This is a genomic window from Brevibacillus brevis (assembly GCF_900637055.1).
GTDB classification, from domain to species: domain Bacteria; phylum Bacillota; class Bacilli; order Brevibacillales; family Brevibacillaceae; genus Brevibacillus; species Brevibacillus brevis.
The window spans coordinates 5,420,172-5,535,514 of sequence record NZ_LR134338.1 but is presented as its reverse complement, the minus strand read 5'-3'; the positions used below and the strand labels follow the sequence as shown (position 1 = coordinate 5,535,514).

Sequence of the window (115,343 nt, the reverse complement as noted above, 5' to 3'; positions counted from 1 at the left end):
CTAGCAATGAAGCTGCCACCGCTATGGATGTCTTAAAGGATGAAGGACGTGACGTGGAGGAGTACGTGCTGGACAAGTTATATGTTGCTGCAATGCTTGCGCAACTGCAAAATCAAATCTCATCAAAAGAGTGGCAAGTCCTGCAATTAAGGATGTCAGGCTACAATCAGACGCAAACGGCAGATTTTTTAAATGTATCCCAAATGTGTGTATCAAGAACCATGAAAAAAATTCAGAATATTTCGAAAAATAAACTTTCCTAATCTTATTTTTCAATTCCCGCCTAAATAGGAGATAATGGAAGAGCACACCTATTATGAAAAGAGGTCGATCACAATATGAAATACTACAGACTCGGTGGCAGTGGATTGAAGGTATCAGCATTGGGATTAGGCACGAACTCATTCGGAGGGCGTGCGGATGAGCAAACGTCTGTAAACATCATTCATACCGCAATCGAAAACGGGATTACCTTTATTGATACGGCAAATATTTACACGCAAACAGAATCGGAGCGAATCATCGGGCTGGCGCTTTCAGGGAAGCGGCACGACGTCGTTTTAGCGACGAAGGCTGGTTTGGTAAAAGGCGAAGGACCGAATCAAAGAGGCTCATCGCGTTACCACCTCATGCTGGAGCTGGAGAACAGCTTGAAGCGTTTGCGCACCGATTATGTGGACTTATATCAAATTCATACGTTTGATCCAGAGACGCCTTTGGAAGAAACACTTCGCGCACTAGATGACATGGTTCGATCTGGGAAAGTGCGTTACATCGGTGCTTCCAACTATGCGGCCTGGGAATTGATGAAGGCAATTGGCATCAGTCAGCGGGAAGGGCTGAATCGTTACATATCGACGCAGGTCAGCTACTCGCTGGCAGATCGGACACCGGAGCGTGAACTCGTACCGCTTTGTCTTGACCAGGGGGTGGGGATCATTCCGTACTTCCCGCTTGCTGGCGGAATTTTAACAGGCAAATACACCTCCGCAGAACAGGCCCCAGCTGGTTCGCGTGCGGACAAGGAGCCGCGTTTTGTCCGGTTGCTGAGCGAAGACAAGCTGGAGTTTGGACGCAAAATCAGTCAGGTAGCGGCGGGTATTGGTGTATCCTCCAGTGTGCTATCTTTGGCTTGGCTCATGCACAAGCCGGCTGTCTCTTCGGTGATCGTAGGTGCGACCAGTGTAGGACAGCTTACGGATAATTTGCAAAGTGCAGCGTTAACGTTGGATGAAGCGACCTTGGCAGAGCTGGACCGATTGAGTGACACGTATCGAAACGGGGAACCATTTGCCGTATATCGTTTGCCGTAACAATGGTGACAACTGTCGATTAATACAGCCAGTTCCAAAGGCTCCCTTAAGGGGGCTTTTTTGTGTTCAGCATAGACCCCAAAGCCATGAGGGATAGTAAACATATCCCGAACTGGAAAAAGAGTGATTTGAGATGATCCATTCAGTAAAACAAGCGGCGCCCTTTCATTACTCGTTGGACGAAAATCTGGAAAAGGTGAAGAAAGAGCTGGGCAACAGCACAGACCTTGTGACGCGGCAAGTGCGTCTTGAGGCCATCGATCAGTTACTGGTGGGAATTTTGTACACAGAGGGTCTGGTCGATAAAAACATGATTAGCACCTTCCTGGAGTCTATCATGATCCATGCAAGAAAAACGGTTATCCCTACAGAGGCCGAGCGGGAAGTAGAGCCGTTGCTGCTCATGAAGGATTTCCTGCTAACGATGGGTGGAGTGGAAGAGGTATATGACTTTGACCATTTGTATGATGCGATACTGACCGGTGATACCGTTATTCTGGTAGAGGGATATACATACGGCTTTATCATCAATACGAAACAGTGGGAAGATCGTGGGGTACAAGAGCCTTCCGTGCAGACGGTGGTCCGCGGCTCCAGAGAAGCGTTTTCAGAAAACCTCCGGACCAATACGGCATTGGTACGCCGACGGATCAATAATCGCAATCTTTGGTTGGAGACCGTACAGATTGGGGAGATGACTCAAACCAAAGTCGCGATAATGTATATAAAAGGAGTCGTGCAGGATAGCGTAGTAGAAGAAGTGAGAGAGCGGCTGGGGCAGATCAAGATCGACGGTATTTTGGAGAGCGGGAACATCGAGGAAATGATTCAGGATCATACCTTTACTCCATTTCCGACGATTTACAATACGGAGCGTCCAGACTCGGTGGCTGCCGGGCTGCTGGAAGGGCGCGTCGCCATTCTGGTGGACGGTACACCGATTGTTTTGTTGGTACCAGCTGTCTTTGTCCAATTCTTCCAGTCTCCAGAGGATTATTACATGCGTGCGGATTTTGGGATCCTTCGTATTTTGCGGCTCATTTCTTTCTTTATCGCTTTGCTCGGTCCATCCATTTATGTCGCCATTACCACCTTTCATCAGGAAATGCTGCAAACCAACCTAATCATGAGCATTGCTGCCCAGCGTGAAGGAGTGCCATTCCCTGCTGCAGTCGAGGCGATGTTAATGGAGTTTACTTTTGAAATGCTGCGAGAGGCAGGGGTACGCATGCCGAGGGCGGTTGGATCCGCGATTTCCATCGTAGGAGCACTCGTATTGGGGGAAGCTGCCGTGCAGGCAGGACTGGTTTCACCCGCTACCGTCATCGTCGTTTCCATTACGGCTATCACCAGCTTTGTCTTCCCTTCCTTTTCCATGTCCATTCCGATTCGACTGTTGCGGTTCGGCTTGATCGCACTTGCCGCTAGCTTTGGTTTTATCGGCATATTTGTGGGAATGATCACCTTGTGCATTCACCTGTGCACCTTGCGCTCGTTTGGTGTCCCGTATATGGCTCCGCTTGCCCCTATGAATCTGTCTGATCAAAAGGATACGCTGCTTCGGATTCCGATCTGGATGATGCATACGCGTCCCCATTTTTTGCGCCAGAAAAACAGCGTCAGAGAACGAAAAAGTAAAATATAGCGCAAGTATCGTGCCGATGTGATGATAAATTATTAGCCGAGGTGGAGACGGCATGAAACGAAAAGGTGTGTTCCTCCTGGCCCTGACTCTTCTCGTTTTGATGACAGGCTGCTGGAATCGTAGAGAATTGAATGATTTGGCGATCGTCATGGGGACAGGTATCGACAAGATTGACGGGCAATATGTGATTTCCGCCCAAATCGTCAATCCTGGAGCGGTAGCCTCAACTGAAAGTGGGAAGATAAGTCAATCAGCTGTTGCCACTTACAGTATGCGGGGATCGAGCATTTTTGAGGGAATCCGGAGAATGACAACGGAAACGCCCAGAAGGCTGTATTTTTCCCATATCCAGGTGCTGGTTTTGGGGGAGCAGGTAGCAAGAGAAGGGATAAAAGAAGCACTGGACTTGTTATTTCGCGATCATGAGGTTCGACCCGATTTTTATGTCATTCTGGCGAAGGATACAACAGCTCTTCAAATCCTCAGCATGATCGACCCGTTGGAAAAAATCCCCGCGACGAAGCTCTATAAAAGCTTGGAAACGGGAGAGAAAGCCTGGGGGTCGATTGTCTCCATGCGATTGGATGAAGTCATTGCTGATTTGCTCCGGGAAGGTGTAGAGCCGGTTTTGGTAGGCGCTACGCTGAAAGGGAAGGTACGTACGGGTTCAACCGATATAAGCTCCCAAAAAGATAGCCAGCCCAATCTGTTGAGGTACCAGGACATTGGGGTCTTCAAAAAAGATAAGCTGCTGGGTTGGTTGAACGAAGAGGAAAGCATCGGATTCAGCTATATCACAGACAAAGTGGACAGTACAGTAGAAGAAATTCCTTGTGACAAAAAACATAAAATCGTCGTTGAGATCATTCGGAGCAAAACAACGGTCAACGGGAAGGTGAAGAATGGCAATCCGCAAATAGAAGTCAGTGTTTCGGCAGAAGGGAATGTAGGCGAGGTGGCGTGTCCGAAAGATTTGTCCAATCCCCAAACCATATACAAATTGGAGGCGGATGTGGAAAAGAGGATCAGGGAGAAAATCGTAAGTGCCATCCATAAAACGCAAAAGCAATACCACTCCGATGTTTTGGGATTTGGGCAGTCGATCTACCACAATGACCCTAAAGGCTGGAAGAAGGTAAAGGAAGATTGGGATTCCAAATTCACCGACCTGAACGTGAAGGTAAAAGTGGACGTCAGGCTCAGGCGGACAGGAAAGGTGGGCAATTCGTTTATTCCTTTCATAAAAAAGGATTAGAGCATAACTTTTTCCATCTGGGGAAATGGTAAAGGTATTCCAGCGAAAAAGTAGGTGCGCCGCATAGCATGTGGACCATCATAATGATTTTGCTGATCAGCCTACTGATTGCCCTCGTTGAGGTGCCTTATTTGAGAAAGAACGCGATGAACAAGGAATTGCTGGTTTTCTTCATTTTGCTTGTAGTCGGGACGGGACTTGGCATAGCCGAATCGCTTGAGGCCAACATTCCGAACCCGTTGGACTGGATCACATTTGTCTATAAACCATTCAGCGACTTCATTTTTGGAATTGTGGAATGAAGCAGTAGCCAGCAGCGAGGCGGGGGAGCGAGAGGAATTGATTGACAACGGTCATATTAGCGCAAGGCAATTTATGATACTCGTGACGCTTTTTGCAATTGGCGACGCGATTTTGTACGTTCCCTCCCTTACTGCAACCGCTGCCCAGCAAGATGCGTGGCTCTCCGCCCTCATAGGGTGGGGGGAAGGCTTTCTTTTGACTTATCTGTATGTTTCGCTTAGCATGCGCTACCCAAACAAGTCGATCTTTCAGTACAGTGAGGATATATTGGGAAAATGGTTGGGAAAAGTGGTGGCTATCCTGTTTATCACTTATTTCTTCATCGACGCTTCGCTCATGCTGATGGAGATTGGCGATTTTGTCACGACACAGATTATGCAGGAGACCCCCATTGAAATTATTCTTGTCCTTTTTACAGTAATCATCGTCATGGGGGTTCGCAGTGGAGCAGAAGCCTTTTCTCGGGTAAGTGAGCTGTTGTTTCCGTATTTTCTGTTGCTGTTTTTTGTCTTAATCGTATTTATCTCCCCCCAGATCAAAATAGAAAATGTGAAGCCTGTCCTTGCGCATGGCATGGCGCCTGTATTTGGGGGGAACTTCCGGTACATGGGTTATTTGCTGGAAACAGTCATTCTGATCGTAATGTTTCCCTTGGTAAAGCGGCCAGCGAGTGCCGCCAAAGCGTATATCTTGGGCAGCCTTTTTTCTAATTTCTTCCTGATAATGATTACGTCTGTGGCAATCTTGGTCTTGGGTGCTGATATTACCGTACTGCTCGCCTACCCGAGCTATACACTTGCGCAAAAAATCAGTATCGGTAATTTTTTTGAGCGAATCGAAGTGTTGATGGCCGTCATTTGGTTTATTACGCTCTTTGTCAAAATTACCATTTGCTTTTATGCGACGAGCCGTGGAATCGCATATACGCTGGGGTTGCGGGATTATCGCCAATTGACACTTCCGCTGGGGATGATCATGATCGTGGTGGCATTGGCGACGATGCCTAACCGCCCTTATTTTGATACTTTTGTTTCGGAAATTTGGATGCCTTATTCCCTAACGTACGGTTTGTTTTTGCCCATTCTCTTATTGAGTGTGGGGGCCCTAAGAAGAAAAAAAACAGTCTGCTAGAAGTGCGGCAGACTGTTTTTTTGTGACTACGAATTCATTGTCTTACTCAGCAGCCATGCTGCTTTCTTTCAAGATAACGTCATGTGCGCCGCCTTCTACCAAGCTGGTAGCAGAGATGACGGTGATCCGCGCTTTTTGTTGAAGCTCTGAGATGGAGAGCGAACCGCAATTGCACATGGTCGATTTGATTTTGCTCAAGGTACGGTCCATGTTCTCGCGCAGGCTTCCCGCGTATGGGACGTAGGAGTCTACGCCTTCTTCAAAGACGAGACTGCTTTTTCCGCCAGTGTCATAGCGTTGCCAGTTGCGAGCGCGGTTGGAGCCTTCTCCCCAGTATTCTTTCACGAAGTTGTTGCCGATCTTCACTTTTTTGGTCGGGCTTTCGTCGAAGCGAGCGAAGTAACGGCCCAGCATGACAAAGTCTGCACCCATAGCTAAAGCCAGTGTCACGTGGTAGTCGTGTACGATTCCGCCGTCAGAGCAGAGCGGAACGTAAATGCCTGTTTCCTTGAAGTACTCGTCGCGAGCTGCTGCCACTTCAATGAGGGAAGAGGCTTGACCGCGTCCGATTCCTTTTTGCTCGCGGGTAATGCAGATGGAGCCGCCGCCAATCCCTACTTTTATGAAATCTGCGCCCGATTCCACGAGGTAGCGGAAGCCTTCCTTATCGACGACATTACCTGCACCGATCGGAACATTGAAGTTTTCTTTTACATATTGAACCGTCTCGCGCTGCCATTCGCTGAAGCCGTCGGAGGAGTCGATGACCAGAATATCAACGCCTGCTTCCACCAACGCAGGGACGCGCTCCTTGTAGTCCTTTGTATTGATACCAGCACCTACGATATAGCTTTTGTTCGCGTCCAAGAGGGACAGCGGATTGTTTTTGCGGGAATCGTAGTCTTTGCGGAAAACGAGGAAGTCGAGATTTTGATTTTCATCTACGATTGGCAAGCAGTTGAGCTTGTGCTCCCAGATCAGGTCGTTGGCTTCGGAGAGCGTGATGCCGGATTTGCCATAGATCAGCTTCGAGAATGGTGTCATGATGTCGCTGACGAGTTTGTCCAAAGAGTCGCGGCTGATGCGATAATCGCGTCCGGTTACGATTCCGAGCAACTTGCCTTTTGCCGTACCATCTTCCGTAATGGCAACGGTGGAGTGGCCTGTCGCCTCTTTCAATTCCAAAATGTCTTTCAGCGTATGGCTTGGTGTCAGGTTGGAGCGGCTAACGACGAAACCAGCCTTGTAGCCTTTTGCTTTGCGAACCATGGTTGCCTGGCTCTCGATGGACTGGGAGCCAAAAATAAACGAAATACCGCCACATCTAGCCAATGCGACCGCCATATGATGGTCGGAAACTGCTTGCATGACTGCGGATGAGAACGGTATGTTTAGTGTGATGGCAGGCTTTTCACCTTTTTTATACTTGGTAATCGGAGTGGATAAGTCCACATTGTTCGGAGTGCATTCTTTTGTGGTGAGATTTGGCAACAGCAAAAACTCATTAAACGTCCGAGATGGTTCTGTGTAATAAAAAGCCACGATTCTCTCCTCCTAGGTGAAGTTGGTCTCCATTTTTTGAACTGCCTCTTTAAACAGAGAAATTTTTACCATGTTAACCGCGAAGCACGACAACGTCAATAGGGAATCGATAGAAGGAGAGATTTCTTTGCTAAAATTGCGAACAGGTCATGAACAACGCCAGCTTTTGGGGCAAATTTCGTTAGAAGATTCGTACATTTTGTACGGGAATATGTACGTGCGAACGGACAGGAGCGTCGTCGTAACGGACAGCGTTCAGGGAGAAGTAACCGTCATCGGGTCTTACTTGAAAGGGATGCCGTTTCATGCGTTTTCTCTTCATGTAGTAGAGGGGGAGAAAAATTACGAGGTGGAGCCGATACTCTCCTATATGAAAGAAGTGCTAGACGGCAGCCTGTCAGATGGACAAAAGGGCGTGATTGCACTAGCAGAGCCTCTCCTGACGCGCGTACAGATTCCGAATATACTCGCCACACGTACCATGCGTCTGATGAAACTTACAGATCCAGAGCGTCTTTTACCTGTGGGCGAATCACGAATACTGGAGTTATCCGAAGCACAGATCGTGGAGGATATGGCGGCAGAGCTCGGCATGATTAGTTTCCGGGCGGAGGAAGTAGCCGAAATGCCGCACATCGCGCTCTTTTCGGAAGATGGCGAGCCAATGGCCGTAGCAGGCTTTCATGTCTATGACGAAGCCTACGTAGAAATCGGGAACATTGGAACATCTGTTCATCATTGGCAAAAAGGGTTGGGTACGCAAATCAGCTCAGATATTTCCCGGATCGGCTTGGAGAAGTCTGCGAATGTTTATTTGATGGTCTTTGCGGATAATCCGACTGCGATGCACGTATATGAGAAGCTCGGTTTTGTCACGGTATCTTCTTACGCTTTTATTGAATTTGTCCTTTAGAATAGAAAAAGAGAGGACAAGTGTCCCCTCCTATCAATTTAATCGGCCTTTAAATTCAACAGGTACAATCATCGTAAAGCAAGGTCCATCTGGATCGTTGCGGGCATCGATCGTCCCTTTATGTGCTTCCAAGACGGCACGGGCAATCGCAAGTCCAAGCCCATGCTTGCCCGACTTTCCTTTGCGGAAACGCTGGAACAAATTCGGCAGCAGCGCCTCCTCAATGGGTGGCCCATCATTGGAAATCGCGACGACGACGCTTTTTCCCGCGTGTCTTCCTGTGATAGTCAGTCGGCTTTTGGCGTAGCGCAGTTGATTTTCCATGATATTGACGAACGCAGTGCTCAATTGCTCGCCGTCTCCCTCTACGATCAAGTCAGCTGCCAGATTTAACTCCCACTCGATTTGCGGATTGAGCACGGAGAGCCGCTGTTTCAACAGGTGCATCATCTCTGACAGGTCGACGCGGTCGACTTGCATCATTTGGGAGACAGACTCGATCTTCGTGATGTACAAGAGCTGTCCGACGACCTTTTCGAGGCGCTTGCTCTCTTCCATGATGATAGAAAGTCCTTTTTCAGCCTGAGGTCCCTGGAAGACGCCTTCGATGAGTCCTTGCGTATATCCTTGAATCGCCATAATCGGTGTTTTGAGCTCATGGGAAATATTTTGGACAAAATGCTGCTGCGACTCGTCGTATTCCTTCAGTTGGTTTTTCATCATATCGAAAGAGCGGGCGAGCTGTCCGATCTCATCTCCGCGATCCATCGCAAGCGGGATATCGAACTGACGACGGGCGATCTTTTTGCACAACTCTTCAAGTGTGCGCAGCGGTCTGCTCAAATACCCGCTAAACCACACGGCCAACAGCCAGCTTACGAGCAGCAGCAGACCAAACACGAGTAAAAACTGACGTGTCAAAATCGAGTTGATCTGGTTGAGCTCCTGTTCCTTGGAGAACAGCACCATGTAGTAAGGGAAGCCGTGGTAGTCCATTTTTTTGCTGACGAACAAATAGCTCTCGGCTCCACGGTCCAGCGAACCATGCTGCAGCTTTTGGCTTGGGTATGTGGCTGCTTTTAGGAACAGCTCCTTGGTATCCTCATACGGAATGCGGCCATTGGTATTGCTCCGGCGACCCAGCTCCTGACCGTTTTCAGCATAGACGATCATATCAAATGAGTACTCATAACGTTGGAGCAAGAGCTGTAAAAAGTAAGGGGCCGCAGCCGGGACAGGCAGCAGCTCATTATGCTCGTTGAAGGAGATATGCTGAGATAAGGTGTAAAACTCTTCTTCCAAGAGCGAGTAAGTGTTGGAGACCAGGTACTGTTTGACAGCCATTGGATACCCGATACCAAGGCCAACCCCGAGGACGCTTGTCAGGATCATGAACAAAATGAGGATTTGCCTGGATATCGGCAGGTTTTTCAGTCGGAATTTGCTCATAGACGTGTCATACGGTAGCCGAAGCCATAGACCGTCTCCAATGGAAACTTGGGCATTTTCTTGCGGATACGCTTCACCAAGTCATCGACAGCCCTGTCTGAGCCGATGTAGTCTTCCCCCCAGATGGAAGTCAGAATCTGCTCGCGATTCAAGGCCAGACCTTGATTGTGCAAAAGGTAGACGATTAGCTCGAATTCTTTTGTAGTTAGATCAATGAGTTCGTCGCCTTCTTTTACTTGTCTGCCTTTTTCTGAGATCATATAAGGATCAACCGTTACCCAATCTTGGAAAGTTTGGGTAGAGGAAGCAGTGCCATTGGACTTCTCATAGGTACGCTGTAGCAGCTTTTTCGCACGGATGACCAGTTCACGTGGTAGAAATGGTTTCGCCAAGTAGTCATCGCTGCCCAGTTCCAGTCCGATGATTTTATCGACATCCTGATCGCGAGCAGAGATGAAGATGATGGGTACATTCGACTTTTCGCGGATAAGGCGCAAGAGCTCGTAGCCGTCGATGTCGGGCATCATGATGTCCAATATCCACAGATGTGGTTGTGTTTCTTCATCAAGTAACGGCAAGACGTCCTTGCCACTAGAAAACGCTTTCACCTGCAATCCGGCACTTTGCAAATAGGATTGCAGCAGCTCCAACAGGTTCGTTTCATCGTCCACCAGATAGACGAGGTAGGGGGTATTCATGGATTTCGGCCTCGCTTTGCATCTGTTTTATATCAATATTGTAGCATAGCCAAAAACAAGATGTGTGGCACGGACGTATGAGAATCGTGGAAAACGTGTGGAAGCAGGATTCACCTGTATCCTTCTGGAAAAAGAAACAGGGGAAAAAACAACAACGAGAGATGGAAAGGAGCGATTCATATGAAACGAACAGTCAAATCGTCTCTCATGGTACTAGCCTTCATGCTCTTAACTACGGCCTGCGGTCAAAAGCCGGTGGACACCCAACCGAGTCCGCAGATGCCTGATCCGATTGTGCAAACGCCACCGGAAACGAATCAGCCCATCCAATATGCGTATAAGGCACCGATGACAGGACTTGGCAGTCACGAAAATCTGGGGAGCAAACGACCGATCATGGTGATGATCAACAATGCTCCGCCCGCCCGTCCACAAACAGGCATCAACAAAGCGGACATGATTTATGAGGTATTGTCAGAAGGGGAAATGACCCGCTTTCTTGCGATATTCCAAAGCCAAACACCAGAAGTAATCGGACCTGTCCGCAGTATCCGCCCTTATTTTATCCAGATCGGGACTGGCTTTGATGCGGTCCTCGTTCACGCGGGAGGCAGTCCGGATGCACTGGAAACTTTGGCGCGAAAAGACCTCAGTCATCTGGATGAAATCCCGAACGGTCAATACTTTTGGCGAGAAAAATTCCGCAAAATGCCACATAACCTGTATACCAAGCCAGAGCTCTTGGAAAAAGCGATGCAGGATAAAGGGATGCGTCAAACGGCAGAGGTGCCTCACTTCACGTTCCTGCCGGAGGATGCCGAGATCAAGGAAGGCGAGCCTGCTACACAGGTAGATCTGACGTTCCACTCATTGAATAAAGCTGCTTTTACATATGATGCCGAGCAAAAGAAATACATGCGCTTCACAGCAGGCAAGCCGCATTTGGACTTGAGCGACAAGAAACAGTTGTCCACGACCAATCTGTTGGTCATCACTGCCAAACACCGTGTGCTGGATAAAGAAGGGCGTCTATCGGTCGATGTAATTGGTCCGGGGGACGGTTATTTATTCCAGCAAGGAAAAGCGCGCAAGGTCAAATGGAAGCGTAGCAATGGTGTCATCCGTGTCTATGAGGACGCGGCTCTGACGCAAGAAGCACCGCTTTTGCCAGGAAATACATGGGTGGCCATATTGCCGAACTCACCGGGTCTGTCGAAGTCGCTCAAGTTCCAGTAAGGATTAGGGCTTGCGGATGAAGGCGGTTTCTTCTAAGATAATTGTTGAAGCTTTAGTGCTTAAAAATTGTACAGTGAGAAACCGCTCGAAAAGACGGACTATATAACAGAGGTGACAGACATGCAATTGGAAAAATTAAAAGGGAAAGGCCTCGAACAGTTGTTTGAAGCAGTTCTTTCCCTGGAAACGATGGAAGAGTGCTATCAGTTTTTTGACGATCTGTGCACAGTGAACGAAATGCAGTCACTCGCACAGCGCCTGGAAGTGGCGAGAATGCTCCGCAAAGGCTTTACTTACAATCAGATTGAAGCAGAGACCGGCGCAAGTACGGCGACCATTTCCCGCGTCAAACGCTGTTTGAACTATGGAAATGACGGATACCAGATGGCGCTCGAGCGGATCGGAAAATAGCTAGGAGGCAGGCAACGTTGATTGACTATCGTGGCTGGCGCCATACATTTAAACTAGACCCGGATAAAACAATCGATGACGAGGCCTTGGAGGCGATTTGCGAGTCCGGAACAGATGCGATCATTGTAGGCGGTACGTACGGTGTGACCTATGACAATACGCTCGAATTGATGTCGCGATTGCGTCGTTACGCAGTACCGGCTGTCTTGGAGATTTCCTCGCTGGATGCGGTTGTGCCGGGATTTGATTCGTACTTGATCCCGCTCGTACTGAACGCTGGCGATCCAGACTGGATTTTTGCTCCGCATGTATCGGGGCTTCAAGCGTTTGGTGCTTATATTCATTGGGATGAAATCATTACAGAAGGATATATCATCGCCAATCCAGAAGCGGGCGTAGCAGAGCTGACGAAAGCACGTCCGATTGCGGATGCCTCGCAGGCCAAAGCGTACGCACAGGTAGCGACGAACATTTGCCGATTGCCGATTGTCTACATGGAGTACAGCGGTACATACGGCGATCCGGCGATCGTCAAGGCAGCCAAAGCAGGCGCGGGCGAAGCCCACCTCTTTTATGGCGGAGGGATTCGTAACCCGGAGCAAGCGGCAGAAATGGCTGCGATTGCAGATACGGTTGTCGTTGGGAATGTCATTTATGATGATTTAGCTGCTGCGCTTTCTACTGTGAAGGCTGTAAAAGGAACCCGAAACTAAAAAAGACCACCACTCCCATGAGCTGTTACAGTTTCATTGGGAGTGGTGGTTTTATTTTTGCGTTAGTTCTTCAGTGGAAGTGCTACGCTCCAATCCATATCTTTTGCTCTGTTCACTTGTTCCTCGATCGTAAGCGTCAGCTCTTTCGGGATTGCGTCCATTTCATCTACGAGTATACCTTTCACGACAAAATTACCTTTTTCATCTTTTGTTGTGGAGCCCATGAAATTAAAATCGTATTCTTTGCCCTTGTCATCAGCACCCTCCCAGGAGTCTAAAAAGATCACACCCGGTGCCAAAGTTGCCTCTAGCTGTATTGTACTACGCAGCTTTTTGTGTTTTTCAGAAGTGATTGGGTTTGTTTTCGTTATCTCTTCTGAAGCAAAGTTTGAGAAGGTTAGTGTGCTTCCTTCATGCTTTATCGTTACAGGCGTGGTTTTCAGTGTCTCAATGGACAGCTTTTGCTTAAAATTCGAAGGAACCTGATCGTAATTATCACCCACTCTAAAGGTTAGATTTTTATTCGTTGGCAAGGAATGAAAGTTGATGAAGTGAACATTTCTGTCAGCGGTTGCACGAACGAAATACTCCCTGCTTACATTTTTGAAAAATGGATTCGGCTCTTCCCCAAATTCACTCATTAGGTCCAGAGTGCTCCAAGCTGCGAGTACAGTTCCCTTGTCGTCCACCACTTCATAAGTTAAGGATGGGGAACTACCACTTCCTTCCGTATTCTCGATAACGAATTCCGTTTGGCCAGGTGTCACCATTACTTGCTTCAGATTAATCACTTCGCCATTGGGAGCGGTAAAATGCTCGTTAATCGGTACAATTTTTGTTTCTTTTTTGGCTTTGGAAATATCAACAGGAATCGTCACGCTCCAATTTCCGTCAACTTTGTCCAGCTTCTTGATGCTAAGCTCGATGTTCAGTTTGTCAGGAATCTTGCTGACATCTGTAAAATATCTGCTAATCGGTCGGCTGACCATCAAGTACTCATCTTTTTCGCCGATGCTTTCCTTCTTGTTATAATTAAGATGGTACTTATCAATTGTCTCAAGAACGTTTCCATCTTCGTCTGTGATTTTGATTTCATAGGTTTCGTTCAGTTTATCTTCATCTCCCAGTGGGAAATTCCGGAACAACTTTTCAAGCTGCTTGCCATTCTTATCCTTGAAGCCGAAAATAATCCGGACATCCCTCGTGTCTGCCATGACTTCTTTTACTTCCAGCGTCATTCCGTTGTCGACGGCTTTCAAATCAAGCTTCTTGTTATATCCTTCTTCAAGTCCGCGCTGGATGAGAGCGTCCTCGGACGCTTCTTCTGCAAACAAGCTGCTCTCTGTCTGCTTCGGCTGTGATTTTATGGTAGCGGCATACAAGTCATTTACATAAGTCGCAAAAGATGGTGAAGTCAGTGTTCCAAAATAGACGACTGCTGCCATTCCTGCTACGGCGATGGTTGCTTTTTTCACGATATCCAGGCTCCTTTTTTTCCAATCGATTTTCTTCTGTATGTTTTGTCTCTCTGATCGTTTCAGGACGTGTATGGGGTAAGGGGGAAGACTAGCCATGATGTCTTGGATGACAGCATCGGATGGCTCATCTGTCGCTAGCGATTCTTCCGGATCTTCCAGCTCGTCCAGCTCCTGCTTCAACTTCAACTGACAATGACGGCATTCTTCCAAATGAGCTGCTATGACCTCGGCTTCTTCTGGCTCAAGAAGGTCGTATAGATACAAAGCAATTTGTCCTTTATCTAAGCATTTCATAGATGAAAGTCCCCCCCTTGCCCTGCATGCCCGATTGCTTCCCTTAACTTGTCTTTTCCACGAGACAGACGCGTCCGAACAGTACTCGACGGAATCGAAAGTCGATGGCTGATTTCTTCACAACTCAATGATTCGAAGTAGCGCATTTCGAGGACGATCCGATACTTTTCTTCGACGGACATCATCCTTTGACGCAACAGGCGCTGACCCTCCTTATTCAGAAAGGCAACCTCCGGCGTATGGCTATCCACTGGTTCTATTTCTTCGCTGGTGGTGAGCTGCTGCTTCCGCTTGCGCTTGCGCAGCTCGTCCAGACAGTGGTTAGCTGCTATCCGGTACAACCATGCAGAAAAATCGTAGTTTGTTTTATATTCTGGTAAATGGTAATACGTCTTGATGAAAATTTCCTGCACGATATCTTGTGCATCAGGTGTATGTCCCAACATTTTACGAAGAATGGAACTTACTTTTCCGTGGTATCTGGTAATGATCTCGGAGTAGGAGTCTTTGTTTCCTTGCAAGACCCGCCCGATGATCACTCGATCTTCCTCCATTTGTGCTCCCCCTAGGCAAAAAAGGCTCGCTGCGCAGCTTTTCCTTTTTTGATCAAACAAAAGTGATCTTGGTGAAATTTCCCTATTACATCCTAGTACTACGAATCCCAAAATGAAAGTGTCCCAAATTCAGGAGTATTTTCCAAAAAGACTAGTAAATATTTCCGGCAAAGAAGGATTTGTAATATTTTGGATAGAATTTGGAAGGAAAATCCTATTGCTTACGAAATAAATAGTAGAATATTACCAAAATATATAATTTTTTACTAATATTTGTAGAATTCTGTAAATTCATGAAATATAATGAACTTGTCTTAATTTTTGAATGAAGAGAGGGGGAACTATCCATGAAAATCCAAGCGAAAAAAGTTGAAAGCGTTCGCACTACTGCAGTAGCAGCTTAATTCTCTTAAGAAGAGGGGGAATAGCACACGAGCTATTCCCTTTTTTCATCTAAAATGAGCCGGGTTAGCGAACCCCACTATTGGGAGGTGTTTTGTATTATGGAACGTCGTCCTTTATTTAAACCAGTGCATCCCGTCTATGAAGTGACAGAGCAGATGATCCGCTTGGGAGAGGCGCCTGGCTATACCTTCGAATTGGAAGACGAGAATGGGTCCATCCGCAAGATGATCAAACTGATGGATGGCACTCGTACTGTCGGTGAAATACATACATTATTGGCTGTTGATTACCCTGAAATTACGTATGAAGAAATAGTGGAAGCAGTGGAATCACTCAGTGCCTTGGGCTTCCTGATGGATCAGGCGAAGGAAGAGGCTTCCGTTCTGACTTCGGAACAAAAGGAAAGGTATAAAGCGAATATCCGCTACTTCTCCTTGTTCACTGATCTCAATCAAAGTCCTAGCGAGCTACAGGAACAGGTAAGTAGAAAAAAAGTGACGATCCTGGGAATGGGTGCCTTTGGCTCTACGCTACTGGTCAATCTGGTAGGAGCGGGAATCCAGCATATCAAGCTCGTGGATTTTGATAGAGTGGAGCTCAGCAATTTGAACCGACAAATGGTCTTTAACGAAAAGGATATTGGTCGGCTGAAGGTGGAAGCGGCACGTGATTTCATCGGAAGGCTTCATTCTGAGGTATTGATTGAAACGGAGACGCTGCAAATCAAGTCCAGCGAAGACGTGGAGCGGGTTATTGCCGGAAGTGACCTCGTGATGCTCGCAGCCGATCAGCCCTTTTTCTTTTTGCAGAGATGGGTGAATCATGCCTGCGCTAAGCTGCAAATCCCGTTCATTGCTGGGGGATTCAACCTCATCGAAGGACAGTTCTTTATGGTAGAACCTGGAAAGACGGGCTGTATCGACTGCATGCATTTGCATCGTTCCAGACAGATCGAAGACTATCCGCAGTTGATCCAAAGGCTGCTCGATACCAACTTTATCCTGCCTACTGCCACGATTGCACCCAATACCATGATGATTACGGGAATGATGGCTTCCGATGCAATCAGGTATTTGACAGGAATCGCTCCGGTACAATCAGCGGGCAAATTTATCATTTTCGACTTTAATACGTTGGAAAAGAGTGTGTTTTTTGAGTGGGAGCGAAATGAAGCCGAATGCCCGACTTGTGGAAGAGGCAGCGGAACGGAGCCGATTTTTCATATCAAGCGAAAAGAAGTGCTCGCAAAGTAAGGAGTCGTTCCTGTAAGAGAGGAAGGTGTCTGTAAGTGAATATCTCGGGAGATAGCATTCTCAAGATGCACCCGCTTGCGCGCCGGGCGGAAAACGAGGAAGAGATCCTCATTGGCCGAACGGATATCAGCAATTTCATTGTGCTTCCGGCCATTGGTGTCGAGATCATCGATATGCTGGATGAAGGGAAGAGCATCAATGAAGTAGCGACAATCATGGAAGAACGGTTAGGCGAACCGGTGGATGTGCTCGACTTTGCGCAGGATTTAATTGGTTCCTATCAATTTGTGTACATGGCAGATGGAGAAGTTGTCAACGAGCCAGTGCCGGTTGTGGATCATTTCTCTTGGATCAAGCAGGGTACGGGTCAGTTTTTCTTTAACCGTGTTGCCTTTGGATTATACGGTATCTTATTTTTCACAGGTCTTTTGATTTGTGTGTTTACGGGCAAGTATATCCCGGTCTATTCCGATATTTTTGTTTCTTCTTCCGTGACGGTTTCGGTAGTGGTTTCTTTCGTGGCTACATGGGTTTTTCTGTTTTTCCATGAAATGGCCCACTTGATGGCGGCCCGATCATTGGGGATCGGCAGTCGTATCGGTCTGGGACATCGACTTGTTTTTGCCGTAGCTGAGACGAATATGTCCAATATTGTTCTCGTTGATCCACAGCGCAGATACAGGGCGTTTTTGGCGGGAATGTCCTGGGATGCGATGTTTATGGGGATCGGTGTCATTCTGTTGTTTGCCAATGATCAAGGCTGGCTGACACTTGTGCCCTTCATGGAAGCATTCATTCGTATGCTGAATGTGATCCTGCTGATGGCTTTGGCCTTTCAGTTCATGGTTTTCATGCAGACCGACTTGTATTACGTATTGGCAACCAAGTTCCAATGCTCCAATTTGATGGTGAATACACGCCTGTTTCTAAAAGCGAAATTCCGTTCCTTGACGCAGGATGAGCAGGAGGAATGGGAGTACGTAGCCGACCATGAGAAAAGAGTCATCCGCTGGTATAGCTGGGTCTACTTGATCGGATCGGTGTGGGGAATCTGGTTCTTTGTCCAGTATCAGCTGCGCATGGCGGTTGATTTCATTTGGATCATCGCAGACGATATGAAAAACGCTTCGCTTCACTCGTGGGAGTTTTGGGACGGCATCCTGTTGATCCTGTTGGTTCTGGTTCCGTTTCTCATTTTGGGCTGGTCGTGGATGAGAGCCTATCGACAACGGAGAAGCGAAAGAGAGCGGACAAAATCCTTGCAGGGTACATAATTTGCGTCTTCACCTTGCCAAGCTGCCCTGTTACGCTAGGGGGAAGAGAGATACCCAGGCAAAGGAAGTGCTCACATGAACCCGATGATCCAAAATATCATTCAGCTGCGAAAAGAAGGGCATCTGGACGAAGCGATCCAGCTTGCCCTTCAGCTCGTCAGCCAATCCCCGACTGATCCTGTTGCCCATTATCAATGTGCATGGTGCCACGATGCAGCCGGATTGGAGAAGGAAGCCGTTCCCTTTTACGAGAAAGCGATTGAGCTCGGACTGTCTGTCGAAGACGACCTGCAAGGGGCATTACTGGGTCTGGGCAGTACGTATCGCACGCTGGGACAATACGAGCAGGCAGCAGCTACGCTCGCGAAGGGGATGCAACAGTTCCCCTGCGACCGTTCCTTTCCGATTTTTCTTTCCATGGCGTATTACAATCTAGGTAAGCATCACGAAGCCATGACTCTTCTCCTGAAAAACCTCGCGGAAACCTCAAGCGATCCTGCGATTTTGGCCTATCAAAAAGCGATTCTGTTCTATGCAGATGATCTGAATAAGACGTGGTAGCGCCATACCATTCCATTGGCAGGAAAACAATCGCCTCCCGTTGTACAAGTACAACAGCGGGAGGTGTCTATGTATAAGCTGATATTGGTAGATGACGAAGAAGATGTAAGAGAAGGGGTTAGCCAAGAAATTGACTGGCATAGCTACGGATACGAGGTGGTTGCCAAAGCAGAAAACGGCAGAGAGGCATTGGAGTTGGTAGAGAGACTTCGACCGGACGTCGTTGTAACCGACATCAAGATGCCCTTTATGAACGGACTTCAGCTGGCGGAGTCTATCGGGCGTGATTACCCTGCCATTCGCATCATTATCCTGACTGGGTTTGATGAGTTCGAGTACGCGCAAAAGGCCGTGAAGCTGCAAATTGATGAATATGTGCTCAAGCCGTTTTCCGCGAGTGAGCTGTTGGAAGCGCTGGACAAGGTCAAGCGACGGATGGACGAGGAGGCGGCTCATCGGGAAAACGTTCAGCTGCTGCGCGATAGCTATCGAAAAAGCTTGCCGGTTTTGCGGGAGGTTTTTTTATCATCTTTGCTGAGTCGTCAGCTCGTACAGCACGATGTTTATTCAAAAGCCTGCGAATACGGAATAGAGCTCAGGAGTCCCGAATATCTCGTGGCGGTCATCTGTGTAGACCAGCCCAAGCAGGAGGAGCAGCAGCTGTTTCTTTTCGCTGTGAAAAATATCGCAGAAGAACAGCTGAACGCAGGCAAACAGGCGGGCATCGTTTTTCTCCATGAAGATCAGGTTGTGCTGCTCATGCGAACAAAAGCAGACGACACGCAACGAATCGAAGTGCAAACACAAAATATCGCCGAAGAAATCAGGCGAACGATTGAAAAATATATGAGCATCACGGTAACAATCGGAATCGGCAACGTCGTGACAGATGTAGCGGCACTCCCTTACTCGTATGAGGACGCCATGCAGGCACTCGATTACAGAAGCATCCTCGGCTGCAACAGGATGATTGTGATCAATGACGTGGAAAAGCAAGCGAGTGAGCAGATACGCCTCGATGAGAGAAGGGAGCATGAATTGGTTCGGTGCATCAAAATGGGGACGAGTGCGGAGCTTCGGAACGTGATTGATGAATTGTTTGATCAAGTGGCACGTGTTCCGGTATCCATTGAGGACTACCGAATTTATTTGTTGGAGATTATGACGACCATATTGAAGACTGCCCATCGTGCCGAAGTTGACATGGATCAACTGTTTGGCGGACAACGCTATCTCTTGCAGGTCATGACGACTTTTACCGGTATGGAGGATGCCCGCGAACAGATCACAGATATTTGTGAGCGCCTCATGGCGAGTATCGCAAACGGACGGCAAACGACGTACAGGCGATTGATTACGCAGGCATTGGACTACACCCACGCGCATTATCATTCTCCCGACATATCCATCCACAAGGTGTGCGATCATCTGCACATCAGCCTCGGTTATTTTAGCAGTATTTTCAAGAAAGAAACGAAGACAACGTTTGTGACCTATCTCCTGTCATTACGCATGGAAAAGGCCAAGGAGCTTTTGCGGACGACCGATTTGAAGTCCTTTGAAATCGCGGAGAAAGTAGGATATACCGATCCCAATTACTTTAGCTTCAGCTTTCGCAAGTATGCAGGCATGTCCGCCAAAGAGTACCGAAGCCAGAGCGAGCAGGAAGGTTAACCCATGAAGAGATTGCTTGTGGTGATCAAGGTCAAAGGCATTCAATTTATCATTACCACCTCCTTTACACTCGTGACGGTACTCGTCATGCTGTTTGTCGGGGTGATGCTGTACGGAAAATTTGCGCAGACGGCAGAGCAAAACGCGTATCTGCACACGCAGCAAATCCTGGAGCAGGTGAAATACAATCTGGAGAGCTATATGAATGGGATGACGCAAATTTTCGAACTCGTTGATGACAAGATCAGAAGAAGCAAGGGACTCACGGCAGACGAGCTGAACGAACAGCTTGAGACAATCGTAGAAACGAGAAAGGACATCGTCTCCATCGCGGTTTTTACACGAGACGGAACGTTGTTGGCCACAACTCCTTCCAAAGTATTGAGGAAAAACACTCGTTTGACCGAACAGAGCTGGTTCCAAAAGGCGATCGAGGACCCGACGAACCTGTCCTTTTCACTTCCGCATATCCAGAACTTGTTTAAAGGAGAGTACACCTGGGTCGTTTCGATGAGTCGGGAAATTCTTCTCCACGGACCTGACGGAGAAATTCCGGCCGTACTTTTAGTTGATGTGAATTTCAAAGAGATCGATGAATTGTGCCAGAGAGTGGGCTTGGGGAAAAAGGGGTACGTCTACATCATCGATTTGGTCGGGAACATCGTCTACCATCCGCAGCAGCAGTTGATTTACGCCGGATTGAAAAATGAAAACCGTTCCTTGCCGCTGAAGCATTCCTATGGCAGCTATGTAGAAGAGACACAGGACGAAGCGCGTTTGATCACCATCAAGACGATCGATCAGCTAGGCTGGAAAATCATTGGGGTTTCCTATATGGACGAGATTGTGACGACCAAAAAAGAAATCAGTCGCTTCATTTTTTGGCTGCTCATCTTTGTGATTGTCATTGTGTTGTTCGTGCTGTACTATCTCTCTGCGAAAATATCACGACCGATCAAGCTGCTGGAGCGATCCATGGAAAAGGTGGAGCAGGGAGACTTTTCAGAGAGTGAACCGATCCGGGGAAGCCATGAGGTCGAACAGCTTTCCTTGCGTTTTCATCTGATGGTCGCGAAGGTCAGGGAATTGATGCACCAGATCATTCGGGAACAGGAAGCCAAACGAAAAAGCGAGCTGGAGGTGCTACAGGCACAGATCAATCCGCATTTTCTGTACAACACGTTGAACTCTGTGGTCAGAATGGTCGGCAACGGAAAAAACGAGGATGTCATCACCACGATTACTTCGTTGTCAAAGCTGTTTCGGATTAGCCTGAGCAGAGGCAAGAACATTATCACGGTGCGGGAAGAGCTGGAGCATGTGCGTCATTATCTTATTATTCAAAAAATGAGGTACAAGCAAAAATTTGAGTACGAGATCGTGGTCGAGAATGAGGATGAGGTGCTCAATTGCCTGACGCTGAAGTTACTGCTCCAGCCGATTGTGGAAAACGCTATCTACCACGGGATTGAGCATTTGGCTGATCCGGGCTGGATTCGCATATTTGCAGCACTCATCGACGGTAAGGTGTTACTTCAGGTAAGCGACAATGGCTTGGGCATGTCCCCTGATGTTCTTGCACAAGTAAAAGCCGGCTTTTATAGAAGCGAAGAAGGCTCGGGCGTTGGGATACAAAACGTGCAAGAGCGCATCCGCTTGACGTTCGGGGAACAGTACGGTTTGGAAATTGCGAGCGAACAGGAAGAGGGGACCGTTGTGCGTGTATGGATTCCGCGCCAGGTTGCAGAGGAGCGAGATCGATTATGAGGACGGCAGCGGTGAAACGTTTGAGCGTATACGGACTGGTCGTTTTGGCAGTGGTGACGCTTTTTTGCTCATGCAGTGCTCCGCTTACAGATGGGGAAGTAGGCAAGAAAAAGACAGTGGCGCTGATCGTCCGTATGAAGCACGGCGATTATTGGCGAACGGTCAAGCTCGGGGCGGAGATGGCTGCCAAGGAATATGAGCGAAACCTGAATTTTTACGCGCCAGACTATGAGGAGGATGCCCACAGGCAAATGGAGCTGGTGCAGCAGGCAATCGCAGATGGCTCCGAGACAATCGTGGTGGCACCTAGTGACGAACACGTTTTGCGAGAAGCTATCAAGCTGGCTAGGGAGAGGGCCATCCCGATCCTTGTACTCGACACCGTCGGAAAAGATTCAGCCGTCAAAAGCTACATTGGGACGGATAACTACGATATGGGCATGAAGGCATTCGAAAAAATGATGTACCTGATCGAGAAAAAAGGACAAATCGCATTGCTCGGCACAGATCGGGTAAAGGCAAATGCCAAACGAAGAGAACAGGGCGTCCTCGATTTGCTCCCACGGGAAACGCAGGTTGAATTGATTGCCAACGAAAATGTTCCCTTGGATAAAAAGCAGATCGGTGAGTGGACGCGCGAACTGATCCGCAAGCATCCGCAGTTGAAAGGGGTGATTGCACTCGATGCCAGTACAGCGATCGGTGTGGCCGAGGAAATGGAAAACAGTGGACTGCGGGACAAAGTCAAAATCGTAGCAATCGACAGTCCACCGGAAGTGCTGGAGTATTTGCAGGAAGGGATCATCTCCGCGACGATCATCCAGAAGCCGCTATCGATGGGATATCTCGGCGTCAAGTACGCAGTCGAAGCGAGCAACGGAGAAGCAGTGCCCAGTCTGGTCGACACCGGAACAAAAGCAATCGATCGGGAGAATATGTTTTGGTCGGAGAATCAAAAGCTCCTCTTCCCCTTCGTAAAATAGGCCACCGAAAAAACAGATGAGAATTTTGATAGAAATGCGCAGGATTTTCGATGGAACACACTTGGGAAAACGCTTACATTTGGTGTATATCAGATGTAAACATAGGGGATAAAGGGGGATTATCGAATGAGAAAGCTGATTGCCACTACACTGGTAGCCGCTGTTACACTCTCGGTGGTTGGATGCTCACAATCTGGCGGTTCGCAGCCGGCAGCGTCCGGGGGAGGCTCGTCTCCTGCGGGGAATCCCAAAATCGGAGTCGCCATCTACAAGTTCGATGATACGTTCATGACAGGAGTGCGCAATGCGATTTCGAAAGCCGCAGAAGGCAAAGCGGAAGTGGACATTGTAGACAGCCAAAATGCCCAGCCTACGCAAAATGACAAAGTGGATTTGTTCATTAACAAAAAGGTAAATGCCCTCGCCATCAATCCGGTGGATCGCACAGCTGCTGGCGTCCTTATCGACAAGGCGAAACAAGCCAATATTCCCGTCGTCTTCTTCAACCGTGAGCCGATGCCAGAGGATATGCAGAAGTGGGATAAGGTTTACTACGTGGGAGCAAAAGCGGAGGAATCCGGCACAATCTCCGGCGAGCTGATCGTCGATTACTGGAAGGCAAATCCGGAAGCAGATAAAAACAAGGATGGTGTCCTCCAATATGTCATGTTAAAAGGCGAGCCAGGGCATCAGGATGCTGAGCTGCGGACGAAGTTTTCGGTGAAGGCGATTGAAGATGCAGGGATTAAAGTAGAGAAGGTCGCGGAAGATACGGCCATGTGGGATCGCGTAAAAGGGCAGGAAAAGATGGCAGCCTTCCTCGCAGCTTCCGGTGACAAGATCGAAGCCGTTCTTGCCAACAACGACGATATGGCACTGGGGGCAATCGAAGCGCTGAAGGCATCTGGCTATTTTGCGAATGGCAAGTACATGCCTGTTGTTGGCGTGGACGCCACAGCACCTGCGTTGAAGGAGTTGGAGGCGGGAACCTTGCTCGGAACGGTCCTCAACGATGCGAATAACCAAGGAAAAGCCACCCTTAGCATCGCGGCGTCTTTGGCGAAGGGTGAAACGCCAACGAAAGATTCTACAGGCTTTGACATTACGGATGGGAAGTACGTGTGGGTGCCCTACAAAAAAATCACCAAGGAAAACATGAACGACGCGAAATAAAAAGCAGGAGAGTCGGTGAAGAGACGAATCCGACTCTCCTGTTTCGGTGATGGGGATGATTTTGCAAAAAGGAGGGCACTCGCATGGCTCAGCATGCATTTTTGTTGGAAATGAACCACATTCATAAAGAATTTCCAGGGGTCAAGGCACTCGACGATGTCACGCTAAAAGTCCGTCCCGGAACTGTTCATGCACTGATGGGAGAGAATGGGGCAGGCAAATCGACCCTGATGAAGTGTCTCTTCGGAATATATCGACCAGATGCGGGAGAAATCCTGCTAAACAATGAGCAGGTGACGATGAGCAGCTCAAAGGACGCGCTGGCCCATGGCATCTCCATGATTCATCAAGAGCTGCATCCGGTGCCCTTTCGCAATGTCATGGAAAACATTTGGCTAGGTCGTTTTCCGGTCAAAAGAATCGGTCCTTTTCCGTTTGTGGATGAGACAAGAATGCTCGCGGATACGAAGAAGCTGTTTGCTGATCTGGGAATGGATTTGAATCCGCACGCTGTTGTCCGTGATTTGTCTGTATCCAAGGTACAGTCGCTTGAAATAGCCAAAGCTGTTTCCTACCAATCCAAAGTGATTATTATGGACGAACCGACGTCTTCACTGACGGGAAACGAGGTGGAGCAGCTATTTGCGATCATCCGCGAACTGAAGAGCAGAGGTGTCGCCATCATCTATATTTCGCACAAGATGGAAGAAATTTTACGGATTGCGGATGACGTGACGATCATGCGCGATGGCAAGCTCATTGGAACATGGCGGGCAGCCGAGCTGACGACAGACCTGATCATCTCGAAAATGGTTGGACGGGACCTGACGCAGCGTTTCCCGAGTCGATCGAATTCGCCAGGGGAACCGATTTTAAAGGTAGAAGGACTGAGCTCTCCATTTTCCCAGTCATTTCAGCACGTGTCGTTTGAATTGCGCAAAGGCGAAATCTTGGGCGTAGGCGGTCTCGTGGGCGCACAACGAACAGAGCTGATTGAGGCATTGTTTGGATTGCGCGCAGTGTCAGCAGGAAAAGTGTCGATCAACGGTCAGGAGGTGCGGATCAAATCACCGAAGGATGCGAAGAAGCACAAAATGGCGCTCTTGACGGAGGAGCGGCGAGTCACTGGCATCATTCCTGTCTTATCGATTCTGGAAAATACGGTCATCGCGAATTTGGCCAGTTACCAAACACCTTTTCTGCTCCTCAATGAGCGCAAGCGAAGAGCGGATGTCAGCCGAAGCATCGAGATGCTCCGCGTCAAGACTCCCTCTATGAAAGCCTTGATCAAAAACCTGTCAGGGGGCAATCAGCAAAAGGTTCTGTTGGCGAGGTGGCTTTTGACTGATCCGGATATTTTATTGCTGGACGAACCTACGCGTGGAGTCGATGTTGGCGCCAAATACGAAATCTATACCATCATCGCGGAACTGGCGAGTCAAGGAAAAGGGATCATTATGATTTCCTCGGAAATGCCAGAGTTGCTTGGAATGTCAGATCGAATCATGGTCATGTGCGAGGGTAGGCTCTCCGGTTTTTTGTCGGGTACAGCGGCAACCGAAGAAGAGATTATGCGGCTGGCTACCAAACATCTTGCATGAGAAAGGAGGCGAACAGGCATGTCTCAGTTGTCTGCTAAACAGGTGCAAGGCTTTGTTACGCAAAACGCCATCTATATCGTTCTGGTTTTGTTGATCGCGGGAATTGCGATTTACGACCCTAATTTTCTTTCCATTACAACGCTTCGGGATATTTTGGTGCAATCCTCCACTCGCGCTATTATTGCCTTGGGTGCTGCGTTTGTTCTTATTACAGGCGGAACGGATCTTTCCGCGGGGCGAGTGGTCGGATTGACGGCTGTCATCTCTGCCTCAATGCTGCAAAGCCAAGACTATCCGCGGAGGTTTTTCCCGGATTTACCCGATTTGCCGTTGCTTATCCCCATTCTCATCGCAATCGCTGCGGGCTTGCTGGTTGGTCTGATCAACGGCATTATTGTGTCTCGTTTTAGTGTGCCACCTTTTATCGCTACGTTGGGCATGATGGTCATTGTATACGGGTTCAACTCCATCTATTTTGATATGGAGCCCAATCAATCGCAGCCAATCGCTGGACTGCGGAGTGACTTCAATCAGCTTGGGACAGGGTACATCGGCCCGAGTGGCCCGTATTCGATTCCGTATATTGTCATCATTGCGATCATGGTTGCCTTCATCGTCTGGGTAATCTTCAACAAAACACGGCTTGGTAAAAACATGTACGCCATCGGAGGCAACATGCAGGCCGCAACTGTTTCCGGGATCAACGTCGCTTTCAACCTCATGATTATCTATGCCATTGCTGGTGCCCTGTATGGACTCGGAGGAGTTCTGGAGGCAGCCCGGACAGGTGGCGCGACGAACAACTACGGCAACATGTACGAGCTGGACGCCATTGCAGCCTGTGTGGTAGGGGGAGTCTCGACGTCTGGCGGAATTGGTACCGTTCCAGGTGTGCTTGCGGGTGTCCTTATTTTTGGCGTCATCAACTACGGACTTACGTTTATCGGAGTCAGCCCGTATTGGCAGCTCATCATCAAAGGACTCATCATTGTGGCAGCCGTTGCTTTTGACATTCGCAAATACTTGGCGAAAAAATAATAAGAGACCCCGGTCAGCTGTCAACCAAGGCAGCTTTTCTGGGGTCTTTAATTGTTTATTTTCGCAGCGGTGTGATTTTCATATACGTAAATAATCGCCATACCCACTCAAGTGGTCCCATGCGGAAGACAGACAGCCAAAGTACACTAAATACCATCTGCACCACGTAGATACCAAGGCAGATCAGTGTCGTTTGCAGGTAGCCGAGATTGCCAAACCAATCGAACATATAGCTTCCCACAAGGATCAATACGGTTTGTCCGACGTAGTTTGTCAACGCCATGCGCCCATAGCTGGTCAGCGGAGAGAGGACGGTCTGGACGGTTTTATTTTGCAGCAGCCGAATCAAGGTCGTCGTGTAAAAGGCAGCCATGACAAGACCTGTGGAGGTCAAGGCAATCGTGTAGTTCATCAGCTGCTGAAGGGTTTCTTCTGACATGGAATCATCTACAACCAGATTCGCCCCACCCATTGCCGGATCAGCTGGAGTCAGTCGGTATTGGATAAACAAGCCGATTAACGAAAGGACGAAGGTCACGCCCTGCACTTTTTTAATCACAGGCAAAAATCTCGGAATGTCCTGAAAGACTCCGTACTGCCCGACAGCAAGTCCCAAAATAAACAATGGAAGCACCAATAGCGGTTTGAAGCCGGTAGCACAGACAGCTATCGACAGAACAAGTCCGATGATCAGATTGGTTCGCGCCTTCAATCGATAAAAAGGCAGTAAGATGAATCCGAAGATGGCGTAGATGAAGAGTGCTTCGCCAGGGTGAAACATTTTATGCATAAAGCCAAGAGCGAGTAGCGCAATCAGGCGCCGAATGAACAAAGCGATGCTGTTGGCCCCTTTTGCTTTTGCTCGACTGATGAAAATATAGAAGCCCACACCAAACAAGAAGGAAAAGATCACGAAGAAGCGCGATTCCACAAAGAAATTGAAAAACTGGAACAGCCAGTGGTCTACACTTCCTATTTCAGGTGATTGCGCATACAGCAATGCCACGATGTTGACGAGGAGAATGCCCATTAAGGCGAAGCCCCGTACGGTATCTAATGCATCAATTCGTTGGTTCACGGTAGGTGCGTTTTCTTTCAATCCCATCACTTCCTTCTCTCGTTGTCCGTCGTCCGATCGCGCACTTTTCCTATCCTAGCTTATCCCGGGATGGAGGAGAAATAGCATTTGCTTACGTCTCGCTTACAAAAGTGTAAGAAGTGAGGGGATCTCCCGTATTCGACCGCAACTTCCTACCAAATTCCTGCGTCTATTGTAATAATCAGGAAGTCGGGGTGCATAAATGAAACCGATTGTACGGGGGAAATGGCGTTTAGCAGCAGGCATGACATATTTTCGTTGGAAAAGGTATGTACAATGGACATTTGGTCAAACGAGGTTCGCTCATGAGAAAAGAAGCGATTTGTTGCGTAATGTCCATTATTCACATCAAACGATTTTGTTACGCCCATTGCAGAACGTGGAGATGTGGATGCAGCACAACAAAGTGATCAATTTGCGCCTGGCGATTGCACGACTGAACGGATTGCTCATCCACCCTGGGGAAACCTTTTCGTACTGGAAGCAGATTGGCAAGCCGACCCGTAGCAAAGGCTATGTAGAGGGCATGCTGCTCTCGCAGGGACGCGTCACGGCCGGAGTTGGCGGAGGGCTTTGTCAGCTCTCGAATCTGCTGTACTGGATGACCTTGCATACGCCATTGACAGTGACGGAACGGCATCGTCATAGCTACGATGTTTTTCCCGATTCGAATCGGACACAGCCGTTCGGAAGTGGAGCGACTTGTTTCTATAATTATCTGGATTTGCAAATCGCCAACCGGACGCAACAGCCCTTTCAACTGCATGTCTACCTGACCGATACACATTTGGTAGGGGAATGGCGTTCAGACATGCCACCGACACGGACGTATGTCATTATCGAGAAAGAACATGAGATTCATCCTTCGATTTGGGGAGGGTATGAACGGAAAAATGAATTGTATCGTGATGTTTATACGCTGGAAGGAGAATGGGTGGAGCAAGAATGGATGACGCAGAATCGGGCTTATTTGATGTACGAGCCATTGCTGCCGAAAGGATGATGTTTCCTGTTCGGGATACGAACTGGAACTCCACTGCGATCTGTGCGAAAATAGGAACATATGCTTTCGTCTAGGGAACGTGGAAAGGTGGATTTATACATATGTCTTTTGCAGATCGTATCACAGCAGGTCTGAACCCGGAGCAGCGGGAAGCAGTCCTTACAACAGAAGGCCCCGTCTTGATTTTGGCCGGTGCGGGTAGCGGCAAGACCAAGGTACTGACACAGCGTATCGCATACCTGATCAGTGCCAAACAGGTAGCACCTTGGAGCATTTTGGCGATCACCTTCACCAACAAAGCAGCGAGGGAGATGCAAAACCGTGTGGCTGCCATTATTGGCGGAGCCGCAGCGCAGGATGCATGGCTGTCGACGTTTCACTCCTTGTGTGTGCGGATTTTGCGCAGGGATATCGACCGACTCGGCATCAATCGCAGCTTTTCCATTTTGGATGCCGGTGACCAGTTGTCTGTCGTCAAGCAATGTTTAAAAGAATTGAACATCGATCCGAAGCAGTATGAGCCGCGTTCGATTTTGGCTGCGATCAGCGGAGCGAAAAACGAGCTGACCGATCCAGAAACCTATACGCGTCTTGCGGGCGATCCATTTGCACAAGTGGCAGCCAAGGTTTACACGGCTTATCAGAAAAAGCTGAGAAGCAACCAATCACTGGACTTCGACGATCTGATCATGACGACGGTTCGTCTGTTTAAAGAAGTGCCGGAAGTATTGGAGTTTTATCAAAAGAAATTCCGTTACATACACGTTGATGAGTATCAGGATACAAACCGGGCGCAATACCTTTTGATTTCCATGCTGGCAGACAAGCATCGAAATGTATGCTGCGTGGGGGATGCTGACCAAAGTATTTATAAATGGCGCGGTGCCGACATCTCGATCATTTTAAACTTTGAAAAAGACTATCCCGAAGCCAAGCTCATCAAGCTCGAGCAAAACTATCGCTCTACCAAAACGATTTTGCAGGCGGCGAACCAGGTCATTGCCAACAACAAGCTGCGCAAGGAAAAGAAGCTCTGGACAGAGAATCCGGGCGGCGACAAGATCATGTGCTTCCAGGGGGATTCCGAGCACGACGAGGCGTATTTTATCGTCGATACGATTCGCAAGCAGATGGCACAGTACAAGCGCTACGACAAATTCGCGATCCTGTATCGGACGAATGCACAGTCTCGTGTGGTCGAGGAAGTTTTCATCAAATCGAACATGCCGTACACCATCGTCGGCGGAACCAAGTTCTACGATCGCAAAGAGATCAAGGACATCTTGGCTTATTTGCGTCTGATCTCCAATCCGGATGACGATATCAGCTTGCAGCGAATCATCAACGTACCGAAGCGTAATATCGGGGATACGACGGTAGACAAGCTACAAGCGTATGCGAACGCAAATGGTCAGTCCCTTTTCCAAGCGATTCAGGAGACGGCTTATATGGGGCTGCCTTCACGTACGACGAATGCGATCCTGTCCTTTAATGATCTTATCTCGAATTTGATGCAAATGACCGATTACTTGAGTGTGACTGAGCTGGTGGAAGAAGTGCTGAAGCGCTCTGGATACCGCGATTCTTTAAAAGAAGAAAAGACGCTGGAAGCACAGGCGCGTCTGGAGAATATCGAGGAGTTCCTGTCTGTTACGCAGGAGTTCGAGCGCAAAAATGAAGACAAGAGCTTGCTAGCGTTCCTGACTGATCTCGCGCTGGTGGCAGACATCGATTCCTTGGGAGATGACGGTGCCCAGGAGGAAGTATCGGCAGAGGGGCAGGTTGTATTAATGACCTTGCACAGCGCCAAAGGGCTGGAGTTCCCTGTCGTGTTCCTGGTTGGTTGCGAGGAAGGTGTCTTCCCGCATAGCCGCTCTTTGTTTGACGATGCTGAGATGGAGGAAGAGCGCCGTCTGGCTTACGTGGGAATTACACGGGCGGAGGAACGTCTGTACATGACATGTGCCCGTATGCGGACGTTGTTTGGACGTACGAATGTGAATGCGCCGTCTCGCTTCCTGCAAGAAATTCCGGCAGAGCTGTTGGAAGGAAATCCAGCGACAGCGGACCGAAGCTTCAGCGGTGGACGCAGCAGTGCATTTGGACAGCGTGATGGCAGTGCATTCGGACGTGACACGGGAGCGAGACCGTTTGGAGCGTCTTCCTCACAAGCAGGCTCTGCTCCGAAATTTGGCATGGGTCAACGAACCGCAAGCAGCACACCTGCTACGTTCACCCGTCCGGCGGGTGAAAAACTGCCTGGACACGGTCAAGGAGCAGGCGTTGATTGGAAGGTTGGCGACAGAGTGGCACATGGCAAATGGGGCAACGGTACGGTCGTCAAAGTAAAAGGAACGGGCGACGACATGGAGCTCGACATTGCTTTCCCAAGCCCGACTGGCATTAAAAAGCTATTAGCGAAGTTCGCTCCTATTCAAAAAGGATAGTGTGCAAATGCAAATACAGCCAATCGCAAAAGTAAAGGATGAACGAGATGGATCGATTGACGGCCGAAACAAAAATTAAAGAATTAGCGAAACGAATTGAGCGGCATAATCGTCTTTACCATGAAGAGGATCGACCTGAGATTTCTGACCAGGAATACGATCAATTGATGCGGGAGCTAAAGGAGCTTGAAACCAGCTTCCCTGATTTGCAGTCACCTGATTCTCCTTCCTTGCGTGTAGGGGGAGAACCACTGCCCTTCTTTGAAAAGGTCGTTCATAAGACACCGATGCTCAGTCTCGGCAACGCCTTTAATGAGGAGGACATCAGGGATTTTGACCGCCGGGTACGTCAGGCTGTTGGCAGTCAGGCTGTCCGATATGTAGCTGAACTGAAAATTGATGGTCTGGCCGTGTCGCTTCATTATGAAAATGGGCTGTTCGTCCGCGGGGCTACACGTGGAGACGGAACAACAGGCGAAGACATCACACAAAACCTGAAAACGATTCGTTCCATTCCTTTGCGGCTCACAAAGCCGGTAACCCTTGAGGTTCGCGGTGAGGCTTACATGTCCAAAGGAGCATTTGAAAAGCTGAACAAAGAGCGCGAGGAGCGTGGGGAAGCGTTATTTGCCAATCCGCGCAATTCCGCAGCAGGCTCGCTCCGACAGCTCGATCCGAAAATTGCCGCATCCCGTCAACTGGATACGTTTATTTACGGCATTGGCGATTTGCAAGGGGAGACAGTGGAATCGCACAGTGAAGGGCTTGATTTGCTGGAGACGCTCGGCTTCATGGTGAATCAGGAGCGACGTGTATTTGACGACGTCGATGAGCTGCTCGCTTTTATTGCGGGCTGGACAGAAAAGCGTCCTCATTTGCCTTATGAAATCGACGGCATGGTGATCAAGGTCGACAGTTACGCTCAGCAGGAGGAGCTTGGATTTACTGCGAAAAGTCCGCGTTGGGCCATCGCATACAAGTTCCCTGCCGAAGAAGCGGTTACGATTCTCGAAGGTATCGAAGTATCTGTGGGGCGTACAGGGAATGTCACCCCGACTGCTTTATTGAAGCCAGTCAGTTTGGCAGGTACGACCGTAAAGCGTGCTTCCTTGCACAACGAAGACATTATTCGGGAAAAAGGCCTCCTTATCGGCGATCATGTTGTCGTCAAAAAAGCAGGGGACATTATCCCGGAAATTATCGCGGTCTTGCCAGAGCGTCGTACAGGAAATGAAGTACCGTTTGCCATGCCAACGCATTGCCCCGAATGTGGGAGTGAGCTGGTACGCTTAGAGGAAGAAGTGGCTCTGCGCTGCATCAATCCAATGTGTCCGGCACTGATCCGTGAAGGCATGATTCATTTCGTGTCCCGCACGGCCATGAACATTGACGGCTTGGGAGAAAAAGTTGTGGCCCAGCTGTATCGCGACGGTATTATCCACAGTGTCGCTGACCTGTATTATTTGCACCAGCAGCGCGATGTTCTACTGGGCATGGAGCGCATGGGTGAAAAGTCCGTAGATAATTTGCTTGCGGCTATTGAAGCGAGCAAGGAGAACTCGCTGGAGCGCGTATTGTTTGGTCTAGGCATTCGCTTGGTCGGAGCCAAGGCGGCACGTGTTCTCGCGGAGCATTTTGGCAATATCGATGCCATTATGCAGGCATCCGAAGAAGAGATTACGCAAATCGATGAGATCGGGCCGAAAATGGCTGCGAGTCTCGTGAACTACTTCGCACAGCCGCAGGCACAGGCAGTTATTGAGAGACTGCGAGCGGCCGGAGTGAACATGGCGTACAAAGGAATCCGCATTGAAAGTGGCGCAGACCTGCCATTCTCAGGCAAAACAATCGTGTTGACCGGCACGCTGACGCAAATGTCGCGGCAGGAGGCAGAGGAAGCGATTGCGCGCTTGGGTGGCAAGGTAACAGGCAGCGTCAGCAAAAAGACAGACCTGGTGATTGCAGGCGAAAAAGCCGGCTCCAAGCTGGAGAAGGCAGAAAAACTAGGCGTGGCTGTTATGGACGAAGCAGGCTTCCTGCAAGTATTGGAGAGCAACGCCTAAGAAAACGGTGGCGACAACGGATGAGTAAGGGAAGGGACGTGAAGAGCATGAATAGCTTCCTGAAATGGGGAATCGGTGTAATAGCCATGCTGCAATTGGTTGGCTGTGGAAGTACCAGCAGTACTGGCAGTAAACAAATCGATACGAATCCTCCAACAGTTACAGCTGCTGCTCTACAAGGGAACTTGACCTATCAGGACGTATTGGAACTGGGAGCAACCATTCACAATCTGATGATGACCGATGATGCTCGTCAAATATGGGTTGGTACCAACTCAGGGCTGTATAGCTCGGCTGGCGGTGGAACGTGGGGATCTCTCTCGACAGATTTAGAGCAGTATGCGATTGAAGGTTGGTTTGTAGACCCGGATGATCCAAAGCAAATATTTGTCGGCGGGATTGATGGGGTTCTTCATTCAACAGATGGCGGCAAAAAGTGGACTTCTGTCAACAATGGGCTGCCAGAGCCTGCAAATATCAGCAGCTTTGTAGGCAGCCGCCAAGGAGACGAAGTACGTCTGTTTGCCTTTGTCTCGGGTGAAGGTATTTATCAATCGACGGACGAGGCCCAATCATGGAGCCTGTGGCAGCCGATGGATCAGGAAGTATTTGCTATGGACTTTGATCCAGAACAAGACCGTCTCTATGTAGCGGCCCAATTCAGCTTGCTCTATAATGAAGAGGGGCAGTGGAAGGCAGAGGAGATTCCCGGAGCACAGCAGATCTATTCGCTCGCCATTAACAGACGAACTGGCACTCTCGCTGTCGCAACCGAACAAGGTATCTATGAGAAAATCAAGGGCGAATGGCGTTTGCTCGATGCTCGCTCACCGGAAAAGCTGATTGTCATTGCTTCAGGTGGCGAGGATACAAAATGGGTGGGAATTGGCGAATCGGCATTGATCTACAAGCTCGAAGACAATCGATGGATCAAGTGGAATGAATGATTTGTACATCTCCCACTTTCGGATATGAAAAGGAGTAATCTATGAAAGTGAAGTTTTTGACAGGATGCAGGTTCTTGACAGCTTTACTTCTTGTGATGGCATTGACTGGCTGCTCGTTGATACCTGGGGGCAAGGACAAAGCTCCTGAGCCTACTACACCGTCCTTGTCGGAGGTAGTGGAAGTATCCGAGGATTACTACGGCAGCATTACCCCGTACCAGCCGAATCAGACACGAGGAATGCTTGCTGGTACGAAATATCGCATCGATTTCAGTCACCTTGAGTTAGGGCTGATGGAGTTTGCCCGGGAGACATTCCCGACGTCCGATTATTATTTCCAAGAAGGTCAAGTGATCAAAAAAGAGCAAGTCACCCAGTGGATCGCACAGGAAAAGACGGGTGGGGCCAACGGGAAAAAGAAAAGCGGAATTCTCGTGCATGTGTTGGAGCATGATTACCTGAACAAAAAGGATAAGAGCCTGGCTGGCATGGTGTTGGGCTTGTCGCTTTCACCGAACTATCAGGATGCAACCGGTCAGGACAAGGTATACACAACACAAGAACTGCAAGCAAAAGGCCAGCAGGTTGCAGCTCGTATCGTACAGTCTGTACGGTCGACCAGTCCAGAAGTTCCGATCCTGGTTTTGATGTATCAAGTACCGGAGGCGAATTCTACTCTGGTGCCGGGGCACTTCATCATGTCAGGTACAGTAGGGGCGAATGAAGCAGCGGTATCCAAGTGGCTGCCGATCGAAGAGGAATATTTCCTGTTCCCAAGTCCAGAGGTTGAGCAGAAATACCCAGAGCAGTCGTTGCAGTACGACAAGCTCATGCGCCAATCCAAGGGCTATTTCCCTGAATATATCGGGATGACGGGTCTAGGACGTTTCATGGATGGCAAGCTGACAGAACTTACGATTACCGCCACGGCAGAGTATGACTCCAGAACAGAGGTACTGCAGTTTACGCAATTTGCAGCAGGAAGCATTAATCAGCTCTTCGACAAAAGCGTTCACGTAAACCTGTACGTACAGTCGATGAACAAACCATTGTCGCTCTATATTCGACCGACAAATGGTGAGCCGTACATGCATATTTACAGACAATAAGGAAAAGCATAAAACACCCGAATGATCGCCTGAGAAGGTGAGGAGGTCGGGTGTTTTTTTGTACACAAAAGATAGTAAATTGAACAAATATGTAAAACGTTGAACGATGTGTGTACAAAAGTGTTCGGAATACTTCTTGAATCTTATCGGTGATTTTTCTGTAAAAATGCAAACACTAATAGAGTCGAGCCTTTAATTGTTTTGTTGGTATGATCCTTGCATATGTTTTATGAGTGATCCGAACATGGAAGATATCGATAAGGAGGCGTCACAAGATGCAAGTGGAATTCAAAAACGAGGCGTTTACCAATTTTAGTCTGCCAGAAAATAAAAAGGCATTTGAAGAAGCGCTCGCTAAGGTAGAAAGTGAGCTTGGCCGTGAGTATGCGCTTATCATCGGCGGAGAACGCATCACAACTGAAAAGAAATCCAGCTCCTTCAACCCTTCTAATAAAGAACAAGTAGTGGGCGTTGTTTCCCAGGCTGACCAAGCACTGGCTGAAAAAGCGATCCAAACAGCTGCTAGCACTTTCGAAACATGGAAAAAGGTGCCTGCACAAGCACGTTCCCGCTATCTGTATAAAGCAGCAGCAATCCTGCGTCGCCGCAAGCATGAGTTCTCTGCATGGCTCGTAAAAGAAGCAGGAAAAAGCTGGGCAGAGGCTGACGCTGACACAGCAGAAGCAATCGACTTCATGGAATACTATGGCCGTCAAATGGATAAGCTGTCCCAGCGCCATGACCTGCCTCGCATCCCGGATGAGGACAACGAATTGTACTACGTTCCACTCGGCGTAGGTATCGTAATCCCGCCTTGGAACTTCCCTCTTGCGATCATGGTTGGTATGACAACAGCAGCTCTCGTAGCGGGTAACACCGTTGTATTGAAGCCTGCTTCTACCACTCCAGTAATCGCTGCGAAATTCATGGAAATCCTCGAAGACGCTGGCGTACCAGCTGGTGTTGTGAACTTCGTACCAGGTTCCGGTGGCGAAATCGGCGATTACCTCGTAGAGCACAACCTGACTCGTTTCATCAGCTTCACAGGTTCCCGTGACGTAGGTCTGCGTATCAACGAACTGGCTGCGAAACATCGTCCAGGTCAAAAATGGATGAAGCGTCTGGTTGCCGAAATGGGCGGTAAAGACTCCATCGTGGTTGACAACGACTGCGACATCGAGTTGGCTGCACAGTCCATCGTGGCTTCTGCATTCGGCTTCTCCGGTCAAAAATGTTCCGCTTGCTCCCGTGCTATCGTTCACCAAGACGTGTACGATCAAGTACTGGGCCGCGTAGTAGAGCTGACCAAACAACTGACTGTAGGCGACATCAGAACCAACGATTTCTACACAGGTCCTGTGGTGGATGAGAAAGCATACAACAAAATCCTCGAGTACATCGAGATTGGTAAAACAGAAGGCAAACTGGTTGCAGGTGGCGAAAAAGGTCCAGAATCCGGCTACTTCATCATGCCAACTGTGTTTGCAGATGTAGATCCACAAGCTCGCATCATGCAAGAAGAGATCTTTGGCCCAGTGGTAGCGTTCTGCAAAGCCAACAATTTCGATCATGCAATGGAAATCGCGAACAACACCGAGTACGGTTTGACTGGCGCTGTTATCAGCCGCAACCGTGAGAACCTGGAGCGCGCTCGCGAAGAGTTCCACGTAGGTAACCTGTACTTCAACCGCAAGTGCACAGGCGCTTTGGTAGGTGTACATCCATTCGGAGGCTTCAACATGTCCGGTACAGATTCCAAAGCGGGTGGACCAGACTACCTCCTGCTCTTCACACAAGCAAAAATGGTTTCCGAAAAACTGTAAGCTACGCAATAAAAAGGCTGTCTCTTTTATAGAGACGGCTTTTTTGTTCCCATTTTGTCCACACTAAAGACAAAATGAAGGGCAAAGCAGGTGAGGGTAGCTGTTTACTTACATCGTGTCAGGACTCTCCTCGTTTTTTGTTGTGTATTTGTTGATGCCAGTAGCAAATTGGCTGGCTTGGAAAACAAAGCTGCTGGATATGCCAAAGGGGAGAAAGGGACATAGCAGACCAATCCCATTATCTGGTGGTTTGGCGATGTTCGTCGGTCTCTTGTTGGTGTCAACTTTTTTTGCAGGGGCGCAAAAAACCGTTGCAGTTTTGGCAGTTGGAGGGACCATGCTGGTAGCCATTGGATGGGTAGACGATACGTACAAATCGAAGAAAAAAGATTTTCCGGCACTGCCGAAGCTAATGGTGCAGTTACTGGCAGCGACGATGACATTCCTCATGGATATTCGCTTTCGGGGAATCAATTTGATGTGGCTGGGGGGAGAGGAAGGGACGTATATCTCATTTCCGATCCTTGTTTCCCTGCTGATGACCGTGCTGTGGATCGTCGGCTTGATCAATATGGTGAATTTTTTGGATGGGGTCGACGGACTTGCTGCCGGTGCTACCGTGATCTCAGCGGTGACCTTGTTCTTTTTGTCGATGCTCAAAGGTCAAGAATTAACGGCATTATTGGCAGTGGCACTGGCAGGTGCTGCACTCGCTTTTCTACGTTTTAATTTCTATCCAGCGAAAATTTTTATGGGTGATGCGGGATCGATGTTTTTGGGATTCGCTCTCGGCGTGATCTCGTTGGAAGGAACGATGAAAGGGGCTACACTCATTTCATTAGTCGTGACTGTACTGGCAGTAGGCTTGCCCGTCATAGACACTGTACAGGTCATCATCAGTCGGCTTTTGGCAGGCTCCCCCATGTACCAAGCGGATCGTCGACATGTTCATCATCGGCTCATGTCCCGGGGGTTGTCAACGAAGCAGACGGTCATCATTCTGTATGTGGTGAGCTTGCTGTTCTCGGTCTTGGCAGTGTTTTTGTTTTATAGTCAATAATCAAATGGGGTCAAAGAAAAAGAAACGATTGCGCCCTGTCTTTTTGGCCTGATAAAGCGCTTTGTCTGCATTGCTCAACAGTTGTTCGGCTTCGCTTGCAGATGCCGGGTAGAGGGCAATGCCTATGCTTGTCGAAAACGGTATGGCCCGGTCCTCGATCATCCAAGGCTCTTGCGTCGCAAGCAGGATACGGCTCGCAATTTTTTCAACCTGGCGTTCGGAATGAATGCCGGTCAGGACGATGACAAACTCGTCTCCCCCCAGACGCGCGACGATATCTCCATCTCGAACGGACGACTTGAGGCGTGTAGCCAGCATTTGTAAAAACAGATCTCCTGTGTCGTGACCCCACGTATCGTTGATTTCTTTAAAGCGGTCACAGTCCAAATAGAGGGCAGCGACCATCTCCTCTTTTGATTGGGCTGCACGTAGAGCTTGCTGGAGCTTTTCGGAGAGGAGGCGCCTGTTCGGCAATCCCGTAAGCGCATCATGATAAGCCATATAGGCTAATTGCGACTGCAGGTTTGTGCGCTCGGTAACATCGCGGGTAATGGAAAATACATGCGTACATACGCCATTGCTATCGTAGACAGGGGAAAGAATGGATTCGCCAATGATGTCACCATTCGCAGTAAAGTGGATCGGACTCCCGCTTTTTACTGCTTGTGTATACATGTGCTGTAATAAGCTGGCTTTTTCGTGATGATACACGTCCTCAAACGTTTTTCCGTATGCTTCCTCGCTCAATTGGGCAACGTGCATTGCGGATGGATTCATCAAGACATAGCGAAACTGATACGCCCCGTCCGAATCTTGTTCGACAGCCATGAGAAAAAACATGTCCGACATATGATCGAATAGACTGGTTAGGATATCACCATGCTGACTGATAAGTGTAGTAATATCGAGTTTCTTTACCATAACCGATATCTCCTGATAAGTGGCTTCTTGGAATGATTATAGTATAGCAAGACTCTCAAAGAAAATGATGAACCTCTGGTAATAGTGCGGGGTTTACTGGCTGTTAGCAGAAGTGGTAAAGTAAGGGTATTGTTGTTTTACGAAGGAGCATTTCTTATGGGCAAAAAGCTGCTCCCAGGTCTCATCCATCGCTTGCCACAAAACGCGATGTCACGGACTATGGGCAAAATTACCGCTACTCCCTTTAGTCGATTAGCCATTCAACGATACATAAAGCACTATCAAATTGATACGTCCATCATAGAAAAGCCGGCTTCGGAATACCGCACGCTGAAGGAGTTTTTTTCCCGCCGCCTGAAGCCCGCAGCGAGACCGATTGCACCTGGCCCAGATACCATTGTAAGCCCGGTAGATGGAACCGTTTCGCAGTTGGGTGATATTTGCGAAGGCACCTTAATTCAAGCAAAGGGAAAAGAGTTCAGTGTGATGGAGCTGCTGGGCGGTTCGGAGGAAGAGGCCAAGCGCTACTACGGTGGTAAATTTATCACCATTTATTTGAGTCCAAGGGACTACCATCGGATTCATATGCCGGTAACGGGCGATTTGAGCTGTTACTGCTATTTGCCTGGCAGACTCTATCCTGTCAACCAGCTGGGGATTGAAAACGTAGACCGTTTGTTTGCCCGCAATGAACGCTTGGTAACGCACATCAAAACAGATAGCTTGGGCGATATGGCTTTGGTAAAAGTAGGAGCCTTGTTTGTAGGCAGCGTGAAGGTCTGCTACAACACAGCTACGACGAACATCAAGCGCGGTCGCCAAACACACGAGAAGATTGCTGGGACACCTCGTTATGAAAAAGGGGCGGAGCTGGGCTGGTTCGAATTTGGTTCGACCGTCATCTTGCTCTTGGAATCCAATCAACTCGAATGGGCAGCGGGTGTTGAAAAAGGCAAACCTCTCTTGATGGGGCAAGCGCTCGCGAAAAAGAAGCCAGAATAACAAACGGCAAAAGAGATCACAGTCCAGGGCAAATGCCTTGGACTTGTTTTTCTTAGGAGATGAAGTTTTCTAAGAGATGTGGCTGTGGTGGGGAGAAGAATATTTCCAGTCTAGGCTCCAGGCTCCGTCCTGCTGGGGGTTGAGACTGCCCGCTCCGAAGGGACTTGCGGGGAAACGCAAAAGTGGTAGCCGCTTCGTCGCGGAGGCACGTTGCGTTTCTTTTGCCCGCAAATCCCTTCTCCGCTTGGTAGGACTCCACAAGTCGCTACGTCTGGAAATATTCTTCTCTGGCGTAACTTCTTACATTCTTCAATCTTTTAAGTCGTTAAAGATCGGTAAACACGGAAAGCTCGTAGAGGAAACAGGAGAAAAAAGCGAAGATCTTTGGGACGCCGACCGAGGCGCAATGAAAAAAAGAGAAACAAGCCTTTAGCGTCCACCTCTGAGATACCCCCTGAATGGACGACTTTGGACGCGGGTTTCGCTTTTTTTCATGGAGCCGGGCAGTGAATCCCCCAGCGGGTGGACCTAGAAGCTGAGCGTTTTCTCCTGTTTCCTCCCCACCACAACAGCAACAACTTAAGGTCTCTAAATAGGCAGCTGCCGTGGGGAGAAGAATATTTCCAGTCTAGGCTCCAGGCTCCGTCCTGCTGGGGGTTGAGACTGTCCGCTCCGAAGGGACTTGCGGGGAAACGCAAAAGTGGTAGCCGCTTCGAAGTCGGGGCACGTTGCGTTTCTTTTGCCCGCAAATCCCTTCTCCGCTAGGTAGGACTCCACAAGTCGCTACGTCTGGAAATATTCTTTTCTGGTGTAACTTCTTACATTCTTCAATCTTTCAAGTCGTTAAAAGATCGGTAAACACGGAAAGCTCGTAGAGGAAACAGGAGAAAAAAGCGAAGATCTTAGGGACACCGCCCGAGGCGCAATGAAAAAAAGAGAAACAAGCCCTTAGCGTCCACCTCTGAGATACCCCCTGAATGGACGACTTTGGACGCGGGTTTCGCTTTTTTCATGGAGCCGGGCAGTCAATCCCACAGCGGGTGGACCTAGAAGCTGAGCGTTTTCTCCTGTTTCCTCCCCAGCACTACAGCAACAACTTAAGCTCTCTAAATAGGCAGCTGCGTTGGGGAGAAGAATATTTCCAGTCTAGGCTCCAGGCTCCGTCCTGCTGGGGGTTGAGACTGCCCGCTCCGAAGGGACTTGCGGGGAAACGCAAAAGTGGTAGCCGCTTCGTCGCGGAGGCACGTTGCGTTTCTTTTGCCCGCAAATCCCTTCTCCGCTTGGTAGGACTCCACAAGTCGCTACGTCTGGAAATATTCTTCTCTAGCGTAACTTCTTACATTCTTCAATCTTTTAAGGCATTTAAGACCCGGTAAACACGGAAAGCTCGTAGAGGAAACAGGAGAAAAAAGCGAAGATCTTTGGTACACCGACCGAGACGGAATGCAAAAAGCGAAACACGCTCTTAAGCGTCCACCTCTGAAATACATCCTGAAAGGACTACTTTGGACGCGGTTTCGCTTTTTGCATGGAGTCGGGCAGTGAATCCCCCAGCGGGTGGGACAAGAAGCTGAGCGTTTTCTCCTGTTTCCTCCCCACCAAAACAGCCGGACAAAGTTTTTTACTGGTTAATAATCGATCAATATTTTTTTGCCGAAAACATTATTTGTTTTCCCTGCCGAAATCCCTGCGAAAATTGACTGAACCTGCTCTTTTCAAGTAAGATCAAAGTTATGTGATACGATTCGGAGGTGGAAAGAATGAGTGCCATTACTCGCAAAGAAGTAGAACACGTAGCTAATTTGGCCCGTTTGCAGCTCACTGAGGAAGAAGCGGAGCGGTACACAAAAGACCTGAATGCGATTCTTGATTTTGCAGCCAAGCTGAATGAGCTCGATACATCCAATATTGAGCCAACCAGCCATGCTACAGACGTGAAAAATGTCATGCGCGAAGACGTAAATAGACCGTCCCTGCCGCGTGAGGACGTGCTGAAAAACGCACCGGACCACGAAGACGGGCAGTTTAAAGTGCCGGCTGTATTCGAATAACCTACTGGATAACGAGAAGGGAGGAACCCACTGTGTCGCTGTTTGACAAGCGATTGTCTGAGATACATAGCGCCCTGCGCGCAAAAGAGATTTCGGTAACGGATCTGGTGCAGGCTTCCATCGCCAGCATCAAGGAGCATGACGGAGAAATCAAATCCGTCCTGCATGTAGATGAAGAGGGAGCCTTGGCTCATGCCCGTCAATTGGACGAGCGCCTGGTCAAGGGAAATGAGGAGCTGGGTCTTCTCTACGGCTTGCCTGCCGGACTGAAGGACAACCTGGTTACAAAAGACGTTCGCACGACTTGCGCGAGCAAATTTTTGGCGAACTACGATCCGGTCCATGACGGGACTGTTTCCAAAAAGGTGAAGGATGCCGATGCCGTCATCGTTGCGAAGCTGAACATGGACGAGTTTGCGATGGGCGGCTCCAATGAAAATTCCGGCTTTTTCCCAGCGAAAAACCCGTGGAACACCGACTACGTTCCGGGAGGCTCTTCCGGTGGCTCAGCGGCGGCAATGGCTGCGCGTCATTTTTACTTCACACTCGGCTCTGATACAGGCGGTTCCATCCGTCAGCCTGCTGCTTTTTGTGGCGTTGTCGGCTTGAAGCCTACGTATGGACGCGTCTCCCGTTTCGGGCTGGTTGCGTTCGCGTCCTCGCTGGATCAGATCGGACCTGTGACGAAAAACGTTGAGGATTCCGCCTATGTGCTGCAAGCGATTGCGGGACATGATGAATACGACTCTACCTCTGCCAATGTGGACGTACCGGATTACTTGTCCGCATTGACTGGAGATGTAAAAGGACTGCGTATTGGGGTACCGAAAGAGTTGATCGGAGAAGGGATTGACCCTGAGGTTCGCGATGCGGTTCTGGCAGCATTGAAGCAGCTGGAGAGCATGGGTGCTACATGGAGCGAGGTTTCTATGCCGCACACGGAATATGCAGTGCCGGCTTACTACCTCTTGTCTTCGTCTGAAGCTTCGTCCAACCTGGCTCGTTTTGATGGCGTTCGTTATGGTGTGCGTGCAGACAATGCGGCAAACCTGATCGAGCTGTACAAGGAATCCCGCAGCCAAGGCTTTGGCCCAGAAGTGAAGCGCCGCATCATGCTCGGAACCTACGCGCTCTCGTCTGGTTATTACGATGCTTACTACAAAAAGGCGCAGCAGGTGCGTACCCTGATCATTCAGGACTTCAACAGCATTTTTGCTGACTACGATGTCATCCTGCACCCAACCACGCCTTCTACGGCTTTCAAAGTAGGCGAAAACGTAGATGATCCGGTGAAAATGTATCTGGAGGATATTTGTACCGTTCCTGTAAACCTGGCTGGTCTGCCAGCAATCAGCGTGCCGTGCGGATTCTCCAAAAACGGTCTGCCGATCGGTTTGCAGATCGTAGGACGTGCATTTGACGAATCCACCGTATTGCGCGTAGCCCATGCGTATGAACAAACCGCAGGCTTCTACGGTCGCAAACCGGAATGGGTGAGGGGGTAAGAGCATGAGCAAGTACGAAACCGTCATCGGCTTGGAGGTTCACGCCGAGCTATCGACCAACAGTAAAATCTTTTGCGGCTGCCCGACTGAATTTGGTGCACCGCCGAATACACATACATGCCCGATCTGCTTGGGACATCCAGGTGTACTGCCTGTAACGAACAAGCAAGCGGTAGAATTCGCGATGAAAGCAGCACTCGCCCTCAACTGCGAGATTTCCCGCGAGACCAAGTTCGACCGCAAGAACTACTTTTATCCAGACTCGCCAAAAGCGTACCAAATCTCGCAGTTTGACCAGCCAATCGGCTACAATGGCTGGATCGACATCGAAGTAAACGGTGAGACGAAGCGCATTGGCATCACTCGTCTGCATTTGGAAGAGGATGCGGGCAAGCTGACGCACAGCGATTTTGGCGGAGAGTCTCTGGTAGACTTTAACCGCGTCGGGGTACCGCTCGTAGAGATCGTTTCTGAGCCGGACATCCGCACACCGGAAGAAGCCCGTGCGTATCTGGAAAAGCTGAAAGCGATCATCCAGTACACCGAAGTATCTGACGTTCGCATGGAACAAGGCTCCCTGCGTTGCGACGCTAACGTTTCCATTCGCCCGTATGGTCAAGAAGAATTCGGAACCAAGGCCGAGCTGAAAAACATGAACTCCTTCCGCAACGTACAAATGGGCTTGGAGTACGAGGTACAGCGTCAGATGGAGGTAGTTTCATCCGGTGGCAAAGTCGTTCAGGAAACGCGCCGTTGGGATGAAGCGAACAAGAAGACGTTGACGATGCGTTCCAAAGAGGAAGCGCACGACTATCGTTACTTCCCAGACCCGGATCTGGTTCGCATGCAAATTTCCGAGGAGTGGATTGAAGCGGTTCGCGCGACCATTCCAGAGCTGCCAGATGCTCGTCAAGCACGCTATGTGAACGAGTTTGGCTTGTCTAAGGATGATGCAGGAGTCATTACGATCTCCAAGGAGACGGCTGATTTCTTTGATGAGACTGTGAAAACAGGAGCAGAGCCGAAGTCAGTAGCGAACTGGCTGATGGTAGACCTGTTGGCACACCTCAACGCTAACAACCTGGTGTTTGCTGATGTGAAAATGACACCAAAAGGCTTGGGTGAGATGATCAAGCTGATCGAGGACGGAACCATTTCCTCCAAAATCGCCAAAACCGTCTTCAAAGAGATGGTGGAGACCGGCAAAGAGCCGAAGCAGATCGTCGAAGAAAAAGGACTCGTCCAAATCAGCGATGAAGGCGCTCTGCGTCAAATCGTCGTCGATGCGGTCAATTCCAACCCGCAAGCCGTGGCAGACTTCAAGTCCGGAAACGAAAAAGCAGCTGCTTTCTTTGTTGGTCAGGTCATGAAGCAAACCAAAGGTAAGGCAAACCCGGGAATGGTAAACAAGTTGATTCAGGAAGTATTGAACAGCCTGTAGGCCAAACATAAGACAGCACTTTCTCTGTAAGGGGAGAGTGCTGTTTTTTTGTGCCGTAAGCTATGCTAAATAGTGGAAAAAAAGGTAAGATAGAATGCGTAGCTATCATCATAATTGATTAGGAGAAATGTTCATGACACAAAATTGGAAAAGTGCGACGGCTGCCTTTGCAGTGACAACCATGCTGCTGGGAACGGGTGCCCAGGCATTTGCTGCAAGTCCGGAAATGATTTTGAAAAATGCAGAAACCTCATCCGAAGACCAAATCAAGCTGCCTTCTCGTGCGCTAGAGATTGTCGCTGCCCTGGAGAATCTGGAGCCTGCCCTAAAAGGTTTGACGGTGAGGGAAGTCTTCATTTCCGAGCAAGATGAAAATCAAGTGGTCTTGACTATGCATCATCCCGACAATATACACGAGGATGCGTATATCCTTTTTGATCGCAATAGCGGTGAAATGGTTGGTTTCGAGGCTGCCACTATCATTTGGGACCAGACAGAAAAAGCAACAGATGAGGCCATTTTGAAAAAAGCCGATAAAGCCGTTGAGGAGTTGCTTGGGGCGAAGAAGCGAAGTATGGCGAATGCTCCTCAATTGTCCACGTTCGTGGAAGATCAGGAAGAATCGAGTGAATTCCGAAATGTCTATTATCCGATTTTGTTGAACGGTTTGGAAATAGAAGGAACACGTTTTGGTATAGATGTAGACATGGATACGGCCGGTCATTTAATCGGGGTTTCGTTTGAAGCACTCGATTTAAAGGGAGTTCAGGTTGCTGACCCGAAAAAAGCTGTCACAAAAGATGCGATCCAGAAGCAGATTTTTACACCTGAACGTATCCAGTATGGTTATGTATGGGAAGGTAGTGAAGGCAAGTCTGGATTAGCGTATAAGCTAAGAACATCTCCAATATTTGATGCACTGACAGGCGAGCAGATCGTTGATGGATGGGGGGAAGAAAACGGGGAAGGCAAGCTAAATGCTCCTGATCTAAAAAATATTTCCTTGAAGCCCCAGGCAAAGCCATTCATTGAGAAAAATGCAACGGATACACAAATTTTAGAGCGACTGTTTGGAATAGATACGAAGAAGACGTATCCGACCTATCGAAAGGAGGAGCAGGACGGCATAATCAATCATTATTGGGCGAACTATGTTGAAGTCAATTACGCTTCTGTAATGGTAGACCAATTGACGGGAGAGATTGGCGGTTATCTATATTGGACGCATATCCCAAATCTTCCTGCTCCGCTCACCAAAGAACAGTCGTTACAAAAGGCGATTGCTTTCTTGGAGCCTTACGCTAAAAAATCCGAATGGCAAGTCGAAATGTACGAACGGATCAAACCAGAAGATCCACTGGCTATGAAGGTTCTTTCGGATCGGGATAACAAGCAAAAGACTGAGGAAAAGAAATCCGTCGAGCAGTATGGCTTTTTATTTTTCGAGAAACAAAACGGTATACCAGTCATGGAGTATTCCTATGGAGTAGTTATTGATCCAAGGAAAGGACAAGTCGCAGAGTTCCTAGTCTCAGTTCCCGCAGAGGATCGCAAATATCCTGTGCTCAAACCATCCGTAACAGACCAGCAGGTTGCTGAAATTTTCGCCAAAAATGTACCAATAAAGCTGACGTACATCTGGCCGACATCCAGTGATCATAATGCTCCCATTCTTGCCTACAAACTCGATACCAGCAAAGGCTGGCCAACTGTAGATGCCGTAAACGGATCGTTCAAATGGAGTGAGTCCGAGGAATAGTAGCCCGTATAGAAATACGAGACAGGAAGAGAGAAAGGCTTGATCAACATGTTCAAAAAATGCTTATCAATTGTTCTAACAGTAGCAACGATACTCTTTGGAACAAGTGGACCGGCATTGGCTGCAAGCCCTGAAATCCTCCTGAAAAGCACAGCAGCCCCAGCTCCAGAAGAAATCAACCTCCCAGAAGGCGCCGCTCAAATTGTGGCTGCTTTAGAAGAGCTGGAGCCCGAATTAAAAACGTTGACAGTGCGAACCGTTAAACTGAGGACGGGTAATGAAGTAGTCTTGTACATGAGTCATCCAAAAGATGAGTACGTTGGAGCCTCTCTCGTTTTTGATAGGGAAACCGGGGAAATGCTCGACTATAACGCAGCCCTGGATATTTGGAATGCTAAAGGGAGAGTAACGGACGAGATTTTGTTGCAGCGTGCAGAAAAACATTTGCTCGCCGTACAATGGTCAGATAAACGGAAAATGACAGGTAATCCTAAATTATCGCAAATTAAGGAGAAGCGTCCCGAGATAGTCAGATTTCGGTACATAGAATATCCTGCTATGCTGAATGGTTTGGAAGTAGATAGAGGGATCCTGACAGGCATATACATGGTCACGGATTACGAAGGTCATCTTTTAAGTTTGTCTTTTCATCCACTTGATTTGGAAGATACCAAGGTTCCTGATCCAAAATCGGCATTGGCACCAGAAGCCATCACAGAGCAGTTATTCACCCCCGATCATTTCGACTACGGATATGTTCAGGAAGGGAGCGACGGCAAACCGAGTATACAATATGCATGGAGAACTTCACCATTTATAGATGCTGTAACAGGAAAGCAGATTGAAGCGCCTAGCGGATTAGAGATCGTAGACGATGGAAAACGAAATCCTGTCAATGTGAAGAACATTACGATCACTCCAAAAGAGAACTCACTGATTGTCTCAAACCGAGCTGAGGCAGAGAAAATTATTACGAATTTGTTTGGAACAGATAAAAAGCTCACGAATATGCCCTATGATGCAAGGAATACTTGGGGAGACTTCGTTTATTCTTGGACAGATCGTGGTGGGGTGGATATTCTCCTTACGGTGGACGAATCTACTGGACAGGTTATCAATGCTATGGATTGGACACGAAAGGAAAATCTATCTATTCCATTGACAAGGGAAGAAGCACTAAAAAAAGCGATTGCCGTCCTTGAATCGTATGCTCCGATTTCGGCTAATGAATGGCAAGTAGAGATATTCGATCCATATAAACCTGCGGTGTTGGCCGACTGGATGATGGAATTAAATAAGGTTAAGGAAAGACATACAGATAATTATTCATTCAGGTTTCATAGGCTCCAAAATGGTCTGCCTGTGCTCGATCACAATTATTGGGTCGTGATCGAAATGAAGAGCGGCCAAGTCGTATATTTCTCTCCAACTATGCCGAACGAGGAAGGCGGACTTCCAGTACGTAAACCATCTGTGACTGCACAGCAAGCTGCTGATCTGGCAGCAAAGAATCTTCCGCTCAAGCTGTCCTACTTCTGGCCCACCTACAATGGCAAAAAATCCCCTTATCTTCAGCTCGTCTATACAATTGATACTTATAAGGGCTGGCCAACCGTAGATGCAGTAAGCGGGAAGTTTGAATGGAGCAATAACCTAAAAGAAGTAAGGCGACCATAAATCGCCTTACTTCTTTCTGTTTACTTTCCTATTTTATTCTCAAGCCCCGCCTGTATTTGTTCCAGTACGGATACAGCAGTACGTTCATTTCGCTCAATCGCCTTCAACAACGCAATAGCCTGCCTACCTTGCTCCGCATCGTTCGGCTCGCCCCCAGCAGGGAATGGGAAGAGCTTGCTTAACGTGTCAAAGCCATCGGCAATCGCCCCGTACACGCTAGCCGCTTCTTTCATCAGTGGGCGGACCTCATCAAACACAGAATCTGTCCACGTATCAACGATTTCGCTCCAGAAAAGAGAGGCATAGCGCCGTGCATCCCCGTTCACCACGGTCGTATACGCGTTGCCATTCGGCTCAACCGTTCCCTTTTCATAGGCTTCCTGCCAAACAGCATAGGCCGCTAGACCATTGACGCAGCTCGGGTCCTGCGGTTCTTCTCCACGATAATGAACGAGTGCAGAGTGGAGAGCATTTGCGAGCATCGTGCGTTGGTCGATCGGAAACGCACGGTCGATGGCAAGGACAAACAACTCCTCGACGATACCCCGCCCCAAGTTTTCATAGGGAATGGTACTGTCGTTTCGACAGTTGTCTCCTGCGTAAAACACTCTTTTTTCATCATCATAGCCGTAGATCAATCCGAACTCTGGCATGAACAGATCCCAAGCAAGCACAGGATGCCCTTTGTCGATGGAGCGGTGGACCAGTTCCAATGCTTCTGGCAGGAGGACAGACAGCTGGCGCTTTTCGCGTGCCTCCGGGCTCAATAGCGAGGGAGCAACTTGATTGGCATTGATGCTTGGTTCGCAGGATAGATGATACGAGGTGACGGCACGAGATTCAAAGCCCATGTTTTTCAAACCCTGCTGCAAGACCCGCTGAAAGTGAAACATCGTTGGGCCTGCAATATGGATATTTCCAGGCACGATCGTCAAGCGAAAGGCATGGCCGCTCAAGCCAAGTATCATCGGCAAAGACATTTTGCGTTCGCTCGATTCTACCAATCCGAATAGTGCCGCTGCGCAAGTAACCCAAGTAGGCATCGTGAATGCTTCTGGTTTGTTCAATACTGCTTGTTTCATACTCCCCGCAACCTTTCTCGTCTTCATGTATTGATCAACAACGACACGAGTTTTTTCCTGAAGCAGTTTTTTGCGAGAACGCGATAGCACTTGGTAGACGTTTGCCTGGGACATCTGGAACATGTGGGCGATCTCATGAGGGGCCAAATGATCAAAAAAGTGAGATTCCACAATGCGTCTCTCCCGAGGATTGAGGCAGTACAGCAGGCTCCTGATTGTCTCAAACAGTTCACGACGCACCATGACCTCTTCGGGGTTGTTGTTCTGCGCAGAGTGTGACCAAGACCGTCCCAGCCTGTGCAAGATACTATCGAGGTCCTCCCAGTCAGTCGGTTCCTGCTCATGCGTTAGTTTGCCCAGACTCGAGAAGACGGTTTCCCTTTTTTGCGAACCCTTCGAAAGCCGTGTGTAGGCCTGGTTGCGCACAATCCGATGCAGCCAAGGAAGGAAACGTCGGCTGTCCACCAGCGTCCCAAGGTGCAAAAAGGCGCGAATGAGAGCATCCTGAACGATGTCTTCGGCAAGAAAGGCTTCTTGTGTGTACGACCGTGCATAGCCGTATACTTTGGAGCGATGGCGCCTGACCAGCTCGCTAAACGCCTCTTGATCCCCAGCTTTCGCCTGTTCTACCAAAGTCTCGTCTTCTATCTGGGTGTGCTCCTCATGAGTCTTGGGCCTGATTATCAAGTGATCCATCGCAAAAACTCCTCGTGATTTGTTGATGTACTGTGTAGACTTCGGGTTCACGGATTTTCTGACACGGGATGCGAAATAAATTTCGGAGTTTTTTAACCGTTCTGTTTAGTGTATCAAACAAGTAAACGCAGTGGGTTTTCCAATGGCAGATGACAAAGCAATTTGTAACAATTTCCACTCTCCCCTATAATGAAACGTACAGGAATAAAAAGGAGGATGGAAGTACATGAAGCTCATTTCTGTTGCAGGAGAAAGTGTGGCACCTGGAAAAGGTGGTTCACCGTCTGATACATTTGATCGTTCCATTTCTACGTGGCAAGAAAACGGTCAAGAAAAAACCATAACCGTCACCTATGTGCGTTATTTTGGCAAAGTGCTCGCTGAACGGGGCATTTACGATCAAGAGGCAGAAGGTGTTCCTGTCAGCCATTTGGTAGCGACTCTGTTTCTGGAAAAAAATCCAGAAGCAAAAGAAACCCGTCATTATATTAACGATACGGAGGCTTTCGTCGCGCTGTTTGAAGGCTTTTCCTTGACCAAGTGGAAAGAGCGTTATCCGCTGTAGGATAGGAGTGAAACGGTTTTTAAAGTCAAAAGATTCTGATTCACCAAAGACACATACGGGTAACTTTTGATAGGGCATGCTAAGGGCAACCAATTATTGGAGGGAATTAGCATGTTTTCTATTTGGCTGCCACTGGTGATGACGTCTTCTGCGCTTGTCTTTGGTGCAATACATTCGCATGTCCCTACGACTTCCTCGGTGGCGTGGATGGTTGCTGTGCAGGAGTTTGATGCGTTTTTGCAGGACTGGAAAAAAGGGCAAACGCTTGCGAACCTGCGTCACCCGTTGTTTGACCTCACGGGAGTGTCGGCGGTGTCAGGAATGATGGAGATCATCCGTTTTTCGGGAGAAGGCCACGGGCAAGCGGGAGAAATCACCCTTTCGTTTTACACACTGGAAGGCGACAAGGTCTTTTCGCCCCCAGGCTCCGTGTCTGTCGCGCGAGTCGATGAGAAACGGCGGGAATTTCATGTCACTGGCGCTATACCGCGGGTTTTGCGTGGGCGGACGGGTGTCGTACAGGTGACGTTTACAGGAGAAAAGCGTGCGTCGTACTTGCTGAAGGTACGATTCTAGAGAAAATACGGGAGAGGAGGGGCTGCTGTTGATTGAGGTCAAGGATGTCAGCAAGCGATTTAAGGAGATCGCAGCGGTCCAGCATGTATCGTTTCGGGTCGAGGCAGGCGAGGTATATGGACTTCTCGGCGAAAACGGTGCGGGAAAGACAACGACGATGCGCATGATGGCGACGGTTTTGACCCCGACCGAGGGAGACATCGAGATTAGCGGGTTTTCCGTTCGACAGCAACCGCTTGAAGTGCGTCGCAGAATTGGCATCTTGTTCGGGGGAGATGTAGGTCTCTACAACCGTTTGACAGCGCGGGAAAATATCGCGTACTTCGGTCGTTTATATGGATTGGAGCAAGCGAGGCTTGAGGAGCGCATTGATAGTTTGAGCCGGCTGCTTGAGATGGACGTTTTTTTAGACAGGCGAGTGGGGGCCTTTTCCCGGGGAATGAAGCAAAAGGTAGCGATTGCCCGGACGCTCGTACACGATCCCGATGTCATTCTTCTGGATGAACCGACGACAGGGCTGGATGTTACGGCTGCCACAATCTTTCGAAGAATGGTCAGAAAGCTGCAAGAAGAGGGGAAGACGATTCTGTTCTCCAGTCACAACATGGGCGAGATTAACAAGCTGTGCAAAAGGGTTGCGCTCATGCACAAGGGTAAGCTGCGGTTCGCCGGGGGATTGGATGCGTTGCGCGAGCAGTTTGGGACAGAGGATCTGGACGACATTTTCATGGCTGTCGTGGAAGGGAGCGAAGGCTGATGGGCTCGCATGTCGTTTGGACCGTATTGAAAAAAGAGCTGATGGACTTGTTTCGCGATCGCAAGGCGTGGATGGGGACGCTCCTGGTGCCATTGCTCGTCATTCCGTTCGTCTTCTTTTTGCTGGGAACGTCCTATAGCAATGTGGAAAAAGAAGCGAGGGAGTACATCCCGTTAGCCGTTCAAGGATCATCCTCATTGATTACGGCTTTGCAGAAAAATCCAGCCGTTCAAATCCTGGAGCCGTCCAATCCGGAGCAGGCACTGCAAGCAGGTCAGCTGCGCGCCATTTTGACGATTCCTGCTGGCTTCGATGAAGAGATTGCGGCGGGAAAAACAGCGCAGTTATTGGTTGCCTATGACTCCACCAATCAAAAATCTGTCTATGCTCGTACGTTGATCGAGGAGACAGTTGAGGCTTATAGCAAAGACGTCGTAGCGAAAAGGTTGAACCAAGCGGGCTTGTCCGAGCAGACGATTCAACCGATTGTCTCCACCTTTCAAAATGCAGCCTCTGAGGAAAGGAAGTCGGGAGGGATGCTGGCTGGCATCATTCCGTTGATGTTGGTAGTCTCGCTCGCATCCGCGGGAATGGCCGCAGCGAATGATCTCGTCGCCGGTGAAAAAGAACGGGGAACGCTTGAATCGCTGCTGACGGCGCCAATTGCAGCCCAGCACATTCTCACGGCAAAGCTGTTGGCTGTCATGACCATGAGCATCATGGGGGCAGTGGCATCGCTGATTTCTGTCACGCTGGCCATGCGTCTGGGACCAATGGGGACGGAAGGAGATCATTTTACACTCGCCTTCTTCTCGCCTGTCACTTTGTTGGTCCTCATCGTGACGATTTTGTTGCTGGCGGCATTTTTTGCAGGGTTGGAGCTTGTTTTGAGTACGGTTGCCAAGTCTTTTAAAGAGGGACAGACGTACATGAGTGCTGTCATATTTTTGGCGATGGTCCCGTCGTATATGCTGATGCCAGTCAGTCCGGTCGACATCCCCGCGCATTACTACGTGATGCCCGTGTTCAACGGTGTCGCCCTGTCCAAGGAAGTGTTTTACGGCAAGGTCGACCCAGTGCATGCGCTCCTGGGGATTGGCTCGTTGCTTGTCTATGTAGTCTTCACTATTTTTCTCGCGTCGCGCATATTCCGCAGAGAAGGGGCGGGGTTAAAGCACTGATCGCAAAATTTTCAGACCTGTCGCGTCACTCGTCGCTGTCATTTCGAGAAAGCTGGTGAAATGTTGTGAATCCGCTGTATGTCGGTGTGTTATATATTTTCGGATCGGCTGCTGGCTTTGGCGTCATGTCTATTTTTGCTGTGTACGCATACGAAGCGGGTGTGTCTGTTTCGACGCTCTTGTTTTTGCGGTTTTTATTGGCGACTGCCCTGTTTTTTGGTTTGTTGCTCTGGCGCAAGGAGTCGCTTCGCTTGGATAAAAAACAGGTGCTCGCGATGTTTTGTCTCGGAGGGATTTTGTACACGCTGCAATCCCTTAGCTTTTTCTCTGCGGTACAGTACATCCCGACCTCAATGGCGGCCTTGCTGCTGTACACATTTCCGGTGTTTGTTGCCATACTGAGCTACTTCGTCGAGAAGGAGCGGTTGACGAAAAAGACGGTCATCGCCATGCTGATTACACTCGTTGGTCTTGGACTGGTGCTCGGCTTGTCATTTGGCGGGATTCAGCCGGTTGGCGTATTGCTGGCTCTTGCTGCGGCGTTGTTTTACTCCGTTTATATTGTGGTGGGGAATCGAGTGGTAAAAGGCGTCTCGTCCTATGTAACGTCTGCGTACATCGCCCTGTTTGCTACCATTTCTACTTTTTTCATTGCGCTAAAAGACGGAGGGGTTGATCTGTCTTTTGCGGTACAAGGGTGGTGGGCGCTGCTGGGGATCGTTGTTTTTTCTACGGTGGTCGCCATCAGTTTTTTCTTCCGCGGCTTGCAACTGATCGGGTCAACCAAAGCGTCTGTGCTAAGCACGCTGGAGCCTGTTGTCACGTTTGGGTTTTCTGCGATGTTGTTTGGCGAAGCATTTAGCCTGCTCCAGCTGTTAGGGGGATGTGCAGTGCTCGTCGGTGCTGCGCTGATTGTTTCGGGGAAAGGCGGCGAGCCGGAGCTGGCACCCAGGCAGGCTTCTTCATAAGGTCATACCAAAAAAGACGCTCTAGCTGTGAGGCTTCACGTGCAGGAGCGTCCATTTTTTTATGTGCCCGATCAGGATTCGTTCATCTGTGAACGGATTAACCAGCCTGCACCGTATACACCCGCATCATTGCCGAGTTCGGCAGGAACGATCTCTGTGGACTCGACGACGTAGGTGAACGGAACAAAGCGTTTGAATGATTCACGGATTCGGGAAAAAAGGAATTCTCCTGCTGCGGCGACGCCTCCTCCGATCATAAACTTCGCGGGATTGAGCACATTCGCCAAATGAGAGAGAGCCAGGCCGAGATAGAGCGCCACTTGATCGATAATCGCGAGAGCTGCTGCGTCTCCTGCAACAGCTGCTTCGAGGACATCCTTGGCGGCAATGTTTCCTTTGGTGGCTAGTACAGCAGCAAGCGCCGGGCTTGATCCGTTTGTAGCTGCAAATCGCCCTTCACGAATGATGGCAGTCGCAGACGTATATGTTTCCAGACAACCTGTTTTGCCGCAATTGCAGGGGGCACCGCTATCCGGGGTCATGGTAATGTGCCCGATTTCGCCGCCCACACCGTTGATGCCATGGATGACCTTTCCATTCAAAATGACGCCGCCACCTACACCTGTGCCGAGTGTAATGAGAACGAGGTCTTGCGCACCTTGGCCTGCACCTTGCCACATTTCCCCGAGGGCTGCGACATTGGCATCGTTGTCGACCGCGACTGGCAGACCTGTAAGGGCTTCCAATTTTTCCTTCAATAAAACGGGTTGGCGCCAGTGAAGATTCACCGCTTGGAAGACGATTCCTTTCCCGCCATCTACGGGGCCGGGTACGCCTACACCGATTCCGCAGACTTGCGAAAGAGAATAGTCATGCTGCGCAAGAAGATCATGAGACATGTCTACGACTTTTTGCAAAATGCCATCCTCGCCGTCCGAAACAGGCGTCGGTTCTTGCGTTTTTGTAACCAGTTCGCCGTCTGGCGTAATCAAAGCCATCTTGATTGCAGTGCCACCCACATCTACTCCCACGATGATCTTCTTCACAAGCGTCTCCCCTATCTCCTTGTTTTCCATCTTTTTCTATCTTATCACGCTATATGGAGCATAGCGATTCCCAAAAATGGCTATACAGGATATGATGGAAGAGAGTACCCCCGTGAGCGAGGGAAGGAAGAAGGGATCTGCCTTGAAACGAGCCAGATTAATCTACAATCCAAGCTCCGGCCGGGAGATCGTGCGTCGGCGATTGCCGGAAATCCTCGATTTAATGGAGTCGGCCGGATATGAAACTTCATGCTATGCGACCAGAGGGGAAGATGATGCGACAGAAGAAGCTGCTCGTGCAGTAGCTCGCGGTTTTGACGTCATCCTGGCCGCTGGTGGAGATGGAACCATATATGAAGTAGTCAATGGGATGGCAGAGCAGAAAGCACGTCCATCTCTGGGAATAATCCCCTGCGGAACGAGCAATGATTTTGCCCGGGCGGTCGGTATACCGAAATCGATCACTCGTGCAACGGAGATTGTCGCCAAGGGCAAGAAGAAACGCATTGACCTGGGGCGCATCAACAACCGCTATTTCATGAATATAGCGGGTGGCGGCTCGCTGACGAATTTGACCTACGAGGTCCCGAGCAAGCTGAAAACGCTGATTGGACAAATGGCGTATTACGTCAAAGGTTTGGAGAAGCTGCCGTCGCTGCACCCGATCCGTGTTCGTCTGGAGAGTCGCAAAGAGGTGCTGTTGGATGAAGAAATCATGGTTTTCCTCATCGCCAATAGCCGATCCGTAGGCGGCTTCGACTGGCTTGCTCCAGATGCAGACTTGTCAGACGGCAAGCTGGATGTCATCGTCGTGAAAAAGACGAATATCGCGGAGTTTATTCGCTTGGCCACACAGGCGGTTCGCGGCGAGCACCTGAAGGACCCGAACATCCTGTATTTCCAGGCAGATTATATCAAAGCCACTTCGCCGGGCGGAGAGAAGGTTCAGCTCAATCTGGACGGTGAGCTGGGCGGACAGCTGCCTTGCGTGGTGGAAGCGTTGCCGGGGCATATCGAGTTGTTCGTCCCGTAAGAAGATAGTAAAATGAATAGCAATAGCCGTGGGGATGCCGCTTTTCGCAGTGCATCCCTGCATGCTTCCTGGAGCGAAAACGAAAACCTATAGAGCAGGATAAAAGGAGCAATAGATAGTGGCGAAAACAACAAAGAAGCGGCGCGGTCCGCACCCGACAGCCAAAGTGGAGCTGGACGTCCCTGTACGTGTCGGACAAACCGTGGAAGTGGAGATAACCGGACTGAACCACGAAGGAGCAGGAGTCGGCCGGATTGAAGGATATACACTGTTCGTAGATGGCGCGCTTGCAGGAGAGCGAGTTCATGCGCGCGTCGATCATGTGAAGAAAAACTTCGGCTTTGCCAAGTTGACAGAAGTAGTAGAAGCGAGTACCCATCGCTTCCAGCCGCCCTGTCCGCTGTACGACCGTTGCGGTGGCTGTTCGTTGCAGCATCTCGTATACGAGGAGCAACTGCGACACAAGCAGCAAATCGTGCGGGACAACCTGCGGCGCATTGGTGGTTTCCAGGTCGAAGGAGAAGGGGCCGTTACCGTTCATCCGACACTTGGCATGAGTGATCCGTGGCGTTACCGCAACAAGGCTCAGGTACCGATCGGCGAGGAAAACGGGGCGTTGGTCGGCGGCTTTTACGCGGAGAAATCCCACTCGATCATCGACATGAACGAATGCCTCATTCAGCATCAGGCGAATGATGAAGCAGTGGCAGCCGTGAAGCAGGCGGCGACCAAGCTGAATATCACGGCCTATGACGAAGTGCGCCATTCGGGCTTGCTGCGACATGTGGTTGTTAAGGTTGGCGTCAAGACGGGGGAAGTCATGGTCGTGCTCGTAACGACAGAGGAGCAGATTCCGCAGCGTAATCAGCTGGTGGATGCGATTCGCGCACAAGTCGCTGGCGTGACGAGTATCGTGCAGAACATCAACCCGGATAAGACCAATGTTATTTTTGGCAAAAAGACCGTGACGCTCTGGGGCAGTGATGTGATTTACGATTATATCGGTCCGATCAAGTTTGCCATTTCGGCGCGGTCGTTTTATCAGGTCAATCCTGCGCAGACAGAGGTGCTGTATAACAAGACACTGGAATATGCGGGTGCGACTGGTACGGAGACGGTGATTGATGCGTATTGTGGTATCGGGACGATTTCGCTCTTTTTGGCGCAGAAGTCCAAGCATGTATACGGTGTAGAGATAGTGCCGGAAGCGATTGCGGATGCGAATCGGAATGCGCAGTTGAATGGCGTGGAGAATGCGACGTTTGAGGCAGGGCCTGCGGAGGTTGTCATTCCTGCTTGGAAGGAGAAGGGCATACGGGCGGATGTGATTGTCGTTGACCCGCCGCGCAAAGGCTGTGATGAGGCGTTGTTGACGACGATTTTGGAGATGCAGCCGGAGAGAGTGGTTTATGTTTCTTGTAATCCTTCTACGTTGGCGAGGGATTTGAAGGTGCTTGCGGAGAGGTATGAGGTGAAGGAAGTGCAGCCGGTGGATATGTTTCCGCATACGGGGCATGTGGAGTGCTGTGTGTTACTGGTGAGGGAATAGTTGCAGAAAACAAAAATAGTCCGCAGCTGCCGTACAAAATCTGCTACTTAACAAAATAAGTTGACCGTTGAGTCGACCGAATTTCAGGCATGTACCCTGATTTTCGTTCGGCTCTTTATCCTTCTTTTCCTCTTGCGACTCCAAATTGAGAGCTTCGACCCCTAGTTTTATCAAATTTTCTAGATTTTTTACCCTGTTATTTTTATCCCTAACCTTCAAATCCCTATCGTCATGTATGTAATTGATTTATATTTAAAAGGAGGAAATTTCTGTATAATAAATCTACTATGGCTTTTGATGTGCATAGGGAGATCTACATATTTGATGCTTTTATTTCTCTATTAGCATGAACTTGTGTGGACGGAGGGATATCGTTGGTTAATTATAACTATCACAAATTATTAGAACCTATGGAGTTTCAAAAATTCTCAAGAGATGTCATACAAATGAGAGACAATATTTTTTTAGAGTCATATAAAGAAGGAAAGGATCAAGGGATTGATGGAGGCTACTTTCACCAAGGTAGTACGATTATTTTTCAAGCGAAAAGATGGAAGTGCGATTATAGAATCCTATATAGACATCTCAAAAATGTTGAAAGAGAAAAAGTCGAAAAATTAAATCCTGATAGGTATATTTTGGCGATAGCAATGGATCTTTCTCGGCTAGAAAAAGAAAAAATTAAAGAATTATTTCATCCTTATATTAAAAGTAGCGATGACATTCTTTGTGAAAGTGATTTTAATAATTTGCTTGGGCAAGACAAGTATAAATCGATAGAAAAAAACTACTATAAGTTATGGATGCCAAGTACCAATGTTTTGCAAAATTTGTTAAATAGCACGCAAAACGGTGTGTTGTTATATGAATCCGCAATAGAATTTGAGGAAGCATTGAGAAGAGCGGAAGTATTCGTGAAGACGAAACCATACAATAATGCACTGAGAAAACTTGAGGAAAAGAAAGTTGTTCTTATTTCAGGAGAACCTGGAGTAGGGAAGACCTCAATTGCATATCAATTGGGAATATATTTTATTCAAAGCAAAAGATATACAGCTTTCTATTGGGTTAAATCGGTAGATGATATTTATGTAGCATTAAGAAGTGAAGGAAAAAAAGTCATTGTATTTGATGATTTTTGGGGAAGTATTTTTCAAGAGAGTTCAGTTTCTGGAAAAGATGAGCAGCGATTGGCAAAAATTATTGAACGAATAAAAGACGACAAAAATAGCGTCTTAATATTAACGACTAGAGAATATATTTTAAAACAAGGTTTTAAAAAGCATGCAGACCTTAAAGAGGTTGTTGAAAAGTATAAGCTTGAGTGTAGATTGGATGAATATAGAGATGTTGAAAAAGTAAAGATTTTTTTTGGGCATTTAAAACAGTCAAAATTAACTTGGCAACAAACAGAAGTAATGTTTCACGAACACAAAAAAATAGTAAAACATGCCAATTATAATCCACGAATCATTGAAATGTTTCTACGGAATGTTGATATAGAAAAACATCCCCAAGAAATTGTGGAGAACTTTTGGCATTATTTGGAGCTCCCTGAAAATTTTTGGCAAGCTATATTTAATAATCTATCAACAGAGGCAAAGTTATTATCTATAATTTTATTAATTTCACCAATACCTATCCAGAGTAATAATCTAAAGGAAATGTATAATAGATGCCTGAAACAAATGGATAATGTAATTGAAAAAAAGAGTTTTCAGGAATGCATTGCAGAATTAGAGAGAACGGTTATTAAATCACTAGCTTTTGAAGAAGAGAGTACCATTATTATCAAATTTCAAAATCCTTCAGTACAAGAATTTTTACATAGTTACTTTCATCATCATATAGATCATTATTTTGAAATTTTATTACATGGAATGTGTTATTACAATCAATTAGTATATTTATTAACTGATTTCTCTAATGACCTATCAGATGAGAAATATAGAATAGTATTTAAGAAGTGTATTGATAATTTTGAATCAATGCCTCGGATTACGAAAAATTTTATGGATTTTTTAGATGATAATGAGTTTGAATACTTCGAGGCTAAAATAAATGGAAATAGTACATTTCATCAATTTTATGATTTGATATGTTGTTATGGAATTAGGAAGCTAAGCGAGTATCAAGCTTTTTTTGAAAAGTATATAAAAAAATTCAGTAGCCAATTAGGAAATTTCGACCTGGTAATTGAAGATGAAGATCTTGATATTTATCCTCATGTGATAAAAAAGTGTATTTCCATTGGAATTTCCTTTAGTGGTTTAAATATAATCAAAGCTTATTATGATAGAATTTGTTATGGAAATCGGTTTCTAGACATCATTGATTTTAAGGGGGTTTTTCCCGAGGAGTATCAAGTTTTCCTCAAAGACTATAGAGAGAAAATTAAAACTTATTTGGAAGAATATTATATTGACAAGCTGTATTATTATTTGGAAATGGATGATGTTTCGTATTGCAAATATTTATGTTCCGAAATTCCAAAGCAGTTGGATATTTACGGACTTGCATATACTTCGGAGTTTAAATCAATAATTGAAGAATATTTGGGGGCATTGGATGAAGCTGCTGCGGTAGTAGAAGAATGTGATGATTATCAAGAAGAGAATCAAGTTGGAGAATCAGAATTAGCCTATAATGAAGTAGTTAATATTTTCAAAAACGATATTTTTGGCGAAAAGCCTTTCTTTTGGGAAGAAGATTTACAAGATTATATTCGAAATAGTGTATTAAGTGAGTCTTTAAAAAATGAACTGTTAGAATTAAAAGAAAAGGATGAATGCTGGTATATTCATGAATTTTTAAAAGATGAAATGTCATTTTTGTTTCTAGAACGAAACTTAATTGACGAGGGAGTGTTATATAAGAATGCAATGTTGTTTACTTTTCAGCTAATCGCCAATATGTCATCCTGTAGTGATATACCCAACCAACAATTAATTGGATTTCTTATAGAGATTTGTCCAGATATTATGTATCGCGGAAGTGCAATGTTAACCAAAGAAGAAATAATGTCGACAGAAGCATACAAAATACATTTTGAAGATGAGGAACAATTTTTTGAGCAATTAGTAAAATGCGGATTGTTTGTTGAACAAGGAAAATGGTACGAATTAGTCAATATCCTTCTTGTTATGATGCCGTTTAGTTTGTTTATCGCAAATTTGGAACAGGAGGAAAAAATTGATTATTATAATTCAATGAATCTGGAAAAAGAAGGGCCAGTATTACGAGTTAGGAAAAAGAAAACAAGTGCAGTGGAGGGTAACATTTATACAGCAGATATAGGATTCTATTATTTTCAAAACACTGATTGGGAAAGAGTGTTTTTTAAGATGTTCTTTGAGTTCGATCAGGCTGATTATCTTGAATATTACGTGATACCGATGACTCATACTTATTTCCAGGAAGTAAAAAGGGATACAGACATAGAGACAGTTGCAATTGTTCTTAAGAATTTGGAATTCACGATTGACATTAATAGAGATGGTGAAAATGTTGGTGATCAGACGTCTGTTCCTCCAGTGTGGAGAGTCATTGAAAGTCTTGATATTGGATACATTTTTGACTTGGTCCCTTATAATTTCTCAGAGGAGCAAATGAATTATATAGCTAAAAATTTTGAAATAATCCGGGAAGGAGAAAGAGAGATATATCGTATTAATTTTGGACGATTAGAGAACATAGAGATAATTTCGGAATTAGAAATAGATAAATCTGCTCAGAGAGTCTTCAAAAAATATATGAAGCTCTGCAAATTTGTTAGTTAAATTAATAAGGAATTAGAGTGTGGTTTTTGGCTAGGGCGTTTAAAGCCCATAGATTAAAAAGGTTAAAAACATTAAAACAAGTAAATTCGGTCGCATCAAGGCAGTCAATTTTACGCAATCTACACATGTGGAGTGTTGCTCACTGTTGGTGAGAAAAGAATAATATTAAGATGAATCAGTGCAGGCCCTTCCCATATGTGGAGGGGTTTTTGATTTAATATACTGAACTTTATTTTAAGGGGGAGTTTAAATGCAGAATTCGCGTGCTTTAAATAATTTTGTAGTCAAACAGGTTGGCAACAAAAAATGTATCGAATTCGTTACAGGTGGAAAAAACCAGGTTGGAGTTATTGTAGGTGTAGAGACTTGGAAAAATTATTTGCATAAATATCATTGAAAACACTATTGGCCATTAAATAATAATCCGTTAGATAATAGAATTGCGAATTTTAGGATATATAATAGCAAATTGAATTCTACTAATGTACGAAGTAAATATGCAGATGAAGGTTTGCATTTAATTATCCGCAGATAAATAAAGTAAATGGTGAAAGTGTTTATGGATTTAAAGTTCATACTAATATTTTTGATGAAACAGTCTATAAACAGTTGAGGAAGCAATAGAATACCGTGATAGTGTAATACTTCCTTACAAAGAGACTAGATTAAATGAACTAATAAAGAAAACTAGGGATATAGAGTTTGAAAGGGGGTTAAGAGATAAACTAAACAATAATGAAGAGGAAGAAATAATTAGAATATTAGAGTAGAGAGATATAATTTCAAAGTAACCAAATGTAAAAACTAATTTCAAAGTGAAAAAAACTGTTATTTAGCACACAAGAAAAACATAAGGTATGTTTTATTATTTTCTTATACGGTATCACTCATACAAGGGGGTAATAATATGAAAATGCCTGTAGGATATCTTATATATCATCCCGGAAGATGTAGTTCTAATTTTAAGGGGACCATAGTTCATTTTGACCAGCCAAAACACAATCAGGACCCTTATATTTGGAATAAACAATTTCTGCATTCAACATGCCATATTACTCAAATGCGTACAGAGCCTGGACAGATAAATTTTTGGGTTTCTGGAGACTCTTTCCCTTATTTTAATAGACTTTATTGTGATCTGATTTTTGTTGTCAAAAGTAAAATATATTGGGAAAATAAGGATTATATAGATCCAACAGATGAGTTGGTTGATAATTTACATTCTTATAATGATCATTATTATCATATACCTATTGATCACCCGTACAAACGAAGAAGAAGGTATACTCTAAAGGCTGATCAAGAATTAAGTTTTCAACCGCAAGATAAAACTGGCTGTTTGATTGATTTACTGCCTATACTCAATAAATATGGGTTTTCTACGAGTCAGTTACACATTGACTTTAAATCGGGGATAGGTTCAAGACCAATAAAATTATTAAATGATCAAATTGTTAAATATATATACGATGATATATTTAAACATGCGGAAGTAAAGCTTTTTGGGAAGGATCTAGAAAAGATAAGACTAGAAAATTCTCAGCTAGCTAGTCCTCGCTAATTTTTAATAACAAAAAATGGATTTTATAGGTTTAAAATTGTTTTCAATTCCTAGAGACTACAATCTGTTAATTCTGAATGCAACTAAGGTAATCGAATACACAGAACAGACGGAAAATTAGATAATTAAAAAGTAGTTACTATATTTTGCATCGAATTTATACAGGAAGATAGAAACTTGTCCCCTAACCCCAAAAGTTAATCACCGAAAGCGATGCGAAATGCTTGAATTTTGATGATTAAATGCTATTTGAAAACGTATTATCAAGACCTCGTGTACTTATATTGATTAAAATGGGATTGACTAATTATATACTTCGCGCTATATTTATGTTGCGAAGTATATTATGATTCGCGTTAGATAACTATATAGTATGGAGGGCATCATCGTGAAGTTCTTACTCTTTAATGATGCCCGTGGTTACTTCCCTGTCACTGATTATTTATCGAAATTAAACGGAAAGGAGAAAAACAAAATTGACCGATACATAAGCATCTTAGAAGAGCATGGTACACGTATCGGAGCACCATATGTTGACCACGTTGATGGGAAGATTTGGGAACTACGCCCCGGCAATTACCGTATTCTTTTCTTCATTTGGGGCAATAAAATGGTAGCCACAAGTGCTTTCCGAAAAAAGGGACAGAAAACTCCTGAGTCGGAAAAACAATTAGCTAAGGCAAGGTACAGTGACTGGATTCAACGCTACGGGCAAAGGTAGAGTTAGGGGGCTTCTCCCCTCTCTACCCCAACAGGAGGAAGAGCTTGATGCCTGTAAATAAGGAGGATATAGATGACAAAAGAAAGGAGCTATCACTCGTTAACAAATTCAAGTGGATTTGTACATTGGTCGGATATTCGGAGTGATTTCATAAATAATGAAACACAAATAAAGAATGATTTATTTGCAAAAATAATTGGTAGTTTAGTGATGAGAAGAAAACAACTTAAATTAACCCAGGTAGACTTAGCAAAAAAAATCGGAATTACCCAATCAACTTTAGCACGGATTGAAGTAGGAGATTCGATTCCAAAATTAGATACGTTTTATAAACTTGTGATGGCATTAGAGTTAAACATTGTATTGATACCTAGGGAGGTTGAGGGATTCTCGGAAGAAGAAGCTATGTCCAACTTTTTTAACACAGTGGATAAAAGATAAAGGAGAGATTAGCATTGAGACATATAACCTATGATTTGATGAGAATTTTATTAAATATAATTTGTAACCCCAAACACAATATTATTTTAAATAATATAAAGTATGATTTTTTAAAATGAAAAAGATAACTTTTATTTTATATAGTTGATATTTCAAATACGTTTATATTAAATAAAAATAAATCCCTTAGAAATCAAAATAATTTCTAGGGGATTTTTTAGGGGTTTGAAAAAACTCTGTATAAAACTCCTAACTTCTAAACTAGGGACTGACCCCTATCCGTAGGACAGGGATCAAAACACCATTGCAAATTAAGCAACCAATTGTCGATATTCAATCGGTGACTGGTTGTTTAGTTTCGTTTGAATGCGAATTGCGTTATAGTAATAAATGTAGTTTCGAACGATCTGTACAACGATGGCCGTCGTTGTACAGGTAAAATCTTCGAGATAGAACGTTTCAGACTTTAGTGTGGAATGAAACGATTCTATGGGGGCATTATCAGCAGGTGTACCTTTACGGGACATACTCATGGTAATGCCTTTTTCCTTTACAGCCTGTTGATACGCATTGGATGTATAAACGGAACCTTGATCACTATGTAGCATGCAGCGCTCCACTGCAGGCAACTGGTTCAACGTATCTAAAACCAAATTTGTATCTTGTGTGTCTCCAATACTGTATGCGATGATCTCACCGTTGTACAAGTCCATGATGCTAGACAAATACAACATTTTCTTACCAAAAGGCAGGTAAGTAATATCCGTAACTAGCTTTTGCAATGGCTGTTCCGCACGAAAATCACGTTTCAAAAGATAATCAGCAACCTGGAACGGTTGTCCGGTTCCCTTTCGTTTTTTCACTTTCACTCGACATTGCAAGCCTTCTTCTCTCATGATCCGTTGCACTCGTTTATGATTCACTTGCATCTCTCGGCGTAAAAGCGCTGTAATTTTGCGGTATCCATAGCGAAATTTATGTGCTAGGCACAACTCCCGAATACGTGTCACTATTGGATTCGAAATCTGTTGTGTATTCATTTGATGTTTCCAGCGATAATAGGTGGAACGAGCAATGCCCAGCCATTGACACGCTAGTTGTATTGAGACCCCTCCTTTTATGGAATCCATCCATCGGACTGCTGCTTCTGGCGACACCTCCTTTCCCACTCCTTGTACTTTTTTAAGACATCCAATTGTTGCTTTAAGAAGCGATTTTCCTGTTTCAACCTTTCAACTTCAGATGTAACTTCTGGTCCTTTCCCATAGGTGTATTGTTTACCTACCGGTTGTTCAAAGCGATGAGTTTCCCTGTTTCTATACCAACGTAACCATGTTTCCACTTGCGTTTTGTTCTTGATACAAAGTTGTTCCATTACTTCTCTCACTGATTGGCCTCTCAGCCTCATTTCAACAGCCTTTAATTTGATTTCCGTTGGATAACTTACTCTCGTTGACACAGAAAAAACACCTCCAAGTTGTCCCCATATCTTACGACATGGTCGCATTCTCTTGAAGGTGTTTTGATTTGTTTCACGTTATGGGGTCAGTCCCCATAGCCTTCGCTAATGCGAGGGCCTTTTTTGTGTGCTTGCTTAAGCAGAAGCGAATTAATGCGAAGGAATAGCAGAGACGGAGCTTGAGAACCCGAAAATATTTAGGAAAAAATCCCTGGAACTTTTTAGTATGCCAAGACGTCATAACAGGTGAATATCATAAACGTAGTGAGCCGATAGTGCTCAAACGATTATCAAAGGATGTTTAGCTATCGGTGTTCCATGGACCAGAAAGGGAACTGTTGGGATAACGCTCCAATGGAGAGCTTTTGGGCAAAGCCAAGCAATAATGGCTTAATGGTAAGCTTTTCAAAATACGCCAATGAAGTGCGTACGGCAGTGTTTTGGCATATTGAATCCTACTATCACCGCAAAAAAATTATACGCAGTAAATAGCCATATGATGTCTGAAGAGATTGTGACACAATCAAAAAAATAAAAAGGAGTGTGAAATATGAAAAAAATATTATTGGTTTGTATCATGATCATGTTGATGCTAGCATCGGCTTGTGGAAATGTTGAAATGACATCAAATCCAAATACTTCTAGTGAGCCTAAATCTGAAACGGATGAGTCTATTATTCCAAAAAACACATCCGATTGTACTGTAGAACGTATAAATTTGGATAGTGAAACTGAAAAATATTTCTATGGAACTTGGAAAGTTGAGAAGCTTTTAGGATTTGCAAATTCATATAATGATGCTTCTGAATATCCAACAGGGCAAAAATTTATTGGAGATGAAATTATAATCAAAAAAGACTTTTTTTCATCAAAAGGACTTAAAAACTATAAGAAATATCAATATGAACTAAAAAATCCATTATATGAGTTTACAGCGACATGCTATAACTCTGACTCTTTTTATAGATTATATAAAATAGATATCCCAGACTTAAATATAAATGATGTAGTAAAAGTAATAGATATAAGTGACCCTTCTACAAAAATGAGCATACCTGTAAGTGTAGGTTTTTTTGTTGTTAATAACGATAGGCTTATCTTGTTATCAGAGGCAACTATTTTTGAGCTTAAAAAAATTACTGATTAAATGAATGAAGGTTATGTAATAAGTTCTGGGCTAATAGAATAGAAATTATCCAGGAAGGTAAGGATATCCTATAAGCGATTCTGAAAATGCCTGTGAATATAATTTTTTAAACAAGAAAGGTCAGCCTTTAGGCTGACCTTTCTTGTTAATGTCGTAAAACGATTAAACTATAGTGTATATACTGGATATTTGTGAGTATATTTCATATCTTTACAAAATAAAGTTGCTTCTTCATTTCTTCTTGTTTTCAAATTTTTATCATATGAAAATGCTTTGCTGACTAATTTTGAACAAGTATCACTTTGAGCTGGTGTAAGTGGGCCAATAAAAGGATATATCAACGCATGGGCAAGCATAGCTTCTACATCATCGGTTGTTAGCACCCCAGGACCTGCATTAAAAGCTAACGAAACAAGTGCATCAAACTGAGATTGTGTAAATTGACAACCTGTAGGAAGTTTTAAATCATTTACTGCCTTTACAGCCTTTGCAGTATCACTAGTAAAAAAAGAATCTGCCTTAGACTGAGAAATTGGTGAAGTATAACCTAGATTTAAAGAGTTTGATAGAGCATCAGCTTGTACTTGGGATAGAAGAGAATCATTTGGATTACCTGTTGTATTTTTAGTATATGTTTTAGTCTTTGTAATCAAATGTCCCCATCCAACTGTTGGATACCCATAAGGATCTCCATAAAATTTCAAGGAAAATCCCTCATGTTTTTTGATAAGGTTTGCTCCACCTGTGCCTAAAGAAAAATTTGACATAATAACACTCCTTTGTATTGTTATTAGCGACTATTTTGAGCGCTCAACTCATCGCCTTCACCCTTGTAGGTAAAAAAACAAAGTAAAATACAACCACCTCTAAGAAATTTTTTTGCTTTTTGGAAAAAGCCTTACACTTGCTTAAATTGTTTAAAAAGTGAATCAATCACTCGAAAGCCTTTGCACTCAAACGAACGAATTTTTAACAGATAAAAATCTATAATTTTTAGGGACCAAAGAACAACAAAAAAGAAGAATCCGATACAAGATCGGATTCCTAAGCTCAACATGTGAGGTGGGCCAGCGTATAAAACGGTCAAAATATTGATCTACCCCTAATTATTGTTGTCATAATACCATTCAGCGGCTTTTCGAAAGACATCTTCTTTTCTTGCCCACATCTCGCTTGTTTCCCCGGGCTGGTACCAAGGTTCCGGGAAAGGACCCCCGGATCGATTCGTCGGACATAGATCTTGATCAGAAGAGAGAATTGTGCCTTTTACATGAACTCCATTTTTTATAACGCAACCGATGCGAATTGCATTTCTTCAACCAAGGTCATATTGGATTCTCTGGGCAGCACCAACCGCCATCGCTTTCTTATCTTTTTTTTCTACGAACAACGGGGCGTACAATCCTTTTCGTTAACACACCCTGAGCATCGCGTACAGCTCTGGCGAAAACCAACGGTCTCTCAATCTTTTCATAGTGGATATACCACAGATTTGGATTGGTAAACAGCCAGTGGTTATGCAAAGCAGTAACCTTTATGCCATGACTTCGGAGACGCGAGATAAATGGGTTAATCTCACGTGTAAGGATAACTGTTTCTCCCAGACAAAGTGCAGTGCCATTCTCCCTAATGCTCTCAAAAGAGTGGAATTGGGGGATGGTCAACGCAGAGTTCGACCGTCTTCCTAGAATCGTAGCTCTTATATTGGTCCTTAGGGTCTGGGCAGTACAAACACCATTAACGACTGTCGCCTCTGCATTCAGAATTTGAGCAAATCTACGGCATAGTGGGCTAATTGCCAAGTTGCATACCTCCATATTCTTATGATCATGATTAACATATGAGGGATGAAAGCGAATGGTACAGGCATTCAGCGTGCGTAAAATACCTATTTTTAGAAGATTGGGTATGTCATGTAGTATTTCGAGAGTGAAGGTAAATAAAATGGCTCGTACGGTGTGGTCGGTTCACGATAGCAATGATGAAAAGAGGCTGATGTAGCATCAGCCTCTAAGCAAAGATTTAGCAGACTTTCATTCTTCCTACCTATTAACTGACTTGTGGACAATTAGGGACGCCGATCAGTTTGAGCAGGTTATAAACTTCGCTCGAAATAGGGACAGTAACTTCGATCCCATTGAGCTTAACAACAGAAAAGAAACTTCCGTCAGATTCAAATACACAAACAACTAATGTTACCATTTATCCTCTTCCTTTCTCCATAAAGCAGGGAGATATTAGTTTTGTCCTCCCTGATAGTAAGTTATGGAGTTGGGAAGGTAAGTGACAGTGCTTGTATCACGTCTTGGTAATTTTTGGGTATTTATCGTAAAAACAAATGTATGTAAAGATCGCGACAGTAGTCATCAGAGGAAGTGGATCTATGCTTCTCTGAAAGATATGATGGGATAGCAACACGGAAGAGCTTGGTTATTGTTGATACGTAAAGATATAATCGATATACTCTTTTGCACTGCGATTGATTTCCTCATCGCTCGCTTGAAATGAAGCTCCGAAGACAGCAAAATAGGGTAATGCCACAGCGCCCACATGTACTGTACTGGCTTTGAAAGGTGTAATCACTTCATCCACGGTAAAAGAAACAGAGCCCTCTGGCGAATAATTTTCTTTTTTATCGCCGATGGACATGGCAAGTCCTACCTTTTTGCCTTTAAGCTTGTCACCAGTTGATCCATAAGCCCATCCGTAAGAAAAAACATCGTCAAACCACTTTTTCAATAAAGGCGGATAACTGTACCAATACAACGGGAATTGCAAGATAACATGGTTGTATGCCTCTAATAGACGTTGCTCTCTAGGAACCTCCATGTTCCAGTCAGGATACTCTTTGTAAATCTCATGAATGGTAATATCGTTTGGGTATTGCAGCAGCTCTTCTTTCCAGCGCTGGTTCACGCTTGAAGCCTCTATGTTCGGGTGTGCCAAAATCACCAATGTTTTCATTATAATAACTCCCTTCTCAGTCCAAAATCCCCAAAGTGCCTTGCCTCTTTTTTGAATATCATCATTATCTTGCAGGCATAAAAAAAAGAAAATACACACAATAAAGTAAGATGGTTACCTCAAGGTGTGTACTGGACTCCCAAAAATAAATATGCAACAATCAATTTTTATACTGATGTTACAAGATCAGCATGAACGAGGTGTTCATCTATGAAACAATATAATCTAGGCATAGAGGCGACACTTGAAATCATCGGCGGAAAGTGGAAAGCTCTGATCATATGCTTGTTAATGTCCGGTGGAAAGAGAACAAGCGAATTACAGCGCAATATTCACGGCATTTCGCAAAAGGTTCTGATCCAGCAGCTGCGCGAACTTGAGAAGGATGGACTTGTAAAAAGATATGTGTACCAGCAAATGCCGCCAAAAGTCGAATATAGTCTCACGGAATATGGAGTTACAGCGAATAAGATCATTGATGTTATGTGTTCGTGGGGGAAAGAAAATATTAAATTAAGACAACAGCAAGGAGAAGATATCATCTTGCTGGAGGATAAGTCACCGGAGGACTTTGGAGATTTCGGAGCGTAACGTTGATTTGATCAGACTTACAAAAATACAAGGGGCTAATGTTCAAGCCCCTTGTCGTAACTCACCCATAGTGAAATGTCTGGGCTGTTTTCGTCCATGAAGTTAAAAAGTATTATATACATTTTCACATTCTTTCGCGGTCGGCTCATAAAAACAATGAAGCTTGTATCGTCCTACGTGCGGCTGATTATACCAGGTCGGTGGACAAGGCAGGGGATTTTGCGCCGTTCCCGGACGAAAATACCAGAGGGCGAATTTGCCCGGCCAATGCCGCTCCCCATTCACAACCCGTCGCGCCAGACGGCGTTCTTTCTCTCTAGCCCTTTGGTAGTACATACCATGAAGCAGAGCTTCAAACGCATGCGGCTGGTTGATCATTTGGGGAATTGTCCGTATTCCTTTAAAATCGGAGCAATTCGCTCTGATTCGGTTAATTCCAACGTTTCCCACAAGGAGCATACCCATTTCGCCTTCACCCACAGCTTCGGCACGAAGCAACCTTGCCAACATGTCAATATCATTCTTCCTGGCTTTTACGACTGCCATCGACTCACCTCTTTAGATTGTTCTAGGCACATCATATTGTAGATGAAGAGGATATGTTACGCTTCAAATCACTCAATAGAGCAAACACCAATCCGTGGATGTGGAAAGCGTTGCATAGAAAAAGCCGCCCCCTCGCAGAACAACGCGAAAGAGCGGCTACCAACCTAAGAACGAGCTTTAAAAATCCCAAACGGACGACCGACAGGAAGGAATACTTTGCCGAAGTGATTATTGAGCACCGCTGCCCCTGCACCGTAGAAGGAGAGAAGAGCGATTCCCATCTCAGCATAAGCAGCCATTGGTTTGAATACGCCAGAAGCAATGCCAAAAGCATCAAAGGTCAGTCCCACGAACAGGGCGTCGATCAGTACGAAGATAAAGAACAATACTTTATGAGTCTCCATCGATCCAATCGTCATCAGAATGGAGAAGATGAGATAGCCAGCGAAGGCAAAGCCGAGCTGCGCGCCGTCAGCGTTAGCTGCGAGTGTCTCACCGAATACACCGAGCTTCACAAGCCAGCTGCTTGCCGTCGCGAACCAGAAGAACGCATACGCCCCAAAAGCGGTCGTCCCGAATGTGTTGTTGTGCTTCGCATCGAGGATAGATGCGTAGAGTTGGGCAAAAGCACCAAGGAAGATGGCCCAGGGAATCACGAGTCCGAGACCTTCTGTCAGTCCAAGCTTTTGCGAAGAAGCTACGAACGTAACGATAGCCAGTCCGAATAAACCGATCGCGCTAGGATCGGCTGTGACGATTTTGACGTTGGTATGTTGTTGACTATTCATGATGGTAGTAAAAAGCCTCCAATGAGATCAGGATAAACCTGTGAAAGAATAGGCATTCTGCGGATAGCAGAACAGCACTGATATATTCTAATCGAAAATATACTCAACGTATAGATGGAAAATCATGCTTCAGGAATAGATCAACAAGTCATACCGAAACGCGAAAGTAAGAGGACTGTCTTAAGCAGAAATTGATCTTCTACCTAAGACAGTCCTCCTTGTTTGCTTGCTTCAATGTCATCCGTCCTTATTTCCAAAGGAGCTATACGGCGTCAAGCGCAGGAGATCTTCCTGTCTTTTTGGCAATTTCGATAGCGGGGTTCGGTATGCCATTTCGATTATTTTGCTTGCGACCTCAGCGCCGTTGGTAGGGATAAGGCTAAATCTTTTTTGAATGACCTCTTTGTTTGCTAAAGCATACTCGATCTTTGGTACAATCTCTTCCGGTTCCTGGATCGATATCCTATCACTATTGGCTATTTCTCGCAGCATATCTATTTTTTGCTCGCGTTCCGCATCATCTGGCGGAAGGAAAAGCAATGGGGTTCCAGTGGAGATGCAATCTCCTAAAATGCCCATGCCCGGTTTGCTAATGACCAGACTGGCCGCCTTTACAAGATTTTTGCCATTCGGGATAAGAGGGGCTTTGATGATCCTTTCATCGAATTGGTAATCTTCATCTGCCAATTGTCCTGCCACAACAAATCGATAGCGGCCGGCAAGCGAGTTTATTTGATCATACCACTTCACGATCTGTTCATAACGGTTAGCGAGTCCGCCACCCATGTGAACCAGAATAAACGACTCGTTCTGCTGAAGGCCTAACATGCGTCGTACTTCTTCCGGTGACTGGCTGATTTCCCTGGTGATTAAAGGAATGGGGATATAGATGCAGTTCATTTGCGGTTGGGTCTGCTTAGGCGGTATAAGATTCATATGCAGAAAGATATCGGATTGATTGGCGATTTCTACAATGCGATTTTTGTATTCCTGCATCGGAGCTGAATCATTTTTTTCGATGATAAAGTCACTGTGATAGAGGGTCACGACCTTTGTGTTTCCACCGACTTTCCCCTCACTGCGAAATCGAGGCACATCGGAACGCCAATCATTTATTAATAGTGTGGTTTGTTTACCATCTTCAAATTTCTTGGATTTAAAGGCTTTCAATTGGACGTCATTGTGCAGGTTTTTCGATAAATAGCCATGTGTTTCCCGAAAGGCAAACACGTGAATGGGAAGATGGTGTTGCTGCAATTTTTCGGTTATGCTAATGCATCTACCGAGATGGCCCATACCTCTGCCAACCACAAAGGAGATCATATTTCATCACCCTTTTAAATAGGTACTTTCTTGTTCCCTGTCTGGAGCTTGGACAAGTTACCCCCATACCGCGACTGATGGGATAAGGTCATTGCCGAATTCGAGTCGTTCTCTCAGCTTATATATTTTATGGGGATGGATGGAACATGCTCTAGTCGTATAACGGTTTTCTTCACGATCACAGAAAAAAGCGGCATTAGCGGAAGTCTGCAGCTGTGATTTGTGCTCCCATCTAGAAATAATTGGGTATTTTCATCACACAAACCAGCGCTGTCCATGAATAGTGTGTATATATAGCTCAATAAGGATATGGGGTGGGAGAATAGTGGGCACGATTCATATTGTAACAGCCGTTAATGATGGTTTTGCTATACATCTCGCAGTCATGTTATATTCCCTTTTTGAAAATAAGGTTTCGAAAAACCCAGTCATCGTTCACGTTATTGACAGTCAAGTCTCAGGGAAAAATAAATCCATCTTAACGAAAACTGTGAAACGATTCCATGCTCAAATCAAATATGTAACTATTGATCCGACCCTATATGATGGATTCCTTGTTCGTGATCATCTTACGCAGGAAACCTATCATCGAATTTCTATTCCAGACCTGTTGGACAAAGAAGTGGAAAAAGTGATTTATTTGGACAGTGATATCGTGATTAAAAAGGACATCACTCCATTATGGAACACAAAAGTTGATGAATATTTCCTTGCAGCGGTGATGGATTCATGGCAAGGGGTAAACAAGTTAAGACATGCAGACCTAGCTATTCCGGATGACTGTGATTACTTTAATGCAGGAGTATTAGTCATGAATTTGAAAAAATGGAGAGAGCATAACATCACAAAAAAGATTATGGATTACATGAAAAAGAACCAAAGTATTATTCGTTATCCCAGTCAAGATCCGATGAATGCGATTCTTCATGATAATTGGCTTCAGCTTGACACAAAGTGGAATTATCAGTCCAAACATCTTTATAAAAGCAACCTGCGAATAGATCCGGCCATAATTCACTACACAGGGGAAGATAGTAAACCGTGGTTGAGTAAAAAGCACCCGCTTCGAGAGGAATATTTTAAATACCTCAAAAAAGTAAAGAAGTTAAACGACTTGTAGGCTTTGGACTTTTGGGGCTTCCTAATTAAATAAAATGGATGGAAATCCCTTCACATGGAGAAATGATGGCTGGAGGGATTTTTGTGTTTTCTTCCAACATAATAAACATCTTCGTTTAAAATATTGAACAAATTATGAAATATTTGGATTTTAACCATTTTCACCACCCATCTAGCCTATAATGAAATGGAAACATTTTCTAATTAGGTATTCTTTTGGAGGTGGAGTGAGTGGCACGCGTACTGTATGTTACGATTCCAGCAGAAGGTCACGTCAATCCTACATTGGGATTGGTGAAGCAGCTAGTCGGCAACGGAGAAGAAGTCGTCTATATGTGCTCAGAAGAATATCGGGATAGGCTTGCCCAGACTGGGGCACAATTCCGCGCTTATCAATTGGATGAACAAGTCTTTCGCGACCTAGGCTTTAACCCAACAGAATTCAAACACCCTCTTCATTTCACTGATTTTATGCTCCGAGGCATTATTGAACCCCGCATTCCCGAGATTCTCCGGCAGATACAAAACGAATCATTTGATTACCTGATTTTTGACTCCTTGTTTGGGTGGGGAGGGGCGATTTTAGGGGAGAAGTTAGGAATCCCGACGATCTGCTCCGTAACCAACCTGGCATTTGCTGAACCACTCAGCAAGATTGTCGAAGTGTTTGATGCAAGCGATGCTGTAGATGTGGATGCACTTTATGAACGAGTGACGCAGACTGCACAGAGCATCGCTCGTGTATGCAACGTAGCCGTACCTGCCATTGAAGATATTACCCGCCAGTATGGGGACATGAAGATTGTCTTTACCAGTCGTGAATTCCAGCCAGATGCTGACAAGCTGGACGATAGTTATATATTTACAGGACCTTCGATTACATCGCGTCCTGATGCTCCTTCTTTTCCGTTTGAAAAGCTCCGCTCGCCACACGATAAGGTCGTATACATTTCCATGGGCAGTATTTTGACCAAAGATGTGGAGCTTTACAAACTGTGTTTTGAGGCCTTTCAAGATATCCCGGCTCAATTTGTACTGTCTTGCGGAAAAGACACGGAGCTGGAGTCGCTGGGTGATAATATTCCGCCAAACTTCATTGTTGAGCCGTACGTTCCGCAACTGGAAGTGCTCCAGCAAGCCGATGCTTTTATTACACATGCGGGCATGAACAGTACAAGTGAGGCTCTCTATTTTCATGTGCCCCTCGTCATGATTCCATTAAGCTCCGATCAGCCGATTGTGGCGAAGCGGGTGGAGGAGTTAGGAGCGGGTATTATGTTAGATAGAGGGCAGCTTACACCGACAGCTTTGAAGGATGCTTTGCTGAAAGTGTTGAACGAATCCACCTATAAAGAGCGTGCGATACAGGTAGGGGACTCCTTGCGTAACGCTGGCGGATACCAAGAAGCAGCAAGACGTATCATGTCTTTGTATTCCGTGCTGAATTAAAAATGAAAAGCTTCTTGCCTCATCATCATGAGCGGCAAGAAGCTTTTTTGACTATAGTTTCTTCCAAATGTTGAAGTTGGGCCATTCCTCTTGAAACACATCTTGGCCTTTCAGGTTGAGCAATGGACCAAACCACAGCTTGAAATCCTTGTTCTTGTCAAAATGCTCCGCTGGAACCAAAATGACCAGCATGCTCTCCACGCTTTCACCTGCTTTTAACTCATCCTTGACTGTAGGGGTCAATCCGATTGCGGCTTTTACACTGGCTTTGGAATCAGGCAAATCAAGCGCAACTTGCAAGCTGTTGACTTTAACCGTTTGAGCTGACCCATTATCGATACGATATTTTGCCGTTAGCGCGACAATCCCCTTATCACCGAATCCTTTAAAAGAATTGACATAAGCTGGCTCAATCGTCAGCTTTGCCCACTGGTACCCTTGCAGGGTAATTTTGATGTTGTCATACTGATCGCTCTTGTCTGGCTTGAAGGTAAAGAGTACTTGTTTTTTTGCTACTTTTTTGGTTGTGAGAAAATCTGCAGAAGGCGGTTCAGGGGGCTGAGGCTTAGAGGCGTTTCCATCCGCGAGCAAAAAGTCGCGACCACCGATGCGCAGCATTTTTGGACTTGGCTGTTCAGGGAGGAAAAATAGGAGCTTTTTCGTTTTGCCATCCTTATAGGTCAGAGTGATGGTATAGTTTGTAATTTGGTAGGTTCCAGATGCTTGGGACTCCGATCCGACGCTAGTAGAAGTGCCCGAATTATCTCCTGTACTGGAACCATCTGTGATGACGCCCACGAGGCTGCTGTCCACAAAGGTACCGTCTTTATTGAATACATAGGTGATTGAGCTTGCATAGCCAGTACCAAGAACGTTGGAGGAATAGCTGAAAGACTCGTACTTACCCTGAAGCTTCAACCCAGTAGAGGGGGCGTATTTGATAAATTTTCCACCATTGATCTCCAGTTCGTTTGCTGATTTGACTTTGAACGTATACGATTTTCCGTTACTGAGCGTGAGTTTGTTCCCTTTGATTTGATACGTCAGACATTTATCTTTACTGCAATTGAGTGCATCTATTCCGCCATCTGGGAAAGTGGTTGCCACCTGCTTATCGTTGATGAAGTAAAAATACTCCCAGCACAAGGTGGAGCATCCTCGTGTTCCACCTACATCCATCTCCCATTTTGCATAAAAGCCCTTTGGTGCGACTTTGGCTGCGGCTAAAACATTTGTGTTTGTGGATGCTTCAGATCCCTTGCCCTGTGCCCCTTCTACGGATGGCACAAAGAGCAACAGGATGGCAGAGAGCATCATTACGCTGATCACCCAAAGGGATATTTTCTTCTTCCTGACTGCTAACAATAGGCAACCCTCCCTTTTTCCTCTCAATGTATAGACGACAGGGGAACTGGCGAAATACCGTTCATTTTATTCATGAGGTGACGGGAACAGACCTAGTTGTTCGAGAAATTTATATGTGAGCAGGTGGTGTTATTCGTGTGGCGTAGTGTCATAATAGAAGGATGATAGTCAGAAGGAGATAGATTTGATTGAATAAACCTGTAATCAAAAACGAGCTTCCTCTAAACTTTGAGGAATTAAAGAAAGCAGCCAATCGAACATCGAATTGGAGAGAGCGCTTAGAGGCTGTTGAAGAATTAGGGCAGTGGAAGCATGAGCAAACGATTCAATTACTGACGCGAATGATGGAAAACGATACGGTGTACAAAGTGCAAGAGACTGCTTTTCAAAAACTGAAAGCATTTGGGGAAGGTGTTCGATTACCTGTTCAGAAAAAAGGCGACTTGATCAAAGGAGCAACGAAAGCCCTGGTAAGAATTAAGAAAAGCTTGCCAAAAGGTCATACGTTCGAGGAATTCAAAGAGAAACTGCAAAAAATGAGAAGCGATATCTATGATACGTACGAGGGAGAAAAAGGTGCTGATTTTGATCAGTGGCTGGAAAACACCTGGGAGTCGTTATAGAAAGAGCAGAAGAAATCGAATGAGTGGCAAAGGAAGGGGATCATGCCCCTTCTTTTTTTTTGTTTCAATGAAATGTAAGAATTTCCGATATTAGTAAAGTGGATCGAAATTATTAACAGGGAGCAATGGTATGACAATTCCAAAGCAGGTAACATTTGAATGCTGCACAGAAAAAATAGACATTCAAGATATCGAAGAAGTTGAATTTGCAATAGGAGTACGCTTTCCGAAAGATTTCGTAGAGTGTATGCTTGAGAATAATGCAGGAGCTCCAGTTCCATGCCGATTTGATTACGGACGAGTAGAAGGAAAAGTGTTTAATTCATTCTTTAGCCTTAGTAGAAAGGTGGGGAGTTACCGTATATTGCTAGCATATGAGCAAACAAAGGACTCTTTGCCTGATGGAGTGATTCCTATCGGATACGATGCAGGAGGTGGTTCTATCTGCTTTGATTATGTCAATGGGAAGCATGCTGAACCAATTGTTGTTTTTGCTGACCACGAATATTTGGTTTCGGAAAGAGACCTGGACGAGCAAGAACTAGAAGAAAAATCCCTAGAAGAATGGCAAAGAGAAGCCATCACCCCAATCGCTTCAACATTTACTGAATTTTTATCGAAGTTGTATTAATTAAAAATACGAATGACTAGTTAAAAGCCTCGCGGACATAAATCAACCGCGAGGCTTTTCCTTATACTATTTACACCGACTGTATTTGAAGTTCCAACTAAAAGTGGTTTAATAACATTTCTTACATTCACGTGGATATTTCTATTTCAACAATGAAGGAAAAAAAGAAGTCCCACCACTTTTTTGAAGCGCAGGACTTCTTCTTTTCCTTCTTATTTCAAATCCTTACCTACTTTAATCACATACATCTGCGTTGGATTGCTGTTGATTTTAATCTTACCCTTCTCGTCATAGCCATCTACGCCGAAATCATTGTCATTCACAATGGCAATCGTGTTTTTATCCACAATCGCCAAGCCTTCCAGCTTTTCATGCGGATAATTCAGCTTGGCTACATCCACCAGCAATTCCTTGGAAACAGGCACGATTCCTTGCTCTTTCACTTGGGCAACGGTGAGTTTTTCGAAGTCATGCTCACTTGTTGACGTACCGAGTAAATTGGTTGCTTTCGAAAAATCTGCTTTGTAAATACGCTTAAGCTGTACGTCTGCCCCGGCATTTTTGTCTCGCTCGTCAATCAGTAAAACATCCTGGCTGAGTGCGGCCAAGTCACTGATAACGACGTCTTTCTGTTTCACTTTCACGAAATCTTTTGCGTTCTCTGCGATGTACATGTACTCGCCTACGACTTTTTTGGTGGCGAGATCCATCTTTAAAATGCGCAAATTACGGGAAGATTCGCCTGTCTTTTTATCAGGGAGTGCCATCGGACTTTGAATGGAAGTGTACAAGAACTTGCCGTCTGGCGAGACGGTGATACCTTCAAAGCCACGGTTTGCAATGCGTTTGGAATAGACGGCTGGCAAAGTATCAAAAATCTCCATCTTTGCGCCCGCGGCAACCAAGGCTTCTTTGGTGCCCTTTGGCACATAGCGGCCCAGGATTGTGCCGTCACGTTTTACTTGGATGATGGATGGGCGGTATTCGTCGGACAACCAAAAAGTATCGTCGACTGGATTGTAAGCGATGCCTTCCAAATCCAAACCGTCTGGATCGTAACTAATCTTTTTTGTTCCCGTTACATCGTAGGGAACTTCATCAGGGCCAGCGAGATTCGGCAATCCGCTGATATCGTTCGTTTTCGTAAAAGCGTTGATCTTGCCCTGTGGCAAACGCAGTTTGATGGTTTCCAAAACGTGAATGTTTCCATTCTCCACTTTGATTTTGTACAAGCGTGGTGTGTAGTTTTGGTCAGGGAACGTACGTAGCTCGTCCTTGCCGTATTGCCCATTGGGTCCACGGTCAGCCAATGTATAAAAGATAGAAGGAGGGTCGTTAGGAAGATGCACCAGACCAGAGAAGCCGCCTTCTTTAATACCTTCAGCGAGCGCAGGAGGATTTTTCCACTCATGAATTTCGGTTACAACGGGTGCTCCCGTTACATTTTGTGCTGCACCTGCTCCTTGTGTACCGATCAATGTTAGAGCCGCAATTGTTGCGATCAGAAAGCCTTTCTTTTGAAAGCGAACCTTCATCATACCCCTCCGAATGAAAAAACGACGTAGTGAACTGCTTTTGTTAGACTACCCGATCTATATTGGGGAAATATGAAGCTAAAATGATGGTTTTGTAAAACTTACCAACAAACTAACGAATTCTGAATAATCATAAAACTAAATTGACACACTCTCTTTTGATCTTATAAAATGCAAGGAAGGATTGAGGACTAGCTATAGCTGAGGAGAGATGAGCATGTCGTTGACAGAACAGACTAAAAAGGGATATTTCGGGGAGTTCGGAGGAAGCTTTGTCCCTCCACAATTGCAGGAAGTGTTGGACTATTTGGCTGAACAATTCGAAAGATATAAAGATGATGAGGAATTCATCGAAGAGTACAAGTATTATCTGAAAGAATATATAGGTCGGGAAAATCCGTTGACGTTTGCTCGTCATTTAACGGAAAAACTCGGCGGTGCCAAAATTTATCTAAAGCGGGAAGACTTAAACCATACCGGTGCCCACAAGATCAATAATGTCATCGGTCAAATCCTTCTGGCAAAGCGAATGGGTGCACATCGTATAATTGCCGAGACGGGTGCAGGACAGCATGGAGTTGCTACCGCGACTGTTTGCGCGATGTTTGGCATGGAATGCGTGATCTATATGGGAGCGGAGGATACGAAAAGGCAAGCCCTGAATGTGTTTCGAATGGAGCTTTTAGGCGCAAAAGTGGTAGCGGTGTCCAAAGGACAAGGAAGATTGAAGGATGCGGTTGATGAAGCGCTGAATGATTTGGTTCAAAACTATCAAAACACGTTCTATCTATTGGGATCTGCGGTTGGGCCGCATCCTTTCCCTACGATGGTAAAGTATTTCCAATCGATTATCAGTGAAGAATCCAAGCGACAAATCTTGGAGAAAGAAGGGCGTTTGCCGGATGCGGTCATCGCTGCTGTTGGCGGCGGCAGTAACGCGATTGGGGCTTTTGCCCATTATATAGAGGAACCATCCGTACGTCTGATTGGTGTTGAGCCTGATCAGGCACCTACCTTGACCAAAGGAGTTCCAGCCGTCATCCATGGTTTTAAATGCCTCGTATTGCTGGATGAAAATGGGGAACCGCAAAAAACGTATTCGATTGCTGCGGGGTTGGACTATCCTGGTATTGGTCCAGAGCACAGCCAGCTAAAAGTAAGTGGACGAGCGGAATACTACACGGTGACGAATGAAGAAGTGTTGGCTGCTTATCAAGAATTATCGAGAACAGAAGGAATCATTCCTGCCTTGGAAAGCGCACATGCCATTGCGTATGCCTTGCAGTTGGCTCCCACTCTTTCACCGGAGCAGATCCTGATTGTTAATCTTTCAGGACGAGGTGACAAAGACGTAGAGCAAGTTTTCCATCTGTTAAACAAATAAAGGGGCATAGAGGCTGTCACGAAAGTAGATTTTTCTACTGGAGGATAGTCTCTTTATCGTCCACAGCTTGTTCATAATGATTGTATATTTTTTAGTGAAACTTTAGTATTATTTTTTGAAGGGTTCCAAATAATAGTGGTTTACTTGTACTTCTTACAAGTTCATGTATGAGATTGGAGATAATAATGATGAAGAAAAACATTTACTTTAACCATGATGGCGGCGTTGATGATTTAATTTCTTTATTCTTGCTGCTCCAAATGGACAATGTGAATCTGACGGGGGTATCCGTCATTCCAGCGGATTGCTACTTGGAACCAGCGATGTTTGCCAGCCGGAAAATCATTGATCGTTTCGGTAACGGCGGTTTGGATGTAGCAGAGTCCAATTCCCGCGGGAAAAATCCTTTTCCAAAGGACTGGCGCATGCATGCATTTTATGTAGACGCACTGCCCTTGCTCAATGAAGCAGGAGAAGTGATTACGCCAGTAGCAGACAAACCTGCTCATCTTCACATGATTGAAACGCTGCGTGCAACGGAAGGAAAAACAACCTTGCTGTTTACCGGTCCTTTGACTGACCTTGCGCGTGCATTGGATATCGATCCGACCATCGAAGAAAAAGTAGAGCGCCTAGTGTGGATGGGCGGAACATTCCGCGAAGAAGGAAACGTGCATGAGCCTGAGCACGATGGAACCGCAGAGTGGAATGTATTCTGGGACCCGGATGCGGCTGCTCGCGTATGGGAAAGCGGAATGGAGATTGATTTGGTCGCACTGGAGAGCACGAACCAGGTCCCACTGACACTGGATGTTCGTGAGCGCTGGGCAAAAGAGCGCAAGCATATCGGTGTCGATTTCTTGGGTCAATGCTATGCAATGGTGCCGCCGCTCGTACACTTCTCGACCAACTCGACTTACTACCTGTGGGATGTATTAACCACAGCATTTGTTGGCAATAGTGATCTTGTAAAGGTGCAAACGGTTAACAGCATCGTCATTACAGAAGGGGCAAGCCAAGGCCGAACCGTTGAGACGGCTGACGGACGCCCGGTACATGTGGTTTATGACGTAGATCGTGATGCATTCTTTGATTACATGACAGAATTAGCGAAAAAAGCGATCTAGAACAAAGCAAGTCATCTTAGATATCGACACAGCTGGCGATACAGAAAGGATATGTTCATGCAATACATTTGGGGAGTTCTCGGCATCCTGGGAATTTTAATCATAGCCATTGCGTTTTCGAAAAATCGCAGAGCGATTCATCCGAGGACGGTCATTGGTGCGTTTGCGATTCAGTTTATTTTTGCTTTAGTCGTACTGAAATGGGATTTTGGGAAAAAGCTTCTGGAGTACTTGGCGTCGATCGTTCAAAGCATCATCGATTCGACGAATGCCGGAATTCAGTTCTTGTTTGGCGGGATACTGGGTGCACAAAATGCAGGCTTTACGTTTGCCCTGCAAGTATTGCCGATCATTATTTTCTTCTCTTCCTTGATTTCGGTCCTGTATTATCTCGGAATCATGCAGTGGGCGACGAAAATTATTGGTGGATTTTTGTCTCGGGTGCTCAAAACGAGCGAAACGGAATCCATGTCAGCCTCTGCAAATATTTTCTTGGGTCCGATTGAGGCGCCACTTGTCGTAAAGCCTTATATTGAGAAAATGACCAAGTCCGAGCTGTTTGCTGTCATGACAGGCGGACTGGCGTGCGTTTCGGGTTCGGTTATCGGTGGGTATGCGATGCTTGGTGTTCCCATTGAGTATTTGCTGGCCGCAGCATTCATGGGAGCGCCAGGTGGTCTGTTGCTTGCGAAAATTATGATGCCGGAAACAGAACAGCCACACAGAGTGGAACATGTGGAAGTCATGAAAGATACGGAGTCTAGAAACGTTATTGATGCGGCTGCTCGCGGAGCTTCGGACGGGCTAAAAGTGGCTGCTGGTGTCGGTGCGCTGTTGCTCGCGTTTATCTCGTTGATTTTCTTGCTGAACTCGATTATTGGCTGGCTTGGCGGGTTAGTGGGAGTACAAGCGTTGACGCTTGAGCACATTTTAGGCTACCTGTTCGCGCCGATTGCTTTTATGATCGGGGTTCCGTGGGAGGAAGCGCTAAAAGCCGGTTCTTTCATCGGGCAAAAGATTGTCCTCAACGAATTTGTCGCGTACACGGCTTTTGCACCTGAGATTGCGAATTTGTCGCAAAAAAGTGTTGTGATCATCAGCTTCGCCCTTTGCGGCTTTGCCAATCTGGCTGCGCTGGCTATGGTTATTGGCGGCTTGGGCGGCTTTGCTCCTTCAAGAAGATCAGACCTTGCGGAGATGGGCTTGCGCGCAGTAGTTGCGGCAACCTTGGCGAATCTGTTGAGTGCAGCGATTGCGGGGATGCTCATTTAGATGAATTAGTAGAAATAAGTACGAGGGCTGGAGTGATCCATGCCCTCGTTTTTTAGTGCGCCCAGGCGATAGCTTTAGGGTGTAAGTCCCGAACCCTTCGCTCCACTCAGGAGAATCCGGGTACATTGTAGCATGCATATTGTCACCAAGATCTTGTCCCCTATTTGTCTGTATGTATCACCGAGAGGAAGACGTAGTTTAACCAACGCTTCCAATGAGTAAGAGGACATATTTAAAACAGCCTTAGTCCGATAGAAATATGGACTAAGGCTGTTTAGTTGGTTCTTATTTGTGCTTTTCATTCTTTTTTTTCGTAATTAAATCCATTATAACGATCAAAGCAACTATAAAAATAGATTGCAATAGAGGTTTAACATAGCTGGATTGATCGTATATAAAGTAAGCTACTATCAAGTTGAGTATGAAGGTAATAAAGTATCCTAAAGTTTTAATCATCTCACCTCATCTCAGAACCAAGGGTCTAATATAGAAGATTTTCTTACATCTACTTCAAGATTACCACCAGTATAATTTGAGTTTTTTGTAACTCTTATTTCTTTTTTGATTTCATAGTCTCCAATAAAGTTCCCGTTCATATCAAATTTACCTGCCGACAATTCTCTGTAGGAGTATTTAATATAAAAATACAAGTCTTCTTTATCAGTGTTTATGAAATAATAGGCAGCGAATCCACCAGCAGCGGCTACACCAATTTTACGTGGATCTGGTACTCCTTTATTTTTTGCCCATTCAATAACTGCTGCTGCCAAAGCTGTTTTTGTTGCTGCGATGAATTTCTGTGAGGTTTTAATGTCATGCAATTTCATATGCACATAGGGAGTTGGATAAGAAACAGCAGCTTTAAGGCTGGGTTTGAACTCTGAGACAAGCAATTTATTGACCTTAGCTATAGATTCAGGTGATGTTTCGACTAACTTTAAATTACCATCTGCAATTTTAAAGTCAATATTGTTTTTCTTTAAGATACTGATAACTCTTTCATTGTGTATAGGTGTGGCTTTCTCATTGACTTCTGCCGCAGAAGCAAAAGGGACACTGAAAACTACCATTAAACAAATGGCAAGAAATAGGCTGTACAACTTTTTCATTTCAAGACCTCCACCTGTAATTTATTTACATTTTTATTATAAAAGGAAATATTAGGAAATGAAAGAGTTGATTGAAAATATTTCTGGCATTAATAGGTGGATTCACTTGACTTCGTTAATCCATGTTTTACAGATGGTACCTCTAACTGGATCATCGCATCATGGTTACCGATTCCTTGTTAAGGGGGGCTATGCGAGACATGACTATCGATTGGATCAGGAGGAAAAAGAGTCACTTTGGAAAAAGTAAGAAGTAAGGAATTCTCAAAAGATGGAGCTGAAATCATGAACGTTGACGTACTGTTTAACCAGTTTCCCATTTTAAAATCAGATCGTTTCACCTTGAAGAAAATCGAAGAGCAGCATGTGGACGAAGTATTTGAAATCTACAGTAATGACAACGTATTTGCATACTGCGGAATTATCCCCAAGCATAATAAAGCGACAGTGAAAAGCATGATTGGGCATTTTGAGAGAGACTATTTGAAAAAATCCAGGATCAAATGGGGGATCTTCGCCAATGATAACCCCGATCACTTGCTTGGCATTATCGAAGCTTTCGACTTTCAGCAAAAGGTAAACATGGTGACGATTGGCTACTTCTTGTCCGAATCGCATTGGGGAAAAGGGATTGCGACGGAAGCGGTAAATATCTTGCTCCACTTTTTGTTCATGGATGTCAATGTCAACCGAATACAGGCGGAAGTGATGCCTCCGAATGAGACTTCCAAGAAAGTATTGTTGAAGAATGGCTTCATGAAGGAAGGAACGCTCAGACAAGCAACGCTATGGTCGGGCAAAGGAATCGTGGATCTAGAGATTTACGGAATGCTAAAAGAGGACTACGAAAAAGCAAGTGGGTGAAAAATCGGATGAAATCCATAAACGACCTGCAAATGAACAACTGGCTATCTATGGAGTTGGTGTTGAAAAAAGAATGGCTCAAGTCCTTCGAAGATTATAAAGGTCATGCCTTTACATTCAAAACCGTAGAGAGCTTTCCTTCAGGCAAACTAACTCTGGCAACTGGCATCTACGAGCTGGACGGCTGCGAGTTTGTATTCGTACCAGGCGGTAAAGTGAGATTGGGATGGAATCAGCTAGTGGAACAAGATGAATTCATTTTGTCTGCGATGCAGAGCGACCTTGAGATCGCTGGTTTTGAACAGGATGCCCTCGACTATCTTTCAAGCGTATTTTCGCCAGTAAGAGAAGTAGAGATTCCCCCGATGCTTGTGGAAAGAAATGTACAGCAAGTCATCCATGCGGATGGGCGTTTGGTTAACTTCATGGAGGTTATCAAGGAGTTTGACCAGCAAGGCTTCTCGTTACTGACAGAGGATGAATGGGAGTACATATGTGGGGCAGGAACTAAGCGGATTTTCAGTGAACATCTTGATCAGGGTCTTTTAGAGGATATCGGTATGGAAAAACGGTATTACTATGACGCAGACTTGGAGAAACCGAATGGCTTTGGTGTGTATATCGCATACGATCCATATCTGTATGAGCTCGTAGATTCCCCGTGCTATACAAAAGGTGGAGATGGGGGAGCAGCTGCACATGGCGGATATTATATGTTGGGCGTGGTGCCGCTGTCTCCCCATTATAGAGATGAAGGAATTAAGGAGCTCGTTTGCAGCGATGGGAATTTTGATTGTGATGTCTATGCAAGGCGTGTAATAAAGATCGAGTAGAATGGAACTACGACTCTTCTTCGTCCTTTGCAAACATTTCTAATGTTGCTAGAAGAATATCTTTTTTATCTAGATAGTAATCAACATATGGAGAGCAAATAAGAGATTGTCCTTCAATCATCGTACAAAAATCTAAAGCGGGTACAGGGCGTTCCATTCCTAAGGCAGCGCCAAGTGTAGATAGTAAAGCTAATAAGCGAACGGGATTCCATTCAAACTGCAAATGATTGAGAAGTTGTTTGGCGCAGGATGCGTTTGCCGTATGTTCAGATGTATATATTTCTGGGAATCTTCCATTCATCAGGTATTCCTGTAAGAAGATACGGTAGTAGTTATTGGCTGCTTCATCAATATCATAGTACATTTTCCCAAAATCAGTGTAGATTTGGTTTTCACCTTTCATCCTTATCACTCCAATCATTCCAACTCGTATTGGATGAAGTTATTGTATCAGAAAACAAATCTCAGCCTTCACAATTCGTGAGTGGAGAGGTTTGTTTTTTGCCGAATAGGAATTATTAGACAGAATCGCATATTGCTCTAATCTGAGCATTCCTATGTTACTATGTTTGTAGCTACAAACGACTGCCACAAATTCATAGGCATCGGGAATGGGGAAAACATCTTGAAAACCTTTAAGAAAGTCTATATAGAAATCACCAGTGTTTGCAATCTCGCCTGTACCTTTTGTCCGCCAACGGAGCGCAGTAAAAGTTTTATTAAAGTAGAAGACTTTGCGAAAAGGCTGGATGAGATCAAACCGCACACGGATTACATTTACCTGCACGTCAAAGGGGAACCGCTTCTCCATCCCAAAATTGATGAGCTGCTCGATATCAGTCATGAGAAAGGCTTCAAGGTCAACATCACCACAAATGGGACGCTGATCGCGAAAAATCGGCATAAATTGCTGGGCAAGCCTGCGCTCCGACAAATGAACTTCTCGCTTCACAGCTTTGACGGACATATCGGCTCAACCGACCGCGAAGGTTATTTGCGGGAGATTCTTTCCTTTGTTCGAGAAGCTCAGGAGCATCAAGTGATTTTTTCTTTCCGTCTGTGGAATTTGACACAGGATAACGCTACGAACATTCAAAAGAGTAGAAACCGCCAGACGCTCGAAGTGATTGAGAAAGAATTTGGGCTGGACTATCGAATTGAAGAAAAAGTAGTGCCGGGCAGCGGGGTAAAAATCGATGACCGTGTTTATTTGAACCAAGATTACGAATTCCAGTGGCCGAGTCTGACAGCGCCTGAGGATGATGGAAAAGGCTTTTGCCATGGACTGCGCACGCAAGCGGCGATTCTTGAAAATGGAACCGTTGTGCCGTGCTGTCTCGATGGGGAAGGAGTTATTAATCTAGGGAATATCAATCAGACCTCTTTCACTGATATTGTGGATGGCGAGCGGGCCAATAATCTGGTAGAAGGATTTTCTCGCAGGGAAGCTGTTGAGGAATTATGCAGAAGATGTGGATATCGCCAGCGGTTTGGAGCGTAACAAAGGCAAAACGTCTCTTGTTTTCAGACGAGCAAAGGTAGAACTTACGGCAAAAAGCCCTCATATAGCTGAGGGCTTTTTGCCTGTATTACTTTGCAGATGTATCGTCAGAGTCTGTATCTTGCTCGGATTCGTTAGAGGCTTGCATGTCGTCAATGATGACGATTTTGCCTTCTTCTTGCCATTTTACTTCCGCGCTCAGTTGTTCACTGATGAAGCGCAGAGGCAGGAATACACGTCCATTTTTCAGTACAGGTGCAGTGTCCAGAGAAATGGTTTTCCCGTTTACAGTTGCTTCTTTTTTATCGAGGTACAGCGTGATAGATTTTTCGCCACGCGTAATTTCTATTGTACGAGTCTCCGGCTTCCAGTTCACTTCCGCTTTCAATGCGGAGCTAATAGCACGTACAGGCACCAAAGCTCTTCCACCTTGTACAAACGGTGCTACGTCAGCTTGTACCTGTTGTCCATCCACGAATGCTTTCACTTCTGTTGAGCCTGTTTCCTCAAGGAGTTCTCCAAGCTTTTTGAATGGTGTATGATCTCCTTTTTGGTACGTGCGCTGAAGAAGCTCAAGCTGTACGTCCAAAGCTCCACGTTTGTCAGTGGTTTTTTCCAGTTCAGCTACCAGTTGCTCGTATTTCGCTTTTTGATCTTCTGTGATTTCAGCCGTATGCTTGAGCTCTTGGCGAAGCTCGATCAGCTGTTTTTTCAATTTTACGTCTTTGATGTTGGGTTCTGTGCTAGCTTCGGTTGAGTCCTCATCGTCGCTATCTGTATCGGTATCAGATTCTTTGACAGAAGTTTCTTTCGATTTATCTTTTGCTTCTGCCTTTACTTCGGGCTTGCCGTTCCCTTTTCCTTTGCCTTCCAGGTCAGCCGCCAGAGCAGCAGGTACACTGGTTGCGAGTAGAATAGCAACCAACGAAGTAGATATCGCTTTTTTCATTTGAATCTTCCTCCTTCTAGGTGTAAGTCTCATGAACTCGACATTCAAGACGGAAGAAAATATGAATAGGTTGCATAGGTTTTGAGAAAATATTTTTATTTGTTCGAATGGATACCTTTCAGTGACATTCCTTCCAAATCCCGTATCTTTCTCACACGCCCGATCACAATTCCGAGAATGGCAACAAGTACGCCAGAGAGAACAAACGGAAAGCCAATCCCTCTGCCCGCTCCCGTTCCGATGATCTGCCCGACCGTTTGACCCAGCCATCAGCAAGTACGAGAGAGAAGGACAGCATGAGTACCTTGCTCTTTCCCATACCGAAAAGTCCGATCAAAAGACTGCTGACGAGCATGCCCGATGCAGATACAGAAAGGGCGATACCGAGCGTCTTGGAAAGAAGATAGCGGAAGGCTTCAGACATTTCGCAAAAAAAGCTTTGTCTGTCATGTTTCTGGGGAGTGGCATCCTGTTTCATAATTATCAGCACGGCGCCCACAGCAAGAGGGAAGGTCATCATATCGATGAGTAAGACGAGCTGGATATCAAAAGCACTGAGAAGAAACCCTGCAACCAGTGGAGAAATAAGATATTGAGCCGAACTTGCCAGTTGGATGAGCCCGCTTGCCTGTGAGTACCGCTCTTCCGAAACCAGATCGGAGACGGCTGCTTTAAAGGCTGGGCTTAGAATAGCGGCAGAGATCGAGCTGATGCCGACCCCCAAATAGATGTGCCATAATTCCATTCGACCGGACAGCATGACTAGAACTTCCGATCGCTGAAAACAGCTGCCCTGACCAAATGATCAGGAATCTGCGAAAGGCTTTATCATGAGCGTTCATTGTCTTTCTTCCCTTTCATCCATTACAAAAACGAGAAGGACCCCGGCGCAGCTCCCAGTGATCTTTCAATAATTACCTGCATGGCTTGTAGACGCTTTGTCTGTTCCTCTTGCTCCCAATGAAAAATGCCTGATTCCAACAAAAATTGCGAGCCAGCGAGGAGAAACTGAACGGTCTCCAAGGCATTCTCGACATGAAAGACAGCTTCTTTATTTCCTTGTTCAATGACTTGCGCAAGGACAGGGGCAATTTTTACGATAATAGCGATGTTCAGACGCTCGTGAAGCTCTCTGTTTTCAGGGCGATGCAAGCTTTCCATCCATTCGGCTTGCTTGTCGATGGGGTGGCTCTGGCTGCGCAGCATCTGGCGAACCTTCTCCATGACAGGTAAGGTAGAGTCATCTGCGATTTTTTTATATTCTTCGCAAAGTGTATCGACCATGGACTGGACAAATGCTTCGAGGATCTCTTCCTTCGATTTGAAGTAGTAATAAAAGGTTCCTTTCGCTACGCCCACTTTTTGAATGATTGCATCCACGGTTGTATGGACATAACCCTGATTTCGAAACAGCTCCCCGGCGGCTTCCAATATTTCTGCTCGCCGTGTTGTGGGGTCTTTCACGATTCTTTTCATCGGCGCCTCCTCCGATTGTCAGTAAGTGGTTGAATAAAGATTACCATATGACTGACCGTCAGTCTATCAGTGCGTGAAAGAAAAAGAGGAGGGAGAGCCTCCTCTATTCGGTAGTAGGAATTTATGAAGATAATGGCAAACGTTCGTTATAATTTCTCGGCGATAATCGTGAAGGTTTTCGGGATTCCTTTATCAAAAACTTCCGATGAAAGATTCGGGAGCTCTTCCAGCATTTTCAGGCACAGCCCTTTGCTTGCAATGGACGTAACAATTTCCCCTAATGTCCAATTGCGTAACAATACTTTTGATTCAGTGTCATTCATCCCGTTCGAAAGGAATTTGGAGAAAGCAATGTCCTTTTCCTCAAGCGAGGTATCGAAATAATCGCCTGTTACTTTATGTTTGCGGATATTAGCAGTCGTTCCGCGTGAGGAGATGAGTTTTGTGGATACCGGATGGAAATCTTGGAGGACGAGCACGCCGCCTTTTCGCAGGAGCGAGTTGACCACCTGGAATAATTCGGTTAAATCCAAAAAGTAATGAAGAATACCGAATTCCATAAAAACGAGATCATACTCACCAGACAATACATCTGGAGGTAACCGCAATACATCCGATACGATGTAAGTCAGGTCAACATCGGCAGCTGCAGCCAGTTCTTTGGCGTACTGCTCATTCTCATAAGAGAAATCGGCGATGGTCACGTCGGCACCTAGCAAGGCGAGTGCAACGGCTTTGTTTCCATTTGAACCGAGTAAATTGATAATCTTTTTGCCGCGAATATCCCCCATGTGCTCATATACTTTACCGATTCGCTTTTGGGGGTCTTCTTTAATTTTGACCGCTGCCTCAGCAGGTGTTCCAAAGCGTTTCAGCCACGCTTGATAAGCCCCAGTGTTCCAAGCCGATTTATTTAGTTGTGCTGTTTCCACAAATTCCCCTCCATAGAGTATTCCATTCAAAAAATTGGCCTCGGTATGTTGGTTACGAGGGCTTAGGTAATTTATCATACTGACACAGCGCATTCGTGTCTATACATTTTCGAAGTGTTAATTTTTCCATGCGTGACCTGAAAGTGAGGACGATTAGGGGCGAGATTCTACAATTGTGAAGCAAAGCGGGACAGTGGTAATATTGGGAAAAATAGATACGTCCGCTCTTTATGCGGTCGAGGGTTTGTTCGACGGGAGGCAAGCTGTTTTGAAAATCAAAGTGTTGATCGCAGACGACAATTCGTTTATACGGGAAGGCATGAAAATCATCCTGACGAGCTTCGAGGAGTTTGAAGTAGTGGGGAGTGTAGAGGATGGGGTAGAAGCGGTGACGTTTTGTAAACAGAACGAGGTAGACATAGCACTCTTGGACGTTCGGATGCCGAACATGAATGGAGTGGAAGCGACTCGTGTGCTGACTGCCGATACTACGGTCAAACCGCTCATTTTGACCACATTCGACGATGATGAATTTGTCCTCGAGGCCATTCAAGCGGGGGCACGCGGATATTTATTGAAAAACAATGATCCCAACCGTATTCGAGATGCCATCAAGAGTGTCTATAACAACCATCATGTGCTGCAGGATGTCGTCCTGGATAAGATCAAAATGAACCTGAATGCAGGGAGTAACGCTGCGGATACTGTGTCCACTACTGCTCCTTCCAAAGCGACAGCAGCCATCCCTACCGAAAGCAAAATTGACCAAAGCTTATTTACGGAACGCGAGCTCGATGTCATGAAGCAGATCTCCAAAGGGCTATCGAACAAAGAAATCGCGAAGAAGCTGTTTATTTCCGAGGGAACAGTTGCGAATTACATTACTTCCATCTTGAATAAAACAGCGCTGGAACACCGTACGCAGATCGCTATCTATTATTTGACGGGCGAAACGAACATGTCTGATTGAAAGGAGGCCACCACCGATGGAGTTATGGACAATGGCTAATAAGGCAGCGGTGCTTGGATTTATCATCGTGACTTCTTTTCTTGCTCATCCTACTTCTGAAATTGACCCTTGGCAAATGCTTGTGTACTTGTTGTATTTGGCTATTAATCTCACTATTCTCATTGTGAAAAAGAGGAATCATAAGCAATTGTTTATGGGGCTATCCATCGTGTTCGTGGTAGCAAGTACACTTGTGTTGGACCCGTTATTTGTGTTGCTCTTGCCAGTCCACATTTTGGAGCTCGCGTTCTTGGCGATTATGCAGAGGTTGGTCGTATTTGGATGTATGCTGTTGCCTTTATTCATTGTTTTACCTGAATGGATGCCCTTGTATTTACTGACGGCCTTTCTTAGCTATTTGCTGTATAGGAGTGGCAACATGCTAACTGACAAGCTTCGCAGATTAGAGGCTGAACGGGAGAAGATGAGAGAGGATTTACAAAGCTTGACCCGCTCCTTGAACGAGAGCAGCGAATACTTCCGCCAGTCGACTTATACGATTCAACTGGAGGAGCGCAATCGCCTTTCTCAACAAATTCACGACGATGTAGGGCATGCGGTGGCAGGTGCGCTCATTCAGATGGAAGCGTCGCGACTGCTGATGGCGACTGATCAGGACAAGGCATCCGAGCTGCTTCGCAATGCGATCGCCATATCGAAGGAAGGGCTGGAGCGAATCAGAGTGACACTCAAGGATGTGAAGCCACGGCCAGAGGAGCTGGGGATCAATCGGCTCCGGTTGTTTGTTGATGAGCTGTCTGCGAGAGAGACAGTGACAGCCACGCTTACTTTTGATGGAGACATTGACGTCATTACACCGATTCAGTGGAAAATCATCCAGCAAAATGCAACGGAAGCGGTCACGAATGCACTCAAATATGCAAAGGCGACAGCGATTTCTCTAGAGGTACGGGTGCTGAACACTTTCATAAAAGCAGTGGTCACAGACAATGGTGCCGGCGCAGAAAAGGTTGTAAAAGGGCTTGGCATTCTCGGGATGGAGGAGAGAGCTGCTTCCGCTGGTGGAACAGTGATTGTAGACGGTACGCGAGGCTTTAGCGTGACCACACTGCTGCCTTATCGCAACGAATGAAAAAGATCATGAGAAACAACATGAGAATTCTCATACCGAGGGATGAACTTATGCACTGACATAGGGGCATCCTTTTTTATTACAATGCAGACATAGTCACGAAGGGAGTGAGTCACGTGAGTCATGTATTGGAAATTCGTCAATTAACGAAAAAATTCGGTGATTTCGTCGCCGTCGACAATATGTCTCTGAACGTGCGTGAAGGAGAAATCTTTGGTTTCTTGGGGGCCAACGGAGCGGGAAAGAGCACGACCATCAACATGATCGCCTCCCTGTTGCGCGTAACAAAGGGCGAGATTACCTTGCTGGGAAAAAACATTGAGAAACACAGCAAATTCGCCAAAATGAACATCGGCATCGTGCCACAAGATATCGCCATCTACGAGGATATGACTGCCTATGAAAACGTGAGGTTTTTTGCTGGCTTGTACGGACTGCGTGGATCACTGCTTCGCGAACGGACGGAAGAGGCGCTTGAATTCGTAGGTCTCGGTGACAAATCGACTAGCTTTCCCAAAAACTTTTCTGGCGGGATGAAGCGTCGGTTAAACATCGCTTGCGCCATTGCCCATCGGCCGAAGCTGATCATCATGGACGAACCTACTGTCGGGATTGACCCTCATTCACGCAATTATATCTTGAATTCGGTACGCAAGCTGAACGACATGGGCTGCACGATCATCTATACGAGCCATTACATGGAGGAAGTCGAAGAAATCTGCACTCGCATTGCCATCGTTGACCATGGAAAAGTCATCGCAGAAGGATCGAAGGAGCAGTTAAAAGCGATTATTACTGACGCGAAGGAAATTTGGATTGGCGTCAGAGCAGATGAACCGTTAAACCGCGAAGCTCTAAAGGCGATTGCTGGTGTGGATGCGGTGCTTCAAGAAGAGAATACGATCAAAATCGTTTCCAAAACGGAGATCAACAACCTGAACCGAATCATTCAACAATTAATCAAGGATCAGGTAGAAATCCGCTCCGTTGAAGAGCAAGCGCCGAATCTGGAGACTGTGTTCTTGACCTTAACCGGTCGAAACTTGCGAGACTAGAGGAGGGGCTTTGCCATGGATATATGGAGTATCGCTGTAAAAGAAATCAAGTCCAGCCTTCGCGAAAAGAGAACGTTTATGTTTATGCTAGCACTACCCATCATCTTGATGCTGATATTAGGTTCCGCCCTATCCAATGCATTCGATGACACGAGGACTGTGGATGACATGCGCCTGTTGTATAAAAGCAACTGGACGAACGCGCAAATATCGACGGGGTGGAACGCTTTTATAGAAACTATCGGAAAAAATGGAGTCGAGGTCGTTGAAGCGGAATCAGGCACAGACGGGCATGAGGAAATAAGAGCGAATCGCTATACGGGGTACGCAGTTGTCAGTGATGAAGGGATTGAGTTTTATGGAAGCAGTGAGAATGCGATCGGAAGCAATATCCTTGCCGGGATGCTAACTGCTTTTGCAGATCGCTACTCGCTCGCATCCGCAGCCTTTCAGGTAGACCCAGAGACTGCTGCGGCTACTCTTTCAGCTGCCGGACAAAACAATGAATTTATTCGCGAAACGACCTTGAATCCGAATAAAAAACCGGGCTCCATCGACTATTACGCGATGGCAATGACCACGATGATTGGGCTCTACGCGATGTTCAATGCCAGTTATTTATTCAGCGGAGAGCGAACGAAAAAAACGGCCATTCGATTAATGGCAGCGCCTGTAAGCAAAGGTGCCATTTTTACCGGAAAAGTGATCGGGTGTACGGTGATCAACCTGTTTTTCGTACTAGCTGTGTTCTTATTCAGCAAGTTCGTGTTCAAAGCGGATTGGGGCAGCCATTACGGGATGGTTATCCTGGTGCTTTTGACAGAGGTGCTGCTTGCGGTCAGCTTGGGCCTCGGTATTAGCTTTCTTTTCAAAGGCGAAGGGGTAAGGGCAATCAACAATATTTTTACGCAAGTCGCCTCCTTTGCAGGGGGTGCCTATTTTCCAATTGATCAATCGGATGGCTTCTTCAGCCTCCTGTCCAATCTTTCTCCCCTTCACTGGGTAAATACAGGTCTGCTGCAAATGATCTACACAGACAATCCGACAGGCGCATGGTTTGCGATTGCGATGAATGTGAGCATTGCCACGTCGTTCATCATCTTTTCTGTTATCACGATGCGCAGACGAGAGGGGGTTTTTGTATGAGTGAAATGGTATGGCTAATTCGGAAAACGCTGATGGAGACGTTTCGCAGCAAAAAAAGCTGGTTCACTTATTTGGGGTTGCCGATCGCAGGGGTTCTGCTGTCTCTTACCATCTACAGCAATGCAGGCAGCGGCACGATCCATGTAGGAATCATCAATCAGGATGGGGACCAGGTGATCACGCAGGATTCGATCCGGTTTATCGAGAGATTGAATCATGTTGAGGTCACAGTTATCGATGAACAGACAATGCGTGAACAAATCGTTTCTGGTGAACTGGATAGCGGAATTGTTTTCGAGCCAGGGTATGCTGCTAGTGTTCGGGAAGGGGCGCCAGCGCACTTGAATATTGTATCCGTAAAGGGTGAGCAGGTTACTGCCTACGTGAAGGCCATGCTGAACAGTTATATCGGCAATCTTGCCGCGATTGGAAAAGCGGCACAGGCGGATGAGGCAAAGTTCACGAAGCTGTATGAGGCATACCACGAGCAAAGCTACAAGCTCAGTACGGTAACGCTTCAAAACAACTCAAACGTGACGCGTATGACGAATCAATCGATTGGATTCCTTATTATGTTCATGATGTTTTCAGCGGTGGACATGTCAGAGATCATTTTAAAAGAAAAAGGGAATCGCACCTTTTTGCGACTCCTTTCTTCGCCGATGTCGGCCAGATCCTATGTATTCTCGAATATTATCGTCAGCATGTTTATTTTACTGCTGCAAATCATCGTGACCTTGCTCGTCATGAAAACCGTCTTCGGCATAGATGCAGGCGTCGCGTATAGTCAAATGATTCTGCCGTTGTTCGTGTTCGCGCTAGGGGCAATCGCCCTTTCTCTGATGACCGTTGCCTTTGCGAAGAGTAGAGCAGGTGCCGGAGCGATTTCCAACCTGATCATTGTACCGACGTGCCTCCTGGCTGGCTGCTTCTTTCCAATGGAAATCATGCCGGACACTGTGCGCAAAATTTCAACATTCTTGCCTCAGCATTGGTTGCTCGATACGGTGAATAAGCTTCAACAAGGGTACAGTCTTGGGAGCTTGTATTTGAACATGGCCATTTTGCTCGCATTCGCTACGGTTTTTGCCTTGATCGCCATTTATCGGTTTGGGCGAAATAACGATAGTAGACAGTTTGTGTGAGAAAAATAGGACTGTGGAACTGCAATTTGACAAGGGATAATCCGAAGTATGTCGAAAGATGCATACTATGATAAAGCGAAGCAACCATAATCGGAGTCATTCAAAAGCACTCATAAGTAAGTATCTTTTGATTCTTCTCTTGTTTTTAGCATTTCTGCTAGGGCTTCGGATGTTCTGGTTTTCGTTTCATGCGTTTCCAGAGCATCCGCCTGTGGTTCAAGGGGTTCTTGATATGCGCGGGTGGGACTTTGAAAATTCCCCGTCTATTTCACTGGACGGGGAGTGGGAGTTTTTTCCTGATTCTTTGATCACACATGAAGATTTCCAGCAATCATCGAATTACGAACGACAATACGTTCAAGTACCTGGCAATTGGAGCAGCGCTTTTTCCAAGGACTCTCCGTCATCGCTTGGCTATGGAACATACCGTTTACGGATCTTGGTCGATCAACCGCTACATCAGCCATACACCTTATGGTTACCGCAAGTGGAGGCATCTTCTACCGTAGAGGTTAACGGAGAGATTTTGGCCAGAATCGGAATGCCTGCGGCAACAGCGGAAGCGTACACACCGCGGAAGTCATCCTTCACGGTTACGTACGTTGCAGGTGATGCAAAGGTCATTGAAGTGCTTGTCCGAACGGCCAACTTTCATAATCCAATAGAGGGGGGCATCGTCAGATCGATTTACTTCGGGTCGCAGGCCGCTATTGACACCGATCGTTGGTATTCTATCGGCTTCCAGATGACAACCTTCCTCATTTTATCGCTACATGGCTTGTATGCCGGCATCCTGTACATATTGAATGCCCGTCACAAAGAGTTTCTGGTGTTTTTGCTGTTGCTATCCTGCGTGGGGATAAAGACTGTATCTGATTATGACAACCTGCTGTTGCTTTGGCTCCCCATCGATTATACATGGGCAATCAAGGTAGAAGTGCTCGCCTACATATGGCAGCCTTTGCTGATGATCGTATTGGTGAGAAGCCTGACGGAACAGGGGGAGAAAGAATATACAAAACCGTTCAGCGCGTATCTTTCCATACTCAGTCTTTATTCGGCAGTCATCGTACTGGGAACGGCACAATGGGTGTATATATTAGCTGGAACGCCATTTTTGGTCATGATTTATTTTGGCCCGTTGCTATTGTTTATTTTCAGAATCAGCCGCATGCTCATGCAAAACAAGCATGACGCTGTGTTTTTGCTCATTGCTGCAACGAGTATTTTTTCCAATGTCATATGGTCCGCAGTCATGGAATATCAAATCATCGATATCAAGTACGTGTTTTATCCGCTCGATATGATTGCTGCTCTTGTCAGCTTTTCTGCCTATTGGTTTAAGCTATTCTTTCGCAATGCAGAGGAAAAGGCAAAGCTAACGGAGCAATTGAAAGAAGCGGACAAGCTCAAAGACCAGTTTCTCGCCCATACCTCGCACGAACTGAGAACGCCATTGCACGGCATCATGAATATCGCCCAGACTGTCGTCAACAATGAAAAGCATGTCATGGGTGGTCGCAGCACGCAGGATATGGAGCTGTTAATCACGATCAGCCGCAGAATGTCGCATTTACTGGACGATTTGCTAGATGTCGTACGGTTGCAGGACAAGCATATCGTGTTGCAGAAGAAGCCTTTGCATATTCAATCGGTTGTTTCCGGTATCATCGGCATGCTCACTTACATGGTAGAAGGCAAGCCTGTTCAACTGAAAATGGACATACCAGAGTCCATCCCGCCCATCTTGGCAGATGAGAAGCGGCTCGTCCAGATTCTATTCAATCTTGTTCACAACGCACTGAAGTTCACGGAAGAAGGATCTGTCGTCGTTTCCGCTGACATCGTAGACGAACAGTTGGCGATCTATGTATCCGATACAGGAATCGGGATGGATGAGCATACCAAGGCACGTATATTTTTGCCGTATGAGCAGGGAGCTCAAGCAACGAACGGTGGTGGAGGAATCGGCCTCGGTCTTGCTATTTGTACACAGCTGGTCGAGCTGCATGATAGCGAGCTGAGAGTCGACTCTGAACCGGGCAAAGGTTCGGTATTTAGCTTCTGGCTGCCCGTGGTTAGTACAGATGAGATGAAAGCAGCAGAGAGCCAATATGCGGAGCAGATAGATAAGAGCAATCAAGTGACGGCTATCAACCAGATGAGGCATAGTGAAGCGCCAGATATTTTGGCTTTTCAGCAAACGGCTGCACATGCGTTTGTAGAAAGAAAGGCGAAAATATTAGCGATCGATGACGACCCGGTTAACTTAAGGGTGCTGGATCGAATGCTCTCATCCTCATATTATCAAATCACTACGTGCACATCGCCAAGAGACGCGCTCGATCTGCTTTTTACTGAGCAGTGGGACTTGCTTATCATCGATGTCATGATGCCGCACATGTCGGGCTACGAGTTGACGCAAAAGGTCAGGGAGCATTTCTCTGTTTCCGAGCTTCCGATTTTGCTCTTAACGGCACGCAGCCAGTCTGAGGATGTATACACCGGGTATTTGTCAGGCGCGAATGACTATGTATGCAAACCAGTCGATGGTATGGAGCTAAAATATCGTGTCTGGTCGTTGACGATGCTCAAGCAAACGGTCGATGAACGACTGCGCATGGAGGCTGCCTACTTGCAGGCGCAGATTCACCCGCACTTCTTGTTCAACACACTTAGCTCGATTATGGCGTTGAGCGACATTGATACAGAGAAGATGCGTAAACTCGGGGATGCGTTTACCGCCTTCTTGCATATCAGCTTTGACTTTTTGAATACAGGAAAACAAGTTGCACTCTCCCATGAGCTGGAGCTCGTCCAAGCGTATCTTTACATTGAAAAAGAACGATTTGGCGAGCGGTTACAGATCGTGTGGGAGGTTGAGCCTGGTATCGATCTTCTCATCCCGCCACTGACCATTCAGCCGTTGGTTGAGAATGCTATCCATCATGGTCTTCTTACCCGAATAGAGGGGGGAATTCTCCATATCCGTATCATCCGGCAAAATAATGGCACCCTTTTTGAGGTGAAGGATGAGGGTGTCGGAATGGAGGAGGAGACTGTGCGACAAATTCTCGATTTGTCTAAGAAGGAAAGAGGCGGAATTGGAGTGTCCAACACGAATCGGAGACTGACGCAAATGTATGGGAAGGGCTTGTGCATCACTAGTAAGCCGGGGGAGGGAACGACGGTGTCGTTTGTTATACCGGATCAGGCGTTAACTGAAAAACATCGAGGTGAACAGGCATGATTACTATCCAATGCACCAAAAAGCTTGCAGAGGAACTACCCGTAACGTTATCCGATAAGGAGAAAATGGTTTCACAGCCATTATACAGGTGGCATGCTCACCTGATTTTACTGAATCGCAGGAAGTGTGTAGCGGTGATGAATAATGTGACCAGGTACAATTTTATCATCTATGGGTTAAAGAAAGCGGACTTTACGAGATTCGATCAAATATTTTTGGAAAAAATCTCTGAGAATCTTATTGCAGATGGCATAGAGCAATCGTTAATTCAGAAGTATTTGCGCCATGCTAGTGAGGCTACTTTCACACAGACAAGTGATAGAAGCATTATTAGTCAATTAAACGACATGATTTACCTGGCAAGATACGATATGGATAATAACATAAGGCAAATCGGGGTAGAGGAATTGAATCAAATCAATCGACTGTCGAATCAATATCCCATGTCTAAATTACCGCAAATATTTCCACGTGATGCGATGCAACACGCGTTAGAAAATTTATCGATGGTTAACACATAAATGGAAGACTTATTAGCAGCTTTTATATAGGCATCGGAAGAACGGCGAGCATCCGCATACTCTCATGAGTAGTTGGATGCTTTTTCATTTTTATTCGTTGAAAAACGACAAGAATGTCGTTTATAATTGTGCTATTAAATAAAAACGACAATCATGTACATTTTTTTGATTGGAGGAGGTGGCTGAACCCTTGGCCCCAAAAGTAAGCGACGAATACAAAACCAAAAAGAAAATCGAACTGCTGCAAGCGGCAAAACGAGTGTTCATCACAAAAGGCTATACACGGGCCACCATGCAAGACGTAATGGACGAGGCTGGTGTATCGCGGGGAGCCTTGTACGCCTACTTTGATAACCTGGAGCACTTATATTTGGAGCTGCTGCAATTCGAGGATCAACAGGATGTACAGTTTTTCGCGCCTGTTGCTGGCGAAACGTCTTGGCAGCAAATCAACAAATGGGTCTACAAACAGCAAGCCGAGATCGAGAAAATCGAACAAACACTGTCCCAAGCCAACTCAGAATTTTTCCTGTCACTGAAAGATCAACAAAAGCAACAGAGCTATCCATACATCACGACTCGCTATGAAAAAATGGTCGATGTGTTGGCAGCTTTCTTCGCGCATGGGACAGCGACAGGTGAGTTCAAGCCACAGCTTCCACCCGAGGCGATCGCTCGCTATCTCATCTCGGTTATCGATGGACTGATGCTGGATACCGCGCATTTGGGCCCAGAGAAAACGAAGGTGTCTGTGCAGATGGAAGCACTGTTGTTTTCATTGAGAGCGATGCTGGGACCGGTACAATAAGGAGGGGGAAGAATGTTGTTTCAATCAGAGAGAATCAATCTGAGAAAAATGACGGGGGAGGATGTGGACGTCTACCACACGTGGAGAAATGACGTGGAAGTCATGCGGACAACGAGCCCGTCCATGGATGTCTTTACGTGGGACGATACGAACGGGTTTGTGAATCAGGTCATCCTGCATGCAAGCTCCTCGAAGAGCTACATGATCGTAGACAGCCAAACCAATCGACCGATCGGGATTACCTCTCTCATCCAAATCGACCTGAAAAACCGCAATGCGGAATGTATCATCGATATTGGGGAGAAAGAGTATTGGGGAAAGGGGTATGGAGGAGAAGCGCTGAAGCTGCTGCTGGATTATGCGTTCTTGGAAATGAACTTGCATCGGGTATCGCTTCGCGTCTTTTCCTTTAACGAAAAGGCGATCAAGCTGTATGAGAAGCTCGGTTTCAAGCAAGAGGGGATCTCGCGGCAGTTTTTGTTTCGCGAGGGAAAATGGCATGATCTCGTGCACATGGGGATTTTGCAGCAGGAATATATCTCGTGAAAAGAAAGGCTGGCGGTACGAAGGGTACCACCAGCTTTTTGCGTATGAAGAGCTCTTATTTTCCGGCGTAAATCGGTACTTCCCACTCTACATTTTTGTGTTCAACCATGCGCTTCTCGGAAGTAATGATCAGTTGTTTAGGCAGGGATGTGAGGTTTTCCAAGAAGATGGAACCGCCAAAAATCGCCCGTCCATTTTCATACTCAGTCTTGTCGATCAAGTAGTTGGCGTCTTCGTACTTTTTCCCAGCCTCGTCTGTAATGGTCCAGTATTGATAGGGACCCATAGCTGCAGTATCTGGAGAGAGAGTTGCCTCGAATGTCAGGTGGTAGCCCTCCACTTTGGTGGTAGACCCATCGTCATTTACGCGGTGATACCCGTCATAGCCTTCAAAATCAACGACCGCGTTTGGATCCTTTTGATATTTTTTGAAAGTAAACTGATCTCCCTGGTCTTCCGCTGTGATGACTTCTTTCTTCTCGAGGCGATTGGTGTCCAATTTCGCGTTCAGCTCAGCGGCTTCCTCTGTATATACAGACCCGAGCTTGAAGGTGAGATTTTGGCTTTCGTCGATTGGATAGAAGTAATGGAAGTCTCTTGCTCCACTTTTGGTGGATTGGGTATGTTCCCATTTCACATCATTGATCAAATTGTTTCGTTTGCTGGCTTCATGAATAATCGAAGTCGAATCCCAAGCAGCTACCACTTTGCCCTTTTCGTCTACCAGCTCATAGCTGTATGCGTTTTTCTCGCTAGGAGCAAGGGTTCGATCAATGACCATCTCCACTCCGCTTGGCGCAAACGTAATCTGTTTGACGTTCAGCTTGAGTCCTTGCGGGGTCGTGTAGGCTTTGTTAATTTCATGCGTCTTCATTGCAGCTTTTGCTTTTTTCATATCTACAGGTACGGACAGATTCCAATTCCCCTTGATGTCGTCTAATTGCTTGATGTTAAACTCTACGATCAGCTCGTCTGGAACCTTGCTTATATCATCAAAATAGCTTCGCAGCTCGCGATCCAAGTTCATGACACCTTGCTCGGCATACATGGAAACGTGCCAAGGCTTGTTGGGGTATTGAGCATTTTTTTCCTCAGAGGGTGTAAGGATGTTCCCTTGTTTGTCTTTAATGGTGATAAGTGGCTCTCTGATAGATCTACTCACCATTTCCGACATGAAGCTGTCTAATGCCTTGCCGTTCTTGTCTTTTAAAGAAGCTGCTATGCTAATACGCAACGGGTCAGCCACCACTTCATGCACGGTAAAAGTGAGGCCTTGATCTGTCGCACTTACATCAACGGACTGAGCAAACCCATTCTTGGCTGCTTGAGCAATTCCTTTGTCCGCTATTTGTTGCAAAAAGCTGTTGTTCACAGGCGCTACAGGCTCAGTCTTGGCGAGCGGGTTGTTGGTAAAAGCGGCATTGACATATCCAGCAAAGGTTGGGGAGATCAGCATTCCTCCCGAAACAACGATGGTTAATGCAGCGGCGGCTATACTCATTCTTTTCATGATGGTGATACTCCTTTTTTTCCACGATGGTGGTTGGTGTGAAGGGGTAGCAGGGTTTAATACTCTCACGGGATGAGGGGAGAGCATCTGAATAATCTTTTGATCCATATTTGCTGAGAGGGAGTTTTCCCACATTGGTTCTTCCGTTTGGTGCAGCTCATCGATCCATTGCTCCAGCTGGTGCTGGCAGTTTGTGCAATGCTCGAGATGATTTTCGATATTTCTTTTGTTCACTGGTGATAAACGATCTTCCATGTAGGCGATCAGCTGTCTTTGCGTAAGGCAATTCAAAGTGGGGTACCCCCTTTTTTCTCCGGCTTGCTTAGCTGGTCTCGCAGCTTTTTCCTGGCATAGGAAAGGCGCATTCTCACGGTATCTACGGACAAAGATAGTTTGTTGCCAATCTCCCGGTAGCTTAACTGCTGGAGATAATGCAGATCGAGAATCTTCCTGTAGTCCTTGCCCAGTGCCATCATCTGCTGTCGCAGCGCCTGTTGCTGTTCTTTTACCAGATAATCTTCCTCCGGGATCGGACACTCGTCTTTTACCTCGACATCCATCTCTGTTACAGAGGGCATCCGCTTTCGTTTCCGCAACTCGTCAATCCCGCGATTAATTGCGATCCGATACAGCCAGGCAGAGAAGGAATAGTTGGGTTTATAATCTGGCAGACTGTAGTACGCCTTGATAAAAACCTCCTGCACCATGTCCTCGGCATCATGAGCATGGTGGAGTGTGCGCCCAAGAATCGAAGCGACTTTTCCCTTGTATTTATTGACGATCAGAGCATAAGCCTCTTTATTTCCTTGAAGAACCTCCGCAATGACCTCTCGATCGTCCTGCATGTTTGTTACCTCCTTGCAAAAAGGTGCTGCGCAGCTTTCCTTTTTGGTGTTCATTACTATAGACGATGAATAGAGGGGACCCCTCTCAAACTTTTTTATGAAAATGGAAATTTGTACAGGAAGAGGATGCCCCGCTGTACATAAAGAAGGGCATCCTCTTGGATTGCATGTATGCTGTCATTATAAGTTTGGAGCAGGAAATCTACATAATTTTGCGGTAATACTATAAGAATACATGCTTTCGAATTCGAAAAGGAGTAAACGACCTTGAACCCTATCAACCATACGATCGCGGTGATCTCCGACATACACAGCAACGCCTATGCATTGGAAGCAGTGCTGCGCGACATTGATTCCCGCGGCATTCAAACCATTGTGAATTTGGGCGACACCTTATTTGGACCGCTTGATCCGATCAAGACGGCAGAGCTCTTAATGGAGCGATCTCATATCACCCACATCATGGGTAATTGTGACAGATATTTACTGGAAGAGCAAATGGAGTCCGTCACCTTCGAATACGTGAAGCCACTGCTGACACAAGAAATGCTCAGCTGGATCGGGTCATTCCAAAAGCAGTGGACGTATGACGATCTGTTGTTTTGCCATGGAACTCCTTTTGCTGATGATGTGTATTTATTGGAGTGTGTGGCTCCGTACGGGATTGACGAGAAAAGCCCAAACGCTTTGATGATCGAGCTGACAGGCATCCAGCAGAAAGTCATTTTTTGCGGACACTCTCATGTGCCCAAATCTGTATGGCTCCCAGATGGCAAGCTCGTGGTAAACCCGGGGAGTGTCGGGCTGCCAGCTTATTTTGAGGAAGCGCCGTACCCGCATTCGATGGAATCGAAGACGCCCCATGCCAAGTACGTCACGGTAAAACCACAAGGTGGCTCGTGGCTGGTCGAGCACGTATTGGTTCCGTATGATTTCGAGCAGGCAGCCAGAAAAGCAGAGGAAAACGGGCGCAGAGACTATGCGTATGCGATCCGAACGGGAAGAGCGGAGCTGTAGTATGGCGATCTGTGCATTCATACACCATGAAAAAAAGGAAGAGGACAAGTGCCTCTTCCTTTCCCTTTTTACGCCTTTCCTGCTTCGCCCTCCGGCTTTTTCCCCATGTCCTTCCCACTACGCAGTGGAATTTCCTTCAGGAACAGCGCGATGATGACAGCGACTCCCGCTACAATCGCCCCAGTCAAAAACGTAGTCGTAATCCCATAGCTCATCGCTTCCCGGATCATATCCAGCATGTGAGTAAACAGAGGCTGCAGATCCGGTGGCAGACTAGCCAGCGTGGCTTCAATTTTCGGCTGATCCAACAAATTTTGCGGATTCGTAAAGAGCGACAGCTTCTCTGCCAGAGCAGGGTCGGCTGCTGCGGGATTGTTCCCTTGGCCCATGGCTCCCGACAGTTGCGTCATTTTCGCAGACATGCTGGCACTCATGACGGTTCCCATGACAGCAATTCCAATGGTCCCACCGAGGTTGCGGAAGAGCTGCGATGTTGCTGTAGCGACACCTAGTTGCTGTGGTGCGACTGCATTTTGCACCGTCAAGGAGAAAACTGGCATCGCAATCCCGATCCCCAATCCAAGAATGATCATGTAGATCACGAGCAAGTAAATCGGTGTAGCTGGGGACATGAAATACATCAGCACCATGCCCAAGGTCATGACGAGAAGTCCGCCCAGTGCCATCTTTTTATATTTTCCCGTCTTGGTCATGATTTGTCCGGCGAGTGCGGAGGTCGCGAGCAAGGCGATAGACATCGGCATCGCCACGTAACCAGCCATCGTCGGAGAGATGCCTTTGACCCCTTGGACAAAGAACGGCACATAAATGATTGCGCCCATCATCCCCGCGTTGAGGAAGAATCCGACCAGATTGGAGACAGTAAAAATACTGTTTTTGAACAAACCCAGCGGAAGTACAGGCGTTTTTACTTTCATCTCAATCATAATAAACACGATCAACGAAACGATGGTGGCGGCAAACAAACCAATGATTTGCCACGAGCCCCAAGCGTATTTGCCCGGACCATTACCCGCCCATGAGAAGGCGAGCAGCATCGGTACGATGGTAAGCGTCAGGAACAGCGAGCCGAAGTAGTCGACAGACTCTCCTTCTTGCTTCGGTACCTTCGGGAAATGAATCATGATCAACAGAAAGGCAATTACGCCAATCGGCAAGAAGATCCAGAACACCCAGTGCCAGTCGAGATGGTCGACGATATAGCCGCCCATCAGAGGACCAAGCACACTGGATACGCCGAAGACGGCACTCATGACTCCACCCCATTTTGCGCGCTCGCGAGGTTCGTACAGATCACCCATGGCGGTAAAAGCAGTGGACATGATGATCCCGGCACCCGCCCCTTGAATACCACGATACGTAATCAGTTGAAAAATATCGGTGGAAAACCCGGATAACAAGGCCCCGATACTAAACAAACCGATACCCGTCAAAATAAATGGTTTTCTTCCATAGATATCGGAGAGCTTCCCAACCAGCACCGAAGCGACAGTTGAGGTAAGCAAATAAATCGTAATCGCCCACGAATAGTAATCCATGCCACCGAGTTTTGAAATAATACGCGGCATGGCAACCCCGATAATAGTCTGGTTGATCGCAGCGAAAAACATGGCTGTAATAATCGCGATCATGATCGTCACTTTCTTTTTCTCTGTCAGTTGTTGCAATCTTGATGCTCCTCTCTTTGTTGCTCTATATTCTTCAGAACCTGGTGATAGATGCGGACTAAGTGTTGCTTGTCTTCATCAGATACGCCTGCAAAAAACTGTTCAATCGTGCTCCTCACCACGGCTTTGTATTGCCGCAGGATGTCTTTTCCTTGATCGGTTATGTCCAGTTGCACGACGCGGCGATCCGTACTGTCACGGTTTCTCGTGGCATAGCCGCAAGCAATCAATTTATCAGCGAGACTCGTAACGGCTCCGGGGGTAATATTCATACGTTCTGCAATAGAAGATGCCTTCTGCGGACCGTTCATATCTAAAATTCGCAAAAGCATGGCTTGTGATCCTGACACGAGCGGGTCTAGACGCTTGTGTGACTCAGCCGAAACTTTTCGTTGGAGTTGTATATAAAGTTCTTCAAAATTGACTTGGCTTTGCATAGTACCCTCTCCTGTTTTTATTGCTTAATTATATATGGAGTTAAATGTTTACCCCCTAAAACAATTATGAGTATACATCGACTCATGGAGGAGAGTCAAATTAACCTTTTACCAATTTGACCAATTCAGGTGGTCATTATGTGATCGATTTCGACCGGATTTCATGGAATTTTCAGAGTTGCGATGCTACAATCAGTTTTGGCATTCTTTTCATCTTAGATAAATAGATAGGTGGGATTTTAACGTGTTTGGGAAAAAATTAACCAGCGCATTGCTAGCCACAGCGCTGATGAGCCCGATGTCTGCTTTTGCAGCGCAAGGGACGAAACAGCCAGCAGATGTCGTGTTAACCAACGGCGCGGTCTACACAGTGGACATAAAGAACAGCTGGGCAGAGGCAGTGGCCATTCGCGGTGATAAAATCGTCTTTGTCGGCGCAGATGAATATGCGAAAGCACACATCGGCAAGGATACGAAAGTAATCGATCTGAAAGGCCAAATGGTGTTGCCGGGCTTTATTGACAGCCATACGCATGCGAGCAAAACGACGGGACTTATTTACTCCATTGATTTGTTTGACGGAGGCTCGGTTGAGGAATACGTTGCGACCATCGCAAAATTCGTAAAAGAGCATCCAAACGAACCAACATTGCAAGGACGCGGCTGGAGCAATCCGGTAGTGCCTGGCATCGGTCCGCGCAAGGAAGTATTGGATAAAATCGTTCCAACGACGCCAATCGCGTTGACCTCGGATGATGGACATTCATTGTGGGTGAACTCTGCCGCACTGAAGCTGGCCGGAATCAAGAAGGACACGCCAAACCCTGAGGGCGGCATTATCGAGCGCGATCCGAAAACAGGAGAACCATCTGGAACGTTGCGTGAAAGCGCAATGGATCTGGTGCTGGCAAAAATCGGCGGATACACCGTACAGCAATACAAATCCGGAATTGAAGCCTACCAAGAAAAAGCGGTTGAACGCGGTGTAACTACAGTGCGCGACCCGGATATGCTGCGCTATCCGAACGTACTGGAAGCATACGAGGAGCTCGCGAAAGAAGACAAGCTGACCATCCGCTTCCGCAATGCATTGACAGCGAATCCGGAAAAAGGACCTGAGCAGGTCGCAGAATTCGTAAAAATCCGTGAGCGCAATCAAAACCCGCTATTCCAGGTGAACGCTGTCAAAATCTTCTTGGATGGTGTCGTAGAAGGCGCTACAGCTTACTTGGAAAAGCCGTATGCCCATAAGGAAACAAACGGAGAATTAATCTGGAAGCAAGAGGTTTACAATCAAACAGCTGCCGCAGTAGACAAGGCAGGCTTCCAATTGCACGTCCATTCCATCGGGGACGCTTCTACCCGCATTGCACTGGACGGTATGGAGCTCGCTGAAAAACAAAATGGCAAGCACGATGCTCGCCACTCGCTCGTTCACTTGCAACTGGTCAATGAAACAGATATCGAGCGCTTCAAAAAGCTGGGTGCAGTCGGAATCGTGCAGCCGTTCTGGTTTATGCAGGAAGAGGGATACTACGATGAGATCGAAGTACCGTACTTGGGTCGCGAACGCGCAGAAAAAGAATACCCGATGAAGAGCTTCCTGAATAAAGGGGTGCATGTAGCTTCTTCGTCTGATTACATCGTAACGCCAGAATTCAATCCATTACACGGCATTCAACAAGGCATTACCCGGATCGAGGACGGTGTAACCGATCCGAGCAAAATTGCCAACCTGGACGAGCGTGCGACACTTGCGGAAATGATCGCCAGCTTCACGATTGATGGTGCTTACGTCAACCACGTGGACGACATCACAGGCTCGATCGAAGTAGGCAAGAAGGCAGATCTCATCGTGCTCGATAAAAACTTGTTTAAAATTCCGGCCACTCAAATCAAGGATGCGAAAGTCGTGCTGACCTTGGTTGAAGGGAAGGAAGTCTATCGTCAAAAGGAAGCAAAATAAGAGGGGAAAATGGTCGTCCATTGCGATGACCATTTTTTTTGTGAGCAAACGAATCTGCTGACAGAATAGGTCGGGAAAGGATTCTAGTCTGCCTTTGAGGAATAATTCATACGATTCAAATTCGAGCAAATGCTGGAGGTGTCAGACTTGACCCAAACAGAAGGAATCAAAATGATCAAACTGGAGATGAACGTAGGAGGCAATCCATTCGTCGTCCACACCGCAGTGCTATGGGATGAGAATGAAGCCATTCTTGTGGATACAGGCATCCCCGGACAATTGGAGCTGATTCAGAACGTACTGGCGCAAGAAGCGATTCCTTTTGAAAAATTGACGAAAATCATCATTACCCATCAAGACCGGGATCATATCGGCAGCTTGCCTGAAATGATAGCAGCAGCGGAAGGAAGCGTACAGGTGGTTGCTCACGAGGTAGCGATTCCGTATCTGGCTGGAGAAACACCTTTAATTAAAAGCGGGCTACTGGCTCCTCCGGTAAAAGTGGATCATGCCGTACAGGATGGCGATGTTCTCCCTTACTGTGGCGGTATCCAGGTGATTTATACCCCCGGTCATTCCCCAGATCACATCTCTTTGTATCATATTCCGAGCAAGACGTTGATTTCAGGTGACGCCCTCACAGCACAAGATGGGGTAGTGATGCCTTTCAATCCCGAATTCACGCCAGATCAAACGACAGCTCTGCAATCGATCCGCAAACTGCTCGCGTTCGACATAGAGACTGTGATTGCCTATCATGGTGGTGTTTGTACAGGGGGTATCAAACAACGTCTATCGGATATCGTAGAAAAGGAGGGCATGGACTCAAATGAACATCCGCAGAGCTAAAGGACAAGAAGCAAGTGAACTGAGCGAGCTAGCGTATCGCTCCAAAGCTTATTGGGGATACAGTGATGAATTCATGGAGTCCTGTCGTGACGACCTGACGCTATCACCTGCGTATATCGAGACGCATGAAGTATATGTGTTAGAGGATGAGGGCAGCATCAAAGGCTTCATGAGTCTGGAAAAGGATGCAGAGCAAGAGCAATGGCTATTAGGCTTTTTGTTCATGGAACCAGAGGCAGTTGGAAAAGGTTACGGAAAGGCTCTGTGGCAGCATATGGTGGAGGTGGCACAAAAGCTGGATATCCCAGTCATCACCATCCACAGCGACCCGTACGCAGAACCGTTTTACTTGTCGAGAGGGGCAAAGCGAGTAGGAGAAATCGTGTCTACCGTTTTCCCAGGCAGAAAATTGCCGTTGTTGGAAGTGGAGATCGGAAAGGTACGGGGTGTGGAATAGCTGCAGTCTATTCCTACATTACTTCACGATTTTATACCGGATCGCCTTGGCAACTGCCTGTGTACGATCTTCTACGCCCATTTTCTGCAAAATCCGATGGATATGCGTCTTGACGGTTCCCCCTGAGATAAGCAAATGCTGCGCAATTTGATCGTTCCGTTTGCCGTAGGATAGCTGCTCAAGTACGTCCCGCTCTCGATCGGTCAACTGATCCAACATGACAAGAGGGGGAAGAGCAGAGTCAGCATCAGAGTCAGGATGAGAGGCAGACTCGTGATTCTTTTGTTGAAACTGTAGCGCATCCGCTAGAGCCTTGGCAGCTGTAGCCGTGTAGAACAGTGCCTCTCCCTGATAGGCCCTGCGAATGAGGTCCAACATATCCTGTGAATCGGAATCCTTTAGCATGTAGCCGACAGCACCTGCCCGAATACCGTCTACGATGTAATCGTACGTGTCAAATGTTGTGAGGATTAACACTTTTATCGAAGGATGGAGTCGAGTGATTTCTCGGGTTGCATCGATTCCTGACATATTCGGCATTTGTACATCCATTAAGACGACATCAGGAATGATTTCTCCTACGATCTTCACGGCTTCTTCTCCATTGGAAGCCTCCCCGCTTACTTCCATATCCTTCTGCATTTTTATGACATACCCCAATCCTTGACGGATCATCGTTTGGTCATCGACCAGGACCACACGAATGGTCTCTTTTTTGTTTTGATTTACCATGCTGCATTCCTCCGTATATATCGTGATTTGCTTATCAAAGCGGAAAGCTGATGTCAATTTGAAAGCCGTGGGGCTCTCGAATGGAATAGGAAAGGTCTCCGTTTAATTGCTTGGTTTGTTCTGCGATACCTGTTAAACCAGAGCCCAGTTTGATTTGATGATGATTCGTAATATTCCCATTGTCCCAAATAGCCAGGAATAGGTAGTTATGCTGCTTTTTTTCAATCGTGATGAAAATCTCTGTTGCATCAGAATGCCGAATGGAATTGGTAATAGCTTCTTGGAGAATCCGGTAAAGCGTAATGGTCATCTGCTGTGATAGAGGAATATCTGGATTGGGACTGATCAGCTGCATTTTGATGTCGGTATGCTGCTGGGCTCGTGATAAGAGTATACGCAGCGGTGTGATTCCCAGAGAGGATTTGTCAGCAGCCAATGTATGCACAGACGAGCGTATATCATCGAGGCTTTGCTTGGATACCGTAAGCATGTCTCGGACAGCCTCCTGTGCGTCACTCGGTCCTCCTTGCAGCATGTATTTCAAAGCATTCAATTGAACGATTAACGATGTGAGACTGTGTCCCAAGGCGTCGTGAACATCGCGGGCGATTCTGGTCCTCTCCTCGAGGACAGCGGCACGAAGTGTATTCACAGAGGCTGCTTGCAGTTCAGAATGAGCTTCCTGGAGTTCAACATGCGCCTCTTGCAATTGTTTAAGATGCTGCTGGCTCGATTCCTTTGCTTGATTTTGAAGAGATAATCCTCGTGCGCCGATATACCATCCGATATAGGCCACGATATAGCCTATTACCTCCTCAAAAATATAGTCTCCATGAAAGTACATGAAAGAAAAGGAGCATGCGCCAAAAAAAGTCGCATAGTACAATGCTCGGCGTTCGAGAATGTGATATCCAATAAAAGCTACCAATGGCAAGGATAGACCGATCTCTTCTCCTACATATAGAACTTTTATAAATGACACGGTACCAAGAACGATAATGGCGATGTCTTTTTGAAAAGGTTTCCAATTTTGTTTGGGCCTGAGAAACATCATCAGGAAGCAGAAGATGATGATCAGAGAGATGATAAAGGGAATGGTGGGTTCATGCAAGTAAGCAGTTGGAATGAGAAAAAATGAGATCAATACAAAAAAGCAAATGAGCAGAAAACGGGAGCGTAAAGATGCAGTTGAAGCGTTCAAGAAGACAACCTCCTTTCTTGGAATACATACCCATTATAGTTTCATTTTAGCATGCGCTGTCGTCTATCTCCGGGTGTACGGTCTTCTATCTCTGGATAGATAAAATCAAAATCCAGAAATTAACTATCCGATAGACTTCGGGGACGAATCGTATAAGTACAATGTGATTTGTAGAGGGGAACGCCCCAAACGATAGACGAAAAATAGACAATGGGTAGGAGGCTTTTATGAACGAACTATTTCAGTTAGCGAAGATTCTACGGGATACGAGCACCGTGTTTTCCACACTTTCCATGCAAGCATTGGATTCAAGTGATATTACCTGGCAACAAGTTCTCATTCTGGAGCAAATCGCGATAAGCCCGAAAACAATGGGAGAAATCAGCAAGGCGATTGATCTTTCGTATAGTACGACCTCAGGTTTAATCAGTCGGCTGGAACAGATGAACTTGGTGCGCAGATTTCGTGATAAATCGGATCGGAGAATTGTGTGGGCAGCATTGACGGAGCGTGTACCAGCGAATTGGACGGGTCAAGAAGAAAGTGCTTGTACACCTGCATCGCTGCATTCCTTGCGCGCGCTTATTTTGGAAAAAGAAATACTGAGCTGATACGCTGAGCTCCCTACAAACAAAGAGGTGAGAAAATTTTGAATATATCAGAGCTGTCCATTAAACGTCCGGTCACGATGATTATGATATCCGTAGCCATCTTCATTTTTGGCTTGGTTACCTTTCCGCGCTTGGCTATTGAATTGATGCCATCGCTGACTTCTCCGGTCGCTGTAGTTGTTACCTCTGTTGAGGGGGCGGCTCCAGCTGAGGTAGAAAAGCTGGTTACCAAGCCGATCGAAAATGCATTAGGCACGGTTCCGAATTTAGACAAGGTCACATCAACCTCTGTTAACGGCTCCTCCTCGGTCATCCTCCATTTCAAGTGGGGAACAGACATGGATCAAGCCACGCTGAATATGCGAGATAAAGTAGATTTTGTCCGAGGGAGCTTGCCTGAATCAGCTGGTTCACCAAGGGTGTTAAAATTTGATCCGACAAGCCAGCCGATCATTGATTTGGCTGTAACTGGCGATCAAGATGTCAATAAACTGAAAAAAATCGCGGATGATTTGATTAAGTCTCGCTTGGAACGAATTAACGGTGTTGCTTCTGTCACTGTCACTGGTGGGCAAGAGCGAATTGTCGATATCATCGTGGACCCAGCCAAACTAGCCGCCTATGGATTGACATTGGATCAAATTAAGGCAGCACTAGCAAACAGCAATGTATCCGGATCAGCTGGTGCGATACGAGAAGGTGACGCAAAGACCAGTATTCGCGTGCAAGGGGAATTCACCAATGTGGACACCATTGCACTCACTCCGATCTCTGTCGGTGGGAGCTTCATCCGATTGAGTGATATTGCCAACGTAACAGACACCATCAAAGAAGTGACCGAGCTGAGCTACATTGATGGAAAGCCAAGCTTGGGAATTGCCGTGATGAAAGGCACCGGCGGCAATACGATCAAAATCGCAAAAGACGTAAAGGCTGAGCTGGAGAAGATTAATAGCACGCTTCCAGCAAATGTAGAAACCAGTATCGTTTTCGATACCTCTACATATATCCAGAGTTCCGTTGACAACACGGTAGTACATGCTCTTGCAGGTGGTGCCATTGGCGTACTCATGCTGTTCTTCTTCTTGGGCAGTCTGTCGTCTATGCTCATTGCTGTCATTGTCCTGCCTGTATCGATCATTTCGACCTTCCTCTTGATGTATATGACAGGTCAAACAATCAACCTGATTTCCCTGGCAGGTCTCACACTCGGATTGGGATCATTAGTGGACTTCGCGGTTGTTATGCTGGAAAACATTTTCCGTCAGCGGGAACAAGGCAAGAGTATGATGGAAGCGGCATTGGTCGGTTCCAAAGAAGTAGGAACCGCGGTGATGGCATCCGCATTGGCACAAATTTGCGTATTCTTACCGATTGCGCTGACAGAGGGTATTGTTGCTGAGCTGTTCGCACCATTAGCTTTGACGGTCGTTTTCTCACACATCGCCGCCCTCGTTTTCACTTTCTTGCTGGTTCCGATGATGAGTGCTCGCATGTTAAAAACAGTACCGGAGCATACGAATCACGAAAACTATCGAGGCTTCAATCCGCTAATCTGGTTTAATATCGGTTTCCACAAAGTAGAAAAAGGCTATCAAAGGGTGCTCAAATGGGCATTGGGTCATCGAAAAACGGTGATTGGATCTGCTTTTGCCATGTTGATTGGCTCATTGATGCTAGTTCCATCTCTCGGTGCAGGATTTTTCCCAGATATGGACCAAGGATTAATCCAGGTAGAGATCAAGCTGCCAAAGGGTACCGTCTTGACGGAAACAGAAAAAGTCATGAAACAGGTAGAAGAAGTGGTCAATCAAGTGCCAGAAAAGAAATTGGTCAAGTCCTCGGTCGGGGGTGGCGACGGTATTTCAGAGAGCGGTGCATCTACTTCTCATAACGCAACGATCGAACTGCATGTAGGAGAGATTTCTACGAGACAGCGATCGA

The 115,343-nt window shown here is 46.3% G+C and carries 101 protein-coding genes (2 of these 101 cut by a window edge); 71 read left to right on the top strand and 30 right to left on the bottom strand.

All coding sequences use genetic code 11. The features are described from left to right. From EL268_RS26835 to EL268_RS26810, 6 genes are all read left to right on the top strand, one after another. Positions 1-263: the 3' portion of a sigma-70 family RNA polymerase sigma factor gene (locus EL268_RS26835; protein WP_106652524.1), read on the top strand. The gene continues 544 nt to the left of window position 1, outside the view; the window shows 263 of its 807 coding nt (coding positions 545-807); its start codon lies beyond the left edge, outside the window; its stop codon occupies positions 261-263. Positions 264-338: 75 nt separating this feature from the next. Continuing rightward, on the top strand, positions 339-1,313 hold the full coding sequence (locus EL268_RS26830; protein ID WP_106652525.1) for an aldo/keto reductase: 975 nt from the start codon (positions 339-341) through the stop codon (positions 1,311-1,313). 133 nt (positions 1,314-1,446) lie between these two features. Then, complete coding sequence (locus EL268_RS26825; RefSeq protein ID WP_106652526.1) at positions 1,447-2,958, top strand: spore germination protein; 1,512 nt, start codon at positions 1,447-1,449, stop codon at positions 2,956-2,958. 52 nt (positions 2,959-3,010) lie between these two features. Further along, on the top strand, positions 3,011-4,213 hold the full coding sequence (locus EL268_RS26820; RefSeq protein WP_106652527.1) for a Ger(x)C family spore germination protein: 1,203 nt from the start codon (positions 3,011-3,013) through the stop codon (positions 4,211-4,213). Positions 4,214-4,281: 68 nt separating this feature from the next. Continuing rightward, positions 4,282-4,515 (top strand): hypothetical protein, encoded by a 234-nt coding sequence (locus EL268_RS26815; RefSeq protein ID WP_106652528.1) that lies wholly within the window; start codon positions 4,282-4,284, stop codon positions 4,513-4,515. Between the two features lie 37 nt (positions 4,516-4,552). Further along, the gene (locus EL268_RS26810; protein ID WP_106652529.1) at positions 4,553-5,647 is read left to right on the top strand and encodes a GerAB/ArcD/ProY family transporter; all 1,095 of its coding nucleotides are present in this window, start codon (positions 4,553-4,555) and stop codon (positions 5,645-5,647) included. 42 nt (positions 5,648-5,689) lie between these two features. Here EL268_RS26810 and EL268_RS26805 read toward each other — a convergent pair whose 3' ends face one another. Further along, on the bottom strand, positions 5,690-7,189 hold the full coding sequence (locus EL268_RS26805; protein WP_106652530.1) for an IMP dehydrogenase: 1,500 nt from the start codon (positions 7,187-7,189) through the stop codon (positions 5,690-5,692). Positions 7,190-7,316: 127 nt separating this feature from the next. Between EL268_RS26805 and EL268_RS26800 the strand changes: the two genes are divergently transcribed. Continuing rightward, positions 7,317-8,102 carry a GNAT family N-acetyltransferase gene (locus EL268_RS26800; protein WP_232030099.1) on the top strand — a complete coding sequence of 262 codons (786 nt, stop codon included), beginning with the start codon at positions 7,317-7,319 and terminating at the stop codon, positions 8,100-8,102. Positions 8,103-8,135: 33 nt separating this feature from the next. Here EL268_RS26800 and EL268_RS26795 read toward each other — a convergent pair whose 3' ends face one another. Both EL268_RS26795 and EL268_RS26790 read right to left on the bottom strand, forming a co-directional pair. Continuing rightward, positions 8,136-9,551, bottom strand: a complete 1,416-nt coding sequence (locus EL268_RS26795; protein ID WP_106652531.1) for a sensor histidine kinase — start codon at positions 9,549-9,551, stop codon at positions 8,136-8,138. Next, the gene (locus tag EL268_RS26790; protein ID WP_106652532.1) at positions 9,548-10,249 is read right to left on the bottom strand and encodes a response regulator transcription factor; all 702 of its coding nucleotides are present in this window, start codon (positions 10,247-10,249) and stop codon (positions 9,548-9,550) included. The genes EL268_RS26795 and EL268_RS26790 overlap by 4 nt, the downstream gene beginning before the upstream one ends. A gap of 180 nt (positions 10,250-10,429) precedes the next feature. Here EL268_RS26790 and EL268_RS26785 point away from each other — a divergent pair, with 180 nt between their 5' ends. The 3 genes from EL268_RS26785 (at position 10,430) to pcrB (ending at position 12,609) form a co-directional block, all read left to right on the top strand. Further along, complete coding sequence (locus EL268_RS26785) at positions 10,430-11,485, top strand: DUF3048 domain-containing protein (RefSeq protein ID WP_106652533.1); 1,056 nt, start codon at positions 10,430-10,432, stop codon at positions 11,483-11,485. Positions 11,486-11,605: 120 nt separating this feature from the next. Next, positions 11,606-11,896, top strand: a complete 291-nt coding sequence (locus tag EL268_RS26780; protein WP_007717484.1) for a YerC/YecD family TrpR-related protein — start codon at positions 11,606-11,608, stop codon at positions 11,894-11,896. Between the two features lie 17 nt (positions 11,897-11,913). Continuing rightward, complete coding sequence (pcrB, locus tag EL268_RS26775) at positions 11,914-12,609, top strand: heptaprenylglyceryl phosphate synthase (protein ID WP_106652534.1); 696 nt, start codon at positions 11,914-11,916, stop codon at positions 12,607-12,609. 62 nt (positions 12,610-12,671) lie between these two features. Here the strand turns inward: pcrB and EL268_RS26770 are convergent, their stop codons facing one another. Then, positions 12,672-14,381 carry a DUF4179 domain-containing protein gene (locus EL268_RS26770; protein WP_106652535.1) on the bottom strand — a complete coding sequence of 570 codons (1,710 nt, stop codon included), beginning with the start codon at positions 14,379-14,381 and terminating at the stop codon, positions 12,672-12,674. Then, positions 14,378-14,935, bottom strand: coding sequence for an RNA polymerase sigma factor (locus EL268_RS26765; protein ID WP_106652536.1), 558 nt, complete (start codon positions 14,933-14,935; stop codon positions 14,378-14,380). Before EL268_RS26765 ends, EL268_RS26770 begins: the two co-directional genes overlap by 4 nt. Positions 14,936-15,438: 503 nt before the next feature. On the opposite strand from EL268_RS26765, the gene EL268_RS26760 reads away from it, so the two are divergent. The 9 genes from EL268_RS26760 (at position 15,439) to mglC (ending at position 26,664) form a co-directional block, all read left to right on the top strand. After that, entirely contained in the window at positions 15,439-16,593 is a 1,155-nt protein-coding gene (locus tag EL268_RS26760) for a HesA/MoeB/ThiF family protein (RefSeq protein WP_106652537.1), read from the top strand. Positions 16,594-16,628: 35 nt separating this feature from the next. Continuing rightward, positions 16,629-17,867 carry a hypothetical protein gene (locus EL268_RS26755; RefSeq protein WP_106652538.1) on the top strand — a complete coding sequence of 413 codons (1,239 nt, stop codon included), beginning with the start codon at positions 16,629-16,631 and terminating at the stop codon, positions 17,865-17,867. A 75-nt stretch (positions 17,868-17,942) separates the two neighbouring features. Next, positions 17,943-18,428 (top strand): tetratricopeptide repeat protein, encoded by a 486-nt coding sequence (locus EL268_RS26750; protein ID WP_106652539.1) that lies wholly within the window; start codon positions 17,943-17,945, stop codon positions 18,426-18,428. A gap of 69 nt (positions 18,429-18,497) precedes the next feature. Continuing rightward, on the top strand, positions 18,498-20,102 hold the full coding sequence (locus EL268_RS26745) for a response regulator (RefSeq protein ID WP_106652540.1): 1,605 nt from the start codon (positions 18,498-18,500) through the stop codon (positions 20,100-20,102). Positions 20,103-20,105: 3 nt separating this feature from the next. Continuing rightward, entirely contained in the window at positions 20,106-21,869 is a 1,764-nt protein-coding gene (locus EL268_RS26740) for a cache domain-containing sensor histidine kinase (protein ID WP_106652541.1), read from the top strand. An 11-nt stretch (positions 21,870-21,880) separates the two neighbouring features. Further along, a complete protein-coding gene (locus EL268_RS26735) occupies positions 21,881-22,852 on the top strand; it encodes a substrate-binding domain-containing protein (protein ID WP_232030097.1) in 972 nt (323 codons plus the stop codon). A gap of 126 nt (positions 22,853-22,978) precedes the next feature. Continuing rightward, the gene (locus tag EL268_RS26730; protein ID WP_106652543.1) at positions 22,979-24,025 is read left to right on the top strand and encodes a galactose ABC transporter substrate-binding protein; all 1,047 of its coding nucleotides are present in this window, start codon (positions 22,979-22,981) and stop codon (positions 24,023-24,025) included. An 83-nt stretch (positions 24,026-24,108) separates the two neighbouring features. Next, on the top strand, positions 24,109-25,626 hold the full coding sequence (locus tag EL268_RS26725) for a sugar ABC transporter ATP-binding protein (protein WP_106652544.1): 1,518 nt from the start codon (positions 24,109-24,111) through the stop codon (positions 25,624-25,626). An 18-nt stretch (positions 25,627-25,644) separates the two neighbouring features. Beyond that, positions 25,645-26,664, top strand: coding sequence for a galactose/methyl galactoside ABC transporter permease MglC (mglC, locus tag EL268_RS26720; protein WP_106652545.1), 1,020 nt, complete (start codon positions 25,645-25,647; stop codon positions 26,662-26,664). Between the two features lie 55 nt (positions 26,665-26,719). On the opposite strand, the gene EL268_RS26715 is transcribed toward mglC, so the two are convergent. Beyond that, positions 26,720-27,769, bottom strand: a complete 1,050-nt coding sequence (locus tag EL268_RS26715) for a DUF418 domain-containing protein (RefSeq protein ID WP_106652546.1) — start codon at positions 27,767-27,769, stop codon at positions 26,720-26,722. A 196-nt stretch (positions 27,770-27,965) separates the two neighbouring features. Here EL268_RS26715 and EL268_RS26710 point away from each other — a divergent pair, with 196 nt between their 5' ends. The 7 genes from EL268_RS26710 (at position 27,966) to EL268_RS26680 (ending at position 38,215) form a co-directional block, all read left to right on the top strand. Further along, positions 27,966-28,766 (top strand): VanW family protein, encoded by an 801-nt coding sequence (locus tag EL268_RS26710; RefSeq protein WP_106652547.1) that lies wholly within the window; start codon positions 27,966-27,968, stop codon positions 28,764-28,766. A 101-nt stretch (positions 28,767-28,867) separates the two neighbouring features. Further along, positions 28,868-31,213, top strand: coding sequence for a DNA helicase PcrA (gene pcrA / locus EL268_RS26705; RefSeq protein WP_106652548.1), 2,346 nt, complete (start codon positions 28,868-28,870; stop codon positions 31,211-31,213). Between the two features lie 47 nt (positions 31,214-31,260). Then, positions 31,261-33,276, top strand: coding sequence for an NAD-dependent DNA ligase LigA (ligA, locus tag EL268_RS26700; protein WP_106652549.1), 2,016 nt, complete (start codon positions 31,261-31,263; stop codon positions 33,274-33,276). Positions 33,277-33,296: 20 nt separating this feature from the next. Continuing rightward, positions 33,297-34,223, top strand: a complete 927-nt coding sequence (locus tag EL268_RS26695) for a WD40/YVTN/BNR-like repeat-containing protein (RefSeq protein WP_106652550.1) — start codon at positions 33,297-33,299, stop codon at positions 34,221-34,223. 41 nt (positions 34,224-34,264) lie between these two features. Continuing rightward, positions 34,265-35,332: a CamS family sex pheromone protein gene (locus EL268_RS26690; protein WP_106652551.1), complete on the top strand. Its 1,068-nt coding sequence runs from the start codon at positions 34,265-34,267 to the stop codon at positions 35,330-35,332. 275 nt (positions 35,333-35,607) lie between these two features. Next, the gene (gene pruA, locus EL268_RS26685; RefSeq protein WP_106652552.1) at positions 35,608-37,155 is read left to right on the top strand and encodes an L-glutamate gamma-semialdehyde dehydrogenase; all 1,548 of its coding nucleotides are present in this window, start codon (positions 35,608-35,610) and stop codon (positions 37,153-37,155) included. A gap of 256 nt (positions 37,156-37,411) precedes the next feature. Continuing rightward, a complete protein-coding gene (locus tag EL268_RS26680; protein WP_106652567.1) occupies positions 37,412-38,215 on the top strand; it encodes an MraY family glycosyltransferase in 804 nt (267 codons plus the stop codon). Here the strand turns inward: EL268_RS26680 and EL268_RS26675 are convergent, their stop codons facing one another. Next, positions 38,216-39,136: a diguanylate cyclase domain-containing protein gene (locus EL268_RS26675; protein WP_106652553.1), complete on the bottom strand. Its 921-nt coding sequence runs from the start codon at positions 39,134-39,136 to the stop codon at positions 38,216-38,218. Between the two features lie 156 nt (positions 39,137-39,292). On the opposite strand from EL268_RS26675, the gene asd reads away from it, so the two are divergent. The 6 genes from asd (at position 39,293) to EL268_RS26630 (ending at position 48,571) form a co-directional block, all read left to right on the top strand. After that, positions 39,293-40,138, top strand: coding sequence for an archaetidylserine decarboxylase (gene asd, locus EL268_RS26670; protein ID WP_106652554.1), 846 nt, complete (start codon positions 39,293-39,295; stop codon positions 40,136-40,138). A gap of 1,760 nt (positions 40,139-41,898) precedes the next feature. After that, positions 41,899-42,189, top strand: a complete 291-nt coding sequence (gene gatC / locus EL268_RS26650; protein ID WP_007717539.1) for an Asp-tRNA(Asn)/Glu-tRNA(Gln) amidotransferase subunit GatC — start codon at positions 41,899-41,901, stop codon at positions 42,187-42,189. A 32-nt stretch (positions 42,190-42,221) separates the two neighbouring features. Next, positions 42,222-43,694 (top strand): Asp-tRNA(Asn)/Glu-tRNA(Gln) amidotransferase subunit GatA, encoded by a 1,473-nt coding sequence (gatA, locus tag EL268_RS26645; protein ID WP_047072225.1) that lies wholly within the window; start codon positions 42,222-42,224, stop codon positions 43,692-43,694. Positions 43,695-43,698: 4 nt separating this feature from the next. Beyond that, the gene (gatB, locus tag EL268_RS26640) at positions 43,699-45,135 is read left to right on the top strand and encodes an Asp-tRNA(Asn)/Glu-tRNA(Gln) amidotransferase subunit GatB (RefSeq protein ID WP_106652300.1); all 1,437 of its coding nucleotides are present in this window, start codon (positions 43,699-43,701) and stop codon (positions 45,133-45,135) included. A 133-nt stretch (positions 45,136-45,268) separates the two neighbouring features. Then, entirely contained in the window at positions 45,269-46,894 is a 1,626-nt protein-coding gene (locus EL268_RS26635; protein WP_106652301.1) for a hypothetical protein, read from the top strand. Positions 46,895-46,942: 48 nt separating this feature from the next. After that, positions 46,943-48,571 carry a YcdB/YcdC domain-containing protein gene (locus EL268_RS26630; RefSeq protein WP_106652400.1) on the top strand — a complete coding sequence of 543 codons (1,629 nt, stop codon included), beginning with the start codon at positions 46,943-46,945 and terminating at the stop codon, positions 48,569-48,571. A 20-nt stretch (positions 48,572-48,591) separates the two neighbouring features. On the opposite strand, the gene EL268_RS26625 is transcribed toward EL268_RS26630, so the two are convergent. Beyond that, complete coding sequence (locus EL268_RS26625; RefSeq protein ID WP_106652302.1) at positions 48,592-50,349, bottom strand: RNA polymerase sigma factor; 1,758 nt, start codon at positions 50,347-50,349, stop codon at positions 48,592-48,594. Between the two features lie 226 nt (positions 50,350-50,575). On the opposite strand from EL268_RS26625, the gene EL268_RS26620 reads away from it, so the two are divergent. The 5 genes from EL268_RS26620 (at position 50,576) to EL268_RS26600 (ending at position 54,396) form a co-directional block, all read left to right on the top strand. After that, entirely contained in the window at positions 50,576-50,914 is a 339-nt protein-coding gene (locus EL268_RS26620; RefSeq protein WP_047072218.1) for a hypothetical protein, read from the top strand. 111 nt (positions 50,915-51,025) lie between these two features. Further along, entirely contained in the window at positions 51,026-51,490 is a 465-nt protein-coding gene (locus EL268_RS26615) for a hypothetical protein (RefSeq protein WP_047072215.1), read from the top strand. Positions 51,491-51,518: 28 nt separating this feature from the next. Continuing rightward, on the top strand, positions 51,519-52,247 hold the full coding sequence (locus tag EL268_RS26610) for an ABC transporter ATP-binding protein (RefSeq protein WP_106652303.1): 729 nt from the start codon (positions 51,519-51,521) through the stop codon (positions 52,245-52,247). Beyond that, positions 52,247-53,428 carry an ABC transporter permease gene (locus EL268_RS26605; RefSeq protein WP_106652304.1) on the top strand — a complete coding sequence of 394 codons (1,182 nt, stop codon included), beginning with the start codon at positions 52,247-52,249 and terminating at the stop codon, positions 53,426-53,428. The genes EL268_RS26610 and EL268_RS26605 overlap by 1 nt, the downstream gene beginning before the upstream one ends. A gap of 65 nt (positions 53,429-53,493) precedes the next feature. Next, a complete protein-coding gene (locus tag EL268_RS26600) occupies positions 53,494-54,396 on the top strand; it encodes a DMT family transporter (protein WP_106652305.1) in 903 nt (300 codons plus the stop codon). Between the two features lie 71 nt (positions 54,397-54,467). Here EL268_RS26600 and EL268_RS26595 read toward each other — a convergent pair whose 3' ends face one another. Continuing rightward, positions 54,468-55,442, bottom strand: coding sequence for an ROK family glucokinase (locus EL268_RS26595; RefSeq protein ID WP_106652401.1), 975 nt, complete (start codon positions 55,440-55,442; stop codon positions 54,468-54,470). A gap of 142 nt (positions 55,443-55,584) precedes the next feature. Between EL268_RS26595 and EL268_RS26590 the strand changes: the two genes are divergently transcribed. The 7 genes from EL268_RS26590 to EL268_RS26565 all read left to right on the top strand — a co-directional run bounded on the left by EL268_RS26590 (position 55,585) and on the right by EL268_RS26565 (position 64,526). Continuing rightward, on the top strand, positions 55,585-56,475 hold the full coding sequence (locus EL268_RS26590; protein WP_106652402.1) for a diacylglycerol kinase: 891 nt from the start codon (positions 55,585-55,587) through the stop codon (positions 56,473-56,475). 118 nt (positions 56,476-56,593) lie between these two features. Continuing rightward, entirely contained in the window at positions 56,594-58,024 is a 1,431-nt protein-coding gene (gene rlmD, locus EL268_RS26585; protein WP_106652306.1) for a 23S rRNA (uracil(1939)-C(5))-methyltransferase RlmD, read from the top strand. Between the two features lie 374 nt (positions 58,025-58,398). Then, on the top strand, positions 58,399-61,803 hold the full coding sequence (locus tag EL268_RS26580; RefSeq protein ID WP_106652308.1) for an nSTAND3 domain-containing NTPase: 3,405 nt from the start codon (positions 58,399-58,401) through the stop codon (positions 61,801-61,803). A 250-nt stretch (positions 61,804-62,053) separates the two neighbouring features. Beyond that, on the top strand, positions 62,054-62,200 hold the full coding sequence (locus EL268_RS33010) for a hypothetical protein (RefSeq protein ID WP_164724531.1): 147 nt from the start codon (positions 62,054-62,056) through the stop codon (positions 62,198-62,200). Between the two features lie 510 nt (positions 62,201-62,710). Further along, a complete protein-coding gene (locus EL268_RS26575) occupies positions 62,711-63,364 on the top strand; it encodes a hypothetical protein (RefSeq protein WP_197724036.1) in 654 nt (217 codons plus the stop codon). A gap of 388 nt (positions 63,365-63,752) precedes the next feature. Then, on the top strand, positions 63,753-64,085 hold the full coding sequence (locus EL268_RS26570; protein WP_197724035.1) for a type II toxin-antitoxin system RelE/ParE family toxin: 333 nt from the start codon (positions 63,753-63,755) through the stop codon (positions 64,083-64,085). Positions 64,086-64,157: 72 nt separating this feature from the next. Further along, the gene (locus EL268_RS26565) at positions 64,158-64,526 is read left to right on the top strand and encodes a helix-turn-helix domain-containing protein (RefSeq protein WP_106652310.1); all 369 of its coding nucleotides are present in this window, start codon (positions 64,158-64,160) and stop codon (positions 64,524-64,526) included. 311 nt (positions 64,527-64,837) lie between these two features. On the opposite strand, the gene EL268_RS26560 is transcribed toward EL268_RS26565, so the two are convergent. Continuing rightward, positions 64,838-65,985, bottom strand: a protein-coding gene (locus EL268_RS26560) for an IS3 family transposase (RefSeq protein ID WP_106652311.1) whose coding sequence is annotated in 2 segments (ribosomal slippage) — positions 64,838-65,715 and positions 65,715-65,985 — 1,149 coding nt in all. Because the reading frame shifts where the segments join, the coding sequence is not laid out codon by codon here. 550 nt (positions 65,986-66,535) lie between these two features. Between EL268_RS26560 and EL268_RS26555 the strand changes: the two genes are divergently transcribed. Then, positions 66,536-67,132 carry a hypothetical protein gene (locus EL268_RS26555; RefSeq protein WP_106652312.1) on the top strand — a complete coding sequence of 199 codons (597 nt, stop codon included), beginning with the start codon at positions 66,536-66,538 and terminating at the stop codon, positions 67,130-67,132. 167 nt (positions 67,133-67,299) lie between these two features. On the opposite strand, the gene EL268_RS26550 is transcribed toward EL268_RS26555, so the two are convergent. From EL268_RS26550 to EL268_RS26540, 3 genes are all read right to left on the bottom strand, one after another. Further along, complete coding sequence (locus EL268_RS26550) at positions 67,300-67,899, bottom strand: lysozyme (RefSeq protein WP_106652313.1); 600 nt, start codon at positions 67,897-67,899, stop codon at positions 67,300-67,302. A gap of 600 nt (positions 67,900-68,499) precedes the next feature. Then, on the bottom strand, positions 68,500-68,949 hold the full coding sequence (locus tag EL268_RS26545) for a DUF1259 domain-containing protein (RefSeq protein WP_232030090.1): 450 nt from the start codon (positions 68,947-68,949) through the stop codon (positions 68,500-68,502). A 613-nt stretch (positions 68,950-69,562) separates the two neighbouring features. After that, the gene (locus tag EL268_RS26540) at positions 69,563-70,096 is read right to left on the bottom strand and encodes an NAD(P)H-dependent oxidoreductase (protein ID WP_106652315.1); all 534 of its coding nucleotides are present in this window, start codon (positions 70,094-70,096) and stop codon (positions 69,563-69,565) included. 210 nt (positions 70,097-70,306) lie between these two features. Between EL268_RS26540 and EL268_RS26535 the strand changes: the two genes are divergently transcribed. Next, the gene (locus EL268_RS26535) at positions 70,307-70,687 is read left to right on the top strand and encodes a winged helix-turn-helix transcriptional regulator (RefSeq protein ID WP_106652316.1); all 381 of its coding nucleotides are present in this window, start codon (positions 70,307-70,309) and stop codon (positions 70,685-70,687) included. A 102-nt stretch (positions 70,688-70,789) separates the two neighbouring features. On the opposite strand, the gene EL268_RS26530 is transcribed toward EL268_RS26535, so the two are convergent. The 3 genes from EL268_RS26530 to EL268_RS26520 form a co-directional block, all read right to left on the bottom strand. Continuing rightward, complete coding sequence (locus EL268_RS26530; protein ID WP_106652317.1) at positions 70,790-71,233, bottom strand: cell wall hydrolase; 444 nt, start codon at positions 71,231-71,233, stop codon at positions 70,790-70,792. Positions 71,234-71,397: 164 nt separating this feature from the next. Next, positions 71,398-72,021: an acetate uptake transporter gene (locus tag EL268_RS26525; protein WP_106652318.1), complete on the bottom strand. Its 624-nt coding sequence runs from the start codon at positions 72,019-72,021 to the stop codon at positions 71,398-71,400. Between the two features lie 237 nt (positions 72,022-72,258). Next, entirely contained in the window at positions 72,259-73,344 is a 1,086-nt protein-coding gene (locus tag EL268_RS26520; protein WP_106652319.1) for a glycosyltransferase family 28 protein, read from the bottom strand. A 325-nt stretch (positions 73,345-73,669) separates the two neighbouring features. Here EL268_RS26520 and EL268_RS26515 point away from each other — a divergent pair, with 325 nt between their 5' ends. Together EL268_RS26515 and EL268_RS26510 are read left to right on the top strand one after the other, a co-directional pair. Further along, positions 73,670-74,464 (top strand): glycosyltransferase family 8 protein, encoded by a 795-nt coding sequence (locus EL268_RS26515; RefSeq protein WP_106652320.1) that lies wholly within the window; start codon positions 73,670-73,672, stop codon positions 74,462-74,464. Between the two features lie 230 nt (positions 74,465-74,694). Next, a complete protein-coding gene (locus tag EL268_RS26510; protein ID WP_106652321.1) occupies positions 74,695-75,912 on the top strand; it encodes a macrolide family glycosyltransferase in 1,218 nt (405 codons plus the stop codon). A 51-nt stretch (positions 75,913-75,963) separates the two neighbouring features. On the opposite strand, the gene EL268_RS26505 is transcribed toward EL268_RS26510, so the two are convergent. Then, the gene (locus EL268_RS26505) at positions 75,964-77,277 is read right to left on the bottom strand and encodes a hypothetical protein (RefSeq protein ID WP_106652322.1); all 1,314 of its coding nucleotides are present in this window, start codon (positions 77,275-77,277) and stop codon (positions 75,964-75,966) included. Positions 77,278-77,465: 188 nt separating this feature from the next. Here EL268_RS26505 and EL268_RS26500 point away from each other — a divergent pair, with 188 nt between their 5' ends. Together EL268_RS26500 and EL268_RS26495 are read left to right on the top strand one after the other, a co-directional pair. After that, entirely contained in the window at positions 77,466-77,900 is a 435-nt protein-coding gene (locus EL268_RS26500) for a HEAT repeat domain-containing protein (protein WP_106652323.1), read from the top strand. A 130-nt stretch (positions 77,901-78,030) separates the two neighbouring features. Next, positions 78,031-78,531: an SMI1/KNR4 family protein gene (locus EL268_RS26495; protein ID WP_106652324.1), complete on the top strand. Its 501-nt coding sequence runs from the start codon at positions 78,031-78,033 to the stop codon at positions 78,529-78,531. 212 nt (positions 78,532-78,743) lie between these two features. On the opposite strand, the gene EL268_RS26490 is transcribed toward EL268_RS26495, so the two are convergent. Next, on the bottom strand, positions 78,744-80,069 hold the full coding sequence (locus tag EL268_RS26490) for an esterase-like activity of phytase family protein (protein ID WP_232030088.1): 1,326 nt from the start codon (positions 80,067-80,069) through the stop codon (positions 78,744-78,746). A 214-nt stretch (positions 80,070-80,283) separates the two neighbouring features. Here EL268_RS26490 and trpB point away from each other — a divergent pair, with 214 nt between their 5' ends. From trpB to EL268_RS26475, 3 genes are all read left to right on the top strand, one after another. After that, positions 80,284-81,450, top strand: coding sequence for a tryptophan synthase subunit beta (trpB, locus tag EL268_RS26485; protein WP_106652326.1), 1,167 nt, complete (start codon positions 80,284-80,286; stop codon positions 81,448-81,450). A gap of 188 nt (positions 81,451-81,638) precedes the next feature. Continuing rightward, a complete protein-coding gene (locus EL268_RS26480; protein WP_106652327.1) occupies positions 81,639-82,577 on the top strand; it encodes a nucleoside hydrolase in 939 nt (312 codons plus the stop codon). Between the two features lie 57 nt (positions 82,578-82,634). Continuing rightward, on the top strand, positions 82,635-83,849 hold the full coding sequence (locus EL268_RS26475; protein WP_106652328.1) for a NupC/NupG family nucleoside CNT transporter: 1,215 nt from the start codon (positions 82,635-82,637) through the stop codon (positions 83,847-83,849). Positions 83,850-84,316: 467 nt separating this feature from the next. Here the strand turns inward: EL268_RS26475 and EL268_RS26470 are convergent, their stop codons facing one another. Beyond that, positions 84,317-84,958 carry a hypothetical protein gene (locus EL268_RS26470; RefSeq protein WP_106652329.1) on the bottom strand — a complete coding sequence of 214 codons (642 nt, stop codon included), beginning with the start codon at positions 84,956-84,958 and terminating at the stop codon, positions 84,317-84,319. Positions 84,959-85,243: 285 nt separating this feature from the next. Here EL268_RS26470 and EL268_RS26465 point away from each other — a divergent pair, with 285 nt between their 5' ends. Both EL268_RS26465 and EL268_RS26460 read left to right on the top strand, forming a co-directional pair. Continuing rightward, entirely contained in the window at positions 85,244-85,822 is a 579-nt protein-coding gene (locus EL268_RS26465; protein ID WP_106652404.1) for a GNAT family N-acetyltransferase, read from the top strand. Between the two features lie 8 nt (positions 85,823-85,830). Then, on the top strand, positions 85,831-86,655 hold the full coding sequence (locus EL268_RS26460; protein ID WP_106652331.1) for a hypothetical protein: 825 nt from the start codon (positions 85,831-85,833) through the stop codon (positions 86,653-86,655). A gap of 7 nt (positions 86,656-86,662) precedes the next feature. Here the strand turns inward: EL268_RS26460 and EL268_RS26455 are convergent, their stop codons facing one another. After that, positions 86,663-87,058 (bottom strand): hypothetical protein, encoded by a 396-nt coding sequence (locus tag EL268_RS26455; RefSeq protein ID WP_106652332.1) that lies wholly within the window; start codon positions 87,056-87,058, stop codon positions 86,663-86,665. A gap of 222 nt (positions 87,059-87,280) precedes the next feature. Between EL268_RS26455 and EL268_RS26450 the strand changes: the two genes are divergently transcribed. Continuing rightward, positions 87,281-88,156 carry a radical SAM/SPASM domain-containing protein gene (locus EL268_RS26450; protein ID WP_106652333.1) on the top strand — a complete coding sequence of 292 codons (876 nt, stop codon included), beginning with the start codon at positions 87,281-87,283 and terminating at the stop codon, positions 88,154-88,156. 88 nt (positions 88,157-88,244) lie between these two features. Here EL268_RS26450 and EL268_RS26445 read toward each other — a convergent pair whose 3' ends face one another. From EL268_RS26445 to EL268_RS26430, 4 genes are all read right to left on the bottom strand, one after another. Continuing rightward, positions 88,245-89,105: a copper amine oxidase N-terminal domain-containing protein gene (locus EL268_RS26445; protein WP_106652334.1), complete on the bottom strand. Its 861-nt coding sequence runs from the start codon at positions 89,103-89,105 to the stop codon at positions 88,245-88,247. Positions 89,106-89,268: 163 nt separating this feature from the next. Further along, complete coding sequence (locus EL268_RS26440) at positions 89,269-89,865, bottom strand: MFS transporter (protein ID WP_232030086.1); 597 nt, start codon at positions 89,863-89,865, stop codon at positions 89,269-89,271. A gap of 104 nt (positions 89,866-89,969) precedes the next feature. Further along, on the bottom strand, positions 89,970-90,581 hold the full coding sequence (locus tag EL268_RS26435; RefSeq protein ID WP_106652335.1) for a TetR/AcrR family transcriptional regulator: 612 nt from the start codon (positions 90,579-90,581) through the stop codon (positions 89,970-89,972). A gap of 146 nt (positions 90,582-90,727) precedes the next feature. Then, entirely contained in the window at positions 90,728-91,513 is a 786-nt protein-coding gene (locus tag EL268_RS26430; RefSeq protein ID WP_106652336.1) for a class I SAM-dependent methyltransferase, read from the bottom strand. A gap of 268 nt (positions 91,514-91,781) precedes the next feature. Here EL268_RS26430 and EL268_RS26425 point away from each other — a divergent pair, with 268 nt between their 5' ends. The 9 genes from EL268_RS26425 to EL268_RS26385 all read left to right on the top strand — a co-directional run bounded on the left by EL268_RS26425 (position 91,782) and on the right by EL268_RS26385 (position 102,086). Next, positions 91,782-92,483: a response regulator transcription factor gene (locus tag EL268_RS26425; RefSeq protein WP_106652337.1), complete on the top strand. Its 702-nt coding sequence runs from the start codon at positions 91,782-91,784 to the stop codon at positions 92,481-92,483. 16 nt (positions 92,484-92,499) lie between these two features. After that, the gene (locus EL268_RS26420) at positions 92,500-93,615 is read left to right on the top strand and encodes a sensor histidine kinase (protein WP_106652338.1); all 1,116 of its coding nucleotides are present in this window, start codon (positions 92,500-92,502) and stop codon (positions 93,613-93,615) included. Between the two features lie 116 nt (positions 93,616-93,731). Then, the gene (locus EL268_RS26415; protein WP_106652339.1) at positions 93,732-94,670 is read left to right on the top strand and encodes an ABC transporter ATP-binding protein; all 939 of its coding nucleotides are present in this window, start codon (positions 93,732-93,734) and stop codon (positions 94,668-94,670) included. A gap of 15 nt (positions 94,671-94,685) precedes the next feature. After that, the gene (locus tag EL268_RS26410) at positions 94,686-95,816 is read left to right on the top strand and encodes an ABC transporter permease (protein ID WP_106652340.1); all 1,131 of its coding nucleotides are present in this window, start codon (positions 94,686-94,688) and stop codon (positions 95,814-95,816) included. Continuing rightward, complete coding sequence (locus EL268_RS26405; protein ID WP_106652341.1) at positions 95,813-96,961, top strand: ABC transporter permease; 1,149 nt, start codon at positions 95,813-95,815, stop codon at positions 96,959-96,961. Before EL268_RS26410 ends, EL268_RS26405 begins: the two co-directional genes overlap by 4 nt. Before the next feature lie 58 nt (positions 96,962-97,019). Then, the gene (locus EL268_RS26400) at positions 97,020-100,211 is read left to right on the top strand and encodes an ATP-binding response regulator (RefSeq protein WP_106652342.1); all 3,192 of its coding nucleotides are present in this window, start codon (positions 97,020-97,022) and stop codon (positions 100,209-100,211) included. Then, positions 100,208-100,732: a DUF6933 domain-containing protein gene (locus EL268_RS26395; RefSeq protein WP_106652343.1), complete on the top strand. Its 525-nt coding sequence runs from the start codon at positions 100,208-100,210 to the stop codon at positions 100,730-100,732. Before EL268_RS26400 ends, EL268_RS26395 begins: the two co-directional genes overlap by 4 nt. Positions 100,733-100,922: 190 nt before the next feature. Next, a complete protein-coding gene (locus EL268_RS26390; protein ID WP_106652344.1) occupies positions 100,923-101,540 on the top strand; it encodes a TetR/AcrR family transcriptional regulator in 618 nt (205 codons plus the stop codon). A 12-nt stretch (positions 101,541-101,552) separates the two neighbouring features. Continuing rightward, positions 101,553-102,086, top strand: coding sequence for a GNAT family N-acetyltransferase (locus tag EL268_RS26385; protein ID WP_106652345.1), 534 nt, complete (start codon positions 101,553-101,555; stop codon positions 102,084-102,086). A 55-nt stretch (positions 102,087-102,141) separates the two neighbouring features. Here EL268_RS26385 and EL268_RS26380 read toward each other — a convergent pair whose 3' ends face one another. Both EL268_RS26380 and EL268_RS26375 read right to left on the bottom strand, forming a co-directional pair. After that, positions 102,142-103,887 (bottom strand): DUF4179 domain-containing protein, encoded by a 1,746-nt coding sequence (locus EL268_RS26380; RefSeq protein WP_106652346.1) that lies wholly within the window; start codon positions 103,885-103,887, stop codon positions 102,142-102,144. After that, complete coding sequence (locus EL268_RS26375; protein WP_106652347.1) at positions 103,884-104,441, bottom strand: RNA polymerase sigma factor; 558 nt, start codon at positions 104,439-104,441, stop codon at positions 103,884-103,886. Before EL268_RS26375 ends, EL268_RS26380 begins: the two co-directional genes overlap by 4 nt. 267 nt (positions 104,442-104,708) lie before the next feature. On the opposite strand from EL268_RS26375, the gene EL268_RS26370 reads away from it, so the two are divergent. Then, positions 104,709-105,458, top strand: a complete 750-nt coding sequence (locus tag EL268_RS26370) for a metallophosphoesterase family protein (RefSeq protein ID WP_106652348.1) — start codon at positions 104,709-104,711, stop codon at positions 105,456-105,458. Positions 105,459-105,526: 68 nt separating this feature from the next. Here EL268_RS26370 and EL268_RS26365 read toward each other — a convergent pair whose 3' ends face one another. Continuing rightward, on the bottom strand, positions 105,527-107,146 hold the full coding sequence (locus EL268_RS26365) for an MFS transporter (protein ID WP_106652349.1): 1,620 nt from the start codon (positions 107,144-107,146) through the stop codon (positions 105,527-105,529). After that, the gene (locus EL268_RS26360) at positions 107,134-107,583 is read right to left on the bottom strand and encodes a MarR family winged helix-turn-helix transcriptional regulator (protein ID WP_232030084.1); all 450 of its coding nucleotides are present in this window, start codon (positions 107,581-107,583) and stop codon (positions 107,134-107,136) included. Before EL268_RS26360 ends, EL268_RS26365 begins: the two co-directional genes overlap by 13 nt. 244 nt (positions 107,584-107,827) lie before the next feature. Here EL268_RS26360 and EL268_RS26355 point away from each other — a divergent pair, with 244 nt between their 5' ends. The 3 genes from EL268_RS26355 (at position 107,828) to EL268_RS26345 (ending at position 110,855) form a co-directional block, all read left to right on the top strand. Continuing rightward, positions 107,828-109,549, top strand: a complete 1,722-nt coding sequence (locus EL268_RS26355) for an amidohydrolase (RefSeq protein ID WP_106652351.1) — start codon at positions 107,828-107,830, stop codon at positions 109,547-109,549. Between the two features lie 147 nt (positions 109,550-109,696). Further along, positions 109,697-110,398 (top strand): MBL fold metallo-hydrolase, encoded by a 702-nt coding sequence (locus tag EL268_RS26350; protein ID WP_106652352.1) that lies wholly within the window; start codon positions 109,697-109,699, stop codon positions 110,396-110,398. Beyond that, on the top strand, positions 110,379-110,855 hold the full coding sequence (locus EL268_RS26345) for a GNAT family N-acetyltransferase (RefSeq protein WP_106652353.1): 477 nt from the start codon (positions 110,379-110,381) through the stop codon (positions 110,853-110,855). The genes EL268_RS26350 and EL268_RS26345 overlap by 20 nt, the downstream gene beginning before the upstream one ends. A gap of 18 nt (positions 110,856-110,873) precedes the next feature. Here the strand turns inward: EL268_RS26345 and EL268_RS26340 are convergent, their stop codons facing one another. Together EL268_RS26340 and EL268_RS26335 are read right to left on the bottom strand one after the other, a co-directional pair. Beyond that, positions 110,874-111,587: a response regulator transcription factor gene (locus tag EL268_RS26340; protein ID WP_106652354.1), complete on the bottom strand. Its 714-nt coding sequence runs from the start codon at positions 111,585-111,587 to the stop codon at positions 110,874-110,876. Positions 111,588-111,621: 34 nt separating this feature from the next. Next, entirely contained in the window at positions 111,622-112,788 is a 1,167-nt protein-coding gene (locus tag EL268_RS26335) for a sensor histidine kinase (protein ID WP_106652355.1), read from the bottom strand. A gap of 227 nt (positions 112,789-113,015) precedes the next feature. Between EL268_RS26335 and EL268_RS26330 the strand changes: the two genes are divergently transcribed. Continuing rightward, a complete protein-coding gene (locus EL268_RS26330) occupies positions 113,016-113,399 on the top strand; it encodes a MarR family winged helix-turn-helix transcriptional regulator (protein WP_106652356.1) in 384 nt (127 codons plus the stop codon). Between the two features lie 38 nt (positions 113,400-113,437). Beyond that, positions 113,438-115,343 carry the 5' portion of an efflux RND transporter permease subunit gene (locus EL268_RS26325; protein WP_106652357.1) on the top strand. It continues 1,226 nt past the right edge of the window, so only the first 1,906 of its 3,132 coding nucleotides appear in the window; the start codon lies at positions 113,438-113,440; its stop codon lies off the right edge, out of view.

Coding starts and splice junctions, on each gene's coding strand:
- EL268_RS26830 (WP_106652525.1), top strand. CDS start 339: ATGAAATACTACAGACTCGGTGGCAGTGGATTGAAGGTATCAGCATTG.
- EL268_RS26825 (WP_106652526.1), top strand. CDS start 1,447: ATGATCCATTCAGTAAAACAAGCGGCGCCCTTTCATTACTCGTTGGAC.
- EL268_RS26820 (WP_106652527.1), top strand. CDS start 3,011: ATGAAACGAAAAGGTGTGTTCCTCCTGGCCCTGACTCTTCTCGTTTTG.
- EL268_RS26815 (WP_106652528.1), top strand. CDS start 4,282: ATGTGGACCATCATAATGATTTTGCTGATCAGCCTACTGATTGCCCTC.
- EL268_RS26795 (WP_106652531.1), bottom strand. CDS start 9,551: ATGAGCAAATTCCGACTGAAAAACCTGCCGATATCCAGGCAAATCCTC.
- EL268_RS26790 (WP_106652532.1), bottom strand. CDS start 10,249: ATGAATACCCCCTACCTCGTCTATCTGGTGGACGATGAAACGAACCTG.
- EL268_RS26785 (WP_106652533.1), top strand. CDS start 10,430: ATGAAACGAACAGTCAAATCGTCTCTCATGGTACTAGCCTTCATGCTC.
- EL268_RS26780 (WP_007717484.1), top strand. CDS start 11,606: ATGCAATTGGAAAAATTAAAAGGGAAAGGCCTCGAACAGTTGTTTGAA.
- EL268_RS26770 (WP_106652535.1), bottom strand. CDS start 14,381: ATGAAATGCTTAGATAAAGGACAAATTGCTTTGTATCTATACGACCTT.
- EL268_RS26765 (WP_106652536.1), bottom strand. CDS start 14,935: ATGGAGGAAGATCGAGTGATCATCGGGCGGGTCTTGCAAGGAAACAAA.
- EL268_RS26760 (WP_106652537.1), top strand. CDS start 15,439: ATGGAACGTCGTCCTTTATTTAAACCAGTGCATCCCGTCTATGAAGTG.
- EL268_RS26750 (WP_106652539.1), top strand. CDS start 17,943: ATGAACCCGATGATCCAAAATATCATTCAGCTGCGAAAAGAAGGGCAT.
- EL268_RS26745 (WP_106652540.1), top strand. CDS start 18,498: ATGTATAAGCTGATATTGGTAGATGACGAAGAAGATGTAAGAGAAGGG.
- EL268_RS26740 (WP_106652541.1), top strand. CDS start 20,106: ATGAAGAGATTGCTTGTGGTGATCAAGGTCAAAGGCATTCAATTTATC.
- EL268_RS26730 (WP_106652543.1), top strand. CDS start 22,979: ATGAGAAAGCTGATTGCCACTACACTGGTAGCCGCTGTTACACTCTCG.
- EL268_RS26725 (WP_106652544.1), top strand. CDS start 24,109: ATGGCTCAGCATGCATTTTTGTTGGAAATGAACCACATTCATAAAGAA.
- mglC (WP_106652545.1), top strand. CDS start 25,645: ATGTCTCAGTTGTCTGCTAAACAGGTGCAAGGCTTTGTTACGCAAAAC.
- EL268_RS26715 (WP_106652546.1), bottom strand. CDS start 27,769: ATGGGATTGAAAGAAAACGCACCTACCGTGAACCAACGAATTGATGCA.
- EL268_RS26710 (WP_106652547.1), top strand. CDS start 27,966: ATGAAACCGATTGTACGGGGGAAATGGCGTTTAGCAGCAGGCATGACA.
- pcrA (WP_106652548.1), top strand. CDS start 28,868: ATGTCTTTTGCAGATCGTATCACAGCAGGTCTGAACCCGGAGCAGCGG.
- ligA (WP_106652549.1), top strand. CDS start 31,261: ATGGATCGATTGACGGCCGAAACAAAAATTAAAGAATTAGCGAAACGA.
- EL268_RS26695 (WP_106652550.1), top strand. CDS start 33,297: ATGAGTAAGGGAAGGGACGTGAAGAGCATGAATAGCTTCCTGAAATGG.
- EL268_RS26690 (WP_106652551.1), top strand. CDS start 34,265: ATGAAAGTGAAGTTTTTGACAGGATGCAGGTTCTTGACAGCTTTACTT.
- pruA (WP_106652552.1), top strand. CDS start 35,608: ATGCAAGTGGAATTCAAAAACGAGGCGTTTACCAATTTTAGTCTGCCA.
- EL268_RS26680 (WP_106652567.1), top strand. CDS start 37,412: ATGTTCGTCGGTCTCTTGTTGGTGTCAACTTTTTTTGCAGGGGCGCAA.
- EL268_RS26675 (WP_106652553.1), bottom strand. CDS start 39,136: ATGGTAAAGAAACTCGATATTACTACACTTATCAGTCAGCATGGTGAT.
- asd (WP_106652554.1), top strand. CDS start 39,293: ATGGGCAAAAAGCTGCTCCCAGGTCTCATCCATCGCTTGCCACAAAAC.
- gatC (WP_007717539.1), top strand. CDS start 41,899: ATGAGTGCCATTACTCGCAAAGAAGTAGAACACGTAGCTAATTTGGCC.
- gatB (WP_106652300.1), top strand. CDS start 43,699: ATGAGCAAGTACGAAACCGTCATCGGCTTGGAGGTTCACGCCGAGCTA.
- EL268_RS26635 (WP_106652301.1), top strand. CDS start 45,269: ATGACACAAAATTGGAAAAGTGCGACGGCTGCCTTTGCAGTGACAACC.
- EL268_RS26630 (WP_106652400.1), top strand. CDS start 46,943: ATGTTCAAAAAATGCTTATCAATTGTTCTAACAGTAGCAACGATACTC.
- EL268_RS26625 (WP_106652302.1), bottom strand. CDS start 50,349: ATGGATCACTTGATAATCAGGCCCAAGACTCATGAGGAGCACACCCAG.
- EL268_RS26620 (WP_047072218.1), top strand. CDS start 50,576: ATGAAGCTCATTTCTGTTGCAGGAGAAAGTGTGGCACCTGGAAAAGGT.
- EL268_RS26615 (WP_047072215.1), top strand. CDS start 51,026: ATGTTTTCTATTTGGCTGCCACTGGTGATGACGTCTTCTGCGCTTGTC.
- EL268_RS26605 (WP_106652304.1), top strand. CDS start 52,247: ATGGGCTCGCATGTCGTTTGGACCGTATTGAAAAAAGAGCTGATGGAC.
- EL268_RS33010 (WP_164724531.1), top strand. CDS start 62,054: ATGCAGAATTCGCGTGCTTTAAATAATTTTGTAGTCAAACAGGTTGGC.
- EL268_RS26575 (WP_197724036.1), top strand. CDS start 62,711: ATGAAAATGCCTGTAGGATATCTTATATATCATCCCGGAAGATGTAGT.
- EL268_RS26565 (WP_106652310.1), top strand. CDS start 64,158: ATGACAAAAGAAAGGAGCTATCACTCGTTAACAAATTCAAGTGGATTT.
- EL268_RS26555 (WP_106652312.1), top strand. CDS start 66,536: ATGAAAAAAATATTATTGGTTTGTATCATGATCATGTTGATGCTAGCA.
- EL268_RS26550 (WP_106652313.1), bottom strand. CDS start 67,899: ATGTCAAATTTTTCTTTAGGCACAGGTGGAGCAAACCTTATCAAAAAA.
- EL268_RS26545 (WP_232030090.1), bottom strand. CDS start 68,949: ATGGAGGTATGCAACTTGGCAATTAGCCCACTATGCCGTAGATTTGCT.
- EL268_RS26540 (WP_106652315.1), bottom strand. CDS start 70,096: ATGAAAACATTGGTGATTTTGGCACACCCGAACATAGAGGCTTCAAGC.
- EL268_RS26535 (WP_106652316.1), top strand. CDS start 70,307: ATGAAACAATATAATCTAGGCATAGAGGCGACACTTGAAATCATCGGC.
- EL268_RS26530 (WP_106652317.1), bottom strand. CDS start 71,233: ATGGCAGTCGTAAAAGCCAGGAAGAATGATATTGACATGTTGGCAAGG.
- EL268_RS26525 (WP_106652318.1), bottom strand. CDS start 72,021: ATGAATAGTCAACAACATACCAACGTCAAAATCGTCACAGCCGATCCT.
- EL268_RS26520 (WP_106652319.1), bottom strand. CDS start 73,344: ATGATCTCCTTTGTGGTTGGCAGAGGTATGGGCCATCTCGGTAGATGC.
- EL268_RS26495 (WP_106652324.1), top strand. CDS start 78,031: ATGACAATTCCAAAGCAGGTAACATTTGAATGCTGCACAGAAAAAATA.
- EL268_RS26490 (WP_232030088.1), bottom strand. CDS start 80,069: ATGATGAAGGTTCGCTTTCAAAAGAAAGGCTTTCTGATCGCAACAATT.
- trpB (WP_106652326.1), top strand. CDS start 80,284: ATGTCGTTGACAGAACAGACTAAAAAGGGATATTTCGGGGAGTTCGGA.
- EL268_RS26480 (WP_106652327.1), top strand. CDS start 81,639: ATGAAGAAAAACATTTACTTTAACCATGATGGCGGCGTTGATGATTTA.
- EL268_RS26475 (WP_106652328.1), top strand. CDS start 82,635: ATGCAATACATTTGGGGAGTTCTCGGCATCCTGGGAATTTTAATCATA.
- EL268_RS26470 (WP_106652329.1), bottom strand. CDS start 84,958: ATGAAAAAGTTGTACAGCCTATTTCTTGCCATTTGTTTAATGGTAGTT.
- EL268_RS26465 (WP_106652404.1), top strand. CDS start 85,244: ATGAACGTTGACGTACTGTTTAACCAGTTTCCCATTTTAAAATCAGAT.
- EL268_RS26460 (WP_106652331.1), top strand. CDS start 85,831: ATGAAATCCATAAACGACCTGCAAATGAACAACTGGCTATCTATGGAG.
- EL268_RS26455 (WP_106652332.1), bottom strand. CDS start 87,058: ATGAAAGGTGAAAACCAAATCTACACTGATTTTGGGAAAATGTACTAT.
- EL268_RS26445 (WP_106652334.1), bottom strand. CDS start 89,105: ATGAAAAAAGCGATATCTACTTCGTTGGTTGCTATTCTACTCGCAACC.
- EL268_RS26440 (WP_232030086.1), bottom strand. CDS start 89,865: ATGCTGTCCGGTCGAATGGAATTATGGCACATCTATTTGGGGGTCGGC.
- EL268_RS26435 (WP_106652335.1), bottom strand. CDS start 90,581: ATGAAAAGAATCGTGAAAGACCCCACAACACGGCGAGCAGAAATATTG.
- EL268_RS26420 (WP_106652338.1), top strand. CDS start 92,500: ATGGAGTTATGGACAATGGCTAATAAGGCAGCGGTGCTTGGATTTATC.
- EL268_RS26410 (WP_106652340.1), top strand. CDS start 94,686: ATGGATATATGGAGTATCGCTGTAAAAGAAATCAAGTCCAGCCTTCGC.
- EL268_RS26405 (WP_106652341.1), top strand. CDS start 95,813: ATGAGTGAAATGGTATGGCTAATTCGGAAAACGCTGATGGAGACGTTT.
- EL268_RS26400 (WP_106652342.1), top strand. CDS start 97,020: ATGCATACTATGATAAAGCGAAGCAACCATAATCGGAGTCATTCAAAA.
- EL268_RS26395 (WP_106652343.1), top strand. CDS start 100,208: ATGATTACTATCCAATGCACCAAAAAGCTTGCAGAGGAACTACCCGTA.
- EL268_RS26385 (WP_106652345.1), top strand. CDS start 101,553: ATGTTGTTTCAATCAGAGAGAATCAATCTGAGAAAAATGACGGGGGAG.
- EL268_RS26375 (WP_106652347.1), bottom strand. CDS start 104,441: ATGCAGGACGATCGAGAGGTCATTGCGGAGGTTCTTCAAGGAAATAAA.
- EL268_RS26360 (WP_232030084.1), bottom strand. CDS start 107,583: ATGCAAAGCCAAGTCAATTTTGAAGAACTTTATATACAACTCCAACGA.
- EL268_RS26345 (WP_106652353.1), top strand. CDS start 110,379: ATGAACATCCGCAGAGCTAAAGGACAAGAAGCAAGTGAACTGAGCGAG.
- EL268_RS26340 (WP_106652354.1), bottom strand. CDS start 111,587: ATGGTAAATCAAAACAAAAAAGAGACCATTCGTGTGGTCCTGGTCGAT.
- EL268_RS26330 (WP_106652356.1), top strand. CDS start 113,016: ATGAACGAACTATTTCAGTTAGCGAAGATTCTACGGGATACGAGCACC.